Raw genomic sequence first — 104539 nt, 5'->3', positions numbered from 1 at the left:
AAAAATTTGTAGGAATAAGGTCAGTTAGAAGCAAAATAATTTTTTTGCAATAAATAATTTTGTAAAAGCAAAAATAAATAAAATTAATATTTGCAATAAATAATTTAGTAAAAATAAAAATAAATTAAATCTATAGGTGATTCATTTCAAACGGGAATATTTTCTCTAATGCTGATATAATATTACAACCAAGAGGTGGTCTGTTTTTAATCTTAAAAATTATTTTGCCACAGTGTTGTTTGATTGAACGATTAAGTTTTACAAATTTAAAATCTATGATTGTGTGATTTATAAATTATGTTTCTTATTGTTTTACTAAATCTATATATAGTTAATCTAAAAATTTGATTTCTTATATGATGTAAGTACTATTAGTTGAAATTTAAAATAGTCGTATAAATTTATTATAAGGCTGAAATTTTCTTTGTTATTCTCGAAATGTTTCTTGAAGCATTTGCTTTCTTTATAATTCCAGTTTTTGCAACTTTCATTAACTCAGAGTTCAACTTTGGCAAGAATTTTAGAGCTTCATCTTTTTTCTTTTCTACCAGAAGAAGGTTCATTTTTTTTATAGCATTTCTGTACTTGCTCTTACGAGCCTTATTAACCAATGTTTGTGTAGCAATTCTTCTAATTCTTTTAATTGCTGATTTTGTGTTTGCCATAAGCGCAGTGGTATAGCTTGAGAATTTATACTGGTCAATAGAATAATTCCCTATTTTTGGCATGTATTACAAAAGAATGTTGACCTATTAGATATAAATATTTTCTGAATTTTCCCATTACATTTGGTTCTTAAGCAGCTTAGATTTTCTCTTTGATACACCCTAAATTCTTTTTGGAAATTTCCACTTTTTCCAGTGATGTTTTTAAAATCTTGAATACTTGACCCTCCTTTTTTAATAGCCCTATTAAGTACACTTTTTGAATAAGTAATAATTTTTTTGCAATCTTGCTTGGTTAACTTTGATGCATAGGTAATTGGATTAATTTTACATAAAAATAAAATTTCACTAGCATAAATATTTCCAATTCCTGATACAAATTTTTGATCTAATAAGAAACTTTTTATATCTTTTTTTTTATTTGTGAAATAACCAATTAAATATTCTAAGTTAAAATTTTTAAAAAATGGTTCAGGTCCTAAATGACTAAATCTTTTTTCAAGTTCCTTCTTGTTTTCTATAAATTTAAAAAATCCAAATCTTCTAGGATCATTGTATATAACTCTTAAACCTTTAAAATGAATTTCAACATGATTATGTTTTTTTGGTAGGCTTGGTGAATTATAAAAACTAGTATTAGTAAACTTACTAATATTATTTTTTTTTATTAAATGAACAGTTCCAGACATCCCTAAATGAATTAAACAAAAAGATTGATCAGAAAAATTCAAGATCAAATACTTTGAAAATCTAGTTACTTTTTTAATAATTTTATTTTTTAATAATTCTTCAAATTTTAAAGGAATTTTAAACCTTAAATTTCTATTCGTAATTATTATTTTTTTGATTTTTTTATGCTCTAATTTTTTAGATAGCGATTGTTTGACTATTTCTACTTCTGGTAATTCTGGCATTTGAGACTATATTATCAATAAATAATAAATTTAATATGCAGCAATATCTCCAAAACAAAAAGGGCCTTGTCCAAAGTGTCTTTGATAATGTCTATGACAAATATGATTTAATGAATGACTTTATGTCATTGGGTGTTCATAGAATTTGGAAAAAAGATCTATTAAGTTGGATGAACCCTTCAAATAATAAAACTTTAATTGATGTCGCCTGCGGAACTGGAGATCTTGGTAAACTTTTTTTAGATGCAACTGATAAAAATGGTGAAATATTTTGCGTTGATCCAAATAAAGGGATGATTGGTAAAGGCAAAGAAAAGTTAAATACTTATAAAAATATCAATTGGATAATTGCTCCAGCTGAAAAGTTGCCTATTAAAGATAATTCTTGTGATTATTATACAATTAGTTTTGGACTACGAAATACTAAAGATCTAAATAAAGCTTTATCAGAAGCTTATAGAGTTTTAAAACCAGGAGGTCGTTACTTATGTTTAGAATTTTCTAAAATTCAAAACTCTAATTTAGACTTTATATATAAAAATTATTCAAAACTTATTCCTTTAGTTGGAAAAGCTATAGTTGGACAAAAAGAACCTTATGAATATCTAGTTAAAAGTATTGAAGAGTTTATTAATCAAGAAGAGTTAATTGATTTAATGAATAAGAATAAATTTGTTAACTGCAGTTATAGAAACTTATCAGGTGGAATTGTAGCTATTCATTCAGGCTGGAAAATCTAATGTTAAAAAAAATATTCATCTTATTTAAATTAGGAAGAAAATTAGCTCGTTCTGATATATTAACTATTCTTTCTAAGTTTAAAAAACCACCATTAGCAATTAAGATTCTCTTCCAAATACTTTCATTTTCTTTTTCTCCACCTAATAAAAATAATTTAAACGAAAATGAAGGAGCAAAACTTTCTAAGTCGCTACAATCAATGGGAACTACATTTATTAAGTTAGGACAATTTTTGGTTACTAGACCTGATATTATCGGAGATGATTTAGCAAAACAGTTAGAGGGCTTACAAGATAGATTGCCCGCTTTTACTTTAACTGAAGCAAAAGCAATAATTAAAAAAGACCTAGGAGATGATACTTTCAATTCAATCATTGATTTAAGTGAACCAGTTGCAGCAGCTTCAATAGCGCAGGTTCATAAAGCAAAAATAAATGACAATGGAACCATAAAAGATGTTGCTATTAAAATTTTAAGACCAAATATAAAAAAAGTATTTAATGAAGAGATAGATGCTTTGATGCTTTTTGCTTTTATGGTTGAGTCATTTATAAAAAAAACAAAAAGACTGAAATTGGTAGAAGTAGTTTTTCTTCTTAAAGAAATAACTAATTTAGAAATGGATTTAAGATTTGAAGCAGCAGCTGCAAATGAATATGCCGAAAATACAAAGAATGATGCAGGTTTTAGAGTTCCTGCTATTTATTGGAATTTTACAAGCGAAAATGTCATGACACTTGATTGGGTAGAAGGCGTTTCTATTCGTGAAACAGAAGATTTACAAAAAAGAAATATAGATACTAAGAGAATAGCCTCTGATGTAATTCAGCATTTTTTAAGACATGCTGTTAGAGACGGTTTTTTTCATGCTGATATGCATCAAGGAAATATATTTATTGACGATAATGGGCAAATTGTTCCTATAGATTTTGGAATAATGGGAAGATTAGACAATCTTAGCAAAAGATTTTTAGCTGAAATTTTATTTGGATTTATTCAAAGAGACTACAAAAAAGTTGCTGAGGTACATTTGGTTGCTGGTCTAGTTCCTAAAGATGTGCCTGTTAATGATTTAGCACAAGCATTAAGATCAATTGGTGAACCAATTTTTGGTCAATCTGTAAAAGATATTTCTGGGGGAAAATTATTAAAACAACTTTTTGAAGTTACTGAAAAATTTAATATGCAAACTCAACCTCAATTATTAATGTTACAAAAAACAATGGTAGTGGTTGAGGGTGTTGCGAGAAAACTTAACCCTAATACCAATATATGGGAAACTTCAAAACCAGTTTTAGAAAGTTGGTTAAGAGAAACAAAAGATCCAATTAATACCTTAAATGAAAGTTTAAAAAGTACTACTGAAGTAATTAAAAGATTGCCTGATTTTCCAGAGATTATGGATAAAGCCAATCAAGCTTTATCATTTTTAGCAAGTGGACAGATCCCCCAAAATTCAAATTCATTTACTGCCTTAAATGAAAAGAGATCTGAAATGACTGCCTTTAGAAATCAGTCTATTGTTGGTTTATTACTGCTTGTAATTTTTGGTCTAGTAGTATTTTAATTCTCACAATGAATAATATATCTGAAAGAAAAATACTTTTAATAATATGTGGTGGCATATCTGCTTACAAAAGTTTAGAATTAATCAGATCATTAAAAAAATTAGGTGCAAAGGTTAAAACTATTCTTACTAAAAGTGCTAAAGAATTTGTAACTCCTTTGTCCGTTGCCTCACTATCTCAAGAAAAAGTTTATGACGATTTATTTAGCCCTGAAAATGAGGCTGAAATGGATCATATTTCACTATCTAGATGGGCAGACTTAATTGTTGTAGCTCCAGCTACCGCTAATACAATCTCAAAATTAAGCACAGGGTCTTCAGATGATCTTGCTTCAACTGTAATTTTGGCTTCAGATAAAGATATTTTTTTAACACCAGCAATGAATGTTAGAATGTGGGACCATCCATCGACGAAAGAAAACCTTAAAAAATTAAAATCATTTGGTTATAAAATTATAGGTCCTGAAATTGGAGATATGGCCTGTGGAGAATTTGGTGAAGGGAAAATGACAGAACCAGATAATATTGTTCAAGAAATTAATTTATACTTTAGTGAATTAAATAAAAATTATAAATTAAAAGCCTTAGTAACGGCTGGACCAACTAATGAATATATTGACCCTGTAAGATTTATAACAAATAAATCTTCTGGAAAACAAGGTTATGCTTTAGCAAAAGCATTTGCTAAAAAAGGATTTCAAACCACTTTAATTTCTGGACCTACAAATTTAGAAGTAGGCAACAATATAAACTTAATTAAAGTAGAAACTGCAGACGAAATGTTTAAAGCTGCACAAAATAATTTACCAACAGATGTAGCAATTTTTTCAGCAGCTGTTGCTGACTTTAAAGTTAAAGAAATAAGTAATAGCAAAATTAAAAAGCAAGAAAAATTAAATCTAGAACTAGAAAAAAATATTGATATTTTAAATTATGTATCAAAACATAATTCTCTTAGACCAAAGTTGGTAATTGGATTTGCTGCAGAAACTAATAATATAGAAGAAAATGCAAAAAAAAAATTAGATGAAAAAAACTGTGATTGGATAATTGCAAATGATGTTTCCAATAAAGCAATTGGATTTGACTCTAGTTTTAATGAAGTTTCGATTTATTATAGAGATAAAAATATGGATGATGAAAGGCTTACAATAAAAAGTAAATCTGAAATTTCTGATGAAATAGTAGATAGAGTTATTAAAAGATTAAATTAAAATTCAGTGGCTAAAGTATTAATCAAAAAATTAAATCCTAAAGTAGAATTACCTGCTTACAAAACAGATGGTGCTTCAGGTATGGATTTGATGGCTTTTATAGAGGAGCCTATTAAAATAGCGCCTAATAGCTCATATTTGGTTCCTACAGGGCTTTCAATGGCATTTTCAGAGGATTATGAAGTTCAAATTCGTCCTCGATCTGGTTTGGCTGCTAAAAAAAGTATTACAGTTTTAAACACTCCGGGGACAATTGATAGTGATTATAGAGGAGAAATTAAAGTTATACTTTTTAATCATGGTAAAGAAGATTTCCTTATCAACAATAAAGATAGAATAGCACAAATGGTCTTAATGCCTGTAATTAAGATGGAGTTTGAAGAAACAGATAATTTACCTGATACATTGCGAGGTGATGGTGGATTTGGCTCAACAGGTAAATGAATAGCCAATTAAAAAAAGCATCAATAGAAAGATACTCAAGACAAATAGTACTAAAAGATATTGGCACTATTGGACAAAAAAAAATTATATCTTCAAAAGTTTTAATTGTTGGAATGGGTGGTTTAGGATCTCCTGTTGCAGAATTTCTTGCAAGAGCTGGAGTTGGTTCGATAGGTATAGTTGATGATGATAAAGTTAGTTTATCTAATCTACACAGACAAAGTCTTTATAACACCAGCGATATAGGAAAATTTAAAGTTCAAGTAGCAAGGGTTAAAATTAAAAAAATAAACCCAAGTATTAAAATTAAAATTTACAAAATAAGACTTGATAAAAATAACTTTAAGAAAATTATAAAAGATTATGATTATATAGTTGATGGTTCTGATAATTTTTCAACAAAATTTTTATTAAATGATTTTTGTTATAAATTTAAAAAAATACTTGTAACCGGAGCTATAAGTAAATTTGACGGTCATATATTTACTTTTAATTTTAAAAATAAAAAAATTCCATGTTTAAGATGTTTTTTTCAAGACTCTGATATTTCAGATGACTTATTAAATTGTGAGTCAGAAGGTATTCTTGGCACTGTTGCTGGTATAATTGGAACAATACAAGCAAATGAAGTTTTAAAGAAAATACTTGGTATTGGAAAAAGTCTTGATGGATATATTTTTATCTTAGATTTATTACAATTAAATTTTAGAAAAGTTAAACTTAAAAAAAGAAAAAACTGTTTTTGTAAATGATAAAAAAAATAGCTATCTGGTTTTTGTGTCTATCAGTTTTATTTGGTCAATTTTCAATGGCAGAAGAAAAGTTTCTTTCTTTAAAAAAAAGTAAAGTAAATGTTCGATATGGACCAAGTTTTGATTCAAAAATCAAATATATTTATAAAAAAATAAATTTACCGATAAAACAAATAGATCAAAAAGAAAATTTTAGGAGAATTGTAGATTTAAAAAATAATAGTGGATGGATCCACATTTCTCAGATTAAAAAATCAAATTCTATTATTATTTTAGAAGATAAAATTTTATATAAAAAACCATCTAACTTTTCAAAACCAATAGCCAAACTAGAAAAGGGAAGACTATTAATCTTAAAAAAATGTGAAAATATATGGTGTAACGTAAAAACTGAAGATTATTCAGGCTGGGTCAAAACTGAAAATATTTGGGGTTCTATTAGATAAAATCATCACATAGCGATTTAATGCTATTTTCTGATAGTTTTGTTGTGTGAGTATACTCTTTATGATCAATCCCAAGTTCAATAGTTGCACTATCTGATTTAAATTTAGAAATTTGATCATCATTTAATTTGAAATGGATAAACTGTACTGAAGAAGCTTTTCCTTCTGCTGATGTTCTGTCAACATCTGCTTCTGGAACTGCTTTAACAATTTCATTATTAATTTTCATAAATACCTTTTCTTCAATACCTCCAACTTTACCTAAAAATTTAGCTCTTGAAATTGGATTATCAATTTCAAACATTAATGTTGCTATAAGTTCTTTTCCACTTGGTACTAAGGGATTGTAGGCTATTAATTCATCTTTTAATTGCTCATCTCCACCTTTTTCGATGTGAAGCATTTCTTGAACTTGGGCAACCATAGTTTCAAAACTTTCAAAATAAAAAGTAGCATAAGGACCAAGTGCTATTCTTCTATCTTTTTTAAACTCAACTAAATCTTTTCTGATTTGTTTTCTACTTTTTGCGTAAACATCAGATGGTAGTAAGTCTTCTTTTTCTATTAGTCTTTTTTCTTTACTCATAATTACAATCTATAACTTTTTGCCATTAATTCGATAGGATGAAGTGCCTCATCATTTGAAATATTTGTGTCTGTTTCTAATTGTTTCAAATGCTTACCTGCCAAAGGACAATCTGAAGCCATGTATTTATTATTTTTATTTTTAATTTGTTTTGCTGTTGGTGTTCCAACTTTTATAGCTAGATCGTGAGTTTCCTTCATCACACCAAAAGTTCCTCCGTGACCAGCACATCTTTCAACAACATCCATTTTTATATTAGGAATGAATTTAAGCATATCTCTAGATTTAATACCCATATTTTGTGCTCTTGCATGACAAGCGTTGTGAACTGTAACCCCACCATCAATTTCTTGTAAGCCCTCTGCTAAGCCTTCGTTTTGTGCTATATCAACGATATACTCATCTATATCACTAACACTTTTTGAAAGTCTTTTAATATTTTCATTGTTTGGTAATAGCAATGGCCATTCAAATTTTAACATTAGACCACAGCTGGCTGTTAGAGTAATAATTTGATAACCCTTATCTACCCACTCTAATAAATCTTTGGAAACTTTTTTAGCTTGTTCCACAACTTTTGGTAAATCTGCTTGCTCGAGATAAGGCATTCCACAACAACCTGGGTAAGCCTCTTGAACCTCTACTCCATTTTTTTTTAAAACTTTTAATGCAGCTACACCAGTGTCTTTTTTATTAAAATTAACAAAGCATGTTGAATAAATTACAACTTTTCTATCTTTAGATGGAGCTTCACTGTTTACTGGAATATTATTTTTTTTAAAATATTTTGTAAATGTTTCTGAATTGTAGGTTGGAAGTTTAACCCTCATATCAATTCCAGCAACTAATTCTAATATTTTTCTAAAAAATGTATTTTTAATGTTTGATGCCCAGTTTATAAGGGATGATAACATTACACCAATTTTTGCATTTCTATCAATTCGAGCTAATTGTGCCGGTACTGCAGGTAATTTATTTAATTTTTTTTGAGCTGTTCTGTATCTCAACATTAAGTGAGGAAAGTCTAAATCAAAATCATGTGGCGGTACATAAGGACACTTGGTCATAAAACACATATCACACAATGTGCAAGCATCTACTACAGGTTCAAACTGTTCACTTTTTAAACTTTCTACATCCTCATTTTCTGACTCATCTATCATGTCAAATAATTTTGGAAACGAGTCACATAAATTAAAACATCTTCTACATCCATGGCAGATATCGAATGCTCTTCTCATTTCGTCATCTAATTTTTTAGGATCTAAAAAATCTGGATGCTCAAAATTGATTGGGTGTCTAATGGGTGCGTCTATACTGCCTTCTTTACTCATATTTAAAATTTTAGGATTTAATGGTGGGGGAAAACCCCACCATAAATTAAGTTTTATTTACGCAATAGATTCTAATGTTTTTTGGAATTTACCTGCGTGTGATTTTTCAGCTTTTGCTAAAGTTTCAAACCAATCAGCTATTTCTGGAAAACCTTCTTCTCTAGCGGTTTTTGCCATACCTGGATACATGTCTGTATATTCATGAGTTTCACCTTGTACTGCTGAAGCTAAATTTGCTTTAGTCTCACCAATTGGTAGTCCCGTTGCTGGATCTCCAACTTCTTCAAGATACTCAAGGTGTCCATGTGCATGACCTGTTTCACCTTCAGCTGTAGATCTAAATACAGATGCTACATCGTTATAGCCTTCGATATCTGCTTTTTGAGCAAAATATAAATAACGTCTGTTTGCTTGGCTCTCACCTGCAAATGCATCCTTTAAGTTTTCTTCTGTTTTACTTCCTTTTAATGACATATTTTTCTCCTTAATGATTATGGTGTACATATAATCATTCTAAACTGTAAGTCAACAGTTTAGAATTATTTTAATGTAATTATTAAATTATTGAAATTATTGAATTATTTTTGAGTTTGATTATCAGTTGCAACTTTAATCAATACTTCTACTGATTTTATTTTTTTTCCTGTGATATTTCTTTTTATATTCACTGAATCAATTTCTTCATTGCTACAATCAATCAACTCATTTGTATCTTCGTCAAAAAAGTGATGGTGTTCAGTTACGTTAGTGTCAAAATAACTTTTATCACTATTAATTGAAATTTCTTTTAAGTATCCTTTTTTCTTAAATGCATGAATTGTATTATAAACTGTTGCTAGGGAAATTTTTTCACTCAACTTTTCTTCAATAATTTTGGTCAAATCATTTATCGTAAAATGAAAAGTTTTTTCAGGTGAAAACAATACTTCACAGATTTTTAACCTTTGTCTAGTTGGTCTTAAGCCAGATTCTCTCAGTTTTTCTTTATATATATTAATATTATTCATTGTTGTTTATAATAATTCTAAACTATTTCTATATTATAATCATCATAAATCAAGTATTAAGGGACTGAAATTTATGAAAAAAAACTCATTCACATATGATGAGCTAATAAGCTGCGGAAATGGCGAACTTTTTGGCCCAGGTAATGCAAAATTACCGCTTCCACCAATGCTCATGTTTGATAGAATAACAGAAATCAACGAGGACAATGGTGCTTTTAGCAAAGGCTCTTTAAAAGCGGAGCTTGATATCAAAAAAGACCTTTGGTTTTTTGATTGTCACTTTAAAGGAGACCCTGTTATGCCAGGTTGTCTTGGTTTGGATGCTATGTGGCAGTTAGTTGGTTTTTATCTTGGTTGGCTTGGCAATCCAGGCAAAGGGAGAGCTTTAGGCGTGAGTACAGTAAAATTCACTGGTGAAGTTTTACAAAATGTTAAAAATGTAAGATATGAAATTGATATGAAAAAAATTATGGCACCAGGTGGAACAACAGTTGGTTTGGCAAATGGTTTAGTATTTGCCGATGACAAGAAAATATATTCAGCAGAAAGTTTAAAAGTGGGGTTATTTAAATAATGAGAAGAGTAGTAGTTACAGGTTTGGGAGTTGTTTCTTGTTTGGGGAATAATCAAGAAGAAGTTTATCAATCTCTTTTAAATTCAAAATCTGGAATATCTTTTTGCGAGGAATATAAAGAGCATAATTTAAGAAGCCACATTCATGGCAAACCAAATATTAAACTTGAAGATCATGTCGATAGAAAAACTATCAGATTTATGGGCTCTGGATCTGCATATAATTACATTGCAATGAAAGAAGCTATTAAGGATTCAGGATTAGAGGAAAAGGATATAAGTAATTTTAAAACTGGAATAGTTATGGGTTCTGGGGGTCCTTCAATAGAAAATGTTGTTTTATCAGTTGATAAGACTAGAGCCAAAACTCCAAAGTTAATGGGACCATTTATTGTTCCAAGAACTATGGCTAGTACATCTTCAGCAACTCTTGCTGTACCTTTTAAAATCAAAGGAGTTAATTATACGATGAGTTCTGCGTGTGCAACTAGCGGACACTGTATCGGTCATGCAAGTGAATTAATTCAAATGGGTAAACAAGACGTTGTGTTTGCAGGTGGTAGTGAAGAATTACACTGGGCAATGACTGCAATGTTTGATGCTATGACTGCATTATCTTCTAAATACAATGATGCTCCTGAAACTGCTTCTAGAGCTTATGATAAGACTAGAGATGGCTTTGTAATAGCAGGTGGTGGTGGAGTTTTGGTGCTTGAGGAATACGAGCATGCAAAAGCAAGAGGTGCAAACATATATGCTGAATTAACAGGCTATGGCGCGACTTCTGACGGGTATGATATGGTAGCCCCATCTGGTGAAGGTGCTGTTAGATGTATGAAAATGGCTTTAGCAACTGCTAAGAATAAAATGGACTACTTAAACACTCACGGAACTTCAACTCCTGTTGGAGATATAACAGAACTTAGAGGTGTTGGAGAAGCATTTGGTGCTGAGGTACCAAAAATAAGTTCTACTAAATCCCTTTCTGGTCACCCACTAGGTGCTGCTTCAGTTCATGAGGCAATTTATAGTTTAATCATGATGAAAAATAATTTTATCACAGCTTCAGCTAACATCACTGAAATGGATGATGAAGCAAAAAAATTCCCAATCGTTACTAAAACTGAAACAGATGTTAAATTAAACTCTGTTATGTCTAACAGCTTTGGTTTTGGCGGAACAAATGCAACTTTAATTTTTGAAAAGGTTTAAATGAGTTTAATGAAAGGCAAAAGAGGATTAATCATGGGCGTTGCCAATGAAAGGTCTATCGCTTGGGGTATTTCGCAGAAACTTGCAGAAGCTGGAGCAGAACTTGCATTCACTTATCTTGGTGATGCATTAAAGAAAAGAGTAATCCCTTTAGCAGAAAAATTAAATTCAAAAGCTACATTTAGTTGTGATGTTGAGAATAAAGAAGAAGTAATAAAACTTTTTGAAGATATTAAATCTGAATGGGGACAAATAGATTTTGTGGTTCACGCAGTTGCATTTTCAGATAAATCAGAATTATCAGGTGAGTATTTAAACACTACTAGAGAAAACTTTTTAAGAAGTATGTTAATCTCATGTTTTTCATTTACAGAAGTTGCAAAAGAAGCATCTAAAATAATGAAAGAAGGTGGAAGCATGTTAACCTTAACTTACGAATCTACTAAAGCTATTCCAAATTATAACGTAATGGGTGTTTGTAAATCAGCTCTTGAGGCAAGTGTTAAGTACCTTGCAAGAGATTTAGGTGCTAAAGGCATGAGAGTGAATGCTATAAGTGCTGGACCCATTAAGACTTTAGCAGCTTCTGCTATTGGAGATGCAAAATTCTTATACAAGTGGAATGAAGATCATTCTTTCCTCAAAAGAAACGTAGATATTCATGATGTTGGAAATTCAGCATTATATCTATTAAGCGACCTTGCAAATGGTGTTACTGGTGAAATTCATTACGTAGATGCTGGATATAACAAGGTTGGAATGCCAGATCCTAAAAATATTACCTAAATATAGTTAAATTTAATTAAAAAAATTTGGAAGAATTTTTTAGACTTAATAATTTATATTTAAAAAAAATAAGACATAAGCTAAGATTTTGAATGATTTTTGTAAAAAATCTTGCTTCTGTTTTGAGTCAAGAATGGTCATCAACTGAAAAGTATCCTGGAGTAAGGTGGAAATTTTTAGTTGATGCAGATTTTGATGGTAGTTCTGGTTTATCCCTTGGTTTTGCTGAAATAGTGCCTGGTGGAGATTTAACACTTCATTATCACTCACCAGCAGAAATATATGTGGTTACCAATGGTACAGGAATTTTAAATAAATCAGGTAAACTTGAAACAATTAAAAAGGGCGATGTAGTTTATATAGCTGGAAATGCTGAACATGCCTTAAAAAATAATGGAAAAGAAACCCTTGAATTTTATTGGATTTTTCCGACAGATCGTTTTTCAGAAGTAGAATACTTTCCAGCAAAACAAAAGAGTGTGTAAGGTTTTTAATAAAAGCCCCATAAAAAAAACCCCCAGAACTTTCATTCCAAGGGTTTAAAATTTTAATTTAAAAATTATTCAGCAGCTTGTTTCATAGAAAGTTTAACTTTACCTCTATCGAAACCAATCACTTTAACTTTTACTTCGTCACCTTCTTTAACAATATCAGTAACTTTTTCTACTCTTTTAGCAGCAAGTTCTGAAATGTGAACAAGACCATCTTGTTTGCCTAAGAAATTTACAAATGCACCAAACTCCATAATCTTCATTACTTTACCTGAGTAAATTTTATTTAGTTCAGCTTTTGCTGTGATGTCTTTGATCATTTGCATAGCAATGTTTCTAGACTCTTCGTCCGGAGCAGCAACAGTTACCACACCTTCATCGTTCACATCTAGTTTAGCACCTGATTTTTCAACAATTTCTCTAATCGTTGCTCCACCTTTTCCAATTACAGCTGCAATATCTTTTTTATCAACAGTAATTTGTTCCATTTTTGGAGTGTGTTCACCAACATCAGCTCTTGATTCACTTAAAGCTTTGTTCATTTCACCTAAGATATGAATTCTTCCTTCTTTTGCTTGTTTTAAGGCCTGCTCCATGATTTCAAATGTGATACCTGTAATTTTAATATCCATTTGAAGCGAAGTAATTCCATCTTTAGTTCCGGCAACCTTAAAATCCATATCTCCTAGGTGATCTTCATCACCTAAAATATCTGACAAGACACTAAAGTCATCGCCTTCTTTAATTAACCCCATTGCAATACCTGCAACTGGCTCTTTAATTGGCACTCCAGCATCCATAAGTGCAAGAGATGCACCACAAACACTTGCCATTGATGAAGAACCATTGGATTCTGTAATTTCTGACACTATTCTGAAAGTATATGGAAACTCTTCCTTTGGAGGTAATGAAGAGTTAATTGCTCTCCATGCTAATTTTCCATGACCAACTTCACGTCTTCCAGTTCCAATTCTTCCAGTTTCACCAACTGAGAAAGGAGGGAAGTTGTAATGAAGCATAAATCTTTCTCTATGCTGTCCATCTAAACTTTCCAATCTTTGTTCATCATCAGATGTACCTAAAGTAGTAACTACAATCGCTTGTGTTTCACCTCTAGTAAATAGAGCTGATCCGTGAGTTCTTGGTAAAACACCAACCTCACACTCAATAGCTCTTACATCAGCTAAACCTCTGCCATCAATTCTTTTTTTATTTTTAAGAATGTCAGTTCTAACAATTTTCTTTTCAAGATTTTTTAATTCATCATTAACGTTAAAATCAGAATAATTTTCATCCTCTGCAAAAAGTTGTTTTGCTTTATCAGAAATTTCTGAAATTTGATTTGATCGTTCTTGTTTGTCTATTGTTGCAAAAGCTTTAGTTAAATCTTCTGTAAAGTTTTCTTCAAGTTTTTTCTTAACTTCCGATAAATCTTTTTTCTCAACAGTCCATTCTGGTTTCCTGCATTCTTTTGCAAGTTCCTCGATCATTTCGATTACTGGAACAAAACCTTCGTGACCAAACTTAACTGCATCTAACATTACTTCTTCTGTTAAACCTGACGTTTCTGACTCAACCATCAGCACAGCATCTTTAGTACCAGCTACAACTAAATCTAAAGTAGAGTTTTCTAACTCAGCTTTTGATGGGTTTAATATGTATTTTCCATCAACTAAACCAACTCTTGAAGCACCTACAGGTCCCATAAATGGCATTCCTGAAATGGCTAATGCAGCTGATGAAGCTGTAATTGCTAAAATATCTGGTTGATTGTCTTTATCATATGAAATTACAGTTGGTAACAACTGAACTTCATTTTTGAATTCACTTGGAAACAAAGGTCTGATGGGTCTATCAATTAATCTTGAAATCAATTGTTCACTTTCAGTTGGTCTTGCCTCTCTTTTAAAATATCCACCAGGAATTTTACCACCTGCATAATATTTTTCTTGGTAATTTACAGACAGAGGAAAATAATCCATATCTGGATTTACTTTTTTGGCACCTACTACTGTTGCTAAAATAACTGTTTCACCACATGAAGCAATGATTGCTCCGTCTGCTTGTCTTGCTACTTTACCTGTTTCTAAACTTATCTTCTTACCTGCTACTTCAATTTCCTTCTTGTATACTTTGAACATCTATTTTCCGTTTCCTTCTGTCTATTTTCTTAAATTTAATTGAGTTAATACATTTTTGTAAGAATCAAATTTATTTTTCTTTAAATATTCTAACAATTTTTTTCTTCTATTTACTGCTCTTAATAATCCAACTGAAGAGTGTTTATCTTTTTTGAATTGTTTAATGTGTGCTGAAAGAGTTTCAATTTTTCCTGTTAATAATGCAATTTGTACTTCTGAAGAACCAGTGTCCTTCTCGTGCATTTTTAATTCTTCTGCTTTTTTCGTCATACTATTTATTTTCCTATTTATTTGTTTGTTTTATTAAGTTTTCTATTTTTTCTGCGTACTCAAATGAGTCGTCTTTAGCAAAAAGTATTTTTGGTAAATATTTCATAATTATTTTTTTAGATAAAGCTTTTCTAATTAAGAAAGAATATTCTTTTAATTTTTTAATAACTAACTCCGAATCTTTACCACCTAATGGTAATACGTAAGCTTTTGCAATTTTAAGGTCTTGACTCATTTTTACTTCAGTAACCGTTATAGTATTAGTTTCTAAATTCGGGACCTTAGCTTCATTTCTGGCAAAAATCATGCCTAAAGATTGCCTAATCATCTCTCCAACACGCAATTGTCTCTGTGATACTGGTTTTCCTATTCTATCAGCCATTATACTGTTCTATCCGTTGTAGTCGTACTAAAGGCCTCTATTGTATCGTTTTTCTGGAAATCGATAAAGTCCTTAAGCGTTATTCCACACTCTTGGCCATTACTAACCTGTTTTGCCTGATCTTTTTCTCTAAAAATAGTACTTATTTTACCCGTATAAATAATTGCTCCATCTCTTACTACCCTCGCACTTGCGCCACTAGTTATTTCACCTTCAGTTACTTTTGAGCCTGCAACTTTTCCTGTACCTGAAACTTTGAAAATTTCTAAAATTTGAGCTGTGCCAATAATTTTTTCCTGAACATCTGGAGCAAGAAGTCCTGACATTCTTAATTTAATATAATCCAGAACTTCATAAATAATATTATAAGAAGAGATTACAATTTTTTCATTTTCTGCTAATTTTTTTGCTTCCTTACTTGGTTTAACATTGAATGCAATTAGTGCAGCGTTAGATGCTTTTGCTAAAGTTACATCTGTTTCTGTTACCATTCCAATATCAGATAAAATTATTTTAGGTTTTACTTCATCATGGGTAATTTGATTAATCGCACTTTTGATTGCCTCTGCAGATCCATGAACATCTGATTTTACGATAATATTTAATTCTGCAGCTGACTTATCAGCAAAAGCTGAGTCTTGAGTCGCAAAAGTTAAGGGACTTCCACCAGTTTTGCTTTCTTCTGCTCTATTCTGACTTAATGTTTTTGCCTCTTTTTCTGAATCTAGTACAATAAAATCATCTCCAGATTTAGCCGCTCCATTAATTCCAAGAATTTCAACTGGCATTGATGGTGGTGCTTCATTAACATTTTCTCCTTTATCATTAATTAAAGCTCTTACTTTTCCCCATTTTAATCCACTAACAAAGAAATCACCTTTTTTAATTGTTCCAGATGTAACCACAACTGTTGCAACAGCTCCTCTGCCAATATCAATTTTAGATTCTAAAACAATTCCTGTAGCTTTAGATTCAAAGTCAGTTTTTAAGTCTAAAATTTCTGCTTGTAGAACAATCGACTCTACTAACTTATCTAAATTTTTTTTATTTTTTGCAGAAATTTCAACCATTAAAGTATCTCCCGATAGATCTTCTGCAATAAGTTCGTATTCTAAAAGTTGGTTCTTTATTTTTTGTGGATCTGCCTCAGGTAGATCACACTTGTTAATTGCTACAACTATTGGAACGTTCGCAGCTTTTGCATGTTTTATAGATTCAATTGTTTGAGGTTTAACACCATCATCCGCAGCAACTACTAATACTACAACGTCTGTTAATTTTGATCCTCTAGCTCTCATTTCTGTAAATGCAGCATGACCTGGTGTATCAATAAAAGTCAGTTTATTAGATTCATGTTGTATTTGGTAAGCTCCAATGTGTTGTGTTATTCCACCAAATTCACCAGAGACAACATTCGCACTTCTTAAAACATCCAATACCGAGGTCTTTCCATGATCGACGTGGCCCATCACAGTTACGATTGGTGGTCTATTCTTTAAATTTTCAGATCTAGACTCTTTTATTTTTTGAATAATTTCTTCTGCTTTTGTTTCTCTAATCGGATTGTGGCCAAATTCTTTTACTAAGTATTCAGCAGTATCTGCTGCTAATGTTTGATTGATAGTAACCGTAACACCCATTCCAAATAAATGTTTAATTACATTGCTTGATTGCTCAGCCATTCTGTTAGATAGTTCTCTCACTGTTATTGCTTCAGGAATATTTACATCTCTTTTTACAGGCTTTAAGCTTTCTTGAATTTCCTCTTTAGTAAGTTCTCTATTTTCTTTTAATTTTGCTCTTTTAAGCGAAGCCATACTTCTTGATCTTGCTTCAATCTCATCACTTAAAGCTCTTGATACTGTTAATTTTAATTCTCTTTTTTTAGTTTCAGGTTTACCTGTATCCCCTTTCAATCTTCTAGTTGCTCTTTGTTCAGCTAACTTACGTTTTTCATAATCATTGGTTATTGGAGAAGCCGGTTTAGGTGCTGATGTGGTTCTTGGAGGGAAACTACTTGTTGTTGATACTGCTGGTTTTGACCTAACACTAGCAGGTCTAGTAAAGTTACTTCTAGGTGCAAATTTGCTGGGCTTTTTTTCAATTACAACGGAATTTTTACTTTGAGTTTTTGCTAACTCTATATTCTCTATCGATTTCTTGGCTATGCCAGACAGTGTTAATTTTGTTTTTTTGTTTTCCATATTTCATTACTCAATCTTTGTAAATTATGCTTCTTGCAGACATAATTAATTCATCCGCTTCTGTTTTTGATAAAGCAAAATCTTCAAGGTATCCTTGAATCTTAATTCTTTCACCTTTCACAACATCATAACCACCTGTTAATTCATCAGAGGCAAGGTCTGCAAAATCTTCTAATTTTAGAATCTTTTGCTCTCCTAAAGTAACTAACATTCCAGGGGTCAGTCCTTTGTGATTTATAAGATCATCTTGAAGTCCCAAATCTTTAATTCTTTGAGTAATATCTTCTTGATCTTTTTGGTAAAACTCTTTTGCTCTTTCAATCAAAGCCTTAGCAGTGTCTTCCTCTATACCTTCAATTTTCATTAAATTTTCTGGTGAACTATCTTTAATATCTGAGATTGAAGAAAAACCTTCAGCAACAAGTAATTGTCCTAATGTTTCGTCCAGCTCTAAGTTTTTAACAAAGTTTTCGGTTTTTTCTTTAAATTCAGATTGTCTTCTTTCTGAATCTTCTGCATCAGTCATTATATTAATTTCGTAATTTAATAATTTAGTAGCAAGTCTTACGTTTTGACCTCTACGACCAATTGCTTTACTTAAATTTTCTTCTGTTAAAATTACATCTAATTTTTTTGCAACACTATCAACGTTTACTCTTTGAACTTCAGCTGGTGACAATGCATTTGAAACTACTATTGCTGGATCTTCAGACCAATTAACAATATCAATTTTTTCACCTTGTAATTCGTTAACCACTGCTTGAACTCTTGATCCTCTCATTCCAACACAAGCTCCTACTGGATCTAATGAGGTATCAACTGCTTTAACACAGATTTTTGCTCTACTTCCAGGATCTCTTGCTGATGATTTGATTTCAATTAAACCATCATAAATTTCAGGAACCTCTTGAACAAATAATTTTTCCATAAATTTTGGATGTGCTCTTGATAAAAATATTTGTTGTCCTCTAGCTTCTCTTTTAACATCATAACAGTAAGCTTTAACTCTATCTCCAGCTTTAATGTTTTCTCTAGGGATCATTTCATTTTTTTGAATAATTGCTTCAGTTCTACCTAAATCAACTATCACATTTCCAAACTCTAGACGTTTAACAATTCCACTTAGAATTGAGTCTTTTTTATCTATAAAATCATTGTATTGTCTTTCTCGTTCTGCCTCTCTTACATTAAAACTAATAACTTGTTTTGCTGTTTGCGCAGCTATTCTTCCGAAATCAAAAGAGGGAAGCGGTTGTAAAATTTCGTCACCAATTTTTTTATCTTTGTTGACTTCATTTAAAATGATTGCATCTTGAAGATTAATTTCTGTATTTGTATTTTCTGGCTTTTCTACAACAATTAATTTTCTGAAAATTCCAATATCGCCACTTTCTCTGTCTATTAAAACTTTAATTTCATTGTCCTGTCCAAATTTTGATTTGGCAGCTTTTGCAATTCCAGTTTCCATGGAATCTATAATTAATTCTTTATCTATAGACTTTTCTAAAGCAACTGCTTCAGCAATTCTTAATAATTCTAATTTATCTGATCTTCTATTTAACATAAGTTTATTAGCTCCAAAAAAAAATGGGCTAAAGCCCATTCTGTAATTTCAATAATGTAAGGGCAATATATAAAGATTTTTTTTTAATTCAATAGCAACTATTTAGAAAAAACGTCTTTTTTATCAGTTTTTTCCCATGAAAATGAGCCGTTAGCTTCAGGCACTCTTCCAAAATGACCATAAGCCGCTGTTTTTTCATAAATAGGTTTATTTAAGCCAAGCATTTCTCTTATACCTCTTGGGCTTAAATCAAAATTTTCTGAGATCTTTTCTGTTACAAATTTATTTTTTTCTAAATCATTATCAAATAAATCTACATAAATTGATAAAGGTTTAGAAACTCCAATTGCGTATGCTAGTTGAATTAAACATTTTTCAGCGATGTTAGATGCAACAATGTTTTTAGCAATATATCTTGCTGCATAAGCAGCTGATCTATCAACTTTAGTTGGATCTTTACCAGAGAAAGCTCCTCCACCATGAGGTGCTGCTCCACCATAAGTATCTACAATAATTTTTCTACCTGTTAAGCCACAATCCCCATCTGGGCCACCAATTACAAAATTTCCAGTTGGGTTTATATATAATTCTTCTTCATTAAAATCTTTCAAAAACTTTTCTGGAATTGATTTTAATAAATAAGGTTTTAATAATTCTCTAACTTTAGCTTGATCTACATCTGCTGAGTGCTGTGAAGATATAACAACTGATTTTACTTTGGTTGGTTTTCCATCTACATACTCAAACGTGACTTGACTTTTTGAATCTGGCTCAATATTTTTTAATTTTCCAGATTTTCGATCTTCCGCCATTAATCTCAAAATCTTATGAGAATAATGAATCGGTGCTGGCATTAATTCTTCAGTTTCATTACAAGCATAACCAAACATTATTCCTTGGTCACCCGCTCCCTCATCTTTATTACTTGATGAGTCCACACCCATGGCTATATCAGCAGATTGTGCATGAAGGTGGCTTTCTATTTTTGTAGCTTCTCTCCAAGTAAAACCATCTTGATCGTACCCAATATCCTTGATGCATTCTCTTACTTTTTGAATAAGATCTTCTTCTTTGATGCTCGGTCCTCTTACTTCTCCAGCTAAAACAACTTTATTTGTAGTTGTTAAAGTTTCACATGCTACTCTTGAAAAAGGATCACCTGAAAGAAAGCTATCCACAACCATATCAGAAATACGATCTGACACTTTGTCTGGATGTCCTTCAGAAACAGACTCGCTTGTAAATAAAAAATTTTTTAAATTACTCATGTATAATTTTCTTAAATGAAAAAATTAAAAAAATATATAATAAAATAAGTATAAAAAATATCTTATCCCCATAATTCATATAAGGTGTAGATTTAAGGATTTTACTCTCTTTAAAATCAACATAACCAGTAGTGCCAAACTCAACTTTTTTTTCTATAATACCTATTGGATTAACAATGGCAGATATTCCATTGTTTGCTGATCTAATTACATATTTTCCACTTTCAATGGATCTAAAGATACTGTGTGCAAAATGTTGTTTTGGGCCAATAGAATTTCCAAACCACCCATCTTCTGAAATATTAATTATATAATCAAAGTTTTTGTCTTTAAATAATCTATTTGAATAAATAATTTCATAACAAATTAAGGGAAGTAATTTTAATTCTATCTTGTCACTTTTTATTAAAAGTGCTTTTTGGTTCTCACCTTTTGAAAAAGATTGGTAATCATTGGTTACTGTTTTAAGTCCTATTAAACTAAGTACTGATTCAAATGGAGTAAACTCTCCAAATGGCACTAAATTATTTTTGTTATAACTATGAATTAAATCCAATTTATTGTTAAAAATCGCCATTGAATTAAAAAATAAATTTTCACTATTTTTAATTTTTTCACTATTTAGACCCATGATAATTAAATCATCACTCGAAAAACTATTTGAAAATAATTCCTTATATATATCCATATCTCTTAAATAACTGTCTGGAATAATTCCTTCAGGCCATAAAAAAATCATTGGTTCTTTTTTTTCTGGATTACTCAAGGTAATTAGTTCTTGTATTATCTTTAATTCATCCTGCTTTGAATAAAATCGGTCTAAACTAATATTGGGTGATACAGCTCTAATTGTAAAATTATTTTTAATATCAGCTGTAGTATTAAATTGATTATATTTTAAATTGCCAAAAACTAAAAAACCTACAGAAATTATTATAAAGAAAAAACAGACAATAATTTCTTTTCTGGTTTTTCTTAAGATAAATACAGCTGGAACAGTAAACAAAGATATACAAATTAAATTGAAAGAATAAGTCCCAATTACTGAAAGAATTTGAATAAAATAAATATTTTCTGAAAAACTAAAAGCAATTAAATTCCATGGAAAACCAGTAAGAATGGACCCTCTAATAAATTCAATAGATCCAAATAAAATTGAAAAAATAAAAAATGTACTAACAACATCTCTAGAATAAAAGACAGAAAACAAATAAGTTATAAATCCATAAAATATTGCAAGAAAAGTAGGAAATAAAACTATAGCTATTGGTATTAAAAATTTAAAGCTTTCATCAAAAGTTAAAGAAATTGCAATCCAATATAAACTACATAAAAAATAACCAAAACCAAAAAACCATCCATATTTAAAGAAAGATTTATTATTTGGATTAGTTTTTTTTTGTGTAAAAAGAAAAATAAAGAATAACGAAAAAGTAAAAAAATTAATTATAAAATAATTATAAGGTGGCAAGCTGTAAGAGCTGATAGCACCTAAAAAAAATACATATAATATATTTAAAAAATTTTTTTTAAGCAAGTTAAGCAACTTTTGTTTTAATGAATTTATAAATTAAATCTTCTTCTTTGATCATTTTTTGAAAGTCTTTTAGTTTTATATGATCGTGTCCTAATAAATGAAGAAATCCATGAATAAAAATTTTAATGACTTTTTGTTTAAACTCTAAAATGCTTATATTTTTTGGTTTATTCATAAACTCATAGCTAATTATTATATCACCAAGATAATTTGATTTTTTTGGGTTAAATTTTTTTTCAAATGGAAATGATAATACATCTGTAGGTTTATTTTTATTTCTAAAATCTTTATTTAGTTTTTTAATATTCTTATTATTTGAAAGTAAAATTGTTAGATTTATTTTTTTACCTATAAATTTATATTTTTTTGGAAAAAATTTTAGAATAGAATTAAAAAAAGTTTTATTTCTTTTGATTTTTTTGCTCCAGAGAGTGCACTCCGAAACTACATCAATTTTAATCATTTTCTTGGTCAGAGTATGCTTTTACAATCTTAGATACCAAAGGATGTCTCACCACATCTGAATGATCAAAATCTACAACTGAAATTTCTTTTAAATGTCCAAGTAATTTCTTAGATCTACTTAGGCCTGACATGTTTTTATTTGGTAGATCTATTTGAGAAGGATCACCATTTATAACAATTTTAGAATTCTCACCTATACGTGTTAAAAACATCTTAATTTGAGTATCTGTTGCATTTTGGGCTTCATCTAAAATTGCAAAAGAATTCTTTAACGTTCTTCCTCTCATGAAAGCAAGTGGTGCTATTTCAATATCACCAATTTCAATCATTCTCTGTATTTTTTCAAAATCAAATAAATCATAGAGAGAATCATATAGAGGCCTTAAATAAGGATCTACTTTCTCTTTCATATCTCCTGGTAAAAAACCAAGTCTCTCACCAGCTTCTACTGCTGGTCTTGATAGAATAATTCTTTCAATCTTTTTATCAAGCAACATAGTTAATCCAACTGCTACTGCTAAAAAAGTTTTACCTGTCCCTGCAGGTCCTGCGGATATGACAATATCACTTTGTCTTAAAGCTCTAACATATTCTTTTTGCCTCTCTGATCTAGGGATAACAGATTTTTTTGGTGTTTTAATTATGTCAGAAACATTTTGATTTTTTACTTTTTCTTCAATCATAAATTTATCTATAGATGAGATTATATCTTTTTTCTCAATACTACCATTATTAATAAATTGATTTGCAAGAAATTGAATAGCATTTTTTGTAATTTCGTTTTGTTCTGGCGTTGATTTTATTAAAATAGAATTTCCCCTTGAATAAAGATTTGTATTAGTAATTTTTTCAAGTTCTTTTAAATTTTCATTAAACTCACCAACAACTCCCATTAATAAATCATTATCATGAAAAATAACGCTTAAAGAGTTATTATCAGAGTATACAAATTTTAATATTGAATTAATTTTTTTTGAAACTGTATTATTCAATTTTAAGCTACCTTTTTTTTAGAGCTTTCAGTTAATTTTCCAAAAAGACTATTTTGATTACTACTTGTTATTTCGACTTGCACAAGTTTTCCAATATTTTCTATATTGCCATCAAAAATTACTGATGTCATATATTCTGTTCTTCCAAATAACTTAATCCCGTCTTTCATTTTATTTTCTACTAGAACATTTAAAATTTTATTTTCTAGAGATTTATTTTTTTGTGTTTGGTTATTAAATAATTTCTCCTGAATTATCTCTAATCTTTGTTTAGATTTTTTTTGATCCACGAGTGTTAAATTTGCAGCAACGGTTCCTGGTCTTGGACTAAAAATAAACGAATAAGAGTTGATAAATTTTATTTTTTCAATTAGTTCCATTGTCATTTTAAAATCTTGTTCATCTTCTTCTGGGTATCCGATAATAAAATCACTAGAAAACTCAATTTTTGGGTTAATCTTCATTAATTTTTCATAAACTAGCAGGTATTCTTCAATGGTGTGTTTTCTATTCATTAGATTTAAAATTTTATTTGATCCACTTTGTACTGGTAAATGTACAAGGGGCATCAGTTTAGATGATGTCTTATAAACGTTAATCAAATCATCTGTCATATCCTTAGGATGAGATGTTGTGTATCGAATTCTTTCAAGTTTATCAAAGCTATCAAGTTTGATTAGCAAATCTGATAGTCTATATTCTTTACCTTCCTCATCATAACTGTATGCGTTTACATTTTGACCTAACAAGATAATTTCTTTTGCACCACTTTGAACCAATTCTTTTGCTTCATTTATGATTTGGTCAAAAGGTCTGGAGTATTCTGGTCCACGAGTATAAGGCACTACACAAAAATGACAGAATTTATCACAACCTTCTTGGATTGTTAAAAATGAAGAGACTTTACTGTCTTTATTTTTAATCTGACTTAAATAATTAAATTTAGAAATTGTATCAAATTCTGTTTCTTCCTCTTTTTTTTTATTTTTTAAATGATTTAATATTGCTTCATTTATTTTATGGTAAGACTGTGGACCAATTACAATATCAATATAAGGTTCTCTTTTTAACATTTCTTGATTTTCAGCTTGAGCGACACAACCAGCAACAATTACAATTGGTTTTTTTTTCTCTCTAAAAATTTTTTTAACTCTTCCTATTTCATGGTAAACCTTTTCTTTTGCTTTATCACGAATATGACAGGTGTTTAAAAGATAACAATTTGCATCCTCATATTTTTCAGTTTTTTCAAAGCCAATTTTTTTAACAGTATCAAATATACGATTTGAATCGTATTCATTCATTTGACAACCAAAAGTTTTAATAAAAATTTTTTTTACCATTATGTTAGGGCTTTTTTTTAACCCCATATAATTCTAATTTGTGATCAACTAATCGATAACCGTATTTATCAGCAATTTTTTCTTGTAGCTTTTCTATCTCTTCATCTACAAATTCAATAATTTCTCCTGATTTAACATCAATTAAATGATCATGATGTCCCTCATTTAATTCTTCGTATCTAGCTTTACCTCCTTTAAAATCATGTTTAGCTAAAATTCCAGACTCCTCAAAAAGTTTTACTGTTCTATATACTGTGGCAATACTTATTTTTGGATCAATCTTTGAAACTCTATTATAAAGTTCATCTACATCTGGATGATCATTCGACTCTGACATTACTTTTGCAATAATTTTTCTTTGATCGGTAAGTTTAACTCCTTTAGCTAAGCATTTTTGTTCAATATTTTCTGACATTTTTAATTTTAACTTAAATAAATAGGATTAATCAAATTCTTTTTAATTTTAAATTTTTCACATAAACTAGGAACTTCTTCATATTTAACTTCTTTAAATCCTTTAAAATCTTCAAAACTAAAACAATAGTAATTGATTTTTTTTGTAAGAAATAAAGCTTTAATCGTCGCTAATGAATTTCTAATTCCTGCAAAACTACCGGGTCCTCTGTTAACATAGATAATATCAATTTGATCTAAAGTAGAGGAATTTACCTTTAAAAAATCATTAATTAAGATCATTAATTTTTCAAAATTAATTTTACTATTTTCATGAGTACAAGTATAAATATTTTCACTAACTATGAGTGTTAAAAAAATTTTATCTCTTGTGGCATCTACTATTAAATTTTTCATTATAATAATGTTATTTGCTATCAATTCTAAAGCAGAAGAAAATAATATCAAATATTATTCTGAAGATAGTGGCATTCTTTCTTTGATGTATCACCGATTTGATGAAAATAAGTATCCTTCAACAAATATACAAATGGACATTTTTAAAGAACAAATGTCTATAATCAATACCTCAAATTATAAATTTTTTGATCCACAATATTTACAAAAAGAATTTAATTTTCCAAAAAATAAAAAAGAAATACTTATCACTGTAGATGATGCGTTCTTATCTTTTTATAAAATTGCGTGGCCATATTTGAAGAAAGAGAAAATTCCTTTTATTTTATTTGTTTCAACTGAAACCGTAGGTAAAACTGGCTATATGAGTTGGCAACAAATACAAGAAGTAGAAAAAGAGCCATATGCTTACATTGGCAATCATTCACATTCTCATAATTACCTAGTTGATCTAGAAACAAAAAATTTTTTGGCTGATATTAATACTTCAATTGAAATTTTTAATCAGAACTTAGGCTATAACCCAATTTTTTTTTCATACCCATTTGGTGAGTATAGCAAAACTATTAAAGATTTTATTTCCAAAAATTTTGATTTTGCTTTTGGTCAACATTCTGGTGTCATTGATATTAATAAAGATCCTCATGAATTACCCAGATTCCCAATTAATGAAAAATATGGTGACTTAGAAAGATTCAAATTTTTGATTGATCTTGGTCCACTTCCATACAAATCTTTAAACCCTGAAGACAAGTATATTATCAATAATAATCCACCAAAACTATCTGTTGAATTTTTTGAAAATCAAAAAAATATAGAAAATATTAATTGTTTCTCTGATGAGGGTAGTGGATGGGATAGGTCAAATATTACTTTTAATAAAAATATACTAAACATAAATTTTAGAGAAAAATTTACATTCAGAAGAGGTAGAGTTAATTGTTCACTTAATGATGATGGAATATGGAGATGGTTCGGCGTTCAATTTTCAGTTAAACAAAATTAAATTAAACTTTCTAAATCTTTGCTAGATGGTAATAACTTTGCATCATCAAAATCAGTTAAATCATTTTGTCTAATAATTTGTTGTAAAATTTTAACATACTCTTTTCCTGTCTCCGCATATTTATCTAAATATTCGGTAAGAATCATACTGTCTAATTCTTTTCCTTCATCTCTCAATTCTGCTCTTGCACTTCTAAAATCTTTATAAGACGAGTGTGTATTCAAATTTCTTTGATAAGCTTTTACGGACGCCTGCAAAACCTTAAATCTCATAACTTTATGTGTACTATCATTTTCGGCATCAGCTGGTTTTATTCCTTCACCACTCCACGTCCACTGACCAAACAATGCATTTCCCTCCTGAGCAAACCTTGATGTTCCCCACCCTGTTTCCTTTGCAGCTTGTGCAATTGCCATTGAAACAGGCACTTCATCCATTCTAATTTTCAATGTTGATAAATCTTTATTTACAACTCCATATTGTTTAAATTTTATGTTTAACCACTCTTGCTCTGTCTTTGTATTTTTGCTTTTATTTAAAATACTAAAGAGCTTTATTCTATCTAGTTTAATACTATTATTTTCATCAATGATTAAAGGCAAAATTATCTGAATGAATAAGTCTTTTCTTTTTTTAGTATTTTCTATTTTTCCAATTTCTTTTGGTAATAGATCTAAATTTATAGGTTTTACTAATTTATTTTCTCTAACATCTTTCAAATTATAATTTGTTAATTTAAAAAGTTCTTCAATTGTTGCAGCACTTAATAGTATGGCATCTGACGGCTCCTCATCGAATGTTAACACATCTTCATATAAAAACTTTTTATTTAATTGTTCATCTAGTTTTGTTGTTTTATTTTCTAAGAATTTTTTTAAATTATTCTTTGAATTATTTTGATAGTCCTTAGAAAATATCATTTTTTCTTTTGTAAGATTAATGGCTAATGGAGCTATAAAAAAAATTGATATAATGATTAAACTTGATAAAAAAGTTCTTGAAAGATTGTCTAGTGCACTTTTTTGTGCATTTAGTTTATTTTTTTTTTTTAAATCTTTTGCAGTTTCAAAAAACGATGTAAGTTTTTTTCTAATAAATATTTTTTTTCTCATAACTATATTGCAACCACTTCTTTAACCTCAGGCAAATAGTGACACAAAAGATTTTGTACTCCTTGTTTTAAGGTCATTGTCGAGCTGGGACAACCAGAGCAGCTTCCCTGTAATTCTACCTTAACAATTCCATCTTTAAATTCTTTAAATTTAATATCACCACCATCTTTTGCAACAGCAGGTCTAATCTTTGATTCTAAGATACTTATAATTTGCTTTTCGATTTCAGTGTGTTTCTCTTTTTTTTCTCCAAGTAACTCATTGGCAATTACAAATTCTTTTCCTGTAGAATAAAAATCATTAATCAGTGAAATAGCTATATGTTTAATATCTTCCCAATTTACTTCTTCATTTTTATTTACAGATATAAAATCTTTTCCTAAAAATACGCCTGTTACCCCATTAATTGATAAAATATTTCTTACTAATTCATTATCAGTTTCTTCTTTTTTTATCACTTCAAATGAGCCATTATTGGAAACTGTTTTTCCAGGCAAAAACTTTAGTGAATTTGGATTTGGTGTTACTTCAGTTTGAATAAACATCTTTTATATATAATGATTACTGAGAAAATTTAAACTAATTAATATAATCTTATTAAAAACCTACTAAATCTTTAATTTCTTTTATTTTTTTTGAAGCAATTTTATTAGCTTTATTAGAACCTTCTAAAAGAATTTTATCTAAATAACCTTCATCATTTAATAATTTTTTTATTTCTTTTGAGATTGGGTCAATAGTTTTAATTAAAGTCTCTGATAACTTCTCCTTAAACTCTGAAAAATTTTTTCCTTTAAATTCAATAATAGATTTTTCTAAATTTTGATTTTTTAAACTTGAATAGATCCCTAATAAATTTTCAGCTTCTGGTCTTACGTTTAAATCTTTAATATCTGAAGGAAGTGGCAAAGGATCCGTTTTTGCTTTTTTAATTTTATTTAAAATCTCTTCGCTATTATCTGTAAGATTAATTCTACTCAAGTCTGAAGGATCTGATTTGCTCATTTTTTTTAAACCATCTTTAAGACTCATTATTCTAGAGAACTCTTTCTGTATTAAGGGCTCTGGAACTTTTAAAAAATCTGTTGCATTAAAATCGTTATTAAATTTTTGTGCTATATCTCTACAAAGTTCTAAGTGTTGTTTTTGATCATCACCAACAGGAACATGAGTTGCGTCATACAACAGGATATCGGCAGCCATTAATACCGGATAGGAGTAAAGGCCAATACTAGCTTTTTCCTTATCTTTTCCAGCTTTTTCCTTAAACTGAGTCATTCTATTAAGCCAGCCAATTCTTGAAACACAACTTAATATCCATGCGGCTTCAGAGTGAGCTGAAACCATTGATTGATTAAAAATTATACTTTTGTTAGGATTTATTCCACTTGCAATAAATGTTGCTGCAGTTTCTCTTATATTCTTTTTTAGTTCCTTAGGGTCTTGTTTTACTGTAATTGCATGAAGATCAACTACACAAAAAATACACTCATTTTCTTTTTCATTTTGGAGTTTTACAAAATTTTTAATTGCTCCAAGATAGTTTCCTAAATGTAGGTTACCAGTAGGTTGTACTCCAGAAAAAATTTTTTTAATCATATCAATAGTTTAAATTAATATCCGATCTTTTAAAAGCCTTGATTAAAACTGCAATGAAAAAATAAAATATAAGACCAGCAATAACAGCACCCATTAAATAGATCACTTTAAAATTTTCTTGATAGGACAATTCATTATTAAAAAAATAAATTATATAATTAAAAAATATTCCCATAATCACTGATGTTGTTAAAATTTTAATTAATCTATCTATAAAAATAAGATTAAAATTGAAAAAACTTTCTTTTTTTAAAAATATGAACAATAGCAATGCATTAAACCAAGATGAAATGGTAGTTGCGATTGGTATGATTATAAAACCAATTTGTTTAAAAAAGATAACACTTATAAATACATTTAATAAAACAGATAATAATGAAATATAAAACGGTATTTTTGTATTATGTCTTGCAAAAAAAAATGTCGAAAAAACTTTTATTAATGAAAAAGCAGGCAAACCAATTGCAAAATAGAATAGAGCTTTTGCTGAATTCTTAACACTTAACTCATCAAAAGAACCATAGCCGAATAATGAAGAAATAATTTCTTCTGAGGCAATTAATAATGCAACTGTTGCTGGGATACTCAAGAATAGACTAAGTTCTAAAGCTTTATTTTGAATTAAGTTTATTTTATCTTTATTTTGACTTTTAACATATTTGGATAGTTGAGGTAAAATAACTGTACCAATTGCAATTCCAGCAATGGCTAAATTTATTTGATAAACTCTGTCAGCATAATAAAGGTAAGAAACTGCACCAGCTTGAAAAGATGCAATAATTGTTCCTACTAAAATATTTATTTGAGTAACACCTGATGAAAAAATACTAGGTAATAATTTTTTAAAAAAGTTTTTAATTTTTTTATCAATGTTAATTTTAAATTTAATCTTTGGTGAAAAATTTTTTTTTACAAAAAAGTATAGAAAAATAAATTGTACAGCACCTGAAATAGTTACAGCATAAGATAAATAATAAACAAGATTATCGTCTAATATTTTTGCAAATAACAAAACTCCAATTAAAAGTATATTTAAAATAATTGGAGCAGCAGACGCTATTGCAAATTTATTATGTGAATTTAAAATTGCAGAAAAAAATGATGCTAAACTTATAAAAATTAAAAATGGGAAAGTTATTCTTGTTAAGGTTATAGCTAGTTCCATTTTATCATAATCGCCTTCAAAACCTGGTGCAATTAGATAAACAAATAAAGGCATCAATATCTCTACAATCAGAACTAAAACTATTAGACCTAGGGTGAGTAGATTAAAAATACTATTAGCAAAATTTTGTGCTTTTTTTTTTATTCAATAATGATGAGTAGCTTGGAACAAAAGCTGCATTAAAAGTTCCTTCAGAAAATAATCTTCTAAAAGTATTGGGAATTCTAAACGCCACAAAGAAAGCATCTGCCAAAATTCCAGTTCCAAGGAATACTGCTATTAAAATATCTCTTAAATAGCCCAGTAACCTACTAATTATTGTAAAAAAGCTAAACGTGCTTGTTGACTTAATAAGGTTCATAAATCATATTAGTCTTAAATTTGCTCCATTTGTATATCTAATTAACATAAATGAAAAAAACTAAAATAGATCATTATACTGATAAAGAAGCTCTAGAATTTCACAGCTTAAATAAGCCAGGAAAAATAGAAATAAATTCTTCAAAACCAATGACAACTAAGAGAGATTTGGCATTAGCTTATTCTCCTGGTGTTGCAGTTCCAGTTCAAGCAATCGCTGACGATCCAGAGACAGCATACGATTATACATCTAAAGGAAATTTAGTTGCAGTGATAAGTAATGGATCAGCTATTTTAGGAATGGGTAATTTAGGAGCACTTGCATCTAAACCTGTCATGGAAGGAAAGGCAGTTTTATTTAAAAGATTTGCCGATATAGATTCTATTGACTTAGAAATTGACTCTCAAGAGTCCGATGAAATTATTAATAGTATTAAAAACTTTGCATGCAGTTTTGGTGGTATTAACTTAGAAGATATCGCAGCTCCTGATTGTTTTATAATTGAAGAAAAATTAAAAGAAATTTTAGATATTCCAGTTTTTCATGACGATCAACATGGAACAGCAATTATAACTACAGCTGCATTAATTAACGCTCTAGATATTAGTGGTAAATCAATAAAAGACATTAAAGTTGTTGTAAATGGAGCAGGTGCATCAGCAATTGCTTGTACAAATTTGTTTAAAAATACTGGTGTACCTAGTGAAAATGTAATCATGCTTGATCGTAAAGGGGTGGTCTATAGAGGTAGAACTGAGGGGATGGACCAGTGGAAATCTGCCCATGCAGTAGAAACTAAAAAAAGAACTTTAGAAGAAGCTATAAATGGAGCTGACGTATTTTTAGGATTATCTGCCAAAGGAGCTTTGAAAAAAGAGTTAGTAAAAACTATGGCTAAGAACCCAATAATTTTTGCCTGCGCAAATCCTGATCCTGAAATAACACCTGAAGAAATAATGGAAGTTAGAGATGATGTCATTATTGCTACTGGAAGATCTGATTATCCCAACCAAGTAAACAATTTAATTGGTTTTCCTTATATTTTTAGAGGAGCATTAGACGTAAGAGCTACAACTATTAATGAGGAAATGAAGGTTGCAGCTGCAAACGCAATTGCAAAATTAGCAAGAGAAGATGTTCCAGATGAAGTTGTTGCCGCAATGGGAGGAGATCGTCCTAAATATGGAAAAGATTATATAATTCCATCCACGTTTGATCCAAGACTGATTAGTGTAATTCCTGCAGCTGTTGCAAAAGCTGCTATGGATAGTGGTGTTGCAAAAAAACCTATAAAAGATTTTGAGGCTTATAGAGACCAACTCAAACAAAGGCTAGATCCCTCAGTAACTATTATGCAAGGTATTAACTCTCACATCAAAAAAAATCAAAAGAGAATTGTTTTTGCAGATGGAGAAGACGAAAACACTCTTAAGGCGGCAATTGCATTTAAAAATTCTAAATTAGGTACACCAATTTTAATTGGTAAAAAAAATAAAATTAAAGAAAGAATAAAAGAAATTGGCTACAATGAAAATTTTGATATCGAAATAGTTAATTCTGAAGACACAACAAAAAGAGAGAAGTACGTAAACTTTTTATTTGAAAAATTGCAAAGAGAGAAAGGTCTTTTGGAAAGAGATTGTGATAGATTAGTTAGAAATGATAGGGTTATATGGGCATCTTGTATGGTTGCTTGTGGTGATGCAGATGGTGCTGTCACTGGAAATACTAGAAGATTTGGAGCTTCTTTTGATAAAGTTACACAAGTTGTAGATGCTAGACCAGGTGAAATCATGTTTGGATTAAATATGGTTGTTGCTAAAGGAAAAACTATTTTTGTTGGAGACACGAGTGTAAATGAATATCCAAGTTCAGAGGAGCTTGCAGAGATTGCAATTTCATCCGCTAGAGTAGTTAAAATGTTTGGCTTTGTTCCAAAAGTTGCTTTTGTTTCTCACTCTACTTTTGGTCAACCTCTAACAAGTAGAACTAAACATATAAAAAAAGCTGTTGAAATTTTAAAAGATAAAAATGTAGATTTTGATTTTGATGGAGACATGCAACCAGATGTTGCCTTAAATGAAGAATACAAAGAATTATATCCTTTCTCAAGTATTGTAGGAAATGCAAATATATTAATAATGCCGGGCCAACACAGTGCTGCTATTTCTTATAAAATGATGAAAAGCTTAGGTGAGACAAAAGTTATTGGTCCTCTATTAATTGGATTGGGTCAACCCATTGAAATAGCTCCTTTAAGGTCATCTACTTCAGAAATCATAAATTTAGCATCAGTTGCTGCCTACTCTGCTGATGTAATTAATTATAAAAAAAGTTAATTTTTTTGAATTCTTAAATCTTCAACCAAGACAATACTTGCAATAACATCTTCTACATCTAGTATTTCTTTTGCTTCATTTATTACTTCTTTTCTTTCTTCTGCGGTTAAAGAAATCCCATAAATAAATATTTTTTTCTTATAAGTGTCAATTTGATAATTGGTTGCTTTAATTTTTTTGTTAAATATTAAAGCAGTACGAAGTTGGGATGTAATTAACAAATCTTTAGCTGATTGTTTGAAATTAAAATCTTCTTTTATTTTAATATCGTTTTTAACTGACCTTGCACCTTTTGTTTCCCATGCAAGTTTAGTAATTTGAAGTTTTTCTTCAGGATCATCTACTTTTCCTGTTACAAATATTTTTCCATCTAAAACTTTTGTGTTAACAGCTAAGATATAGCTCTTGTCTCTTAGGGCTAATTTTGCAGCTAAACTTTTTTGCATCACAGAATCATCTATTTGAGTCCCTAAAGATCTTGGATCAAACGCAACACTAACACCTGTTCCAAAAACTCCTTTTGAGCTAATCCCAACACATCCTGTTAAGATTAAAAAAATCAAACTTATTAAAAATATTTTATTTTTCATTTTTCATTTTTAGACAATAATTATAAATTTCTTTTTTTGATACATTCGTATTTTGACTAATTAAATCTGTAATATCTTTTATACTTAATTTTTTAATTAATTTTTGAATATTCATTTTATCAGATTCTTTTAACATTATCGATGAATTTTTTTCTTTTACCTTTTCAGAAATAACAATTGTTAACTCTCCTTTGGGATCAGATTTAAATGGTTCAAGTGTCTTTACATCTGTTCTTATATATTCCTCATAAAATTTGGTCATTTCTCTGCAAACCAAAATTTTTCTATTTGAAAAGTAACGTTTTAAATCTTTTATTGATCTATTGAATTTTCGTGGAGAAATAAAAAAAACAATACAACCCTCTAAATTTGCAAGTCTTTCGAAATCTTCGTTTAATTTGGTATTTTTCTCTGGAAAAAAACCATAAAAAAAATATTTTTCATTAAATCCACTTATGGAAACTGCAGAAGAAACAGCTGACGCACCCGGAATTGGGAAGATATCTATTTCGTTGATAACACATTCATTGACCAATATAGCCCCTGGATCTGAGACCGATGGAGTTCCAGCGTCAGAAATCAAAGAAACAACCAATCCTGATTTTAAAATATCAATTACTTTCGATAAATTTTTTTTTTCATTAAATTTATGATTTGCAATAAGTTTTGATTTAATTTCATACCGTTCTAATAAATTTTTTGAAATACGTGTATCCTCACACAGTACATAATCCGATTTTCTTAATACTTCTAGGGCTCTTAAAGTGATGTCGCTTAAGTTTCCAATTGGAGTAGATACAATATAAAGACCACTTTTAACTTTATTATTTATATTTTCAGTATGTAGAATCATCAAATTATAATAGTTATAATAATAACATTAAAATGAACAAAATTATTAAAATTATACTTTTTTTAGCTTTTGGTTTCTTAATTACTCCAGTAGCACTCTTGGCAAATGAGAAAATTAGGATTGGTCTTCTTGTCCCTTTAACTGGAAAGAACTCTGAAATTGGTCAATCTATAATTAGATCTACACGTCTTGCAATTAATACAATAAACAATGCATCAATTGAGATTATACCAAAAGATACACAGTCAAGCCCTGAGGTCACTTTAGGGGCAGCCAGAGAGTTAGCTAATTCAGGAATAAAAATTGTTGTTGGTCCAGTTTTTAACGAAAGTTTAATTTACCTAGATGAGTTAAATGAATTAACATTCTTGGCTCTAACTAATAAAAATGATAATTTTTCTAAAAACATTATTAACACTGGAATTAATGCAACTTCACAACTAAATGCAATTAAGAAGTTTATAGAATTAAACGAAATAAAAAAAACTATCTTTCTTACTCCAGATGTAAGTTTTAAAAATGAAATTGAAAAAGCTATTTCTAATTCTAAAATAAAAATATTAGAAAATTATATTTATAATACTGACCCGACTAAACTTACCAAACAAATTGAAAAAATTACACGTTATGAAATTAGAAAACAAAACCTTGAAGATGAAATAAATAGACTAGAGAAATCGGAACAAAGCAATAAAGAGTTCTTAATTGAAAGGTTAAAAAAAAGAGATACTCTTGGTAGCGTAAAATTTGACTCAGTGGTAATTTCTGATTTTGATGAAAGTTTAAAAAGTGTAACAACTTCCCTGCTTTATACGGATATAACTCCTAAAGAAAAATATTTTATTACTCTTAATCAATGGTTTGATGAGTCTCTTTTAAAAGAGACAAGCTCACAACCCTTGTATTTTCCCTCTGCAAATAAAGATAATTATGATGAATTTTCTAATGAATATTTTGAAAAATATAATCAGTACCCTAGTCAATTGTCATTTTTAAGTTATGACTTGGTTGGGCTTGTGTATTATTTAATTCTTCAAAACGAATCTGTTATTGATAAAAAAATGTTTACTAAAAAAACCTTGTTTGAAGGAAAGGTTGGAGTTTTTGAAATTAAAAACAATAAGATTAATCATATTTTAAATTTTTATAAAGCTGAAGATGGAGAATTTAAAAAAGTTTTTTAATTTTTTTAAAAGCTCTAAATCTATGATCTATTTTATATTTCTGTGATGCTCTCATTTCACCAAATGTAATTTTTTTTCCAAGTGGTATGAAAATAGGATCATAACCAAAACCATTTTTACCTTTTATAACTGGTGAAATAAAACCCTCAATCTTTCCAATAGAATTTATTATTTCTTTATTTTTACTATAAATGGTTAAGGCACAAATAAACCTGGCCTTAATTTTTTTCTCTCGCCAATTTTTGTCTTTTTTATCTAACTCCTTAAAAATTCTATACATTGCTTTTTTAAAATCACCTTTTTTACCTCCCCATCTAGCTGAATAAATTCCAGGATCTCCATCTAAAATATCTATTTCTAAACCTGAGTCATCAGACAGACATGTCATTTTTGATTTTTTAGAAAAAAATTTAGCTTTGATTAAAGAGTTTTCCTTAAATGTCTTGCCATTTTCAGGAGGGCTTTTTATTTTAAAGTCCTGTGGAGAGTATATTTCAACATTTTTAGGCAATAAATCCTTAATTTCTCTTAATTTTCCTTTATTATTAGTGCCTACCAACAATTTTATAATTTTATTCTTTAACATCTAGCAATTATCAAATTTCATACCATATAAGTTGTCATGGAAAAAGATCAAAACATTAATTCTGAAAACCAAAATGAAGAAATTAAAGAGAATGAAGCTGAGGAGCAGAACCAAGTAGAACAAGAAATTTCAGCTGATAAAACAGAAGAAGCAAAAGAGATTACACTTGAAGAAAAAATTAAGGAGTTAGAAGATAAGCTTACCAGAACTTTTGCTGAAATGGAAAATCAAAGAAGAAGATTTGAAAAAGAAAAAGATGATGCTTTTGATTATGGTGGATTTTCTTTTGCAAAAGAAGCTTTAAATTTAATTGATAATCTTGAGAGATCAAAACAAATTTTAGAAAGTGATGAAGTATTAAAAGATACCGAAGCTTTAAAAAAAACTTTAGAGCATTTTGAAATTATTAGTAAAGATATGGTGTCAATTTTTTCAAAAAATGGAATTACACCTGTTGTTTCTATTGGTAAAAAATTGGATCCCAATCAACACCAAGCTATGATGGAAATTGATGATGATCAAAAAGAACCTGGAACAATAGTTCAAGAAATTCAAAAAGGTTTTATGATGAAAGATAGACTTTTAAGACCAGCATTAGTTGGAGTTTCAAAAAAAACTAAGACTCCAGATGATCAAAAAAGTGAGGAAAATAAAGAAAATTCAAACAATTAATTATAATTGTAAGAACTTGTAGATTGAAAATTAACACTTATATGAAGGAAAGGAATTAAATTATGAGCAAAATTATAGGAATAGATTTAGGAACAACAAATTCATGCGTGTCTATCATGGAAGGTAGTCAGCCTAAGGTTTTAGAAAATGCTGAGGGTGCAAGAACAACTCCTTCAGTTGTAGCTTTTACTGAGGATGGGGAAAAACTCGTAGGTCAACCTGCAAAAAGACAAGCTGTTACTAACCCTGAAAATACTATTTTTGCCGTAAAAAGATTAATTGGAAGAAGTTTTGAAGACCCTACTGTAAAAAAAGATGTTGCAGCTGCGCCTTTTAAAATTGTGAATTCAGAAAAAGGAGATGCTTGGATTGAGGCTAAAGGGGAAAAATATTCACCTTCTCAAATTTCAGCTTTTATTCTTCAAAAGATGAAAGAAACAGCTGAAAAATATTTAGGCCAAGAAGTAACGAAAGCTGTAATTACGGTTCCTGCATATTTTAATGATGCTCAAAGACAGGCAACAAAAGATGCTGGTAAAATTGCTGGCCTTGAAGTTTTAAGAATTATTAACGAACCAACAGCCGCTTCTCTTGCTTACGGTTTAGATAAAAAACAAAATAAAAAAATAGCTGTTTATGACTTAGGTGGTGGAACTTTTGATGTTTCTATCCTTGAGTTGGGTGATGGTGTATTTGAAGTTAAATCTACAAATGGAGATACATTTTTAGGTGGTGAAGACTTTGACAATACAATCGTTGATTATTTAATTGGTGAATTTAAAAAAGATTCTGGAATTGATTTAAGATCAGATAAATTGGCTCTTCAAAGATTAAAAGAGGCTGCTGAAAAAGCAAAAATTGAATTATCTTCTGCAGAACAAACAGATGTTAATTTACCCTTTATAACAGCTGATAAAACTGGTCCAAAACATATCAATCTAAAAATGACTAGAGCAAAATTAGAAGCTTTGGTTGAAGATTTAATCTCAAGAACATTACCACCATGTAAAACTGCTCTTAAAGATGCAGGGCTTACTGCAAGTGAAATTGATGAAATTGTAATGGTTGGTGGAATGACAAGAATGCCTAAAGTTCTATCTGAAGTTAAAAACTTTTTTGGTAAAGAACCTAATAAAAGTGTAAACCCTGATGAAGTTGTTGCAATGGGTGCTGCAATCCAAGCTGGTGTTCTTCAAGGAGACGTTAAAGATGTCCTTCTTTTGGATGTAACACCTTTATCACTTGGAATTGAAACATTAGGCGGGGTTTCAACAAAATTAATTGAAAAAAATACAACAATACCAACAAAAAAAAGCCAAGTATTTTCAACAGCTGATGACAACCAACCTGCTGTATCAATCAGAGTGCTTCAAGGTGAAAGAGAAATGGCATCTGACAATAAAATGTTAGGAAATTTCGAGCTAGTTGGAATTGCACCTGCTCCAAGAGGAGTACCTCAAATAGAAGTAACTTTTGATATTGATGCAAATGGAATTGTGAGTGTTTCTGCTAAAGATAAAGGGACTGGAAAAGAACAAAAAATTCAAATCCAGGCCTCTGGTGGCTTAAGTGATGAAGAAATTGAAAAAATGGTAAAAGATGCTGAAGCAAATAAAGAAGAGGACAAAAAGAAAAGAGAATCTGTTGATGTTAGAAACCAAGCAGACACTCTTTTACACTCTACTGAAAAAAATCTAAAAGAGCATGGTGCCAAAGTTTCTGATGCTGATAAAAAAGCAATTGAAGATGCCTCAACTAACTTAAAAGAAGCTATTAAAGGAACTGATACCGAAGAAATTAAAAAGAAAACTGAAACTTTAGTTCAAGCCTCTATGAAATTAGGTGAAGCAATTTATAAATCTCAAGAGAAAAAAGAAGGCTCACCAAAAGAAGGTGATAAAAATGATGAAGGAAAAAAAGACGATAATGTAGTTGATGCTGACTTTGAAGAAGTTAAAGAAGAAAGCAAAGAAGGCAAAGAAGAAGATAAAGAAAAAAGCGCCTAAGACTTACAACAACTATCATCTTAAAGTAACTTATGGCTAAAAGAGATTTTTATGACGTCTTAGGGGTTAGCAAAAGTGCAAGCCCTGAAGAATTAAAATCTGCTTACCGTAAATTAGCTGTAAAATATCACCCAGACAAAAACCCAGGTGATAAAGCCTCAGAAGATAAATTTAAAGAAGCTGGTGAAGCTTACGGCATCCTTTCAGATAAAGAAAAAAAACAAAACTACGATAACTTTGGCCACGCTGCTTTTGAGGGTGGTGGGGGCAGACAAGGAGGAGGCTTTGGTGGTGGTTTTGGTGGGGCCGATTTTTCAGATATATTTGAAGATTTTTTTGGAGATTTTGGTGGTGGACAATCAAGGGGAAGAAGAAAAACTAATAATAGAGGTTCTGATCTTCGATATGATTTATCTATTACCCTTGAAGAAGCATATGAGGGTAAAAAACAAGATATAAAATTCTCAACTACAGAAAAATGTAATACTTGTAGAGGTAATGGTTCTAAACCTGGTCATTCTCCAGACAGATGTACGGTTTGCGGTGGAAATGGAAAAGTAAGATCTAACCAAGGTTTTTTTACTGTTCAACAAACTTGTCCTCAGTGTGCTGGTTCTGGTGAAGAAATAACAAATCCATGTACAGATTGTAATGGTCAAGGTAACAAACAAGCCTCCAAAAAAATATCAGTTACAATACCTAAAGGTGTCGATGATGGAACTAGGATAAGATTAGCTGGCAAAGGTGAAGCAGGATCCAAAGGTGGAGCAAATGGTGATCTTTATCTTTTTGTAAATGTTCATTCACATGATTTATTTAAAAGGTCTGATGAAAACTTATTCTTTGAATTTCCTATATCCATTGCTGATGCAGCTTTAGGAACCACAATAGAGATACCAACAATTGATGGTGGAAAAGCTAAAATTAAAATACCTGATGGAACGCAAAATGGAAAACAATTTAGACTAAAAGGTAAAGGCATGCCTTATATGAGAGGTAGTGGAAATGGAGACCTTTATGTCCAAGTAAATACTGAAGTTCCTATTTCTTTAAATAAAGAACAAAAAGAGTTACTTGAAAAATTTAGAGAAATTGAAAACGAAAAGTCCAATCCAAGTATCAAACAATTCTTTCAAAAAGCAAAAAGTTTTTGGAAAAACTAAAGACTAATTAACTAAAAAAGGTTAATATTTTGCTAGATGAAAAAAATTAATTTAGCTATTTCTGGCTGTCTAGGGAGAATGGGTCAACAGCTTATTAAATCTTCAAAAAATAACAATAACTTTAAACTAACTGCTCTAACAGAAAATAAGGCTATCAGTAAAAAAATTGCTGGCATCAAGCTTGATATAAACACCGAACAAACTTTTAAAAAAACTGATGTAATAATAGATTTTACAGTCCCAAACTGTACTTTAGAGATTTTAAAAATTGCCTCAAAATTAAAAAAAAGGGTAGTAATTGGAACAACAGGATTTAATCGAAAAGAAGAGGCCTTGATTAAAAAATTTTCTAAAACCATTCCAATTTTAAAAGCTGGGAATATGAGCCTTGGTGTTAACTTATTAATGTATTTAACTGAAATTGCCTCAAAGTCATTAAATGAAGAATATTTAAGCAAAGTTTTTGAAGTTCATCACAAACACAAAAAAGATTACCCATCAGGAACAGCCTTAATGCTTGGAAAAGGAATTGCAGATGGGAAAAATAAAAACCTTTACAATATAATTGGAAAAAATTTTTTAAATAAAAAATCTTTTCCTTATGGAAAAAAAATTAATTTCAATTCGATTAGAAAAGGTGAAATTATTGGTGAACATGAAGTTACATTTTCTAGTGGAAAAGAAATAATAAAATTAAATCATGAGGCTTTTGATAGAGCACTTTACTCAGATGGAGCTCTAACTGCTGCAAAATGGTTAATTAATAAAAAACCAGGACTTTATTCAATGAGAGATTTATTGAACTTTAAATAATGGATGAAAAAGAAAAAGCTAAAAAAATACTAAAAATTTTAAATAAACTTTATCCAACAACCCCTATTCCCCTAGATCATACTAGTAACTTTACTCTCTTAATGTCGGTTCTTTTATCAGCACAATGTACTGATCTAAATGTTAACAATGTAACTAGAAATATATATCCAAAATATAATAAGCCTGAGCATTTTGTAAAATTAGGAAAAAAACGAATAGAAAAATTAATTAAAAGTATTGGTCTTTTTCGAGTTAAAGCAAAAAGTATTTATTTAATGTCTAAACAGCTTCTAGAAAAGCATGGAGGCAAAGTGCCCAAAAGCTTTGAAGAGCTCGAAAAACTGCCCGGTGTAGGCCATAAAACAGCAAGTGTGGTTATGTCTCAAGGTTTTGGGGTTCCAGCCTTTGCAGTTGATACTCACATACATCGATTAGCTCAAAGATGGGGCTTAACAAATGGTAAAAATGTTATTCAAACAGAAAACGATTTAAAAAGAATATTTCCAGAAAAAACATGGAATAAATTACACTTACAAATAATTTATTATGGAAGAGAGTTTTGTAAAGCCAGAGAGTGTCATGGTTTGACTTGTAAAATTTGTACGACTTGTTATCCTAATCGAAGAAATCCAGTTAAAATAAAAAAAGCTTAATATGAAAATACTAGGAATTGGTAATGCAATTGTTGATGTTATTTGCAAAGTTGACGATCAATATTTGATAAATAATCAATTAACAAAAAGCACAATGAAACTAGTTGATGAAAGTGAGTTTAAAAAACTTTTATCAACTCTTAAAATTGAAGAAACAGTTTCTGGTGGATCTGTTGCAAATTCTATTGTTGGCCTGTCTCAATTGGGAAATGATGTTGGGTTTGTGGGTAAGATTAATGCTGATGAATTGGGAAAAAAATATGAAGAAGGTCTGACTAAAGAAAAAGTTCAATATTTTTATAATAAAAAAGAGGAAGTTTCACCAACTGGAACTTGTTTAATCTTGATCACGCCTGATGCAGAAAGAACTATGGTTACGTTTTTAGGAATTGCAGGAAAAATTAACCAAAATGATATTAATGAAAAAGCTGTAAAAGAAAGCGAAATGATATTTTTAGAAGGATATTTATGGGATGAGGGAGAACCAAAGACTGCCTTCGATAAGGCGATGTCACTCTCTAATACTAAAGCAATGTCTTTATCAGATCAATTTTGTGTGGAGAGACATAAAAGTGACTTTTTAGATTTAGTTAAAAATAAACTTGATATTACCTTTGCCAATGAACAAGAAATCAGAGCATTAATTGATGCTAAAAGCTTTGAAGATGTTATTGAATTTGGAAAACAACTAGGAAAACTTTTAATCGTCACACGTGGTGAAAAAGGAAGCATTGCTATCAAAAATAAAGAAATTGCAGAGTGTCAAAGTAAACCTGATTTAAAGATTGTAGACTTAACAGGTGCAGGAGACCTCTTTGCAGCTGGTTTTCTTCATGGACTAATTAATGATTTTTCATCAAAAGAATGTCTCGAAAAAGGAACTGAGATGTCTTCAAAGATAATCCAAAAAGTTGGCGCTAGACTAGATTAAGCTATTTTAGTCAATAAAATAGCCATTTTTATGGCTTAATATAAATTTTTCATCGTCAAATAAATCGCTTATTTTTTTTCGCAATCTATATATATGTGTTTCTACAGTATGGGTTTCCATATCTGCTGAGTAACCCCATATATTTTTTTGTAAATCTGCAACATTGTGTTTAATTTTTTTATTATTTAAATATAAAATAATTTCAATTTCTTTTTCTGTTAACTTTAAATTTAAGTTACCTTTAGAAAAAAATTTAGAATTTAAATTTAATTCATAGCCTTTAATAATAACATTGGACTGTTGGTTGAATTTTAATTTGATTAATTTAATATTGATTAACTCTAATAATTTTTTTAAAGATAAGGGCAAATTATTTAAATCTAAAAAATTTTTATCAGTTATATTATCATTTAGTAATAATTTATGATCAGTTTTTGAAATTACCAAACAATCTATTTTATTTAGATCAAGTTTCTTTTTAAAATATTTCTTATTCTCAAATTTTATAATTTTGAAAGATAAATTTTCTTTTATCTCATCTAAAATTTCATATAATGAATTAAAATTTATAATAAAAACATTTTGCATAATTATATTTAATATTATCTATGATAATTCATGTACCAAATAAAAACACTCTTAAAATTGATGATTTTAAATTAAGGTGCTGTATTGGAAAAAATGGCATAAGTTCTAACAAAAAAGAAGGTGATCATTCAACTCCTAAAGGATTATTTAAATTAAGAAAATTATATTTTAGAAAAGATCGTGTTGGTATTCCAAAGTGCAAAATCTATAAAAAAAATATAAAAAAAAATATGGCTTGGTGTGATGATCTAAACCACAAAAAATATAATGAAGAAATTAAAACTCAGAATAAAAGACTTAAAGAAAATCTACACAGAAAAGATCATAAGTACGATTATATAATTTCAATTAGTCACAATGAAAGAAAAATACCAGGCAAAGGAAGTGCTGTGTTTATTCATTTAACAAACAATTACAAACCCACAGCAGGATGTGTTGCTTTAATAAAAAAAGATTTTGAAATATTGTTAAAATTAATTGATCAAAAAACTAAAATCAAAATAGGTTAAGTTCTGTTACCAAATATTTTTGAACCTACTCTGACATATGTTGCGCTGTTTTTAATTGCCTCCAAGTAATCTCCTGACATGCCCATACTTAATTCTGTAAAATTTAACTTTTGGTTTACTTTGCTCATCTCAAAGAAAAATTTTTCTGTATTTCCGTTGTTTGGTGGAATGCACATTGTGCCAATAATATCTAAATTCAAGTTCTTACAAAATTTATAAAAATCATCCAATCTTTCTTTATTTATTCCAGATTTTTGATCTTCATTACCAATATTAACTTGAATAAATATCTTGGGTTTTTTTCCTTGTTTGATTTGTTCATCAGAAATTTTATTAGCTAATTTTTCACTATCCAATGAATGAATATAATCAAATATTTTTAAAGCAAATTTAACTTTATTAGTTTGAAGTCTTCCAATTAAATGAAGTTTTATACTATTCTTTTTATTTTTTATATCACTCCATTTATCTATTGCTTCTTGTACTTTATTTTCACCAAAATCTAAATGTCCATGATTTATCAATGGTAATATACTTGCCATAGAATGTGTTTTACTTACAGCAATAATTTTTCGTGATTTAACAGGCGCTTCAAAATTTATAATATTTGATTGTATTTCTTTCTCAATCTGAATTAAATTGTAAACACTTTTATGCATAGCAAGTTACCTAAATTATATTTTTTTATTAATACATATGATGAAAATCATATCAGAAAATTACCAAAAAAAGTTGCAATAATTTTTAGAAATTACGAAACAGAATATAATGAGGGGTTAATTCTTAACATCAAAAGAGCTTGTCAAAAACAAGGTAGAAATTTTTTCTTATCCAACAATTTAAAATTAGCAATAAAACTTAATTTGGATGGTGTGTATTTGCCATCATTTAATAAAAGTATAAATTTTAATAAAAGTAATTTCAAAAAAGATTTTATTATTATTGGCTCTGCACATTCTGTACAAGAAATAAAAATAAAAGAACAACAAGGTGTAAAATTAATTTTTTTATCACCTATATTTAAAATTAATAAAAGTAAAAAATTTTTAGGCCCTATAAAATTTAATCTGCTTGCAGCAAAGACAAATATAAGAGTGGTTGCCCTAGGTGGGATTAATCAATTAAATGTTAACAAACTAAATTTGTTAAAAAACTATGGTTTTGCAGGAATTTCTTATTTCATTAATCATAATAATATATAAAAAATAACAATGAATAATATTGAAAATGAAATTAAAATTTTACTAAATTTATTTAATAGTGCTAAATATGATATCTTAATCAGTAAGACAAAAAAGCTTATTAAAAAAATTCCTGAATATTTAATTTTATACAATATTTTAGGATCTTCCTATCAAAGTATTGGTGATCTAAAACTAGCTCAAGAGACTTTTCTCAAAGGTTATAAAATGGATCCAAACAATATAGCAATCATGAATAATTTAGCCAATGTTTACAAAAATATTGGTGAAATTGAACAATCTGAAGATTTATTCAAAAAAATAATTGAAAAGAAACCTGATTACATTAATGCCTATGTTAATTATGGTAATCTTAAACGAGATAATAACGATTTTGAATTTGCTATAGATCTATACAACAAAGCTTTAAAGATAAATTCACAAATTCCAGCTGTTCTATATTCTTTAGCTCTTGCATATCAGGGTTTGGGTAAATTTGAACTTGCAATTGATTATGCAAAAAAAACTCTTGAAATAGAACCAAAATTTACTCAAGCTGACATGTTAATTTCTCAGTCAAAAAAATATCAAGTTAAAGATTCACATTACGAAGAAATGAATTCTAAAAAAGATAATCTAATATTAAATGATGACCAAAAAACAAATTTATTTTTTGCCCTTGCAAAAGCAGAGGAAGATATGGGTTTAATTGAAAAATCATTCAACAATTTGGATTTAGCTAATACAATACGTAGAAAATCATTAAACTTTAATATCAATAATGAAACTAATTTTTTTGATCAATTAAAAAATATTTTTTCAAAAGCTAAATTTGACACAAATATTACTGACACAATAAATAAAAAAAAAATAATATTTATTCTTGGGATGCCAAGATCTGGCACTTCTTTAACTGAGCAAATAATAACCTCTCATTCATGTGTTTTTGGGGCAGGAGAACTTCCTCAGCTCTCTAGAATAGTCAAGACTAAGCTTATGATGAATGACGATTTATCTGAAGAAAATATATCCAATTTATTTTCAAATGAAGAATTTGTTAATGAATTAAGAGCTGATTATCATGATTTTTTAAAAAGATTTAACGCATCTGAGCCTTTTATAACTGATAAAGCTCCATTAAATTTTAGATGGATTGGCTTTATTAAAATACTTTTTCCTAATTCTAAAATTATACATTGCTCAAGAGATCCAAAAGATAACTGTCTATCAATTTTTAAAAATTTCTTTGAGGGGGGATTAGATTTTGGATATAATCAAAAAGAGCTTGGTACATATTATAATCTTTATTTAGATCTTATGAGATTTTGGAAAGAAAAATTTCCCAATTCAATCTATGATGCTCGATATGAAAAAATTATTGAAGATCCGGAAAATGAAATTAAAAAAATGATAAAATTTTGTGATCTAGATTGGGAGGAGAGTTGTTTGAAATTTTATAACAACAAAACTCCAATTAAGACATTAAGTACTGCACAAGCTAGAAAGCCAATTTATAGAAGTTCAAAAAATTCTTTTGAAAAGTTTGCGCCTTATCTTACTGATTTAAACAAACTAATTTAAATTTTAAACAAAAAAAAGCCCCAATAAATTGGGGCTTTTTCTATAATTTTTAAACTGTATTAGAATGCGAAAGAAACAGCAATTTCTGTCATTTCGTCATTTGTTCCAGCAGAGTTGTCATTGTTAGAAACTTCATTTCTGTTTCCAGCAATTTTCATTGAACCCATAGTGTAAGCTATAGCGATACCTTCTCCAGACTCTTCAACATCAGCTGCTGAAGGATTTTTGAAAGTAACATCTCTTTCACCGTAAGATACTGAAAGATTTTCGTTTACGTTAAACGCTAATCCCCATGCTGCAACTTCTTGGTCAACTGCAGCAACTCCACCTTTATCAATGTTTGATACTTGGTAACCAAAAGTTACTGGTCCCATTGAGTAGTTAGCGAAAGCAGTCATATGCTCATCGTCACCACCTGGTGTAGAATCAGCTTCTGTTCCAGTTATTCTTTCACCATAACCAGCACCTAGTGCTAAGCCATCGATACCTAACATTGAACCGTCAGTAGTTAATGCAAAGTCCCAAGCACTTCCACCAGCAGCTGATGATGATCCATCAGAGTTAGCAGTTCCTGAACCTTTTCTTGCAGCACCATTAAATGTTACTCCACCAAAAGTGTTAATGTAGTTAAATACACCTGTATTACCAGCTGCACCAACTAAACCATTAGCTCCACTAGTTCCATCTGTATCTAAACCATCCCAGATTTCTTCAGCAGCAGTCGGTGTTTTATCATCGATTGTAGCTAATCCTGATCCAGAACCTTGGTCAAATGCTAAAGTTCCCATATCACCCATATCAATTGATAATCTAGCTGATGACATACCAGCAAATTGATCTTTTGATGCTTGGTAGTAAGAAACAGTCATTCCGTTAACTTCACCTGAAGCAGTAAATGCTAGGTTAGTTTTCATACCAAACGGGTTACCAGTTACTTCTGTAGTGTCTTCTGAAGTGTAAGTTAACAACGTAGCACCACTTACTGTCATTTCTGCAGCGTTAGCTGAGAATGCAACAAGAGAACCAGCTAATGCTGTTAATCCTATTTTTTTCATATCATTCATGTTTATTCCTTTTGTTATTGTTTTCATTAATGAATGCATAATAAATATACTTAAATTTAAAAATTTGCTGTTTTTTATTATTTTTTAACAATTTTTTAGCTATTTGTTGCATAAATATCACATTTTTTATGACTATTTTGCTTATTTTTTCAAGCAATTTTCTTGAAAAGTGTTAATTAACTAAAAACCTTATTTGTACCAATGAACAAAATTTTACAATTCAAAAACATAATTTCAATTTTAATTTTAATCACATTTTCGCTAACGCTTAATTCTTGTGGAATATACAGAAAAACTGATGCTAGAGAAATTCCAACAAATGCTAATGATAGAATAGTAAAAAATGTTAAAGAAGGCAGAGGTTTTAAAATTGGCAATGTTGGAAACCGTGGTTCTGGTAAATTTCAATTTGCGTCCTCAAATCCATTATGGCGGGCTTCTTTAGAAAAATTAAATTTTGCTCCTTTAAACAATGTTGATTATGCAGGTGGAATAATTGTGACTGATTGGTTCAGCAACGAGACTTCCAATGAACAAATTAAAATTACTATTAGATTTTTAACAAACGAAATAAGATCTGATGCTATTAATGTTATTATTCATAAAAAAGTTTGTAGCACTCAAAATAATTGTAAAATTACTAAAATTGAAAATAATTTAAATAGTGAAATAAAATTCGAAATTTTAAAAAAAGCAGCACAAATTAAAAATAATGACGTTGCAACAATAAAAGAAGAAACTGGAGATTACAAAATCCCTGGAAAAAAATTTTAAGTAATTTAAATTGATTTATTATTTAATAGATTAAACCATTTTATATATGGATCCTGAAAGATATAATTTTAAAGTTGTAGAAGAGAAATGGCAAAATTATTGGCTTGAAAACAAAACATTCAGAGCAGAAATAATTGAAGGTAAAAAAAAGTTTTATTGCTTGGAAATGTTTCCCTACCCATCTGGGAAAATTCATATGGGTCATGTAAGAAATTATACTATTGGTGATGTTCTGGCTCGATATAAATCTCTTCAGGGTTATAATGTTCTGCATCCAATGGGTTGGGACTCATTTGGTATGCCTGCTGAAAATGCAGCTCGACAAAATAATTTAGATCCTAAAGATTGGACTGAAAAAAATATTTTTACAATGAAGGCTCAGCTTAAAAAGTTAGGACTTTCAATCGATTGGGATAGAGAAATATCTACTTGTTCCCCTGATTATTATAAACATCAACAACAATTTTTTTTGGAACTTTATGATAAAGGCTTAGTTTATAGAAAAGAAAATTATGTTAATTGGGATCCAGTTGATCAAACAGTTCTTGCAAATGAACAAGTAATTGATGGAAAAGGTTGGAGATCAGGAGCTCCTGTTGAAAGGAAAAAACTTAGTCAATGGTTTTTTAATATATCTAAATTTTCAGATGATCTACTGCAAGGTCTCGATCAACTTAATGAGTGGCCTAATAAAGTAAAAGTTATGCAAAAGAATTGGATTGGTAAATCTTTTGGTTGTGAAATAGATTTTAAAGTTGAGGGTAATCCAAACGTTAAAAGCATTAGCTGCTTTACAACTAGACCAGATACTTTATTTGGTTTTTCATTTTTAGCTGTATCAGTTGATCATCCAATATCAAAACTATATGAAAATAATGAAGAATTTATTAATTTTAAAGCCGTTTGTTCAAAAACAGGTACGACTGAAGAATCTATCGCACAAGCTGAAAAAATTGGATTTAAAACTAATTTAACTGCAATAAACCCAATTGATGAAACTAAACAAGTGCCTGTTTATTTTGCAAACTTTGTTTTAATGGATTATGGCTTTGGAGCAGTATTTGGCTGTCCAGCACATGACCAGAGAGATTTAGATTTTGCTTTAAAATATAATTTAGATGTCATTTCTGTAGTTAAACCTAATGATAAAGGAAATGATTTTAAAGTTTCAAAAGAAGCTTATACAGGGCCAGGAGTTATCTTTAACTCTAAATTTTTAGATGGCTTAAAAGTTCCTGAACAATCAATTATAGAAACTATTAAAATATTAGAAGAGAGAAAAATAGGAAAAAAAAAAATAAATTTTAGATTAAAAGACTGGGGAGTTTCTAGACAACGATATTGGGGTTGCCCCATTCCAATTGCTTACAAAAAAAATAAGGAAATTATTAAAGTTCCTTTAGAAAAACTCCCAATTAAATTACCTGAAAACATAAACCTTAATACCAATGGCAATCCATTAGATCATCAAGAAAATTGGAAGAAAATTATTATTGATGATGAGGAATGCATGTTAGAAACGGATACGCTTGATACGTTTGTGGATTCCTCCTGGTATTTTTTAAGATTTTGTTCATCTAAAAATGAAGATTTAGGTTTTGATATAGATGAAGTTAATTATTGGATGCCTGTTGATCAGTATATAGGTGGGGTCGAACATGCTATATTACATCTTTTATATTCACGATTTTTTACAAGAGCACTAGATTATAAAATTGATAAAATTAAAGTTAAAGAACCATTTAAAGGTTTATTTACTCAAGGAATGGTTTGTCATGAAACGTATAAAGATCAAAATAATAAATGGTTAAGCCCTGATGAAGTTTTCACTGAAAATGGAAAAGAATTTTTTAGTAAAATTAATACATCAGAAAAAGTAAAAGTTGGTCCCTCAGAATCAATGTCTAAATCAAAAAAAAATACCATTGATCCAGAACAAATGATTAAAGATTATGGAGCGGATGCAGTTAGATTATTTATCCTATCTGACAGTCCACCAGAAAAGGATGTACAATGGTCAGACCAAGGAATGATTGCATCATACAAATTCATACAAAAATTTTGGATATTGCATAAAAAAATAGTTCTTAGTTCTCAGCAGCCACAAAAAGAAGGTCAAATTTTTAGTGAATCTATAGAAGAGTTTACCAATCAAACAATAAATAAAATTAACGTTAGCTTAAATAAGTTTAGCTATAATGTTATCATCGCAAATTTACATGAAATCTATACTTTTTTTAATAAATTATTAGAGGAGAAGTCGTTTAATAAGAACTTAATTGCTAACTATATAAAAATTCTAACTATAATGCTTCCTATTACACCACATCTTGCAAGCGAATGTCTGGAAGAAATTACCACTAATAAAAATTACTCATGGCCTGAAATTAAAGATAGATATCTTCAAAGTAATCTGTGCAAGATAGTTATACAAATTAATGGAAAAAAAAGAGGTTTAATTTTAATGCAAAAAAATATTAAAGAGTCAGATTTAATTGAAGAAGTTAAAAAAACAAAAGAACTACAAAGATTTATAGAAGAAAAAATTATTATTAAAACTATCTTTATAAAGGATAAATTAATAAACTTAATTTTAAAATAATGTTAAAAAAAATTACTTTATTATTATTACTTTGTTTTTTTTGGAGTTGTGGTTATGAGCCTCTTTATCTAAAAAAAAATGATTTAAAGCAGCAAATAAATATCATCACTCTTAATGGAGATCAAAAAATAAATAAAATGATTGTGTCTTCTTTAGGAATCAAAGAGTATAAAAACTCAACTTCTGAATACGCCTTAATATTAAAAAGCTCAAAAAAGATAGATGTTATTTCAAAGGACAAAACTGGAAATCCCTCAGTCTATAGATCCTCTATTATAGTAAATTTTTCTCTTACCGATGATGACACGATCATTAAACAAAAAGAATTTTATTCAAGTTTTACTTATAATAATACTGAAAGTAAATTTGATCTTTCTCAATACCAAAAAAATATTGAAATAAATTTAATTAATGAAATATCAGAAAAGATTTTTATTTATTTAAGGACATAGGAGATGATTTTAAAATCATTTGAACTAAATAAATTAAAATTAGAAAATTATAATTTTTATCTTTTTTATGGAGATAATGAGGGTTTAAAAGAAGATACTATCAAAAATTTTTTTTTAAAAAAATATCAAAATAAAATTCATAGGTATGAGGAGAAAGAAATATTAGACAATATAGATGATTTTTATAATAATGTTTTTACAAAGTCATTTTTTGATAACGAAAAGCTTATAATCATAAATAGAGTATCAGACAAAATTAGAGAGATCATTGAAGAGTTAATAGAAAAGAAAACTGAAGATATTCAATTTATTTTAAATTCAAAAAATCTAGAAAAAAAATCAACTTTACGAAAACTCTTCGAAAAACAAAAATCAATTGTATGCATCCCGTTTTATGAAGATAATAATCAAACTTTAAACTCAATTATTAGTCTTTTTTTTAGAAATAAAAAAATCCCAATATCTCAGCAATTAATTAACGTTTTAGTAGAAAGAAGCAGGGGTGATAGAAAAAATCTAAATAATGAATTAGAAAAGATTGAAAATTTTTCATTAAATAAAAAAAATTTGAACATTCAAGAAATAATTAAGTTAACTAACCTTGCAGACAATTATAGTGCTTCAGAACTCGTAGATCACTCATTAGCTAAAAATACTAGGAAAACAGTCACTATTTTAGGTGAAAACAACTATTCAGACGAAGATAATATCATAATTATTAGAACATTATTAGCTAAACTAAAAAGACTAGTTAAAATTTATGAATTAGTTGATGAAAAAAATAATATTGAACAAGCAATTTCTGCTTGTAAACCACCAATTTTTTGGAAAGACAAACCTCTTGTTATTCAACAAATAAGGTCTTGGAAAAAAGATGGATTAGAACAGTTAATTTATAAAACTAATGAAATTGAACTTTTAGTTAAAAAAAACTCAGCGCTTGCAAAAAATATATTGGCAGATTTTATAATTAATAATTCAAAAAAAACTAATAATTAGATTTTATAATTTCAATTATTTTATTCAACTGATCTAGATCTTTATATTCTAATAATAAAGATCCTGAATTATTTTTTTTATTTTTAATTAAAACATTAAGACCAATTTTTTCTCTAATTGAGTTCTCCAAGACTTGTAGGTTAATATCCTTAGATGTTTTAAGAGAGTGCTTTTTAGTTTTAAATATTTTAACAAAATTTTCTGACCGTCTAACTGAGAGATTTTTTTCAATTATTTTATTTGCAACAAACTCTGCATTATCCAGACCTACTAAAATTTTTGCATGTCCTGCTGATAATTTTTGCGTTTGAATTAACTTTAAAACTGCTTTTGGAAGGTTGAGTAACCTCAAATAATTAGCAATATGGCTTCTACTTTTTCCAATAAATTGCGCTACTTTTTCTTGATCATATGAAAACTCTTCAATAAGACGCTGGTAACCCTGTGCTTCTTCTATTACATTTAAATCATTTCTTTGAACATTTTCAATAATTGCAAATTCTAAAGATTTTAAATCGTCTACGTTCGTTATAACCACTGGAACTTCGTGTAGCCCTGCTTTTTGTGCTGACAACCACCTTCTCTCACCTGCAATTATCTCATACTTTGAGTTATCTTCACTAGACTTTCTGACAATAATTGGCTGAATAATACCCCTCTCTTTTATTGAGTTAGTTAAATCTTGTAAACTTTCCTCATCAAATGTTTTTCTTGGCTGAAATTTATTACTTACAAGATCAGATATCGAAACTTTTTTGATATTTATTTCTGCTTTTATTTCACCTATTAAAGATGACAAACCTCTACCTAGGCCTTTTTTTATTTTATTTGCATCCATTATGCGGTGCTCCCTATTTTTTGTTCTTGATTAATAAATTCATCTGTAAAGTTAAAATATGATTTACTACCTGGACAAGATTTATCATACATTAAAACTGGCATGCCATGGGACGGTGCCTCGGACAGTCTAACATTTCTTGGGATCACTGTTAGATAAACTTTTTCATTAAAATAGTCTCTTGCTTCTTTTTCAACTTGTGTGGATAGCTTATTTCTTTTATCAAACATTGTTAAAAGTATGCCTCTAATTTTTAATTCAGGATTTAAATTAACTTTTATCCGTTCTATGGTTTTCATCAGCTGGGTTAAACCCTCCAAAGCAAAAAATTCGGTCTGTAACGGCACTAATAGTGAGTGAGAAGACACTAGCGCCATGACTGTAAGCAAGCTTAGTGATGGCGGACAGTCTATAAGCACATAATCATAAGTTGTTCTAGAATCATTTAAATAAGCGGTTAATTCGCGTTTTAAAATAAATGCTCTCATGCTATCATCAGCTGTCTCAACCTCAAGCCCAGATAAATCTACATTCGAAGTGATAATATCTAAATTTTTAAACTCAGTTTTTCTAATCACATCAGAAATGACTCTTGTTCCATTTAGCACCCCATAAATAGTATCTGTCGAGCCTTCTAAATTGGAAAGACCAAGACCCGTAGTAGCGTTTCCTTGTGGATCAAGGTCGATTACTAAAACTTTTTTCTCTTGTTGCGCTAAACCTGCTGCAAGATTAATTACTGTTGTTGTTTTTCCAACCCCACCCTTTTGATTTATGACAGAAATAATTTGCATTTAGTTTTTTAATTTTTTTTTTTAATGTTTTTTATATTTAATAAAAATGAATCCTCGCTCGTAATACTTTTTTTTTTTCAAAATCAAAATCCCAATTCATTAAAGTTTCTTCTAAAACTTTTTTTCCATTTTTTCCCATGAATACAATTAAATTTTTATAGCTGCTAAAATTTTTATAAACTAAATCTAAAATTATTGGTAAAGGTTTAAAAGCTCTTGCCATTATTGTACCCGTGTCTAAATTTTCTGCTTCAAAAATATTTTCTTGCATAACTTCAGTATTTAATTTTAAATCTCTAGATACTTTTCTTAAAAAAGAGCTTTTATGGTGACTTTTTTCGTATAAATGAACTTTAGCTAAATTTTTTTGATTTTTAATCATAATTGATATAATTATACCTGGCAAACCTCCACCTGAACCTATATCTGTTATAATATTACTATTTAAATCAACAAATTCAATAATTTGTGCTGAATCTATTATATGACGCTCTCTAATAACCTTATTTTTAGCTGTTTCTTTACTTATTATATTAATTTTTTCATTTTCTTCCTGAAGCATAGATATAAATAGATCAAACTCAAATAATATTTCACGTGGAACATTTTGGTTTTTTAGTAGTTGATAATTTTTAAAAATTTCTTCCATTAAGCTATTAGCTTAATAGACTTTCTTTTTACATGTGACAACAAAATATATACGGCAGCTGGCGTTATTCCATCAATTCTCAGTGCTTGTCCCATAGTTTTTGGTTTTATTTGTTTAAATTTGGCTTTTACCTCATTTGATAGTCCAGAAAGATCATCATAATTAACATTTTCAGGTATAACTAAATTTTCGTCTCTTTTAAATGCTAATATATCTGCTTTTTGTTTTTTAAGATAGCCTCTGTAATGAGCATTTATTTCAATTTGCTCGTCTATTTTTTTATCAAAATAAGGAATTTCAGGCCAAATTTCTCTTATTTTTTTCATATTAACACCTTTTTGAGTTAATATTTCATTAGATTTCCTTATAATACCATCTTTTGCAATTTTAATATCAAAATTGTTTATTTTTGTTGGAGATATTGAAGATTCAGACATTATTTTGGATATTATCCCTAATTTATGTTCTTTATCTTTAAAAATATCTTCTCTTTGTTTTGATATTAATCCAATTTTAATTCCTTTATTTGTTAACCTTTGATCGGCATTATCTGCTCTGAGACTTAATCTGTATTCTGCTCTTGAAGTGAACATTCTGTAAGGCTCTGCAACACCCTTTGTTACCAAATCATCTATCATAACTCCGATGTATGCATCTGACCTATCTAAAATAAATGGCTCTTCTTTCTTAAATGATAACGCAGCATTAATTCCAGCAATTAATCCTTGAGCTGCAGCTTCTTCATAACCAGTCGTCCCATTTATTTGTCCAGCAAGATATAAATTTTGAATTTTTTTAGTTTCAAGAGTTAAAAATAGTTCTCTAGGGTCAATATAGTCATATTCTATGGCATAACCTGGTCTAATTATCTCAACATTTTCTAAACCATTGATATTGTTACAAATTTCTTGCTGAACATCTTCAGGTAGTGAAGTAGATATTCCATTTGGGTATATTGTGTGGTCATTCAGGCCCTCAGGCTCTAAATATATCTGATGACGGTCCTTATCTGCAAACTTTACTATCTTATCCTCTATTGAAGGACAGTATCTTGGGCCAACCCCCTGTATACTACCTGAATACATCGCGCTTCTTTTTAAATTTTTTTGGATTATCTTATGAACTTTTTCATTCGTATAAGTCATCCGACATGAAATTTGTTTGTTTAAATTTTTTTTTGTTAAGAAAGAAAAAAAGTAAGGATCTTCATCTGCAAACTGTTCTTCTAAATTATCATACTTAATTGTTCTAGCATCAAGCCTTGGTGGTGTTCCTGTCTTAAGTCTTCCTATTTTAAAATCATATTTTTCAAGTTGTTCACTTAATCCTGTTGAAGGCTTCTCATTAAATCTTCCAGCTGGTGTTCTTTCATCACCAATATGAATCAAACCATTCAAAAATGTGCCCGTTGTTAAGATTAACTTACCACATAAAATTTTTTTACCTGACTTTGTTTCAAAACCACTTATAATGTTTTTATTAAAAATAAATTTTATTACTGGATCAGCAAAAATGCTTAAATTACAATAGTTTAGTAATTTTTCTTGCATATATTTACGATATAGTGATCTGTCTGATTGAGTTCTAGGTCCTTGTACTGCTGGCCCTCTGCTTCTATTTAATAATCTAAATTGTATGCCTGATTTATCAGCAACCTCTCCCATCACACCGTCTAAAGCATCTATCTCTCTAACAAGGTGACCTTTGCCGAGACCACCTATCGCTGGGTTACAAGACATCTCTCCTATGGTCTCAATTTTGTGTGTAAATAGGGCAGTGTTAACACCAAGACGAGCAGACGCTGCAGCAGCTTCACAACCAGCATGTCCTCCTCCAATAACTACTACCTCAAATGATAAATCATTTTTCATAAGTTAAATTTATAACTGATATAAATATTTACAAGCAGACAGTATTTTTTTAATAAATATTTCTTAAGTTAATTAAGGCTACGTTTTTATGATTAAAATTGAAGATTTACTTATAGCTATCAACTAAAATAGAGAAAATAGGCTAAAAAACCCCTTAAATGTTGATTATTTGCCAATGCAAAAATCATTGAAAATACTACCTAATATCTCTTCAACATCTACTTTTCCAACTATCATTCCTAAATGTCGTGTTGCTAAACGAAGATCTTCTGCAGCTTTATCAAAATCTTCTGCTTCATTTTTTTCTTCAAAGTTTTTCAAATAATTTAAGCTTTGTTCAAGATGTTGTCTGTGCCTTTCACGAGTAATTAAAATATCCTCACTTGTGATAAATTTATTTTTTAACTTATTTTTAATCTTTAAAATTAAATCTTCTAAATTGAGATTATTTTTTACAGAAATTAAAACATGTTCATAATTTTTTATTTCAGAATTTAAATCTTTATTTAGAAGATCTGATTTATTAATCACTAGTATTGCATTTTCGTCCATCAATTCCTTCAAAACACCTTTAAAATCAATGCTTTTAGCGTCTATAACAATTAACTTTAAGTCTGCATTTTCTGCTTTATCAAGTGCTAATTTTATTCCTTTTTTTTCTATTTCATTTTTAGAATCTCTAATTCCTGCAGTATCAGAAACAACAACTGGATAACCATCAATATTTAAATGAGTCTCAATTACATCTCTTGTTGTTCCGGCTATTTCTGAAACGATTGCTACATCTCGATTAGAAAGGTGATTTAGTAAGCTAGACTTTCCAGCGTTGGTTGGTCCTATGATTGCAATCTTGAAACCTTCTCTAATTCTTTCTCCAACCTTTTGATCATCTAAAATTTTTTTAATATTTAAAATTACTTCATTAGAAATTTTTTTAATATTTTTCAAAATATCTTCAGGAAGGTCTTCATCTGGAAAATCTATTTTTGCTTCAACGTGTGATAAAATTTTTAAAAGTTTTTCTCTTAACTCATTAAACTTATCTGCAGAATTTCCATTCATAATTTTTATTGCTTGTTGTCTTTGGATTTCAGTTTCTGCAGAAATTAAGTCTGCAATACTTTCTGCTTTCAGCAAATTTATTTTTCCATTTTGAAATGCAAGTTTTGTGAATTCACCTGCTTCGGCTAAACGGCAATTTTCAATTTTTGAAATAGAGTGGTGTAGGGCATCAATTACTGCCTTGCTACCATGTATATGAAATTCAGCCATATCCTCACCTGTGTAGCTCTCAGGGCCAGGAAACCACAATATTATACCCTCATCAATAAGCTCAGAAGTGTTGATTTTATTGATTTTTCTTAATGTAGCAACTCTTGGCTTAGGAAGCTCTGCATTTGTTAATAGCTTTATTACTTTCTTGGTGTCTTCTCCAGAAACCCTAACAATTGCTATTCCAGAAATTCCTGGGCCAGTGGAGAGAGCATAAATTGTCATGCTAATATTATAGCTTCAATTTTGTAGTTCTGTAAAACTTTAAATCAATTGGTAGTAAATTTTTACTAAGCTGGTTTATTCATTGAGCTAAAGAAATCTGCATTGCTTTTTGTTTCTTTAAGTTTTGAATTAATAAATTCAATAGCATCCATTGTTCCCATCGGACTGATAATTCTTCTTAACACGTTCATTTTTGAAAGGTCGTCTTTATCAAACAATAATTCTTCTCTTCTTGTTCCAGATTTAGTTATATCAATTGCTGGATAAATTCTTCTTTCAGCAATTTTTCTATCCAAAACTGTTTCACTATTTCCGGTTCCTTTAAATTCTTCAAAAATTACTTCATCCATTCTTGAACCAGTATCAATCAATGCCGTTGAGATGATTGTTAAAGATCCACCTTCTTCAATATTTCTTGCAGCACCAAAAAATCTTTTTGGTCTTTGAAGTGCGTTCGCGTCAACTCCACCTGTTAATACTTTTCCAGAGCTAGGTATTACAGCATTATAAGCTCTACCCAATCTTGTGATTGAATCTAATAAAATTACTACATCTTTTTTATGCTCGGTTAATCTTTTTGCTTTTTCAATTACCATTTCAGCTACAGCAACGTGTCTTGATGCAGGCTCATCAAAAGTAGAACTGATAACCTCACCCTTAACCGTTCTTTTCATATCCGTTACTTCTTCTGGTCTTTCATCAATCAATAAAACCATCAAATAACTTGCTGGATAGTTTTTTGCAATTGAGTTTGCAATACTTTGTAAAATCATTGTCTTACCCGCTTTAGGAGGAGATATAATTATTGATCTTTGACCTTTTCCGATAGGGCTCACAAGGTCAATTAATCTTGGAGTTAAATCTGGTTTTTTTTCAATCTTGGTTGTCTCAACTTCCATCACCATTTGTTTATTTGGATAGAGTGGAGTTAAATTGTCAAATGCAATTTTGTGACGAGCTTTTTCTGGTTCTTCAAAATTTATTTTTTCTACTTGTAATAACGCAAAATATCTTTCCCCCTCTTTGGGCGCTCTAACAGGACCTTCGACAGTGTCTCCTGTTCTTAAACCAAATTTTCTAATCTGACTTGGGCTAACATAAATATCATCTGGTCCAGCTAAATAATTTGATTCCATTGCTCTTAAAAAACCAAACCCATCTTGTAATAATTGTAAAACTCCAGCTCCAGTTATCTCCTCTTTTTCTGCAACTTTTTTTAGTATAGCAAATAAAATTTCTTGCTTTCTAAGTGTGCTAGCATTTTCAATCCCAAGCTTTTCTGCTTGAGCTATTAATTGTTCAGATGATTTTAGTTTTAGTTCTTGAATATTCATGTTGAGGGATTGTGGTTAAGGTTATTGGGAGAATTGAATATATATACTCTAACAAGCATTTCAAGTCTAGATCGGCTTAAATATAACAATAAAAACAACCAAAATAAGCAATATTGTTGGTACTTCATTAATTATTCTAAAAAATTTAGAGGATTTAGCATTTTGATCTAGTTTAAAATCATTAAGTAATTTTCCTAAATAAAAATGATAAATTGTCAAAAAAGTTATTAGTATTAATTTTAGTTTTAACCAAAGTGTTAAGATAGCCTCAAGTCCAATAACAGAGATTAATATTAATCCAAAGATCCAAGATAAAATCATTGCTGGCATCATGATAAAATAAAATAATTTTCTTTCCATTGTTTTAAATATTGAGGATGAAATTTTATGATCAATATTTTCAACATGGTAAACAAAAATTCTTGGAAGATATAAAAGGCCAGCCATCCAAGAAACTACAGCTATCAGATGAAGACTTTTAAACAGTAAATAACTATTCATAATTTAAACAAGGACACTTTTTGAAATTTGAAGGACACTGAATTTTTGGAGGATAAAGATTTTTACTTAATTTATATTCATTTTTTTTTATTATTAATTCCGACATTGCTTGAATAAAATCCTCATTAATGCCAAGAGCTGGGACACGTGTATAATTTTTACATCCATTAGAGTCTGCTATCTCCTTATATTCTATATCTAGTTCAACTAATGTTTCTGAGTGTTCAGAAACAAATGCGATAGGGACCAAAACAATGTGCTTGCCAAGTTTAGAATTTTCAACAATTATTTCTTCAGTAGATGGTCCTATCCATTTCAGTGGTCCAACTCTACTTTGATAGCTCAACACCCAATCCAAATTTTCAATGTTTAAATTCCAAACTATTTTTTTAACAGATTGTTCTACCTGCCATTGATATGGATCTCCCTTTTTAATATTTTTTTCTGGCAGGCCATGAGCAGAAAATATTAGTTTAAAATTTTTAAGATCCTTAATTTTTTTCACTATTTCTTTTGTGTGTGCGTTGATAAAATTTTGATCTGTAGGATAACAACAAATTGTGCTTGTTTTAACTTTATAGTTATTATTTTTACAAACATCTTTCCATTCTTTAATTGAAGACCCTGAGGTTGCGGCAGAATATTGTGGGTAAAGGGGCATTAAAATAACTTCTTCGGGATTAAATAATTGAACATCTTTGATCACATCATTTGCTCTAGGGTTCCAACACCTCATTACAATAAAACATTTATATTCATTGTCAGTTTCAGTTTGGTTTAACTTTGTTTCAAGTGCCTCCGATTGTTCTTTGGTTAATTTTAATATTGGTGAGGAGCCGCCAAGCTCTTCATAGATTTTTTTAGCAACAGGCGCTCTTCTATTGGATATTAATTTTGCTAAAGGGTACCTCAGTATAGTTGGTAAATTTAAAATTGCTGGATCATTAAATAAGTTAAATAAAAACGGCTCTACATTTTCAATTTTATCAGGACCGCCAAGGTTAAATAGAATTACTGCTTTTTTCATTTAATAATCTTTCACTGTTTTGACTAAGTAGTCGACCATGTCAGGATTGGTTTCGGGTAACACCCCATGGCCCAAATTAAATATATAAGGATGATCTTTAAAGGTGTTTAAATATTTCAAAGTCTCTTTTTTCAAATTTTCTTTATCCGTTAACAAAACTTTAGGATCAAGGCCGCCTTGAACTGGTATTTTTATTTCTCTACATATTGAAACAGGATCGACATCATAGTCAATATTAACTGCATCAGGTTTAACGATATCACAATAGTTTTTATAATTTTTTATTCCTCTTGGAAAGCAAATTACAGGAATATTTAATGATTTAATATAATTCACTAAATTTAGTGTTGGCACATATACATAGTTTGGTAGGTCTTTTTTTTCTAAGAGACCGGCCCAACTGTCAAAAATTTGAATTACTGTTGCACCGTTTTTAATTTGCTGATCAATATGTAATTTCAAAAACTTTTCTAAAATTATCAAAATTCTATTTATTAAAAATTCATCTTTAAAAAAATCTTTTACTAATTCTTTTTTTGGGGAATGTTTATTAATCATATAGACTAACAATGTCCATGGTGCACCCACAAATCCTATTAAATTTTTATTTTTTATTAAATTGTCTTCGCTAACTTTTTTGATTGATTTATAAACTGGATATAATTTTTCTATAAAATCAATTTCATCAATCTTAGATATTTTTTCTAAATCTAATGAACCCAGTTTTGGACCAAAATTTTTTTCAAATTTTACCTCTTGGTTTAATCCATATGGAATCATTAAAATATCTGAAAAAATTATAGCAGCATCTAGATCAAATCTTTTAAGAGGTTGTAAGGTTATTTCTGAAGATAGGTTTTCGTTTAGACACAAGTTTATAAAATCTGGATTTAATTTTCTAATTTCTCTAAACTCTGGTAAATATCTACCTGCCTGTCTCATTAACCATATTGGAGAATTATTATTTTTTTTGTTTATTATGGTTTCTTGGATAGGTGTCATAATAATAAGTAAATATTTAATTATAGTATTAGTTATATAGTATGTGAATAATGGTAATTAATTGTTTTTCAGTTTTTATACATTATTTATCAACAATTAATAATTTATAGAATTAGTACATAGTCTTAAATTTAAGGGTTTATTTAATATTATTAGATAAAATGTATATTAATGCTTAACATGTTTATTAATGTTTATAAAAATAGGTTTTTACAAGGAAAAATAACAAACAAGATTATTTTAAAGAATGATAAAAATAATACTTAATTATCAACATTTTATTCATGAGTAATACATATCAAATATACCTTATTTCTGACTCCACGGGTGAAACACTAGATAGAGTTTTTCTAGCGATTAAAGCCCAATTTAAAAACATAGAGTATGATGTTAAATCTTATTTTTTTACTAGAACAGAAAATCAAGTTTCTAAAATAATGGATGAGGCAAAAAAAAATGATAATGCAATAATTTTATACACAATTGTTGATACTTCTCTTGCAAAGTTTTTAGCAAACAAAGGAGATGAAAAAAAAATTCCATGCTTTAGCGTCTTGGGAAATTTAATAATGAACTTCTCTAAACTTTTAAATCAAAAAGCATCCCACGTTCCAAGCGGGCAACATGCTTTAAACGAGGAGTATTATGAAAGAATAGAGGCCATCCAATTTACCATGGCTCATGATGATGGTAACCTTGTTGAAGATGTAGATAAAGCGGATTTGATATTATTGGGGGTAAGCAGAACAAGTAAAACACCAACATCAATTTATCTTGCTAACAGGGGTTATAAAACTTTAAATATTCCTTTGGTAAATGAGCAATCAATACCAGAAATCTTAAAAAAGAACCCCCAACTTTCTTGTGTAGTGGGTTTAACAACTGAACCTCAGCGATTAGTTGATATTAGAAAAAATAGAATGAATGCGCTTAAAGAAAAAGAAAACACAAATTATACAAATATCAATAAGATAGAAAAAGAAATTAATGAAGCCAAAAAAACATTTGCCAAATATAAATGGCCAACAATTGATGTTACTAGAAAATCAGTAGAAGAAACTGCAGCATCAATAATTAAAATATATGAAATAAAAAAAAATAATGGTTAAAGAAATAATACTTGCATCAAAAAGTGGTGTGAGAAAAAAGATTTTAGAGGCAAATAACATTAAGTGTAAAATAGAACCATCCAATGTGGATGAGGATAGTGTTAAAGAAAGTTTGCAAAAAGAAAAGGCAACTCCAACAATTATTTCAAAAAACTTAGCAGAATTAAAAGCTAATAAAATTAGCCAAAAATTTATAGAAGAAATAGTTCTTGGAGCAGATAGTGTAATAGATTTAGAAGGTGAAATAATATCAAAGCCAAACGATAGAGTAGAGGCCCTAGAAATACTTAAAAGGATGAATGGAAAAACTCATCAATTGATAAGTTCAGTTTGTATATCAAGGGGTGGATCGATGATATGGAATTACACTGATAAAGCCTCATTAACCATGAAAAATATGACTTTTTTAGAATTAGAGAACTACTTAAAAAAAATTTCTGATAAGGATCTCTATGCTTATAATGTTTATCAAATTGAAGGAGAAGGAAGAAATTTATTTTCAAAGATAGAAGGAGATGAAGATACAATTATGGGCCTTCCAGTCAAAAAAATTAAAGAATATCTTAAAATTATAAAATGAAAAAAACTTTTTTAGTTATAGGAAATCCAATTGATCATAGCTTATCACCAAAATTACATAATTATTGGATAAAAAAATATAAAATTAATGCAACCTATGAAAAAAAGCTTTTAAATAATAATGAGATAAAAGATTTAATTTTTAATATCAGAGAAGAAAAAATTCATGGAATAAATGTAACAGTACCATTTAAAAAAACGGTTGTACCTTTTTTAGATGAATTAAGCGAAGAAGCAAAAATTTCTCAATCAGTGAACACAATCTATAAAAAGGATAATAAAATTTTAGGCGATAACACTGATATTGAAGGTTTTAAACTTAGTTTAGAAAAAACAGAACAAGAAACTAAAAATAAAAAAGCTCTAATACTTGGGGCGGGTGGAGTTGTTCCTTCAATTATTGTTGCGCTTAAAAAAATGCAAATTGAAAAAATTTATTTAAGTAATCGAACAGAATTAAAGGCAATAGAGTTAAAGAAACACTTTCCAGAAATTGAAATAGTTAAATGGGGAGAAATTTTAGATTTTGATATAATTATAAATGCAACAAGCATTGGATTAAAAGAGGAAGATGAAATTAATATTAATTATAAAAAAATAAGCGAAGACAAATTTTTTTATGATGTAATTTATAACCCACCAGAAACAAATTTTTTAAAAAATGCAAAAAAGTACGGTGGAATAACAAAAAATGGTAAAATGATGTTTATTTATCAAGCTCAAAAAGCCTTTTTTATCTGGCATAAAGTTGTACCAGAAGTAGACAATGAAATAATTAATCTTTTAGATGTATGATTAAAATTGCAGTTGTAGGGGATATTGGTTCTGGAAAAAGCCATATTGCTAAACTTTTTGGTTATCCAGTTTTTAATGCTGATCAAGAAGTAGCAAGCATATATAAAAAAAACAAAAATTGTTTTAGAAAATTAAAAAAAAATTTACCTAAATATTTTTCAGTATTTCCAGCAAACAAAATACAAATTATAAAAGCAATAGAGGATAGTGAAAAAAATTTAAAAAAAATTACTAAAATTATTCATCCAGAAGTTAGAAAGAAATTAACTATTTTTTTAAAAAAAAATAAAAAAAGAAAAGCTATAATTTTAGACATTCCTCTTTTATTAGAAAATAAATTAAACCAAAAAAGTGATATAATAGTTTTTGTTCAGTCAAAAAAAAGTGAAATTATTAAAAGACTAAAAAAAAGAGATAATTTTAATTTAAATTTATATAATCAGTTTAAAAAAATACAGTTACCACTAAACCATAAAAAGAAAAAAGCCAATCATGTTATTAAAAATAATTTTACCAATAAGCTTGTTAAGAAAAGTGTAAAAAAAATACTAAAAAAAATTATATAAAATGAAAGAAGTGATACTAGACACTGAAACAACAGGACTATCTGTTAGAGACGGACATAGAATTGTAGAAATTGGATGCATCGAGTTAGAAAATTTGATACCAACCAAAAATAGATTTCATTGCTATCTTAATCCTGAAAGAAAAGTTTCTGAAAAAGCCCTAGAAGTTCATGGTTATACGGATGAATTTTTATCTACTCACAAAAAGTTTGGAGATATAGTTGATGAGTTTTTGGGTTTTATAGAAAATAAGAGACTTGTAATACACAACGCCGAATTTGATCTATCTCACTTAAATAATGAATTATCATTACTAGGCAAGGAAAAATTAAATAGTGAAAATGTTGTGGATACACTTGCTTTAGCCAGGGATAAATTTCCAGGCTCTCCAATAAGTCTTGATGCGTTGTGCAAAAGATACAGAGTAGATAACTCAAAAAGAACACAACATACTGCACTTATAGACTGTGATTTATTAGCCAAAGTTTATATTAATTTATTAGACCAAAAAGAGCCCACATTAAATTTTAAAAATGAAGATAATGAAAAAATGATAATAAATGCAAACAATATTAATCAGTATTATAAAAAAGTTATTAAGCCGACTGAGGATGAGCTTAAGTTACATAAGGAATATCTAAAAAGCAGTTTAAAGAAAAATTTTTTTAATTAGCTCTTTGTTTATATAGTTCTGTAAAATCTATTTTTTTATCTATGGTTACTTCTGGAAATCCAGAATTATGAATTAAATTTAGAAATGCTTTTTCCAGGTTGGGGTAAATTTTATTTTGAACATCGCATAATATAATTTTTTCCAAATCTTTTTTATCATTTATAGCATCATCAATTTTAACAATAGAAGTATAAATTATTTCAAAGTATGATCTTTTTTCACTTAATTCCTTATCATCAAACTTCAAGGTTGTATTAACCTCAATCATTTTATTTTTTAAAGCTTTTGAATTTATATCTATATTTAGATGATATTTTGAAATTTGCTCTTTAACAAAAATATAAGTTTGAATATCTGCTGTTTCGCCTGAAATATCTTTTACAAACTCAGCTAATATTTTAAAGTTTTCTGTCATTTTCATCCTCTATATCTTCAAATTCACCATTAATGAAATCTTGTTTTTTATTTATGGGTTTTTGTTTAATTGATACTTTTTTAAATATCAATTTTCTTGTCGGTGGAAATATTATCAATAATCCTAAGAAGTCTGTAGCAAAACCAGGTAAGATCAAAAGTAATGCTGCAAACGCTAAAGCAGCCCCTGAAATAATCTCATAAACTGGAAGTTCATTTTTTACCATTTGGGACATTCCAGACTTAAGAGTGTTAAAACCTTCATATCTTGCGTAGATAATGCCAAAAAAAGCTGTAATAAAGATAAGTAAAATCGTGTTAAAGGCCCCAATTTGTGAACCTAGCTTGATAAATAAATAAATTTCAATAATAGGAATGCCAATTAATAATAATAAAAATGTGTTCATTTGTCCTTAGTCTAAATTGCTAGTTGTAATTAATCAACATAGTAAATATTATTAAATTATGAGTTATAGTTTTGAATACATAGATATTATTCTTTTAGCAATGATTGCTGGTTTTATTTTTCTTCGTCTAAGAGGAATACTTGGTAAAAAAACTGGTTTTGAAGGTAAAATTCCATCACAATTTGAAAAGGAATTTCAAAAAACAAATATAGCTCCAAAACTAGTTAGTGAAAATTTTGATGACGTGTCACAAAAGGAATTTTTAAAAGGAGCAAAAATTGCTTATGAAACAATTATTACAGATTTTAGTGATAGTGACAACAAACTGATAGCAAGCAAACCACTTTTAGGTAAAAAAATTTATGATCAATTTAAAGAGGCGCTTGAAGATAGAGCTAGTAAAGGCCATTTTGCTGAAATAACCTTTATAGGGATTAAGTCAGCTGCAATTAAAACGCACAAAAAAATTGAAGACAGCTTAGAAGTTACAGTGGATTTTGTTAGTGAAATTATAACATGTATAAAAGACAAAGATAAAAAAATTGTGTCAGGAGATAGTGAGAAAATCAAAACCGTTTATGACACTTGGGTTTTCTCAAAAAATATTAAATCATCAAATCCAAACTGGCTATTAATAAATACTAATACCTAATTGATTAAGAAGATAACAGATAAAGATAAAGAAGATTGGGAAAATTTCCTAAATAATAAAAAAAAAAATCTTAATAAATATCCTATAAAAGAAAGAGATATAAAAAATCCAGACAAAGATAAACAGGACTGGGAAAATTTTTTAAATAATAAAGAGAAAACTCCCAATAAAGATTTTATTCTTAAAAAAAATATAAGATACGAGAAGATAAGGAAAATAGATTTGCATGGTTACACTATTGAAGAAGCAAATAAGGCCATAGAACAATTTATTCAAAAATGTTTTGATGAAAATGTTACTAAAATAATAGTGATTACGGGCAAAGGACTAAGATCTAAAAATATTGAAAATCCCTACCTCTCAAAAGATTTGAGTATATTAAAATATTCAGTTCCAGAATTTATTGAAAAAAATAAAAGTTTAACTCAATTTATAATTGAAACAACAGATGCTAAGATTGAAGATGGTGGTAGTGGAGCTTTTTATATTTATCTTAAAAATAAAAACAAATTTAAAGAATAAATTTAGATAAATCTGTATCCTTAACGAGCTCATCTAGATTTTGTTTCACATAATTAGAATCTATTATAATTTTTTCACCTGCCCTATCTGTTGCAGTAAAACTAATATCATCTAATATTCTTTCTATAATAGTATGAAGCCTTCTAGCACCAATATTTTCTACAGTGTTGTTAACTTCTGAAGCCATATTGGCAATTGCATCAATACCATCATCAGAAAATTCTAGCTCAACGTTTTCTGTTTTTAAAAGAGCAACATATTGTTTTATCAAACTATAGTCTGGTTCTTTAAGAATTCTTTTAAAGTCATCACTGGTTAAAGCTTCAAGTTCAACTCTTATTGGAAGTCTACCTTGTAACTCTGGAAGTAAGTCTGAAGGTTTAGCAAGCTGGAAGGCTCCAGATGCAATAAATAAGATATGATCAGTTTTAATTGTACCGTATTTTGTACTTACTGTTGTTCCCTCAATTAAAGGAAGTAAATCCCTTTGTACTCCTTCTCTAGAAACATCTCCACCAGATCTATCTGTTCTTCCTGAAATTTTATCTATTTCATCTAAAAAAACTATCCCATTATTTTCTGTTGAATTTTTTGCTGATTTTATAATTTTATCTTCTTCTATTAACTTATCAGCTTCATCATTAATTAAAATTTCATGAGATTCTTTGACAGTCATTTTCTTCTTTTTTTGCTTATTACCAACAGATTTTCCAATCATCTCTCCAATATTTATCATTCCTATGTTTGCTCCAGGCATTCCAGGAATTTCAAATGCAGCTTGAGAGCCACTATTATTTACTTCAATTTCAATTTCGTTATCATCTAAATCACCATCTCTTAATCTTTTTCTAAAACTTTCTCTAGTAGCAAGACTTGCCTTATTTCCAACCAAAGCATCTAAAACTTTTTCTTCTGCTAACTTTTGTGCCTTTGTATGTACTTCTTTTCTTTTTTTTACTTTCTCCATTGCAATTGCAATTTCAAGAAGATCTCTTATAATTTGTTCAACATCTCTTCCAACATAACCAACCTCAGTAAATCTTGTAGCCTCCACCTTTACAAAAGGAGCTTCAGCTAACTTAGATAGTCTTCTAGAAATTTCTGTTTTACCAACTCCAGTTGGCCCAATCATTAAAATATTTTTAGGTAAAACCTCATTCTTCATTTCACCTTTTAAAGCTTGTCTTCTCCACCTATTTCTTAAAGCAATAGCCACTGCCTTTTTAGCTTTATTTTGTCCAACAACATATCTGTCTAATTCAGAAACTATTTCTCTAGGTGACAAAGAACTGACTAAAGAGTTATCTTTCTTTTCAGTTTTTTCTTTTGGGAAAGGTGTAACGTTTGTGTCTTCCATTAAATTTTTTCAATTTTAATATTATTATTAGTGAATACACAAATTTCAGATGCAACTTGAATTGCTTTTTTAGCAACTTCTTCAGCACTTAAATCTGTATCTAATAAAACTTTAGCAGCAGCCAAAGCATAATTTCCACCTGATCCTATACCTATGGCATCACCCTCTGGTTCTAACACATCACCTGTTCCTGAAATTATAAAACTATTTTCTTTATCACCAATTGCCATTAAAGCTTCAAGTCTTCTCAAGTATTTGTCAGTTCTCCAGTCTTTTGCTAACTCAACAGCTGCTCTTGGAAGATTACCAGCATGTTTTTCAAGTTTTGCCTCTAGTCTTTCAAACAAAGTTAGAGCATCTGCAGTTGATCCAGCAAATCCAGCTATTACATTTCTTTTTTCAATTTTTCTAACTTTTGCAGCAGTACTTTTTATAACAGTATTGCCCATACTAACTTGCCCGTCTCCTGCAACCACTACTTCATTGTTTTTTCTGATAAGTACTATTGTAGTCATAGATTATAAATGGATATTAATTTTTATTCTTCAAGTAGTAGATTGCAAATATTGATATAGTTAATTAATCCCTATATACATATTATATATTATGAGCAGAATTGGAAAAGTTTCCAGAAAAACAAAAGAAACCAGTATTAGTGTTGAAGTTAATATTGATGGCAAAGGTCAATATAAAATTGATACTGGAATAGGTTTTTTAGATCATATGCTCGAACAATTATCAAAGCATTCACTGATTGATTTAAAAGTTAAAGCAAAAGGAGATATTCATATAGATCTTCACCACACAACAGAAGATACTGGAATTGCTATAGGTGAGGCTTTAAAAAAAGCATTGAAAGATTTTAAAGGAATTAAGAGATACGCTCATGCAATGATTCCAATGGATGAAACATTAACAAGAGTTGCAATTGATGTTTCAAATAGACCTTATTTAATATGGAAAGTTAAATTAAAAGTAGAAAGACTTGGAGAGATGGACACAGAACTTTTTAAAGAATGGTTTCAAGCTTTCTCTCAATCAGCAGGAATAACTTTGCACATGGAAAATATTTATGGAGATAATAGTCATCATATAATTGAGTCTTGTTATAAGGCTCTAGCAAGGTCATTAAGAACAGCTTTAGAGATAGACCCTAGAAATAAGAAGAGCATTCCATCAACTAAAGGCTCATTATAAGTTTAATGAATGTCACAATTGTTGATTATAACTCAGGAAATATCAGCTCTGTAATAAATTCCTTTAAAGAAGTCGCTAAAGATAAAGTTAATATCGAAGTAACATCAGACTTAAATAAGATTAGATCAAGTGACAAGGTAGTATTGCCGGGACAGGGATCGTTTAAGAGCTGTGTTGATGCATTAAATGCCATAAATGGTTTAGTAGAAATACTCAATGAATTTGCAATAACCAATAAAAAACCTCTTCTTGGAATTTGTGTTGGTTTACAAATGTTTGCAGATTTTGGATATGAAGAAATTGAAACAAAAGGACTTGGTTGGATTTCAGGAAAAGTTTCAAAGATTGATAATCAAAATAATAAATTCAAACTTCCGCACATTGGTTGGAATGAAATTAATATTGTTAAAGAAAGTAAAATTTTTAAGAACATAAAAAATAAATCACACATGTATTTTGTACACAGCTACGAATTTATACCTGATGATAAAAGTGTAATTTCAGCAACAACAGATTATTCATCAAATATTGTTTGCTCAGTTGAAAAAGAAAATATCTTTGGAACTCAGTTTCACCCTGAAAAAAGTGATAAATTAGGACTTAAAATCATAGAAAATTTTTTAAATTTATAAAAATGAAAATATTTCCAGCTATAGATATTAAAGACAAAAAATGTGTGAGACTAATTAGAGGGGACTTTAATAATAAAACTGAATATGAAACATCACCAGTTGATCAAGCTGGTAAATACAAAGATCATGGCTTTAAAAATTTACACATTGTTGATTTAGATGGTGCCTTAACCGGAGAGACAGTTAACCTGGATATTATTAAAGGAATAGTTCATAAATTTGATTTAAAAATTGAAGTAGGTGGAGGCGTTAGAAGCATTGAAAGTATTGAAAAATACTTAGATGCAGGAGTTGAAAAAGTTATTTTAGGAAGCGCAGCTATAAAAGATAAAAATTTTTTAAAAGAAGCATGTCAAAAATTTCCAAACAAAATTGCCTTAGGTCTAGATGCTAAAGATGGATACTTGTCAGTCTCAGGATGGAAGGAAAATTCTAATAAATTGACTTTAGATTTTTTAAAAGAAGTAAACGATTATGGTGCAAGCAGATTAATCTATACAGACATAAATAGAGATGGCACTAAACAAAGTCCTAATTTTGAAGAAACAACCAATGTTGCAAATGTATCTAATTGCCCAGTAATTATTTCAGGAGGGGTATCTTCAATTGACGACATTAAAAAAGCAAAAGGTTTAAAAAATATTGAAGGAATAATAGTTGGTAAGGCTATTTATGATGGTGATATTAAATTGGAAGAATTAGTAAAAGAATTAGATGCTTAAAAATAGAATTATACCCTGTTTAGATGTTAAAAATGGGAGAGTTGTTAAAGGAATTAACTTTGTAGATTTAAAGGATGCCGGTGATCCAGTTGAGCAAGCTAAAATTTATAGTGATGGTGGTGCTGATGAGATTTGTTTTTTAGACATTACTGCTTCCAATGAAAATAGAGACACAATATATGATGTGGTTGAAAGAACATCTAAAAAATGTTTTGTGCCGTTAACGGTTGGTGGTGGGGTTAGAGGAGTTGAAGATATTAATAAATTATTAAATTGTGGCGCAGATAAAGTTTCAATCAATACTGCGGCAGTTCAAAACCCTGAAATGATAATTGAAAGTTCAAAAAAATTTGGATCACAGTGCATTGTTGTTGCAATAGATGCTAAAAAAAATGGCGATAAATGGGAGGTTTTTACTCATGGTGGAAGAAACAACACAAATATAGATGCAATAGAATTTGCAAAAAAAATGGAAGATAATGGAGCAGGAGAATTATTAGTTACTTCTATGGATAGAGATGGCACCCAAATTGGTTATGATAATGATTTAATGTTTAAAATATCTTCAACAGTTAATATACCCATAATTGCATCGGGCGGAGTAGGTAACCTGGATCACCTTGTGGATGGTATTAGGCTTGGTAATGCTAGCGCTGTACTAGCAGCTTCAATCTTTCATTACGGAACACATTCAATTAATGAAGCTAAACAATATTTGAATTCAAAAGGAATTCCCGTTAGGATTTAGAGATGACAGAAAATCTATTAAATTTAGTAAATACAATTAGAGACAGAAAAAATAAGGATGAAGATAAATCTTATACTTCATCATTATTATCAGGTGGCCTGTCAAAATGTATAGATAAAATGGAAGAAGAATTTGATGAACTAAAAGAGGCCTTAAATGATAAATCTAATATAGTTCATGAAGCAGCAGATACGATTTATCATATATTGGTTACACTTGAGGCTGCTGATATTAAGTTTGAAGACGTTTTAAAAGAGTTGGAAAACAGAAAAAAACAATCAGGTATTGAAGAAAAGAATAATAGATAATGAGTTACGACAAAAATAATATTTTTGCAAAAATTTTGAGAAAAGAAATTCCTTGTAAAAAAATATTTGAAAATGAACATGTTCTTTCTTTTCATGATATAAATCCTCAAAAAAAAATACATGCACTAGTTATTCCAAAAGGTGAGTACATTGATTTAGATGATTTTAATAATAGAGCCTCAGATCAAGAGATAGTTGCGTTAAGCAAGGCTATTACAGAAGTTTCAAAAATATTAAGTATCTCAACAGACACAGGTAAAGGTTATAGAGCTTTAACAAATTTAAGTGAAGATGGCGGTCAAGAGGTTCCACATTTACACTTCCATTTATTTGGAGGAGAAAAAGTTGGAAAAATGGTTGAGTGACAGAAAAAATTTACCGAAGTTATTTAGAGATAAGATCTCTAGATGAATTAAAAGAAGTTAAGAGACCTGCAGAGAATTATTCTGTAGAGCTTGTAGAACCAAAAGATTTTCAATTAAATAAATTTTTTTACAAATCTATTGGTAAGAACTGTCAATGGATTGATAGACTTATTTGGACAGACTTAAAATGGACAGATTACGTTTCTAATGACCAGTTATTTACATACATTCTTAAAGATAAAGGTGAAATAGCTGGCTATTTTGAACTATTATTTAATAAACAAAGCAAAGAAGCTGAAATTGCTTATTTTGGAATTTTAGAAGAATATTTTGGAAAAAAATTAGGAGGATATTTATTAAGTGAGGCAATTAAATGCTCATTTAATATGGGTGGTGTAAGAGTTTGGCTTCACACCTGTTCTCTAGATCACAAAAATGCATTAAAAAATTACCTAGCTAGAGGTATGAAAAATTTTAAGTCTGAAACTTTAATTAGATGATTAATTATTTTCAGGTAATTTAAAAATCTTTTCATCTATCTCTTGGTTTTTTTTGACAGAAGAAATAAATGTTATTGATAAATTTTGATAAATATCTTCAGTTTGCCATCCAATTAAATTTAAATCTTTCTTATCAAAAAAAATATTAATTTCATTATTATTCTCAAAAATTTTAAAATTTAAATACTTATTGTCAATATCTCTTGGCTCAAGTTCTTCTATTTTAAAAATTAGATATTCTTTATCTAGTAAAAATTCTAAAGGAGTTTTGTTAAGTGGATAACGATAATAACTTCCTTTATTATTAGTCTCAATAACCAAAGAACGTCCATTTGAAACTAAAATTTTTTTATTAGCATTATTGTATACACAAAAAATTTTTTTAGGATATTCAATTATACATTTTCCATCTTCACTCTTATCATTAATGGTTTGTTTGAAATTAAAACTTAAATTATTAGTAAGTTTCATTTGAGAAATTATTTTATCTTTTGAGGATGAGTTGGCTGGAAGGTAAAAACTAAATAAAAATAAAATGATTATTACTTTAAGCATTAAAGAACATCTCTTTTACCGACATGATTAGCTTTACTCACAACCCCGTCAGCTTCCATCATATCAATAATTCTTGCTGCTCTATTATACCCTATTTGTAATTTTCTTTGTAAAAATGAGGTAGATGCTTTGCCCTCAGATCTAATAATATCAAGTGCAGCCTGGTACAACTCATCTTTATCTCCAGAGCTAGAAGTTTCTCCACTCAATTCTTTCTCATCAGCAAAATTTAAGATTTCATCTATATAATCTGGCTCTGCTTGACTTCTTAAATAATTATTAACTTTTTCAATTTCAGTTTCAGATACAAATGGAGCATGAATTCTAACGATCTTATTTGCTGAAGACATATAAAGCATATCTCCCTTACCAAGTAGTTGCTCTGCACCTTGTTCACCCAAAATTGTTCTACTATCTATTTTTGAGGTTACCTGAAAAGATATTCTTGTAGGAAAATTTGCTTTAATAGTTCCTGTAATAACATCAACACTTGGTCTTTGTGTGGCCATTATAATGTGAATTCCAGCAGCTCTTGCCATTTGTGATAATTTTTGAACATGATTTTCTATCTCTTTACCAGCAACAAGCATTAGGTCAGACATTTCATCTACCACAACAACAATATAGGGCATAGCCAAAGTATGCTTAGCATTATAGCCATCAATATTACGGACTCCTTCTTTGGTCATAAGTCGGTATCTATTTTCCATCTCTTTAACAACCCAACCTAAGACAGAAGCAGCTTTCTTTGCCTCAGTAATCACAGGACACAATAAGTGAGGTATGCCTTCATAGGTTGATAGTTCAAGCATTTTAGGATCGATTAGTATGAACTTACATTTGTCTGGTGTGTGCCTGTAGAGTAAAGACAAGATTATAGTATTTATACAAACAGATTTACCTGATCCAGTAGTTCCTGCAATTAATAAGTGAGGCATAGAAGCTAAGTCTCCAACAATAGGAACACCAGAAATGTTCTTGCCAAGTGCAATTGGTAATCGAATATCTTTTTTATTAAAATCAGAGTTAGAGAGTATTTCACTTAAATAAACATTTTCACGACTAGAATTTGGAAGCTCTATACCGATGGTGCTACGTCCTGGAATAGTAGCAATTCTTGCTGATTCAGAGCTAGTATTTCGAGCAATATCATCTGAGAGATTAATAATTTTTGATACTTTAACTCCTGCTGCAGGCTCAAATTCATTTAGTGTTACTACAGGGCCATGACTAACCTTCTTTATATTCCCACTAACCCCAAAATCTAATAAGATTTTTTCTAAAAATTCACTATCAATATAATCTTCATCTTTTAGTTTTTCCCTATCTTTTTGTGTTGGGATTTTAAGTAAGTCGATAGTAGGTAGTTTGAAGCGAATTTTTTTACTAGGAGATTTATTTTCACTTTTTATAAAAGGTAAATCTTCTTGAATTAAATTTGTAATTTCTTCTTGTGGTATAAATTCACTAATTATCTCATTTTCATTAGTATAACTCTTTTCTTTTTTTATAAAGATTAATTTAAAAAGTTTTTTTATTAATTTATAAAAATAAATAATTTTAAAATGGATACTAATTAAAAATAAAATTAAAATAATCAAAATTAAAAAGTAATAGGAAATTTGAGAATTAATATTAATTAATGAAGTTAAAAAAGTTGTTTCTAAATATTTTCCAATAAAACCACCATTTCCATTAATATAAAGGTTGAAGGCAGTGGGGTAAAAAAAAGAAAAAAATAGAGAACCAAATGAAGAATAAAGAATTGAATAAAAAATACTTTCAAATATCAAAAAGATTTTCTTATTCAGAACTATATTTATGCCAGAAAATATGAGCGTAAATGGAATTAATAAAGCAATGAGCCCAAAGGTTTGAAAAAAAAGATCAGCTGTGTAACTTCCATTAAAACCAAGCAAATTTTTAATTTCTGTATTGTCTGGGAAAATAAAATTAGGGTCATCAGGAGAAAAAGTTATAAGTGAAACTAGCAAAAGAAGACCAATTACAACAAAAGCAATTCCGGCAATTTCTATAATTCTATTTATACCAAAATTAATTGTATTGTTGGCTAATTTTTTAAATTCCATAAATAAATGAGTCTAATTAATCACTTTGTATCATCTAATTTTTATTGTTAAAATTAAAATTATTATGAATGTTTGTATTATTGGTGAAGGTCTAACTGCTCTATCTTTAGCTAAAAGCCTTATAAATAAAAAAATAAATGTTCATTATTATTATAAAAGTAGAAATAGTAATTTTTCCTCCAATAGAACAATAGGAATATCTAAAAGTAATTTTGAATTTTTCAAAGAAAAAATTTTTCTAATTTCAAAAAATAATTACTGGAAAATAAATAGAATAGAAATTTATACTGATAAAATTGATACAGAAAATTTATTAAAATTTGAAAATGATAAAAATGATCTATTTTATATTATAAAAAATGATGAGCTTCTAAAATCGTTAAATAGTAACCTTATTAAAAATAAATTTTTTAAAAAAATAATATTAAGCAAAAATATAAATGAGGAGTTTTTAAATAAAAAAGGATATGATTTAATAATAAATTGTGATGCAAATAATTTTTTAGCAAAAAAGTACTTCACTAAAAAAATTAGTAAAAATTATTATAATCTTGCTTATACCACTATTTTAAAACATAAAAAAATAGAGAATAATACAGCAACTCAAATTTTTACAAAGCAAGGTCCAATTGCATTTTTACCAATCTCTAACACCGAAACATCTGTAGTATATTCAATGGATATTAAGAATAAAAAATTTGATAATAGCGATGTAATAGATTTAATTAATAAAAATAACCCCAAATATTTAATTAATAAAATTGATAAATTAAATAGTTTCGATTTGAGTTCTTCAAATTTAAGAAACTATTATCATAAAAATATCTTAGCTTTTGGAGACATGCTTCACAGAGTGCACCCGTTAGCAGGACAAGGATTTAATATGACTATACGAGATCTTAGAATTCTAACTAAAATTATTGAAGACAAAATTGAATTAGGTATGCAATTAGATTCACAAATATTTGATGAATTTGAAAAAAAAACAAAAGATAAAAACTTTGTTTTTTCTAAAGCCATAGACTTAATTTATGAATCTTTTAATTTAGATAAAAAAGTTAAAAATAAAAGTTTTAACAAAATTATTAAAAATATTGGAAAAAATAAAAATCTAAATAATTATTTTATTAAACTAGCTGATGCAGGAATAAATTTTTAAGTCTACTGAATAGTTGTATTGTGAAAATCATCAAAACTGTAAGTACTCAGTATTTCAGAAATTTTATCTTTTCTTGCTTCTAAATTTTTACTTTCTAATAAAATTTGTTTTTCTTCTAATGTAAAAGGTGAGGCCATAGCTAGAGCATTAATAGTTTCATTTAAATCTTGATTTTTGAGAGATTTCCAATTGATAATATAACCTTTTTTTTCGAACAATGATTTTAGATCTTTAAAAATTTTGTCAAGTCCAGCAAGCTTTGCTGTTTCTTTATTTTTATCTAAATCATTTTTATAATTATCAAAAGTAATTTCGAATGTACGATACAATTTATTACTTTTAATTTCTTTAACTATATTGAATCTTATTAAACCATTAAGATCTATCAAATATCGTCCATCAGATGTGTCTTTGAATTTAGTAATTTTTCCCAAACATCCAACATTATGTAAATTTAAAATAGAATTATTATCATTTGTTTTTGGTTGCACGAGTCCAATCATTTGATTTGTATTCAAGCTATCTTTTACCATTTCAATATATCTTGACTCAAATATATTTAATGGCACAGTAGTGTTTGGAAATATAATAAAATTACTTAACGGAAAAACAGAAATTGTTTTTGGCAAAGTAAACATAATAAAAAGTATATAGGTATTAAATATTATTTAAATCAAATTAATGTTAATTCAAGAACAAATCATAAAAAGTGCGTCAATTTTAATTGAAAAAAAAAATTATAGAAAAGCTAAAGATATTTTACTAAATTTTGTTAATAACATAAAGAACGTAAAAATTGATATTAAGATTTTCTTTACACTATATTTAACTTCTGAAGCGCTAAAAGAAGAAAAAGATTCAAAAAAATACTTAGAAAAATGTATGAAAATTAATGATAAAAATCACATCATTCATAACAATTTAGCAAATATATATTTGAAAGAAGGAAATTTCCTGAAAGCAGAAAAATTTTATCTAAAATCTTTGGCGATTAAGAGTGATTATTTATTGGGTATTATAAATACAGCTATATTTTATGAAAAAATTGGTAAATTTGATGAATCAAAAAAATTTTATTTAAAAGCAACTGAATTATCTCCTGAAAGAATATCTGTATATTTTAATATAAGCAGAATAGATAAAAATTTTATAGATGATAACAAAATAGTCACTTTAAAAAAAATTATGAAAAACAAAAATATTGAGTTAACAGAAATGGGTTATGGATTTTTTATTTTAGCAGAACAGGAAAGAAAAAAAAAATCATATGTAAAAGAGATAGAGTACTTAAACAAAGCGCATAAATGTATGTTTGAGGATAAAATGAGCAAAAATAAGCATACCTTAAACTATTGGCAAAACATAATTCCATTAAAATATGATAAATTCGATTTTGTTAATGAAAATAATAAATCTGCATTAACAGATTATAACCCAATTTTTATAATAGGTTTACCAAGATCAGGCTCAACAATAATTGAAGCAATCCTTTCATCTGGAGCTGTAAAGATTAAAACTTTAGGAGAATCAAGTATCATAAATGGAACAGTAGTTACGACACATAATGAATTTAAAAATAATGAAAATACAAAAATTGACTTAGATATTTTAAATAACAAAATTTTTCAAATAATGAACGATAGAAATTTGCTTAATGAAAAAAATAAAATTTTCATTGATAAATCTCTCGAAAATTTTTTTTATATAGATATAATTTTAAAGATTTATCCTAACGCAAAATTTGTAAACAGTTTTAGAAATATTGAAGATAATATTTTTGCAATTTTTCAACAATCATTAGAAAAATTATCTTGGACCCAATCTTTAGAAGATATCTTAAAATATATAGACACTTATTTAAAAGTAATAGAATTTTTCAATAAAAAATATCCAAAAAAGATTTTCTCTCTTGATCTTAGTAAGCTAACAATTAAACCAGAGGAAATTTCAAAGCAGCTATATGATTTTTGTAATCTTAAATGGAACCATAGTGTTCTTAGTTTTTATAACAGGAAAGATTTATTAATATCTACTGCCAGCAATGTACAAGTTAGAAATAGGATAAAAAAATATGATTACGACAGATATAAACCTTATAAATATCTATTAAGAAATTTTGTTAATAAATATTCTTGGCTCAATAATAATTAATTGTTGCTTGAATTAAAAAAAACGACTAATTATAATGTTTGTATGCGGGTCTAGCTCATTGGTAGAGCGAATCGTTGCCAACGATTAGGTAGAGGGTTCGATTCCCTTGACCCGCTCCAAAATTTTAAAACATACCAATCAATGAGTGATTTACTTAATAAAAAATGTGTACCATGTGAGGGTGGAATTTTACCTTTTGATATTAGTGAAATTCATAAATATCAAAAAAAAGTTGATGGTTGGGATGTTAAAAAAAATACAAAAGAAACATATTTTTTAGAGAAAAATTTTATTTTTAAGAATTTTGTTAATAGTCAAAATTTTATAAATAAAGTTAGTGAAATATCGGAAAATGAAAATCATCATCCAGATATTTCTTTTGGTTGGGGATATGCTAAAATTGTAATTACTACTCACGCTATTGAAGGACTATCAGAAAATGATTTTATTTTAGCAGCAAAAATTGATCAAATTTTCAATGTCTAAAATGTCTTGTTTTAGAGAAAACTAAAATAGTACCAGTTTGGTTTGCAAATTTTATTATCTCCTTATCTCTAATTGATCCAGAAGGCTGTATTACAGCTGAAACTCCTGATTGTACTAATTTTTCAATACCATCAACAAATGGAAAAAATGCATCAGAGGCTGCCACAACATCTTCTTTTAAATTTTGAAATTTATTCATTTTATCTATAGCAATTTGACAGCTATCAAGTCTACTAGGTTGCCCTGAGCCAATACCAACGGTTGCCTTTTGGCTTGCAAGAACAATTGCATTTGATTTTACATATCTACAAATATTAAATGCAAAAATTAAATTTTTTAATTGAGATTTATTTGGTCTTAGTTTTGAAACAACTTTGAAATCTTTAGGTTCAAAAACATTTAAATCCTCAGATTGTGTTAATATAGATTCATTCACAGAGCTAAATCTTATTAAATCTTTCATCATAAATTCTGATGCATCAATAATTCTTATATTTTTTTTCTTTTTTAAAATTTTTAAAGCATCAGCTTGAAAACCATTAGCAATGATAACCTCTAAGAAAATTTTATTAAGCTCTAATGCTAGAATTTTATTCATTTTGAAATTACAAGAAACTATTCCACCAAAAGCGCTAACTGGATCAGAAGCAAGAGCCAATTTATAACTTTTTAAACTATTTTTTTCAATTGAAACACCACAAGGATTAGCGTGTTTAACTATAACGGTTCCAGAGTTTTTTGGTAAAGATTTTGATATTGTTAATGCAGAAAAAATATCATTATAATTATTATAACTTAACTGCTTACCATGAATTTGTTTAATATTAAGATTTTGAGTTTTAGAATAAATTGCAGCTTCTTGATGTGGATTTTCACCATACCTTAATTTTTCAATTAAATTTCCATAAATAATTTTTTTTTTTGGAAAATTGTTTTTTTTAATTTTATTAAAATAGTTAGAAATTATAGCATCATAATAAGCTGTTTCAGAAAAGGCCTCTAAAGACATCTTTTCTCTAAATTCAATAGATGTTGATCCTTTATTATTTTCCAATTCATTAATTAAGGTTTCATATTGATCTGAGGATGTAATAACAGTAACATCGTTATAGTTTTTGGCAGCTGCCCTAACCATAGTGGGACCTCCAACATCAATATTCTCTATTATTTTTGAATGATTGGTTGTTTGATCTAAAGTTTTTTCAAAAGGATAAAAGTTAACAATAACAAGGTCAATTTCATCATATTGATTAGCTTTTAGTTCTTTAGTGTGAGATTTGTCGTTTCTTTTACTTAATATACCAGCATGAATTTTTGGGTGTAATGTTTTAACTCTTCCACCAAGAATTTCTGGTGAACCAGTATACTCTGAAACTTCTTGGCATTTAAATTTAAGTTTCTTGATTTCTTTAAAGGTGCCACCAGAGCTAATTAATTCAATTTTGTATTTCGCTAAAACTTTTAAAAGACTGCCTAAATCTTTTTTATCAGATACTGAAATAAGAGCTTTTTTTATTTTTTTCATTATAATTTTATGATTTCCCATCTTATAGTTTGATTTTCTTCATTAGTCATTCCTGAAATAAATATATTTTGATTATTTGTAAAAGAATTTTTTTCTCCAAAATATAACCCTTCTTCAATATTTATTTTAGAATTTTCTGAGCTAAATTTCCAACCTTCTCCATCAAGATCAATAAGTATTGATTTTTCATCTTGAGTTTTCATTAATCGAATATTTGGCTCCAAGTGAAATCTAATATCAAATTTTAAGTTTTTAATACCCTTGTTAGAAATAATTTTATCATGGCCAATGAATTTTAATTGTTCTGGGTAAAATTCTATTTCTCGATCATGAACAATACCATGTGGTTTTAAATAGCCATCATGAGAAGCATTAATTTTCCAATAATTTTTTTTAAATACTACTTTTTTTTTTAATATTCTTAATTCTTGATTAATTTTAGATTTTTTACCTCTTACTTTGCTAAAATTACAAGAGGACTTGTCATCTAAAATTAGTGTGCTATGGACTGCGCTTGACTTAGATATTTCATTTAATTGATGATCAATTTTTTGAAAATAACCACAATTACTAATTAATTTCTTACTATTTGATATAATCTCAAAAGATAAAGCACCAGCTTGATAATCTGAAGATAATTTTTTATTTGGACTCGATCCAACATCCATTATTAAAGAATTTTTTTTACTATTAAGGACCACATAGCCACCCAGCTCATTATTTTGATTTTTAAAATTATATCCAAGTCTTTTTAAATAAAGGTCAAAATTATGATTATTTGTTTTATGGTTACCATTAAAGAGAAAATCTATTTTATTGTTTTGCCAAATAAAAGCGTAAGCCTGACCTAAATAATATATATTTTCATTTATAAAATCTGGTATTTCATTTTGAGATTCTTTGAACCATTCCCTAATTAATATAAAATATTTTAAGTAAAAACTTAACTGTCTAATATTCCTTGATTTTGGAAAGCCATCATTATCCAATGAATATTTGGCTAATTTTTTTAGTAAACTTAACCCAGTATTTAAATAATTATTATTTTGAGGGTACGATAGACCAGTTAAAATGATAGCTGCACACCCTATAATTTTATTATCGATTAATTCAGAGGTTTCAATTTCATTAATAAGGTGATTGATCTGCTTCTTAATAGTGCCGTTAAACCTGTCTTTATAATCTATATTGCCATCTTCATAGGTAAGCCTAGAATTTGAAATCCAAGCTATTATTCTTTTTCCAATTATATCAATTTTCCAATTTTTAGAGTTGTACCTGTCATTTATATTAATCCATTGATTAATGACATTTTGAGTATCTTTTTTCGAGGATCTAAGATCTAGGCTAAATAGCCAAAAAAAACTATTTAAATTTTGTTGGTCTTTTTCTTTTAAATTTGGATTATCCCAAATTTCATTTAATGAATAATTTTCTATGTTAATCTTTTTTTTATCATATTTTATAAGGCCATCTAACAAGCTAGGGCTTGGCTGATATTCTAGTAACTCAATAGAAGAGGGTGTAATTTTTTTATTATATAGATAGGAGTTTAAATAAAAGTGACGAATTTTTTTTTTAATAAGTCTAAATGAATTGTTTAAAATCATTATTCTAACTTGATTTTAAAAGGTCTATATTTTTTTTTATATCTCCATTGTTATTTTTAAATATAGTTGTCCCAGAAACTAAAATATTTGCACCAGCTTCTATTGCTAGTTTATTATTGTCAAAATTGATCCCACCATCAATCTCGATATCAAAATCTATATTCTTTTGATCTCTTATTTTTTTTAATTCTTTAATTTTTTCTAAAACTTCTGGCATAAACTTTTGTCCTCCAAATCCAGGGTTTACACTCATAATTAGAACTAAATCTATCTCATTTAATAAGTCAGTTATTAAATTAATTTTACTTTCTGGATTTAAAGAAACCCCTACTTTTTTTCCTAAACTTTTAATATGGTCAATAGAGACTGCTAAATTTTCAGTTGCTTCTGGGTGTATAGTAATAATATCTGCACCTGCGTCTGCATAATCTTTAATATACTTATGCACGGGTGAAATCATTAAATGAACATCAAATGGTAGTTTTGTAAATTTTCTTAATGATTTTATGATAGGTGGACCCATGGTTAAATTAGGAACAAAATGACCATCCATCACATCCACATGGATCATATCTGCACCGCCTTCTTCAAGTCTTTTTATTTCATTTCCTAATTGACTAAAGTCAGCAGATAAAATTGAAGGAGATATTTGTATTTTTTTCATTGATTGCTAGCTCTACTAGTATCAATTTTTAAAATTTAATTGAATTAAATAATTGATAAATTTGTTTAGAAATTTCACTTTCTAGAGGAAATGATAACATTCCCATTACAGAATAACCTAAGACCCATGGCATAAAGTAAAATCTAATCATATAAAAGAACCATGCTACATATAATGGAACCAGAGGTCCTATAATGAAAGAAGGGGTTATTGGTTTAAAAATTTTTATTAGTGGATCGGTATATTTGACAAAAATCTTCATAAAAAAGAATTCTGAGTCTTCTTTTTGAAAAATATTCATCGCAACTCTTCCTATTAAAGTCCACATAATCATACCAAATAAGTAATCTATAAAGTAAACTAATGGATGGAAGTTTGCTGACATTTAATGAGTTATATTAGAAATGAGATTAAATTAAAAGGGGCGAAATTAATCGCCCCTTAAAATTAAAGTTTATTAGTTCTACTTACCAGTAACAGTTTTACCACTTGGTATACGAACTTCATCAACCATTTTTTGAATTGTTTTATCTGGTTCTTGAGTCATTAAACTCACTACAACCATTGAAACAAAACTAACAGCTGCTCCGAAGATACCAAATGTTAGCTGAGTAAGTCCTAAGAACCCACTTCCACCATTTCTTACCCATACAAGGTACCAAATAGCAGAACCAAGACCTAAAACCATACCAGCAACTGCACCTTCTTTGTTAGCTCTCTTCCACCATACACCTAGTACAAGTGGGAAGAACAAACCAGACATCGCAAAGTCAAAAGCCCAGATAACTGAACCTAAAATACCTTGGATCTCCATTGCAGCAATAGTTGCTCCAGCAAAACCAATTACTACAAGTAATACCCTTGCAACAAGTAGTCTTTTTGCAGTTTCCGCTTTTGGATCAATCATTTTGTAATAAACATCATGAGAGATCGCATTAGCAATTGCTAGAATCAAACCATCAGCTGTTGACATGGCAGCAGCCATACCTCCAGCAGCAACCAGTCCTGAGATTACATATGGTAATCCAGCTATTTCTGGAGTTGCTAACACAACAGCTTTACCGCCCATGAAAAACTCATTAAGTTCAAGAGTTCCATTGCCGTTAAAGTCGCTGATAAACATCAAGTTTGCACTATTCCAGTTTTGGAACCAATCTAAAGATTGAACTTCAGCAAATGATTTACCAATAATACCAGTTGGTAATGTCGGATCAATCAATGATAGTTTTGATAGCGTTGCTAACATTGGCGCAGAAGAATACAGAAGGAAGATAAAGAATAATGACCAACCAACTGATTTTCTAGCTGCTTTAACGCTTGGAGTAGTAAAGTATCTCATCATCACGTGTGGTAATGATGCTGTTCCCATCATCATCGCCAATGCTAATGAAATAAACGCCCAAGGCGTTGCATTTACTGCAGAGTGTGCTTTAGTTATTCCAGCTAACCCTTTAGGTACCGTTGCTAGATCAGCAGCAGAGTTTTTAATAAACCCAAACTGTTGTTCTAACTCACCAATTCTAGCTACCTCGTCAGCTAACATAAAGTGAGGGAAGAAACCCGCACCCATTTTGTTACTGATCCAAAAAATTGGAAGCATGTAAGCTATAATTAGCACGATATATTGTGCAACCTGTGTCCAAGTTACCGCTCTCATACCCCCTAACATTGAACAAAGTAAAATACTTATTAGTCCAATATATACAGCATATTTAAAGTCGATATCTAGAGCAACAGATGCAATAGTACCTGTAGCGTTTATCTGTGCAGTCACATACGTAAATGAAGCAACAGTTAAAACTATTACCGCACATAGTCTCGCTAAATTACCACCGTATCTTGTACCTACAAAATCTGGAACTGTGTAACAGCCAAATTTTCTTAAGTATGGTGCTAATAAAGTTGCAACTAATATGTAACCACCAGTCCAACCGACAAGTAGAGCCATATATCCATAGCCTTTGAAGTAAATACCACCTGCCATTGCAACGAATGAAGCACCAGACATCCAGTCTGCTGCTGTCGCCATTCCATTGAATACAGTGGGCACTTGTCTTCCGGCCACGTAATATGCGTCTGCTTGAGCTGTTCTTGATAGATAACCGATCAGTGCATAGATGAATATTGTAAAGGCTACAAAAGCAACACCTATTGCTTTAGCAGTCATACCCATCTGCTCACCAATTGCCATTAAGATTATGAAACCTATAAAACCTCCTGTATAGATTCCGTAAACTTTTGGCAAATTGTCTATAAATTTACCTTTAATCATTATTGATCTCCTCTTTCGTTGAAGCCGAATTCTTCATCGATTTTCTCTTGCCTATTAGCAAACCAGAAACATAAAATTACAAAAATTCCAAGAGATCCTTGACATGTAAACCAGTATGTCCATGGATAACCGAAAGGTCCTGTAACCTCATTCATTTCAGCTGCAAATAGGAAGATGCCGATTGAGAAAACAAACCAAATAGCCAGTGTTACGAATAACAATGACCTAGTCTTTTCCCAGTGTTTTGTTGCGTTTGACATTTATACCTCTCTATTTTTAGTTATAACTTCGAAACCATAACCATTCTGAAAGTTTTTAAAAGACATAAAATTGTTCATATTAGGTGCTTATTACTTACTTTTTTTAAGGTATAATGATCATAAATAAGAATTTTTATGCAAAAATATAAACTCTCTTGGAGAGACATATCGTTTGGTGATTTTAAAGTTTACTTGTTTGCTATGTTTAGGGCTTTTATTCCAAAGAAAAAAATTAAGAATTTAGATGAGCTTGAACACTTTATTCAAACAAAATCTGCTTGGGTAACACAAGTAACTTTATATAGTTATTTAAAAACCAGGATGGGAACAAGGTACGTTCTTCATTTTGACAATGACGTGTTCATGGCATCTCTTGATATTGCCAGATGGAATATTTATTCTGTTGCTTTACAAGATTTAACATTATTTACGTTCTCATATTTAAAAGTTAACTTTAATTACCAAAACCTTGACCAGTCTAAAGAAATTTTTTCTAAAATTTTAGATGATGAAATTTCCAACAAGATGCCGCTTGATATTATTGAGGAAGCAAAAAAAACTTTTAATGAAAGACTTCAAAATATAAACTGGGAAATTTATTATAAAGATTTACCTTTTAATCCTAGTGCTTTGTCATTATACAAATGGGCCCCAATAGCTGAAGAGCTTAAAACTTTAGATCGAAAAATCGTATTGAATTCTATGATATTGAAATGGGATATTATTAAAAAAGAATTTGAGAAATTAATAGAATTTTAAATATTCTTTCTATTATCCACCAAACTTTGCACAACACTTGGGTCTGCTAAAGTTGTTGTATCCCCTAATTGGTCATGCTCATTAGCGGCAATTTTTCTTAAAATTCTTCTCATAATTTTCCCAGATCTAGTTTTTGGAAGACCAGGTGAGAAATGAATAATGTCAGGTGTCGCTAGTGCACCGATTTGTTTTCTTACCCAAAGTTTTAAATCTCTCTCAAGATCTAGGTCAGCTATCTCCCCAACATTTAAAGTGACATAGCAGTATAAGCCATTACCTTTAATGTCATGTGGGTATCCAACTACAGCAGCTTCGGCAACCTTTGGATGAGCAACAAATGCACTCTCAATTTCAGCAGTTCCAAGGTTATGACCAGAGACAATAATTACATCATCTACACGACCAGTTATCCAGTAGTAGCCATCCTTGTCTCTTCTAGCCCCATCCCCAGTAAAGTATTTGCCATCAAATTGAGAAAAATAAGTATCAATAAATCTTTGATGATCACCGTACACAGTTCTCATTTGTCCAGGCCAAGATTGAGAAATGCACAGTCTTCCCTCACCAGCTCCTTTAATTTCTTTTCCGTCCTTATCGACTATTGAAGGTTTAATTCCATAGAATGGTTTAGTAGCCGACCCTGGTTTTAAATTTATAGCACCTGTTTGTGGACTAATTAATATTCCACCTGTCTCAGTTTGCCACCATGTATCAACTATTGGGCATTTAGAATTTCCTATTGTTTTATAATACCAAATCCAAGCTTCAGGATTTATTGGCTCTCCAACAGTACCTAATAATTTTAAAGATTTTCTTGAGGTTTTTTTAACAGGTTTATCTCCCTCTCTCATTAAAGCTCTAATAGCAGTGGGTGCTGTATAAAAAATATTAACTTTATATTTATCAATGATTTCCCACCATCTTGAGCTGTCAGGGTAGGTTGGAATTCCTTCAAACATTATTGTTGTGGCACCATTAGCAAGAGGACCATAAATTATATAACTATGGCCAGTAACCCAACCAATATCAGCTGTACACCAATAAATATCTTTTGGTTTATAGTTAAAGACATATTGATGGGTCATAGATGCATAAACCATATAACCACCCGTTGTATGTAAAACCCCCTTTGGTTTTCCAGTAGAACCAGATGTGTAGAGAATAAACAAAGGATCTTCTGCATTCATTTCTTCTGGCTCACAATGTTTTGGAACATCTTTAATTAAATTGTCATACCAGATATCTCTATCTTTATTCCAGTTCACTTTGTTTCCAGTTCTTTTAACAACTATACATTTTTTAACATTTGGACAGCTTCTTAAAGCTTCATCTGTGATCTCTTTTAAAGGAATAGTTTTTCCACCTCTAACTCCTTCGTCAGCTGTAATAATATATTCTGATTCACAATCATTAACTCTGCCAGAAATAGAATCTGCTGAAAATCCACCAAAAATAATAGAATGAACGGCACCAATTCTAGCACAAGCAAGCATTGTTACTGCAAGCTCTGGAATCATAGTTAAATAAATTGTAACTCTATCACCTTTTTTAATTCCTAATTTTCTTAAACCATTTGCAGTTTTTGAAACTTCATTATGTAATTGTTTGTATGAAATTTTTTTTGTATCTTTTGGGTCATCCCCCACCCAAATAATAGCGGTTTTATCTTTTTTATCTTTAAGGTGACGGTCTATACAATTAGCAGAAGCATTTAAAGTCCCATCTTCATACCATTTAATTCTAACTTCTTTTTTACTGTACTTAACGTCTTTAATTTTTTTATATGGTTTAATCCAAGTAATTCTTTTCCCCTCATTCTTCCAAAAGTCATTGTTATTTTTAATCGAGTCTGAGTATTTTTTTTGATATTTTGTTTTATTTACTAAAGCACTTTTTACCCACTCAAGTTTAGTTTTTATAATTAATTCTTTTTCTTCAATTTTTTTTAAAACCTTTTTCTTAAAAGGCTTTACTTTTTTTTTAGCCTTGGTTTTTTTAGAAACTTTTTTAACTTTTGATATTGATTTTTTTTTTGGCATATATTTCTAAATATTACTCATCTTGTTTAAAATTTTCCAGCTTTTAGAGTCTATTGGCATAACAGATAATCTACTTTGTTTAATAAGTGATAAATGGCTAAGAGACTTGGTTTTTTTAACCTCTTCTAGAGTTACACTTTTCTTTAATTTTTCCTTAAACTTTACTTGAACAGCTACAAATCGACCATTTTTGTCAGTTTTGTCTAAAAATGCTTCTTTAATAACCTCAACTATACCAACAATTTCTTTACCTATATTTGAGTGATAAAAAAAACAAAGGTCTCCTTTTTTCATTCCTCTTAAATTTTTAGCTGCCTGGTAATTTCTTACTCCATCCCAGGTAGCACCTTTAGCACCAGTTTTTTTTTGCTGATCAATTGACCAAACATCAGGTTCTGATTTCATTAACCAGTAGTTCATCTAATTTTTCTCCAATCTTTATTATTTTTTCTTAATTAATAACCAGTATTGCATAAGTGGTTATAACTATTTATAATAATTTTATGCGAGAAGCCACATACTCATACGTAAAAAATTTATTTAATATCGAGCAGATTAAAGAAATTAACATTAATATTAAAAAAAATCTTAATGTTAACGCAGAAGATGCACCCGCGATAAGTGCTAAAAAAACTTCAGATGTAAAATTTCTTAAACTTGGTACGATACAAAGACACATATTTCCATTTATTGACTATTGTCAAACAGCAAATATATCTAGTTTTGGATTTGATTTACATCAATTGACTTCTCAAAAAATTTTAAATTATAATTCTTATGAACGAGGAAGTGAATATACCTGGCATATAGATGCGACCCCAAAATCACCTATAAAAGATATAAAATTAACTTGTTTATTAAATCTTTCAGAGGAAAAATACGAAGGAGGAGAATTAATTTTATTTAAGGGAGAGGAGGTTTTATGTAAAGAGTTTAGTGAACCAGGTAGTGCAGTGGTATTTCCTTCTTTTACAAATCATAAAGTAAATAAATTAATTTCAGGAACTAGAAGTACTTTAGCATTATGGATGTCAGGACCAAAGTTTAGATAACATTTATTGAAACTTAATTTAGTATTAGTTTTTTGCTGATCATTAGACCAAACATCAGATTCAGATTTCATTAACCAGTAATGCATCTAATTATTTTTCTTACAGGTCACCATAATTTTATTTAACATTTTTATTTTGCAAAAGTAAATTCTAAATATATATACATAATAAAAAGCAAAGAATATTATAAACATCTATTAAAATACATATATTTAATTTACAGGTTTTTAATGAGTTCAAATAAAAGTAATATATGAAAAAATCTTTTAAATGAAAATTGCAGTAATATTTGATGCAGAGACAGGAGCTGGTGGTGGATATTTTCAATCACTGAAATCAGCCCTGCTTCTTAAAAAATTAGAAAATAATTCAATTAATTTTAGTTATATTACACCACACAATCAAATATTTACTAAATTAAAAAATGAAAAATTAAATACAATTTTTTTTAAAGATATTTTATTAACAAGAATTTTTTATCAGTTATCTCAAAGTTACTTCTGTCAAATTTTTTTGTCTTTATTTAAATTCAAAAATCCATTTGTAAAGTTTTTAAAAAAAAATAATTTTGATTTTGTTATATTCCTAGGACCCAGTTGGTTTATTAAAGTATGTGATGGATATAATTTTATTTCTTCAACATATGATATTAATTTTAAATTAGATAATTATTTTCCCGAGTACGAATCTTCTAGACTATTTGAGAGTAAAAACTTAATAGTAAAAAAATCTGTAAATCGTGCCTTTAAAATATTAGTAGATACCGAAAGATCAAAAAAAGAACTAATGAAACTTTATAACTGTCCTGAGAAAAAAATTGTTGTTCAGGCATTTACACCCTCATTACCATCCGCAGAAAAAAACATAGACAAACAAAAAGTCATTAGTGATTTAGGTCTTGAAAATAAAAAGTTCTTATTTTATCCAGCTCGATTTTGGTCGCATAAAAATCATAAATATATTATTGATGCAATTAAAATTTTAGATAAAAAAAAATATGATATTAATATTGTTTTTTGTGGATCAGCGTCAGATAAAGATAATTTAGATTATATAAAAAAAAAAATTAGTGATAATGGATTGAATAATTATTTTTTTATTTATAATTTTATTACCGATGAAGAGGTGACGGTTTTGTATAAAAACTGTGCAGCCTTAGTCATGCCGACTTACGTTGCAAGGTCCACACTGCCTCTTTATGAGGCGTTTTATTTTAAGACTCCTGTTTTTTATTCAAAGGGAGTTTTAGATGAAAAGTTAGAAAAACTTGTTACCCCTATTGATTTAAATGACCCACAAGATTTATCAGATAAAATTTCTGACCTTCTAACTGATAAGCTGGAAACTGCAGATAAGGTTAATAGTGCCCTTAAGTATTATAATGAAAATTGTAGTGAAGCTGTCTTTTTAAATAATTATAAAAAAATTATAGATGACTATATTTATCTTTCTCAAAGGTGGAAAAAGTAATCATCAATTATACCATTTATATTTTTTTTTGGTTTCCAATTAATTTTTTTTATCTTTTTTATATTAGCAATTAAATAAGTGCAGCTTTTGTAATTTTTTTTAATAAAAAATTTTACTTTTAATTTTTGACATATTCTAGCTACCAAATCTTCAAGAAAAATACCTTTCCCAGAACCAATATTATATGTTCCCTTTGCTCTAATTTTCCACAATGTATTTATAGCAAAACATATATCCTCTGTACTAATAAAGTCTCTGTAATGATTTAAATTTTCGAATTTTAAAATTTTTTTTTTAGATTTTAAGATTTTATTTACTATTGAGGGAAAAAAAAAATCTTTTTTTTGTGACTTATCGGTAAAACTAAAGATCCTTCCTATGCAAGCTACATATTTTTTACTAAGATTTTTTTTAATGTAGTTTTCAGACATTAATTTTGTTTTTCCATATAATGTATGAGGGTTTTTTTTGGAATTTTCTCCTAAATATTCAATTTTTTTTTTTATTTTATAAACATGAGATGTTGAAGCATAAAAAAACCACTGAAGCTTAATATTGCACCTATTAATACTATCTACTAAATTTTTTGTACCTATAAAATTCACATTCTTAGCTTTGATATAATTCTCTTTAACAGTTTTTGTAGGAACGATTGCAGCCAGGTGAATTATTAAATCAAATTGATTTTTTTTGATCCATTTTTCAACTTCATTTTTATTTGTAATATTTTTTTTAAATTTAATAAATTTATAATCTAATTCTTTTATTATTTTTTTACCCAAAACTCCTGTAGCGCCTGTTATGCCACATTTAATCATCTATATTTCTTCTATTGATAATAGTTGTTTAATTAATTTTTGTAGCTCATTATTAGTAATTGGTTTTGTGTGTAGACCTATGAAAAATCCTCTATCCTCAATCTCCTGTGAATTTGGGTATATTATATTTTTTGGATTTAAATTATATAATTTAATACTTTCTTGATTCATAAAATTTCCACTTAATATAGGTCTTGTTTCAATATTATTTTTATTAAGTAAATCTAAATACCTTTTTTTTTTATTTATATATTTTTTATTAAGTAACATGGGCAGCCCAAACCAACTAGGCTCTAATTGTTTTGAGATATTGACAAAAGACAACTGTTTCCTCCAGCTTTTGGCTTGATGTAAGGCATCTATAATCTTTTTTCTATTGAAATTTCTTATCTCTTTAAACTTATTAAGCCTTTTAAATTGATTCATTCCAATAGCAGCTGTTATATCAAGTGGTCTTAAATTAAATCCAGAGTTGATAAAATTAAATGATCTTTGATTTTGTGGTGATTTATTTATTCCTCTATCCCACCCATGTGCTCTTAATGAATTTATAATTTCAAAATCTTTTCTATTATTACAAACTATCATTCCACCTTCGCCAGAAGTTATTTGATGTGAATAATAAAACGAATATGTTCCAAAATCACCAAAGGTACCTAGGTATTTTGAGTTATATTTAGTTCCTAATGACTCACATGTATCCTCTATAAGAAAAATACCTCTTTTTTTTAGGGCACCTGATATTTTTGTAATGTTAGAGGAATTACCAAGAATATGAACAATCATTGCAGCTTTTGTATTTCTAGAAATAGATTTTTCAAATATTCTATCATCAATGTTAAAAGTATTTTTATCAACATCTACAAATTTTGGTTTTAATCCTGCCTGAACCAATGGCCAAAGGGAAGTTGACCAGCATAGTGCCTGTATTAAAAATTCGTCTCCTTTTTTTAAAAAATTATTTTTTTTGGGATTTACCAAGGCAAAAGATGCTAATAGGTTTGCAGAACTCCCAGAATTAACCATTAACGCATACTTAACATTTAAAAATTTTGCAAATTCATATTCAAATCTTTCTGTAATTTCTCCCATTGTAATTTTTTTTCTCAACAAAACTTCAATTCCTTTAATTATATCTTCATTTGACAAGGCATCATCTAACAAAGGGTATTTAAAGTTTTTTTGTTTTTTTTTACTGTATAAATTAATAATTTGATTTAATTGTTTTTTAAAATTTTTCATAACATTAAAATTTAATTTTTATAATATCTTCTGTTGTTAGATTAGCTAGATTATTTAAATTATGTTGTATAAAATGCCAAGTGCTATTTTTTTTGATCTAAATATTAAAATTTTAACACAATTAGTTGTACCTTACTATATACAAAAGATTCATGTTTATTAATTAGAATTAGTAAAGATTTTGCCCAAAAGGATTTCTTTGAATCTTTTTAAAGAAATATAAATGTGGGTTTTTCCAGTTCGTAAGTGATTATAGTTTTACTCCTGCACCTTTTAAAAGGGGCGCATCTTTATCTAAGGGCCATCTAGGTTTTGCAGGAATATCTAATTTACTAAATTGATTTAACTTATATTTTTCCAATCCAACCATTGCAATCATTGCAGCATTGTCCCCACATAAATTAGTTGGTGGAAATATTGCTTCAAATTCCTCTTCTTTGCAAAGATTAGTTAGAACTTCTCTAATTCTCTTGTTTGCAGCAACACCACCTGCCACTACAAATTTATTTTTAATTGTTGTGTTTATCTTTTTAAATTCTTCAAAAGCAATTTTACTTTTCTTATATAGTATTTCTTCAATTGTTTTTTGAAAAGATGCTGCAAGATCATATTTTTCTTGTTCAGTTTTTATTTGTTTTGATATTTTTAAAACAGCAGTCTTTAAACCCGCAAATGATAAATTACACCCTCCTTTATGAAAAATTGGCTTTGGTAGCTCATATTTATTGGGATCACCTTTTTTTGCATACACTTCAATTTGTGGCCCACCTGGAAATTCTATTCCTAATAATTTTGCTGTTTTATCAAAGGCTTCACCTACAGCATCATCAATAGTTGTTCCTAATCTTTTATAATTTCCTAAGCCTTGCACACTTAAAAATTGAGTGTGACCTCCAGAGATTAAAAGTAATAAATAAGGATAATTTAATTCAGAATTTAGTTTTGGGCTTAATGCATGTCCTTCTAAATGATTAACAGCTATAAAAGGTTTATTTAGCGAGGAGGCCATTGCTTTTCCAAAACTTAAACCAACAGACAGACAGACCATAAGACCAGGTCCTGCTGTGGCTGCTATTGCATCCAGTTCTTCCATTTTTACTCCACTTTTATCAAATGCTTTTTTTGTGATTAAATCTATTTTTTCCATATGGGATCTTGCGGCAAGTTCTGGCACAACACCACCAAACTCTTTATGAACATCTACCTGACTTGAAACAATACTTGATAAAATTGTTGGCATACCTTGCTCATTTTCAGTTATGATAGAGGCTGCTGTTTCATCACAGCTTGATTCAATTCCTAAAATTATGGGTTTTTTATTCATTAAATATGTTTTTATTAATAATACATTCTCAATATAAATATGAAGTATAAAGCAATTAAATGAAAAATAGAAAAATTATTATAGGCACCAGAGGAAGCAAATTAGCACTAATCTATGCAGAAAAGGCTAGAGAAAAAATTCTTAAACATTCAAAAGATTTTGGAATTGAAGAAGTAATCATTAAAGAAATTGTAACTAAAGGTGATCAAGTTCAAGACAAAAGGTTATCTGAAGTAGGGGGTAAGGGACTTTTCTCAAAAACTATAGAGGTTGAATTATTAGAAAAAAAAATAGATATAGCTGTACATGCGTTAAAAGATATGCCTTCTGAAGAAACTAGAGGATTGTTGACAGATTGCTTTTTAGAAAGAAATGATCCTAGAGAAATTTTAATTAGTAAAGACAATAAACATCTAAAAGATTTAGCATCAAATTCAATTATTGGAACATCCTCATATAGAAGAGAATTTCAGATTAAAAAAATAAGAGAAGATATTGATTGTAAATTAATTAGAGGAAACGTTGATACAAGAATAAGAAAACTTAAGGAAAACTTATATGATGCAATTATCTTATCTTATGCTGGAATCGATTCTTTAGGATTAAATCAAAATATCTCTCAAACTTTTTCTACTTCAGAAATTATACCTTGTGCTGGACAAGGAGTTATTGCCTTGCAGTGTAGAGATAACGATGAAAGTTTAATTAAATTATTAAAGCAAGTTGATCATCAATCAACACATAGTTCAATAAAAGCTGAAAGAAATGTTTTAAAGGTTTTAGAAGGGGATTGTGAAACAGCAGTAGGAGCATTTGCAAACATTGAGGGGAACAAAATTAATCTTGAAGTAGAGCTTTTTTCACTAGACGGCAGTAAAAGATTTTATTTAAAATCATCTGAAAGTGTAGATAAAGCAGAAGAATTGGGAATAGAGATGGGAAAAACTCTTAAAAAGATGTCTAATAATTCTTACAAAAAATAATATGCATATTTTATTTACAAGACCTTTAGAAGATTGTCATGAAATGATATTAAAATTTCAATCATTGGGTCATGAAATATCTCATTTACCTTTAATTAATATTGAAGGTTTAAAATACGAAGCACCAAACTATTCGGAGTTTAAAGCAATTATTTTTACCAGCACTAATGCTGTTAAATTTTTGGATATTAAGAATATTGATAAAAAATTAAAATGCTTTTGTGTTGGAAGTGCTACTGAAAAAAAAGCTAGAAGCGTTGGTTTTCAAAATGTTTTTGCAGCTGAAGGAAATGTTGGTAATCTTAAGGAATTAATCTTACAAAATTTTAAACCTTCTGATGGAAAGCTAATTTATATAAGTGGAGAAATAATCTCTAGTGATTTGGACAAAGAGCTTATTTCGAGTGGGTATACGATAGAACGATTAATTAATTACAGAGCTAACCCAATTGAAAAATACGATGAAAGCTTTATCGAAAAATTAAAATTAAAAATGCCTGAAATTACTTACATTTATTCGCAAAATAGTGCGATTAATTTTTTAAAAGTAATTAAAAGTTATCAGCTAGAAACCCTATGGATGAATACTAATTTAATGTGCATTGGAGAAAAAACCTCTTCAATTCTTAATGAAATAAAGTGGAAAAAAATTTTTCTTTTTAACCCTGGAGAAGAGGAATTTTTGCTATATAAAATTTAGCTATGGAAATTTTTAACAATTTTAGTGACTTATTTTTTTCAGTTTGGTCAAAGGGAATTCACGGTATTGATATTTTTCAAATATTAATTGGAATTGGGATTTTTTTTATTTTTTTAATTTTTAGAGGAATTATCAGTAAAGTAATTATTAAAAGATTAGAAAGTATCTCTAAAAGAACAACCAATAAACTAGATGACACTTTCGTCCATGCAATGGTTGGGCCAGCAAGATTTCTTCCCATTGTTCTAGGTTTTTTTATTGCAAGTTATTACATGTCTTTTGGAGAAGATGGCAAAGTAGCTATTGATACAATTAATAGAACTTTAATAACTATTTTTATTTTTTGGGTGATACATCAAATTGTTGAACCCATCTCTTATATTTTAAGTGGTTTAGATAAAATGTTAACTAGAGAGTTAATTGGCTGGATTATTAAATCATTAAAAATTTTGATTTTCATTCTAGGTTTAGCGGCTGTTCTTGAACTTTGGGGAATAAAAATTGGACCAATTATTGCTGGACTGGGTTTATTTGGTGTTGCAGTTGCTTTAGGCGCACAAGACTTATTTAAAAATTTAATATCAGGAATTTTAGTTTTAGTTGAAAAAAGATTTAAAATTGGAGATTGGATTTTAGTTGAAGGAACAATTGAAGGTATTGTTGAAAAAATTGGATTTAGATCAACAGTGATTAGAAAATTTGATAAATCTTTAGCAATAATTCCAAATTTTCAATTTGCTGAAAACTCAGTAGTTAATATTAGTGAAACAACCAATTGGAGAATAAGATGGTCCATTACTCTTCAATACGATACCACTGTTGCACAGTTAAAAAAAGTAAGAGAAGAAATAGAAAACTATATTAATAAAAGCGAGGACTTCAACCAAAGTGTTGGTGTTGCGGTAAGAATTGAAAAGTTTTCTGATAGCTCAATAGATTTATTAGTTAGATGTTTTACGGCCAGCAACAGTTGGAGCGACTCTCTTTTAGTTAAAGAAAGATTAGCGATTGCAATTAAAGAAATAGTAGAAGGAAACAAAGCTTCATTTGCATTCCCAAGTCAGTCAATTTATATCGAGAAAAAATGATAGCAATTTTTTATTTGGTTCTTCAAATATTAAAGCTTTATTCTTATGTGGTAATTGCAAATGTAGTTATCAGCTGGCTTGTTGCATTTAATGTTTTAAATACTCAAAATAGATTTGTTTATTCTATTTTAGAGGTAACTTATCGATTAACAAACCCTGCACTTAATAAAATAAGAAGTTTTTTACCTAATTTAGGATCAATAGATATTTCACCAGTTATATTACTTTTATTGATTTGGTTTATAGAAATGTGTATGAAGTTGTACATTGCGCCAATGATTTTTTAGGGGAACACATGATTTTAATAGACGGAAAAAAAATAGCAGCTGAACTTAGAGAAGAATTAAGACAAGAGGTCGTAGAGCTAAAAGCTAAACACAATAAAATTCCCGGACTTACAGTTATTTTAATTGGAGAAATGGCCCCTAGTCAAATTTATGTTCGTATGAAAGAGAAAGCTGCGAATGAAGTAGGGTTAAAATCTGAAGTAATTAGATACCCTGAAGCTGTGGAAGAAAAAACAGTATTAGATAAAATTGAAGAATTAAATAAAGATGAAAGTATTTCAGGAATTTTAGTTCAACTACCTTTACCAAAACATATCGATAAGCAAAAAGTTATTGAAACTATTTTACCAGGAAAAGATGTTGATGGGTTTCACCCAATGAATGTTGGAAATCTTTCTTCAGGCTATGAAAGTTCAGTTCCTTGTACTCCTTTAGGATGTTATTTAATGATTAAAAAAATTGAACCAAATTTGAGTGGAAAAAAAGCGGTTATGATTGGTAGATCAAATTTAAACGGTAAACCAATGGCGCAGTTACTTTTAAAAGAAAATTGCACGGTAACAATTACTCATTCAAAGACCAAAGATTTAAAAGCAGAATGCTTGGAGGCAGATATTATCGTTGCTGCTGTTGGCATTCCAGAGCTTGTGAAAGCGGACTGGGTTAAAAAAGATGCAATTGTAATAGATGTTGGGATCAATAAAACTGAAAACGGTATTGTTGGTGATGTTGCTTTTGAAGAAGTTTCAAAAGTTGCAAGAGCTTTAACACCCGTTCCAGGTGGAGTAGGACCAATGACTATTGCTTGTTTATTAAAAAATACTATTGAGTGCTTTAAAAGATCACAAAAATAAGTGTTAAAAAAAATATTCAAAAAACTTCATATACTTCACAGTATTTACATTAAGCATAAATTTTTTATTAAAAAAAAATCTTATGCAATGAATAATGAAGACACCGCTATTTTAAATTACTTTAAAGACAAAAAAAATGGTTTTTATGTAGATGTTGGTTGCTACCACCCTATACATAGAAATAATACTCACCTATTACATATGCAGAATTGGAGTGGAGTTAACATAGATACAAGTCAATTTTCTATTGACCTTTTTAACTTTATGAGACCAAAAGATCTTAACTATAATTGTGCAATTTCAGATAAAAATAAAAATATAAAACTATTTTATCAAAAAGAACTTAGTCAGTTAAGTACAATAGAAAAGGGGCAGGCAGAAAGTGTGTTCCAAGGCGAGATTAAAGAAAAAGAAATAGAAGCTTTTACTTTGGATGAAATACTGAGCAGAGATAAATATAAAGATTCTAAAATTGATCTTTTAGATATTGATGTAGAGGGGGCTGACCTAAAAGTTCTAAGGGGACTATCTTTTGATAAGTTTAAACCAGAATTAGTGTGTGTTGAAATTCACGCAAAAGAAATAGAAAAAAGTGATATCTATAATTTTTTAATTGATAAAAACTATAAATTATTATGGTCAGGAGTTTTTAGTCATATTTTTAAAAGATTGTAAAATTAAGAAAAGATAGATGAAAAAATTTTTAACTTTTCTAATTATAATTACAATTTATAACTCACCAATAATTACTATGGAAAAAAAACCTTATCATCATTTACCAGATGGAACTTTTAGAAATCCAGAAGGATCACCTGTTAGAACTAGTCAAGCGAAGTTTTCATATACACAATTCATTAAATTGAAAAAAAAAATAGATATGACTGTTCCAAAAGAACACGTTGTTGATAAAGAAAAAGTTTTATCTGATTTAGAAAAGTATAAAAATGAAGATTATATTGCTTGGATTGGTCATGCTACTTACTTAATTAAACTTGGAGATATAACAATTATAACTGACCCAGTGTTTTCAAAAAATGCGGGACCTTTAATTTTTGGCCCAGACAGATTTACTGAGCCTGCTTTAAATTTAAATGAAATTCCAAAGACTGATTTATTATTATTAACACATAATCATTATGATCATCAAGATATGGGCACCATTAGAAAATATCCGTTTAAGAATACAAAAGTTTTGGCACCACTAAATCTTGGAAAATACTTTACAAAAAATAAATTTAAAGATGTAAATGAAATGGATTGGTATGAGGAAATTCAGCTTAATGATGATCTAAAAGTAACATTACTCCCAGCTGTCCATTGGTCGAAGAGAAGCCTTACAGATATGAACAAAACACTCTGGGGCAATTTCTTAATTGAATATAAGGGTAAAAAAATCTTATTTGCTTGCGATACTGGCTATGGAAATATTTACAAAGAATTAGGTGAAAAATATGGTCCAATTGATTTAACAATGATTAATATTGGAGCTTATGACTTTAAGCCGATGTTTGATAAATCAATTTATCACACAACACCAGAAGAAGCTTTAAATGTAGCACAAGATTTAAGAAGTAAAAAGGTTATGGGAACACACTGGGGAACTTTTGTTTTATCCCTGGAACCTATTATGGAACCACCAGTAAGATTTAAAGCTAGTGCAGAAAAGTATGGTTTTAAAAAAGAGGATGCTATTATCTTTAAAATTGGAGAGATAAATTCATTAAAAAATATATTATCTAATTAAGATTATTTTTTTTCCATTATCCATAAAGCATTTTCACTTAAGAAAAATATTTTACCATTAGACGGATGAACTTGAATATCTCTTATTCTTCCAACATTATCTTTAAATATAACATCTTCTTTCACATTAGTTGGATCATTAAATATTAGTTTTCTTAAAGATCTATCCTTTAAAGAAGTAACTAGTGCATGCCCATTCCACTCTTTAAACTCATTTCCTCTGTAAATTGTAATAGCACTTGTAGCTATTGAAGGTACCCAATATTGAATTGCTTTAGTAAAACCTGGCTTCCATTTTGGACCAATAGAAATTCCAGAATAATTTTTTCCACCCCAGCCTAAAATTTTCCATCCATAATTTTCTCCTTTTTTTGCCTCTCCAAACCAATCACCACCTCTTGCACCATGATTACTTAAATATATTTTTCCATCATAATTAGAGAGTGTTAAACCTTGTGGATTACGAACACCTATTTGATAAATTTCAGGCAACCAATCTGGTTTACCAGTAAACTTTGGGTTATCTTTGGGAATACGACCATCAGTATGAATTCTAATAATACTACCAGGATGTTTTGTGGGATCTTGGGCAATCATACCTTGGCCTCTTTCACCAGCTGATGCATAAATATAATTATCTTTAATCGCTAATCTTGAACCAAAATGATAACCAGAATCTATAGGAGGGTTTGCTTGAAAAATATTTTTAAAATTTAATTCTTGTTTGTTTAATTGTGCTTTTGCAATTGATGTGCTTGTTTTTAAATTTCCCCTATTTTCTGAATAAGAAATCCACAGAGTATTATCTTGGTAAATAATATCTAATAACCCACCTTGGCCGACTTCTAAAAAATTAAGATTATGTTTAATCTCTGTAACTTCTTTTGAAATAAGATTAATAATTTTAATTTTTCCACTTTTTTCAGTAATAATGATTTCATCATTGTTAATAAAGGATGATCCCCAAGGTTCATCTAACTCTATAATTTTAGTGAATGTATAATTATTGGAATAGCTTTTTGAAGCAAATAAAAGAAAAAAAATTACTAATAAAAAATACTTTTTCACTTTAAGAAAGTTTTGATCTACCACCATCAACAGCTATTATCTGTCCAGTAATCCAAGAACTCTCTTCAGTAATTAAAAATTTTGCAAGCGCTGCAGAATCTTTTCCTTCACCCAATCTTTTAAGAGGATGAGCTTTAGCAATTCCTTCTGCAATTGCAGGATTTTTTAACATTGGTTCTGCAATTTTAGATTTTGATAAACTGGGTGCAATACAATTTACTCTAATATGTGGAGCAAACTCAGCAGCTAGTGTAACAGTTAGTCCCTCAACTGCAGCCTTAGCAGAAGCAATAATTGTATGATTAGTAAAACCTCTTTGAGCAGCAACAGTTGAAAATAAAACAACTGAGCCTTTGTTCTTTTTTAAACTTTCTTGAAATCCTTTTATCGCTTCAATAGCTGAATAAAGGTTTAGTTTCATACATTTATTCATATCTGCTTCTGTAACCATCCTTAATGGTTTTAAATCAATAGATCCTACACAGTAAGCGATACCCTTAATTTCACTGATGTCTGATTTTACTTTTTCTATAAATCCTTCTTCTAACACGTCAGCAACCGTATAAGTGCAGCCTAATCTTTCTGCAATAGTTTTAACTTCATTTTCATTTCTTGCTATTAGATGAATATCATTTCCTGAATTTTTCAATTGTTCAGCTAAGCTGGAACCCACAGAACCTGTCGCACCAAAGATAAGATATTTTTCTGACATATAATTTTTATTTAGTTATATTTAACTATGAAATTGTTTTTTATACTTGGCAATCAATTATTTCCATTAAAATACGTAGACCGCTTCAAAAAGGACCACTCTTTTTACATGGCAGAAGACTATGAACTATGTACTTATGAAAAGCATCATAAGCAAAAGATACTGCTATTTCTCTCTTCTATGAGGTCTTATGGAGATATGCTTAAAGCAAATAAATACAAACTTGAATATTCTAAAATTGAGGACAAAAGTTTTAAAGATACTTATTTTAAAAAATTAAAAATTATCATTAATCAAAAAAAAATTACTGAAATTTCAAGTTTTGAGGTTGAGGATAAATTTTTTGAAAAGAAAATTTCACAATTCTTAAAAAAAGAAAAAATAAACTGGAATATTATTAAAACTCCAATGTTTTTAAACTCAAGAGATGAGTTTAAAAATTATTTATTAAAATCAAAAAAGCCTTTTATGGCAACATTTTACAAAGAAGTTCGTAAAAAATCTGGAATATTAATGGGAGCAGATGGAAACCCTATTGGGGGCAAATGGAGCTTTGATGAAGATAACAGAAATAAATTACCAAAAGACATATCAATACCAAAATTTCCAAAAATTAACGAAACTAATCATACTAAAAAATTAAAACCAATTATTGAAAAATTATTTAAAGATCATCCTGGTAGCACAAATGATTTTTGGTTAGCAACAGAATACAATGATGTGGTCAAACTTTTAGATTTTTTTATTAAAGAAAAATCAAATTTATTTGGCGATTATGAAGATGCTGTTAATCAAAAAGACAATATTTTATTTCATAGCGCATTAAGCCCTTATATTAATTTAGGATTGATAACCCCTGAAATTATCATTCAAAAAATTTTAGAATTTCATAAAAAACACAAAATTAGAATGAACTCACTTGAAGGTTATATTCGTCAAATAATAGGCTGGAGAGAGTTCATGCGTGGAATTTATCAAGGTTACTCTGATGAAATGGAAACAAAAAATTTTTTCAACCATGAAAGAAAAATGAAAAAGTCTTGGTATGAAGGCACAACAGGTTTGCCTCCATTGGATCATGCAATTAAAAATGCGTTTAATCATGGCTGGTCTCACCATATTGAAAGATTGATGATTTTATCAAATATAATGAACCTTTGTGAGGTGAAACCAACAATTGTTTATAAGTGGTTTATGGAAATGTTTGTAGATTCTTCTGATTGGGTGATGGTTCCTAATGTTTATGGAATGGGCTTATTTAGTGATGGAGGTATTTTTGCAACTAAACCATACATTTGTGGATCAAGTTATTTTATGAAAATGATGGATTTTAAAAAAGGGGAATGGTGCAATACGATGGATGGTCTTTATTGGAGGTTTATAGATAAAAATAGAAAATTTTTTTTAAAGAACCCTAGATTGTCTATGATGGTTTATGTTTTTGATAAAATGAAAGATGAAAGAAAGAAAATGATTTTATCTGAAGCTGATAAATTTATTAAACAAAATACTATTTAATGAAAAAAGAAAATTTACCTTCAAAAGTTTGTCCCGTTTGTAAAAGACCTTTTGTTTGGCGTAAGAAATGGAAGCTTAATTGGGATAAGGTAAAGTATTGCTCCAAAAAGTGCTCTAAGTGATTTACTTATCTTTATTTGCTATATCTTTTTTAGCTGCAACAATTTTACCATTTTTATCTGAACTCACATTGGCAGGATTAATTGCAACATCAAATTTTGATAATTTATTATTGTTAATTGTTGCTAGCTTTGGGAATATTTTGGGATCAGTTGTTAACTGGGTCTTGGGATTTTATTCAAGAAATCTTACTACAAAAAAGTGGTTTCCGTTTAAAGACAAACAAATAGAAAACTCTTCAAAATGGTTTAGTAAATTTGGTAAATGGTCATTATTATTTGCTTGGGTTCCAATAATAGGTGATCCACTGACTTTAGTTGCAGGTTTATTAAGAGTTAGATTTTTAGATTTTATTATTTTAGTGGCAATTGGAAAAGTAAGTAGGTACGTCTTAATTTACTATTTGTTTTAATATTTGCTGAATTTATCCAGGTAACTAT

At 28.9% G+C, this 104539-nt stretch carries 113 protein-coding genes, 1 tRNA gene and 1 pseudogene; 57 read left to right on the top strand and 58 right to left on the bottom strand.

What is annotated here, in order from left to right:
* Positions 1–404 precede the first annotated feature (404 nt).
* Together rpsT and mutM are read right to left on the bottom strand one after the other, a co-directional pair.
* Complete coding sequence (rpsT, locus tag AC5SLN_RS06960) at positions 405–665, bottom strand: 30S ribosomal protein S20 (RefSeq protein WP_011281687.1); 261 nt, start codon at positions 663–665, stop codon at positions 405–407.
* Between the two features lie 50 nt (positions 666–715).
* A complete protein-coding gene (gene mutM / locus AC5SLN_RS06955; RefSeq protein WP_494593439.1) occupies positions 716–1579 on the bottom strand; it encodes a bifunctional DNA-formamidopyrimidine glycosylase/DNA-(apurinic or apyrimidinic site) lyase in 864 nt (287 codons plus the stop codon).
* Positions 1580–1614: 35 nt separating this feature from the next.
* Here mutM and ubiE point away from each other — a divergent pair, with 35 nt between their 5' ends.
* The 6 genes from ubiE to AC5SLN_RS06925 are packed head-to-tail and all read left to right on the top strand — an operon-like array spanning position 1615 to position 6743.
* Positions 1615–2319 carry a bifunctional demethylmenaquinone methyltransferase/2-methoxy-6-polyprenyl-1,4-benzoquinol methylase UbiE gene (gene ubiE / locus AC5SLN_RS06950; protein WP_011281685.1) on the top strand — a complete coding sequence of 235 codons (705 nt, stop codon included), beginning with the start codon at positions 1615–1617 and terminating at the stop codon, positions 2317–2319.
* Positions 2319–3887 carry a 2-polyprenylphenol 6-hydroxylase gene (gene ubiB, locus AC5SLN_RS06945; RefSeq protein ID WP_006997502.1) on the top strand — a complete coding sequence of 523 codons (1569 nt, stop codon included), beginning with the start codon at positions 2319–2321 and terminating at the stop codon, positions 3885–3887. The genes ubiE and ubiB overlap by 1 nt, the downstream gene beginning before the upstream one ends.
* A gap of 8 nt (positions 3888–3895) precedes the next feature.
* Positions 3896–5101: a bifunctional phosphopantothenoylcysteine decarboxylase/phosphopantothenate--cysteine ligase CoaBC gene (gene coaBC, locus AC5SLN_RS06940; protein ID WP_271615915.1), complete on the top strand. Its 1206-nt coding sequence runs from the start codon at positions 3896–3898 to the stop codon at positions 5099–5101.
* A 6-nt stretch (positions 5102–5107) separates the two neighbouring features.
* Positions 5108–5545, top strand: a complete 438-nt coding sequence (dut, locus tag AC5SLN_RS06935) for a dUTP diphosphatase (RefSeq protein ID WP_494593437.1) — start codon at positions 5108–5110, stop codon at positions 5543–5545.
* Complete coding sequence (locus tag AC5SLN_RS06930) at positions 5542–6297, top strand: HesA/MoeB/ThiF family protein (RefSeq protein ID WP_271486380.1); 756 nt, start codon at positions 5542–5544, stop codon at positions 6295–6297. Before dut ends, AC5SLN_RS06930 begins: the two co-directional genes overlap by 4 nt.
* Positions 6294–6743, top strand: coding sequence for an SH3 domain-containing protein (locus AC5SLN_RS06925; RefSeq protein ID WP_006997506.1), 450 nt, complete (start codon positions 6294–6296; stop codon positions 6741–6743). The genes AC5SLN_RS06930 and AC5SLN_RS06925 overlap by 4 nt, the downstream gene beginning before the upstream one ends.
* On the opposite strand, the gene AC5SLN_RS06920 is transcribed toward AC5SLN_RS06925, so the two are convergent.
* The 4 genes from AC5SLN_RS06920 to AC5SLN_RS06905 form a co-directional block, all read right to left on the bottom strand.
* A complete protein-coding gene (locus AC5SLN_RS06920; RefSeq protein WP_006997507.1) occupies positions 6736–7329 on the bottom strand; it encodes a DUF3501 family protein in 594 nt (197 codons plus the stop codon). The genes AC5SLN_RS06925 and AC5SLN_RS06920 overlap by 8 nt on opposite strands.
* A 2-nt stretch (positions 7330–7331) precedes the next feature.
* Positions 7332–8663, bottom strand: a complete 1332-nt coding sequence (locus AC5SLN_RS06915) for a (Fe-S)-binding protein (protein ID WP_494593435.1) — start codon at positions 8661–8663, stop codon at positions 7332–7334.
* A gap of 57 nt (positions 8664–8720) precedes the next feature.
* Complete coding sequence (locus AC5SLN_RS06910) at positions 8721–9137, bottom strand: rubrerythrin family protein (RefSeq protein WP_006997509.1); 417 nt, start codon at positions 9135–9137, stop codon at positions 8721–8723.
* A 104-nt stretch (positions 9138–9241) separates the two neighbouring features.
* A complete protein-coding gene (locus AC5SLN_RS06905) occupies positions 9242–9670 on the bottom strand; it encodes a Fur family transcriptional regulator (protein ID WP_006997510.1) in 429 nt (142 codons plus the stop codon).
* A 73-nt stretch (positions 9671–9743) separates the two neighbouring features.
* On the opposite strand from AC5SLN_RS06905, the gene fabA reads away from it, so the two are divergent.
* The 4 genes from fabA to AC5SLN_RS06885 all read left to right on the top strand — a co-directional run bounded on the left by fabA (position 9744) and on the right by AC5SLN_RS06885 (position 12726).
* Positions 9744–10244, top strand: coding sequence for a bifunctional 3-hydroxydecanoyl-ACP dehydratase/trans-2-decenoyl-ACP isomerase (gene fabA / locus AC5SLN_RS06900; RefSeq protein WP_011281681.1), 501 nt, complete (start codon positions 9744–9746; stop codon positions 10242–10244).
* Positions 10244–11455 carry a beta-ketoacyl-ACP synthase I gene (gene fabB / locus AC5SLN_RS06895; RefSeq protein ID WP_494593433.1) on the top strand — a complete coding sequence of 404 codons (1212 nt, stop codon included), beginning with the start codon at positions 10244–10246 and terminating at the stop codon, positions 11453–11455. The genes fabA and fabB overlap by 1 nt, the downstream gene beginning before the upstream one ends.
* Positions 11456–12241, top strand: a complete 786-nt coding sequence (locus AC5SLN_RS06890; RefSeq protein WP_006997513.1) for an enoyl-ACP reductase FabI — start codon at positions 11456–11458, stop codon at positions 12239–12241.
* A 92-nt stretch (positions 12242–12333) separates the two neighbouring features.
* On the top strand, positions 12334–12726 hold the full coding sequence (locus AC5SLN_RS06885) for a cupin domain-containing protein (RefSeq protein WP_018413735.1): 393 nt from the start codon (positions 12334–12336) through the stop codon (positions 12724–12726).
* A gap of 74 nt (positions 12727–12800) precedes the next feature.
* Here the strand turns inward: AC5SLN_RS06885 and pnp are convergent, their stop codons facing one another.
* The 12 genes from pnp to AC5SLN_RS06825 all read right to left on the bottom strand — a co-directional run bounded on the left by pnp (position 12801) and on the right by AC5SLN_RS06825 (position 25708).
* Positions 12801–14873 carry a polyribonucleotide nucleotidyltransferase gene (gene pnp / locus AC5SLN_RS06880; protein ID WP_494593431.1) on the bottom strand — a complete coding sequence of 691 codons (2073 nt, stop codon included), beginning with the start codon at positions 14871–14873 and terminating at the stop codon, positions 12801–12803.
* A 21-nt stretch (positions 14874–14894) separates the two neighbouring features.
* Positions 14895–15143, bottom strand: a complete 249-nt coding sequence (gene rpsO / locus AC5SLN_RS06875; protein WP_006997516.1) for a 30S ribosomal protein S15 — start codon at positions 15141–15143, stop codon at positions 14895–14897.
* Positions 15144–15156: 13 nt separating this feature from the next.
* Positions 15157–15525, bottom strand: a complete 369-nt coding sequence (gene rbfA, locus AC5SLN_RS06870) for a 30S ribosome-binding factor RbfA (RefSeq protein ID WP_006997517.1) — start codon at positions 15523–15525, stop codon at positions 15157–15159.
* Entirely contained in the window at positions 15525–17729 is a 2205-nt protein-coding gene (gene infB / locus AC5SLN_RS06865; RefSeq protein ID WP_027306833.1) for a translation initiation factor IF-2, read from the bottom strand. Before infB ends, rbfA begins: the two co-directional genes overlap by 1 nt.
* A 10-nt stretch (positions 17730–17739) precedes the next feature.
* Entirely contained in the window at positions 17740–19293 is a 1554-nt protein-coding gene (gene nusA, locus AC5SLN_RS06860) for a transcription termination factor NusA (RefSeq protein WP_026225039.1), read from the bottom strand.
* A 98-nt stretch (positions 19294–19391) separates the two neighbouring features.
* Positions 19392–20561, bottom strand: coding sequence for a methionine adenosyltransferase (metK, locus tag AC5SLN_RS06855; protein ID WP_006997520.1), 1170 nt, complete (start codon positions 20559–20561; stop codon positions 19392–19394).
* Positions 20554–22098 carry an apolipoprotein N-acyltransferase gene (gene lnt / locus AC5SLN_RS06850; protein ID WP_494593428.1) on the bottom strand — a complete coding sequence of 515 codons (1545 nt, stop codon included), beginning with the start codon at positions 22096–22098 and terminating at the stop codon, positions 20554–20556. Before lnt ends, metK begins: the two co-directional genes overlap by 8 nt.
* 1 nt (position 22099) lies before the next feature.
* On the bottom strand, positions 22100–22561 hold the full coding sequence (ybeY, locus tag AC5SLN_RS06845) for an rRNA maturation RNase YbeY (RefSeq protein WP_494593426.1): 462 nt from the start codon (positions 22559–22561) through the stop codon (positions 22100–22102).
* Positions 22554–23555 (bottom strand): PhoH family protein, encoded by a 1002-nt coding sequence (locus AC5SLN_RS06840; RefSeq protein ID WP_494593424.1) that lies wholly within the window; start codon positions 23553–23555, stop codon positions 22554–22556. Before AC5SLN_RS06840 ends, ybeY begins: the two co-directional genes overlap by 8 nt.
* Positions 23556–23557: 2 nt before the next feature.
* Positions 23558–24925, bottom strand: a complete 1368-nt coding sequence (miaB, locus tag AC5SLN_RS06835; protein ID WP_494593422.1) for a tRNA (N6-isopentenyl adenosine(37)-C2)-methylthiotransferase MiaB — start codon at positions 24923–24925, stop codon at positions 23558–23560.
* Positions 24903–25313, bottom strand: a complete 411-nt coding sequence (locus tag AC5SLN_RS06830; protein WP_415278291.1) for a Fur family transcriptional regulator — start codon at positions 25311–25313, stop codon at positions 24903–24905. Before AC5SLN_RS06830 ends, miaB begins: the two co-directional genes overlap by 23 nt.
* 8 nt (positions 25314–25321) lie before the next feature.
* Positions 25322–25708 (bottom strand): peptidase M22, encoded by a 387-nt coding sequence (locus tag AC5SLN_RS06825; protein ID WP_006997526.1) that lies wholly within the window; start codon positions 25706–25708, stop codon positions 25322–25324.
* 7 nt (positions 25709–25715) lie between these two features.
* Between AC5SLN_RS06825 and AC5SLN_RS06820 the strand changes: the two genes are divergently transcribed.
* Positions 25716–26714 (top strand): polysaccharide deacetylase family protein, encoded by a 999-nt coding sequence (locus AC5SLN_RS06820; RefSeq protein ID WP_494593420.1) that lies wholly within the window; start codon positions 25716–25718, stop codon positions 26712–26714.
* Here AC5SLN_RS06820 and AC5SLN_RS06815 read toward each other — a convergent pair.
* The 5 genes from AC5SLN_RS06815 to AC5SLN_RS06795 are packed head-to-tail and all read right to left on the bottom strand — an operon-like array spanning position 26711 to position 30951.
* Entirely contained in the window at positions 26711–27826 is a 1116-nt protein-coding gene (locus AC5SLN_RS06815; protein WP_494593419.1) for a glucosaminidase domain-containing protein, read from the bottom strand. The genes AC5SLN_RS06820 and AC5SLN_RS06815 overlap by 4 nt on opposite strands.
* A gap of 2 nt (positions 27827–27828) precedes the next feature.
* Positions 27829–28371 carry a NifU family protein gene (locus AC5SLN_RS06810; protein ID WP_494593417.1) on the bottom strand — a complete coding sequence of 181 codons (543 nt, stop codon included), beginning with the start codon at positions 28369–28371 and terminating at the stop codon, positions 27829–27831.
* A 52-nt stretch (positions 28372–28423) separates the two neighbouring features.
* Positions 28424–29425 (bottom strand): tryptophan--tRNA ligase, encoded by a 1002-nt coding sequence (trpS, locus tag AC5SLN_RS06805; protein WP_494593416.1) that lies wholly within the window; start codon positions 29423–29425, stop codon positions 28424–28426.
* 1 nt (position 29426) lies between these two features.
* Positions 29427–30674, bottom strand: a complete 1248-nt coding sequence (gene murJ, locus AC5SLN_RS06800; protein ID WP_494594203.1) for a murein biosynthesis integral membrane protein MurJ — start codon at positions 30672–30674, stop codon at positions 29427–29429.
* A gap of 31 nt (positions 30675–30705) precedes the next feature.
* A complete protein-coding gene (locus AC5SLN_RS06795) occupies positions 30706–30951 on the bottom strand; it encodes a lipid II flippase MurJ (RefSeq protein WP_494593414.1) in 246 nt (81 codons plus the stop codon).
* A gap of 50 nt (positions 30952–31001) precedes the next feature.
* On the opposite strand from AC5SLN_RS06795, the gene AC5SLN_RS06790 reads away from it, so the two are divergent.
* The gene (locus AC5SLN_RS06790; RefSeq protein WP_494593412.1) at positions 31002–33290 is read left to right on the top strand and encodes an NADP-dependent malic enzyme; all 2289 of its coding nucleotides are present in this window, start codon (positions 31002–31004) and stop codon (positions 33288–33290) included.
* On the opposite strand, the gene AC5SLN_RS06785 is transcribed toward AC5SLN_RS06790, so the two are convergent.
* Together AC5SLN_RS06785 and rsmI are read right to left on the bottom strand one after the other, a co-directional pair.
* The gene (locus AC5SLN_RS06785; RefSeq protein WP_494593410.1) at positions 33287–33880 is read right to left on the bottom strand and encodes a BON domain-containing protein; all 594 of its coding nucleotides are present in this window, start codon (positions 33878–33880) and stop codon (positions 33287–33289) included. The genes AC5SLN_RS06790 and AC5SLN_RS06785 overlap by 4 nt on opposite strands.
* Positions 33870–34733: a 16S rRNA (cytidine(1402)-2'-O)-methyltransferase gene (gene rsmI / locus AC5SLN_RS06780; RefSeq protein ID WP_494593408.1), complete on the bottom strand. Its 864-nt coding sequence runs from the start codon at positions 34731–34733 to the stop codon at positions 33870–33872. Before rsmI ends, AC5SLN_RS06785 begins: the two co-directional genes overlap by 11 nt.
* A 32-nt stretch (positions 34734–34765) precedes the next feature.
* Between rsmI and AC5SLN_RS06775 the strand changes: the two genes are divergently transcribed.
* Entirely contained in the window at positions 34766–35917 is a 1152-nt protein-coding gene (locus AC5SLN_RS06775; RefSeq protein ID WP_494593406.1) for an ABC transporter substrate-binding protein, read from the top strand.
* On the opposite strand, the gene rdgB is transcribed toward AC5SLN_RS06775, so the two are convergent.
* Positions 35901–36503, bottom strand: coding sequence for an RdgB/HAM1 family non-canonical purine NTP pyrophosphatase (gene rdgB, locus AC5SLN_RS06770; RefSeq protein ID WP_494593404.1), 603 nt, complete (start codon positions 36501–36503; stop codon positions 35901–35903). The genes AC5SLN_RS06775 and rdgB overlap by 17 nt on opposite strands.
* A gap of 36 nt (positions 36504–36539) precedes the next feature.
* Between rdgB and AC5SLN_RS06765 the strand changes: the two genes are divergently transcribed.
* From AC5SLN_RS06765 to AC5SLN_RS06740, 6 genes are all read left to right on the top strand, one after another.
* Positions 36540–37175, top strand: a complete 636-nt coding sequence (locus AC5SLN_RS06765) for a nucleotide exchange factor GrpE (protein WP_494593403.1) — start codon at positions 36540–36542, stop codon at positions 37173–37175.
* A gap of 62 nt (positions 37176–37237) precedes the next feature.
* Positions 37238–39181, top strand: coding sequence for a molecular chaperone DnaK (gene dnaK / locus AC5SLN_RS06760; protein WP_494593401.1), 1944 nt, complete (start codon positions 37238–37240; stop codon positions 39179–39181).
* 32 nt (positions 39182–39213) lie between these two features.
* Positions 39214–40344, top strand: coding sequence for a molecular chaperone DnaJ (dnaJ, locus tag AC5SLN_RS06755; RefSeq protein ID WP_494593399.1), 1131 nt, complete (start codon positions 39214–39216; stop codon positions 40342–40344).
* A gap of 36 nt (positions 40345–40380) precedes the next feature.
* The gene (gene dapB, locus AC5SLN_RS06750; RefSeq protein ID WP_494593397.1) at positions 40381–41157 is read left to right on the top strand and encodes a 4-hydroxy-tetrahydrodipicolinate reductase; all 777 of its coding nucleotides are present in this window, start codon (positions 40381–40383) and stop codon (positions 41155–41157) included.
* Entirely contained in the window at positions 41157–41810 is a 654-nt protein-coding gene (gene nth / locus AC5SLN_RS06745) for an endonuclease III (RefSeq protein ID WP_494593395.1), read from the top strand. Before dapB ends, nth begins: the two co-directional genes overlap by 1 nt.
* A 1-nt stretch (position 41811) precedes the next feature.
* Entirely contained in the window at positions 41812–42741 is a 930-nt protein-coding gene (locus AC5SLN_RS06740; RefSeq protein WP_494593393.1) for an adenosine kinase, read from the top strand.
* A 6-nt stretch (positions 42742–42747) separates the two neighbouring features.
* Here the strand turns inward: AC5SLN_RS06740 and AC5SLN_RS06735 are convergent, their stop codons facing one another.
* The gene (locus AC5SLN_RS06735; RefSeq protein ID WP_494593391.1) at positions 42748–43329 is read right to left on the bottom strand and encodes a helix-turn-helix domain-containing protein; all 582 of its coding nucleotides are present in this window, start codon (positions 43327–43329) and stop codon (positions 42748–42750) included.
* A gap of 20 nt (positions 43330–43349) precedes the next feature.
* Here AC5SLN_RS06735 and AC5SLN_RS06730 point away from each other — a divergent pair, with 20 nt between their 5' ends.
* Positions 43350–43838, top strand: a complete 489-nt coding sequence (locus tag AC5SLN_RS06730) for a L,D-transpeptidase family protein (protein WP_494593389.1) — start codon at positions 43350–43352, stop codon at positions 43836–43838.
* On the opposite strand, the gene AC5SLN_RS06725 is transcribed toward AC5SLN_RS06730, so the two are convergent.
* Positions 43835–44497, bottom strand: coding sequence for a YggS family pyridoxal phosphate-dependent enzyme (locus AC5SLN_RS06725; protein WP_494593387.1), 663 nt, complete (start codon positions 44495–44497; stop codon positions 43835–43837). The genes AC5SLN_RS06730 and AC5SLN_RS06725 overlap by 4 nt on opposite strands.
* Between AC5SLN_RS06725 and AC5SLN_RS06720 the strand changes: the two genes are divergently transcribed.
* Together AC5SLN_RS06720 and AC5SLN_RS06715 are read left to right on the top strand one after the other, a co-directional pair.
* Complete coding sequence (locus AC5SLN_RS06720; RefSeq protein ID WP_494593385.1) at positions 44492–45040, top strand: thiamine phosphate synthase; 549 nt, start codon at positions 44492–44494, stop codon at positions 45038–45040. The two genes, AC5SLN_RS06725 and AC5SLN_RS06720, sit on opposite strands and share 6 nt — an antisense overlap.
* A 9-nt stretch (positions 45041–45049) precedes the next feature.
* Entirely contained in the window at positions 45050–46600 is a 1551-nt protein-coding gene (locus tag AC5SLN_RS06715; RefSeq protein ID WP_494593383.1) for a tetratricopeptide repeat-containing sulfotransferase family protein, read from the top strand.
* A gap of 59 nt (positions 46601–46659) precedes the next feature.
* Here the strand turns inward: AC5SLN_RS06715 and AC5SLN_RS06710 are convergent, their stop codons facing one another.
* On the bottom strand, positions 46660–47691 hold the full coding sequence (locus AC5SLN_RS06710; protein WP_494593381.1) for a porin: 1032 nt from the start codon (positions 47689–47691) through the stop codon (positions 46660–46662).
* Between the two features lie 174 nt (positions 47692–47865).
* Between AC5SLN_RS06710 and AC5SLN_RS06705 the strand changes: the two genes are divergently transcribed.
* Genes AC5SLN_RS06705 through holA form a run of 4 tightly spaced genes read left to right on the top strand, consistent with a single transcriptional unit; the run spans position 47866 to position 52491 of the window.
* Positions 47866–48438: a DUF3576 domain-containing protein gene (locus tag AC5SLN_RS06705; protein WP_494593379.1), complete on the top strand. Its 573-nt coding sequence runs from the start codon at positions 47866–47868 to the stop codon at positions 48436–48438.
* Positions 48439–48484: 46 nt separating this feature from the next.
* Positions 48485–51040, top strand: coding sequence for a leucine--tRNA ligase (leuS, locus tag AC5SLN_RS06700; RefSeq protein ID WP_494593377.1), 2556 nt, complete (start codon positions 48485–48487; stop codon positions 51038–51040).
* On the top strand, positions 51040–51492 hold the full coding sequence (locus AC5SLN_RS06695; protein ID WP_494593376.1) for a hypothetical protein: 453 nt from the start codon (positions 51040–51042) through the stop codon (positions 51490–51492). Before leuS ends, AC5SLN_RS06695 begins: the two co-directional genes overlap by 1 nt.
* 3 nt (positions 51493–51495) lie before the next feature.
* A complete protein-coding gene (gene holA, locus AC5SLN_RS06690; RefSeq protein ID WP_494593374.1) occupies positions 51496–52491 on the top strand; it encodes a DNA polymerase III subunit delta in 996 nt (331 codons plus the stop codon).
* Here holA and AC5SLN_RS06685 read toward each other — a convergent pair.
* The 9 genes and pseudogenes from AC5SLN_RS06685 to hemE all read right to left on the bottom strand — a co-directional run bounded on the left by AC5SLN_RS06685 (position 52481) and on the right by hemE (position 62004).
* Positions 52481–53329: a ParB/RepB/Spo0J family partition protein gene (locus tag AC5SLN_RS06685; protein ID WP_494593372.1), complete on the bottom strand. Its 849-nt coding sequence runs from the start codon at positions 53327–53329 to the stop codon at positions 52481–52483. The genes holA and AC5SLN_RS06685 overlap by 11 nt on opposite strands.
* A complete protein-coding gene (locus AC5SLN_RS06680) occupies positions 53329–54123 on the bottom strand; it encodes a ParA family protein (protein ID WP_494593371.1) in 795 nt (264 codons plus the stop codon). The genes AC5SLN_RS06685 and AC5SLN_RS06680 overlap by 1 nt, the downstream gene beginning before the upstream one ends.
* A gap of 8 nt (positions 54124–54131) precedes the next feature.
* A pseudogene (locus AC5SLN_RS06675) lies at positions 54132–54772 on the bottom strand (16S rRNA (guanine(527)-N(7))-methyltransferase RsmG).
* Positions 54772–56643, bottom strand: a complete 1872-nt coding sequence (gene mnmG, locus AC5SLN_RS06670; RefSeq protein WP_494593369.1) for a tRNA uridine-5-carboxymethylaminomethyl(34) synthesis enzyme MnmG — start codon at positions 56641–56643, stop codon at positions 54772–54774. Before mnmG ends, AC5SLN_RS06675 begins: the two are co-directional and overlap by 1 nt.
* Before the next feature lie 165 nt (positions 56644–56808).
* Entirely contained in the window at positions 56809–58140 is a 1332-nt protein-coding gene (gene mnmE / locus AC5SLN_RS06665) for a tRNA uridine-5-carboxymethylaminomethyl(34) synthesis GTPase MnmE (protein WP_494593367.1), read from the bottom strand.
* Between the two features lie 65 nt (positions 58141–58205).
* Positions 58206–59474, bottom strand: a complete 1269-nt coding sequence (rho, locus tag AC5SLN_RS06660; RefSeq protein WP_494593365.1) for a transcription termination factor Rho — start codon at positions 59472–59474, stop codon at positions 58206–58208.
* Positions 59475–59540: 66 nt separating this feature from the next.
* The gene (gene hemJ, locus AC5SLN_RS06655) at positions 59541–59975 is read right to left on the bottom strand and encodes a protoporphyrinogen oxidase HemJ (protein ID WP_494593364.1); all 435 of its coding nucleotides are present in this window, start codon (positions 59973–59975) and stop codon (positions 59541–59543) included.
* Positions 59968–61002 carry a ferrochelatase gene (gene hemH / locus AC5SLN_RS06650; RefSeq protein WP_494593362.1) on the bottom strand — a complete coding sequence of 345 codons (1035 nt, stop codon included), beginning with the start codon at positions 61000–61002 and terminating at the stop codon, positions 59968–59970. The genes hemJ and hemH overlap by 8 nt, the downstream gene beginning before the upstream one ends.
* Positions 61003–62004, bottom strand: a complete 1002-nt coding sequence (gene hemE / locus AC5SLN_RS06645) for a uroporphyrinogen decarboxylase (RefSeq protein WP_494593360.1) — start codon at positions 62002–62004, stop codon at positions 61003–61005.
* Between the two features lie 284 nt (positions 62005–62288).
* Here hemE and AC5SLN_RS06640 point away from each other — a divergent pair, with 284 nt between their 5' ends.
* The 5 genes from AC5SLN_RS06640 to dnaQ are packed head-to-tail and all read left to right on the top strand — an operon-like array spanning position 62289 to position 65726.
* Positions 62289–63113 carry a pyruvate, water dikinase regulatory protein gene (locus AC5SLN_RS06640; RefSeq protein WP_494593358.1) on the top strand — a complete coding sequence of 275 codons (825 nt, stop codon included), beginning with the start codon at positions 62289–62291 and terminating at the stop codon, positions 63111–63113.
* Positions 63106–63693: a Maf family protein gene (locus AC5SLN_RS06635; protein ID WP_494593356.1), complete on the top strand. Its 588-nt coding sequence runs from the start codon at positions 63106–63108 to the stop codon at positions 63691–63693. Before AC5SLN_RS06640 ends, AC5SLN_RS06635 begins: the two co-directional genes overlap by 8 nt.
* Positions 63690–64487, top strand: a complete 798-nt coding sequence (gene aroE, locus AC5SLN_RS06630) for a shikimate dehydrogenase (protein ID WP_494576865.1) — start codon at positions 63690–63692, stop codon at positions 64485–64487. The genes AC5SLN_RS06635 and aroE overlap by 4 nt, the downstream gene beginning before the upstream one ends.
* On the top strand, positions 64484–65053 hold the full coding sequence (coaE, locus tag AC5SLN_RS06625) for a dephospho-CoA kinase (RefSeq protein WP_494576863.1): 570 nt from the start codon (positions 64484–64486) through the stop codon (positions 65051–65053). The genes aroE and coaE overlap by 4 nt, the downstream gene beginning before the upstream one ends.
* Before the next feature lies 1 nt (position 65054).
* Complete coding sequence (gene dnaQ / locus AC5SLN_RS06620) at positions 65055–65726, top strand: DNA polymerase III subunit epsilon (protein ID WP_494593354.1); 672 nt, start codon at positions 65055–65057, stop codon at positions 65724–65726.
* On the opposite strand, the gene AC5SLN_RS06615 is transcribed toward dnaQ, so the two are convergent.
* Positions 65719–66141 carry a protein-export chaperone SecB gene (locus AC5SLN_RS06615; RefSeq protein WP_494591815.1) on the bottom strand — a complete coding sequence of 141 codons (423 nt, stop codon included), beginning with the start codon at positions 66139–66141 and terminating at the stop codon, positions 65719–65721. The genes dnaQ and AC5SLN_RS06615 overlap by 8 nt on opposite strands.
* Positions 66125–66547 carry an FxsA family protein gene (locus tag AC5SLN_RS06610; protein WP_494593352.1) on the bottom strand — a complete coding sequence of 141 codons (423 nt, stop codon included), beginning with the start codon at positions 66545–66547 and terminating at the stop codon, positions 66125–66127. Before AC5SLN_RS06610 ends, AC5SLN_RS06615 begins: the two co-directional genes overlap by 17 nt.
* 58 nt (positions 66548–66605) lie before the next feature.
* Between AC5SLN_RS06610 and AC5SLN_RS06605 the strand changes: the two genes are divergently transcribed.
* Together AC5SLN_RS06605 and AC5SLN_RS06600 are read left to right on the top strand one after the other, a co-directional pair.
* On the top strand, positions 66606–67199 hold the full coding sequence (locus AC5SLN_RS06605) for a Tim44/TimA family putative adaptor protein (RefSeq protein WP_494593350.1): 594 nt from the start codon (positions 66606–66608) through the stop codon (positions 67197–67199).
* Positions 67200–67721, top strand: a complete 522-nt coding sequence (locus tag AC5SLN_RS06600; RefSeq protein ID WP_494593348.1) for a Smr/MutS family protein — start codon at positions 67200–67202, stop codon at positions 67719–67721.
* On the opposite strand, the gene hslU is transcribed toward AC5SLN_RS06600, so the two are convergent.
* Positions 67711–69078, bottom strand: a complete 1368-nt coding sequence (hslU, locus tag AC5SLN_RS06595) for an ATP-dependent protease ATPase subunit HslU (protein ID WP_494593346.1) — start codon at positions 69076–69078, stop codon at positions 67711–67713. The genes AC5SLN_RS06600 and hslU overlap by 11 nt on opposite strands.
* Complete coding sequence (gene hslV, locus AC5SLN_RS06590; RefSeq protein WP_006997574.1) at positions 69078–69593, bottom strand: ATP-dependent protease subunit HslV; 516 nt, start codon at positions 69591–69593, stop codon at positions 69078–69080. Before hslV ends, hslU begins: the two co-directional genes overlap by 1 nt.
* 91 nt (positions 69594–69684) lie before the next feature.
* Here hslV and hisB point away from each other — a divergent pair, with 91 nt between their 5' ends.
* The 7 genes from hisB to AC5SLN_RS06555 are packed head-to-tail and all read left to right on the top strand — an operon-like array spanning position 69685 to position 73550.
* Complete coding sequence (gene hisB / locus AC5SLN_RS06585) at positions 69685–70275, top strand: imidazoleglycerol-phosphate dehydratase HisB (protein ID WP_494593345.1); 591 nt, start codon at positions 69685–69687, stop codon at positions 70273–70275.
* Positions 70276–70280: 5 nt separating this feature from the next.
* A complete protein-coding gene (gene hisH / locus AC5SLN_RS06580; protein WP_494593343.1) occupies positions 70281–70907 on the top strand; it encodes an imidazole glycerol phosphate synthase subunit HisH in 627 nt (208 codons plus the stop codon).
* Between the two features lie 2 nt (positions 70908–70909).
* Positions 70910–71629: a 1-(5-phosphoribosyl)-5-[(5-phosphoribosylamino)methylideneamino]imidazole-4-carboxamide isomerase gene (gene hisA, locus AC5SLN_RS06575; RefSeq protein ID WP_494593341.1), complete on the top strand. Its 720-nt coding sequence runs from the start codon at positions 70910–70912 to the stop codon at positions 71627–71629.
* On the top strand, positions 71622–72377 hold the full coding sequence (gene hisF / locus AC5SLN_RS06570) for an imidazole glycerol phosphate synthase subunit HisF (RefSeq protein WP_271626445.1): 756 nt from the start codon (positions 71622–71624) through the stop codon (positions 72375–72377). The genes hisA and hisF overlap by 8 nt, the downstream gene beginning before the upstream one ends.
* Positions 72378–72379: 2 nt before the next feature.
* Positions 72380–72685, top strand: coding sequence for a phosphoribosyl-ATP diphosphatase (gene hisE, locus AC5SLN_RS06565; protein ID WP_271742114.1), 306 nt, complete (start codon positions 72380–72382; stop codon positions 72683–72685).
* Positions 72685–73050, top strand: coding sequence for an HIT domain-containing protein (locus AC5SLN_RS06560; protein ID WP_271626443.1), 366 nt, complete (start codon positions 72685–72687; stop codon positions 73048–73050). The genes hisE and AC5SLN_RS06560 overlap by 1 nt, the downstream gene beginning before the upstream one ends.
* A complete protein-coding gene (locus tag AC5SLN_RS06555; protein WP_006997581.1) occupies positions 73047–73550 on the top strand; it encodes a GNAT family N-acetyltransferase in 504 nt (167 codons plus the stop codon). The genes AC5SLN_RS06560 and AC5SLN_RS06555 overlap by 4 nt, the downstream gene beginning before the upstream one ends.
* Here AC5SLN_RS06555 and AC5SLN_RS06550 read toward each other — a convergent pair whose 3' ends face one another.
* Positions 73551–74105 (bottom strand): LolA family protein, encoded by a 555-nt coding sequence (locus tag AC5SLN_RS06550; RefSeq protein ID WP_494593338.1) that lies wholly within the window; start codon positions 74103–74105, stop codon positions 73551–73553.
* Positions 74105–76195 (bottom strand): FtsK/SpoIIIE family DNA translocase, encoded by a 2091-nt coding sequence (locus AC5SLN_RS06545; RefSeq protein WP_494593336.1) that lies wholly within the window; start codon positions 76193–76195, stop codon positions 74105–74107. Before AC5SLN_RS06545 ends, AC5SLN_RS06550 begins: the two co-directional genes overlap by 1 nt.
* Before the next feature lie 64 nt (positions 76196–76259).
* On the opposite strand from AC5SLN_RS06545, the gene AC5SLN_RS06540 reads away from it, so the two are divergent.
* Positions 76260–77354, top strand: coding sequence for an FAD-dependent monooxygenase (locus AC5SLN_RS06540; RefSeq protein WP_494593335.1), 1095 nt, complete (start codon positions 76260–76262; stop codon positions 77352–77354).
* 2 nt (positions 77355–77356) lie between these two features.
* Here AC5SLN_RS06540 and AC5SLN_RS06535 read toward each other — a convergent pair whose 3' ends face one another.
* Positions 77357–77992: an LON peptidase substrate-binding domain-containing protein gene (locus tag AC5SLN_RS06535; RefSeq protein WP_494593333.1), complete on the bottom strand. Its 636-nt coding sequence runs from the start codon at positions 77990–77992 to the stop codon at positions 77357–77359.
* A 43-nt stretch (positions 77993–78035) separates the two neighbouring features.
* Between AC5SLN_RS06535 and AC5SLN_RS06530 the strand changes: the two genes are divergently transcribed.
* From AC5SLN_RS06530 to AC5SLN_RS06520, 3 genes are all read left to right on the top strand, one after another.
* A complete protein-coding gene (locus AC5SLN_RS06530; RefSeq protein WP_494593331.1) occupies positions 78036–79505 on the top strand; it encodes a tetratricopeptide repeat-containing sulfotransferase family protein in 1470 nt (489 codons plus the stop codon).
* Positions 79506–79549: 44 nt separating this feature from the next.
* Positions 79550–79624, top strand: a tRNA-Gly gene (locus AC5SLN_RS06525).
* A 22-nt stretch (positions 79625–79646) separates the two neighbouring features.
* Positions 79647–79991 (top strand): 4a-hydroxytetrahydrobiopterin dehydratase, encoded by a 345-nt coding sequence (locus AC5SLN_RS06520; protein WP_494593329.1) that lies wholly within the window; start codon positions 79647–79649, stop codon positions 79989–79991.
* Here the strand turns inward: AC5SLN_RS06520 and purH are convergent.
* The 6 genes from purH to AC5SLN_RS06490 form a co-directional block, all read right to left on the bottom strand.
* Complete coding sequence (purH, locus tag AC5SLN_RS06515; protein WP_494593327.1) at positions 79981–81537, bottom strand: bifunctional phosphoribosylaminoimidazolecarboxamide formyltransferase/IMP cyclohydrolase; 1557 nt, start codon at positions 81535–81537, stop codon at positions 79981–79983. The two genes, AC5SLN_RS06520 and purH, sit on opposite strands and share 11 nt — an antisense overlap.
* Positions 81516–83126, bottom strand: a complete 1611-nt coding sequence (locus AC5SLN_RS06510) for a heparinase II/III family protein (RefSeq protein WP_494593326.1) — start codon at positions 83124–83126, stop codon at positions 81516–81518. Before AC5SLN_RS06510 ends, purH begins: the two co-directional genes overlap by 22 nt.
* A 4-nt stretch (positions 83127–83130) precedes the next feature.
* Complete coding sequence (gene rpe, locus AC5SLN_RS06505) at positions 83131–83790, bottom strand: ribulose-phosphate 3-epimerase (RefSeq protein ID WP_018413669.1); 660 nt, start codon at positions 83788–83790, stop codon at positions 83131–83133.
* Between the two features lie 28 nt (positions 83791–83818).
* Positions 83819–84175: a hypothetical protein gene (locus tag AC5SLN_RS06500; protein WP_020168932.1), complete on the bottom strand. Its 357-nt coding sequence runs from the start codon at positions 84173–84175 to the stop codon at positions 83819–83821.
* A 78-nt stretch (positions 84176–84253) separates the two neighbouring features.
* Positions 84254–86062 (bottom strand): sodium:solute symporter family protein, encoded by a 1809-nt coding sequence (locus AC5SLN_RS06495; RefSeq protein WP_494593325.1) that lies wholly within the window; start codon positions 86060–86062, stop codon positions 84254–84256.
* Positions 86062–86322: a DUF4212 domain-containing protein gene (locus tag AC5SLN_RS06490; RefSeq protein WP_006997592.1), complete on the bottom strand. Its 261-nt coding sequence runs from the start codon at positions 86320–86322 to the stop codon at positions 86062–86064. Before AC5SLN_RS06490 ends, AC5SLN_RS06495 begins: the two co-directional genes overlap by 1 nt.
* A 135-nt stretch (positions 86323–86457) precedes the next feature.
* Between AC5SLN_RS06490 and AC5SLN_RS06485 the strand changes: the two genes are divergently transcribed.
* Positions 86458–87081 carry an esterase gene (locus AC5SLN_RS06485; RefSeq protein ID WP_494593324.1) on the top strand — a complete coding sequence of 208 codons (624 nt, stop codon included), beginning with the start codon at positions 86458–86460 and terminating at the stop codon, positions 87079–87081.
* On the opposite strand, the gene acs is transcribed toward AC5SLN_RS06485, so the two are convergent.
* Entirely contained in the window at positions 87078–89120 is a 2043-nt protein-coding gene (acs, locus tag AC5SLN_RS06480; RefSeq protein WP_494593323.1) for an acetate--CoA ligase, read from the bottom strand. The two genes, AC5SLN_RS06485 and acs, sit on opposite strands and share 4 nt — an antisense overlap.
* A gap of 6 nt (positions 89121–89126) precedes the next feature.
* A complete protein-coding gene (locus AC5SLN_RS06475) occupies positions 89127–89540 on the bottom strand; it encodes an EVE domain-containing protein (protein ID WP_494593322.1) in 414 nt (137 codons plus the stop codon).
* Between the two features lie 83 nt (positions 89541–89623).
* On the opposite strand from AC5SLN_RS06475, the gene AC5SLN_RS06470 reads away from it, so the two are divergent.
* Together AC5SLN_RS06470 and AC5SLN_RS06465 are read left to right on the top strand one after the other, a co-directional pair.
* Positions 89624–90172 (top strand): 2OG-Fe(II) oxygenase, encoded by a 549-nt coding sequence (locus AC5SLN_RS06470; RefSeq protein ID WP_494593320.1) that lies wholly within the window; start codon positions 89624–89626, stop codon positions 90170–90172.
* A gap of 270 nt (positions 90173–90442) precedes the next feature.
* On the top strand, positions 90443–91642 hold the full coding sequence (locus AC5SLN_RS06465; RefSeq protein WP_494593318.1) for a glycosyltransferase: 1200 nt from the start codon (positions 90443–90445) through the stop codon (positions 91640–91642).
* Here AC5SLN_RS06465 and AC5SLN_RS06460 read toward each other — a convergent pair.
* The 3 genes from AC5SLN_RS06460 to tsaD form a co-directional block, all read right to left on the bottom strand.
* Positions 91624–92460 carry an NAD-dependent epimerase/dehydratase family protein gene (locus AC5SLN_RS06460; RefSeq protein WP_494593316.1) on the bottom strand — a complete coding sequence of 279 codons (837 nt, stop codon included), beginning with the start codon at positions 92458–92460 and terminating at the stop codon, positions 91624–91626. The genes AC5SLN_RS06465 and AC5SLN_RS06460 overlap by 19 nt on opposite strands.
* Entirely contained in the window at positions 92461–93702 is a 1242-nt protein-coding gene (locus AC5SLN_RS06455; RefSeq protein ID WP_494593314.1) for a DegT/DnrJ/EryC1/StrS family aminotransferase, read from the bottom strand.
* A 250-nt stretch (positions 93703–93952) separates the two neighbouring features.
* Positions 93953–95026: a tRNA (adenosine(37)-N6)-threonylcarbamoyltransferase complex transferase subunit TsaD gene (tsaD, locus tag AC5SLN_RS06450; RefSeq protein WP_494593313.1), complete on the bottom strand. Its 1074-nt coding sequence runs from the start codon at positions 95024–95026 to the stop codon at positions 93953–93955.
* Between the two features lie 59 nt (positions 95027–95085).
* On the opposite strand from tsaD, the gene hemC reads away from it, so the two are divergent.
* From hemC to AC5SLN_RS06415, 7 genes are read left to right on the top strand one after another with little or no spacing between them, the layout of a single operon-like run.
* Entirely contained in the window at positions 95086–96009 is a 924-nt protein-coding gene (gene hemC / locus AC5SLN_RS06445) for a hydroxymethylbilane synthase (RefSeq protein WP_494593311.1), read from the top strand.
* Between the two features lies 1 nt (position 96010).
* Positions 96011–96709 carry a uroporphyrinogen-III synthase gene (locus AC5SLN_RS06440; protein WP_494593310.1) on the top strand — a complete coding sequence of 233 codons (699 nt, stop codon included), beginning with the start codon at positions 96011–96013 and terminating at the stop codon, positions 96707–96709.
* A 2-nt stretch (positions 96710–96711) separates the two neighbouring features.
* Positions 96712–97797 (top strand): mechanosensitive ion channel family protein, encoded by a 1086-nt coding sequence (locus AC5SLN_RS06435; RefSeq protein WP_271486123.1) that lies wholly within the window; start codon positions 96712–96714, stop codon positions 97795–97797.
* Positions 97794–98084 carry a YggT family protein gene (locus AC5SLN_RS06430; protein WP_006997601.1) on the top strand — a complete coding sequence of 97 codons (291 nt, stop codon included), beginning with the start codon at positions 97794–97796 and terminating at the stop codon, positions 98082–98084. The genes AC5SLN_RS06435 and AC5SLN_RS06430 overlap by 4 nt, the downstream gene beginning before the upstream one ends.
* 8 nt (positions 98085–98092) lie before the next feature.
* Entirely contained in the window at positions 98093–98938 is an 846-nt protein-coding gene (locus tag AC5SLN_RS06425) for a bifunctional 5,10-methylenetetrahydrofolate dehydrogenase/5,10-methenyltetrahydrofolate cyclohydrolase (protein ID WP_271486119.1), read from the top strand.
* The gene (locus AC5SLN_RS06420) at positions 98939–99613 is read left to right on the top strand and encodes an FkbM family methyltransferase (RefSeq protein ID WP_494577986.1); all 675 of its coding nucleotides are present in this window, start codon (positions 98939–98941) and stop codon (positions 99611–99613) included.
* A 16-nt stretch (positions 99614–99629) separates the two neighbouring features.
* Entirely contained in the window at positions 99630–100682 is a 1053-nt protein-coding gene (locus AC5SLN_RS06415; protein WP_494593309.1) for an MBL fold metallo-hydrolase, read from the top strand.
* 2 nt (positions 100683–100684) lie between these two features.
* Here AC5SLN_RS06415 and AC5SLN_RS06410 read toward each other — a convergent pair whose 3' ends face one another.
* On the bottom strand, positions 100685–101776 hold the full coding sequence (locus AC5SLN_RS06410) for a PQQ-dependent sugar dehydrogenase (protein ID WP_494593308.1): 1092 nt from the start codon (positions 101774–101776) through the stop codon (positions 100685–100687).
* Positions 101751–102461, bottom strand: a complete 711-nt coding sequence (locus AC5SLN_RS06405; protein WP_494577981.1) for an SDR family NAD(P)-dependent oxidoreductase — start codon at positions 102459–102461, stop codon at positions 101751–101753. The genes AC5SLN_RS06410 and AC5SLN_RS06405 overlap by 26 nt, the downstream gene beginning before the upstream one ends.
* Before the next feature lie 27 nt (positions 102462–102488).
* Here AC5SLN_RS06405 and AC5SLN_RS06400 point away from each other — a divergent pair, with 27 nt between their 5' ends.
* The 3 genes from AC5SLN_RS06400 to AC5SLN_RS06390 are packed head-to-tail and all read left to right on the top strand — an operon-like array spanning position 102489 to position 104511.
* Positions 102489–103979: a cryptochrome/photolyase family protein gene (locus AC5SLN_RS06400; RefSeq protein WP_494593306.1), complete on the top strand. Its 1491-nt coding sequence runs from the start codon at positions 102489–102491 to the stop codon at positions 103977–103979.
* The gene (locus AC5SLN_RS06395) at positions 103979–104101 is read left to right on the top strand and encodes a DUF2256 domain-containing protein (protein ID WP_018413654.1); all 123 of its coding nucleotides are present in this window, start codon (positions 103979–103981) and stop codon (positions 104099–104101) included. Before AC5SLN_RS06400 ends, AC5SLN_RS06395 begins: the two co-directional genes overlap by 1 nt.
* The gene (locus AC5SLN_RS06390; RefSeq protein ID WP_018413653.1) at positions 104098–104511 is read left to right on the top strand and encodes a YqaA family protein; all 414 of its coding nucleotides are present in this window, start codon (positions 104098–104100) and stop codon (positions 104509–104511) included. The genes AC5SLN_RS06395 and AC5SLN_RS06390 overlap by 4 nt, the downstream gene beginning before the upstream one ends.
* Positions 104512–104539 lie beyond the last annotated feature (28 nt).

Source organism: Candidatus Pelagibacter sp. PS_31, from assembly GCF_059417865.1.
The sequence above is the reverse complement of the archived record's forward strand: the minus strand, read 5'-3'. Positions and strand labels throughout refer to the sequence as shown.

What these genes read in the sequence shown, in the direction of transcription:
- AC5SLN_RS06530 (WP_494593331.1), top strand. Translation starts at nt 78,036, where the DNA reads ATGTTAATTCAAGAACAAATCATAAAAAGTGCGTCAATTTTAATTGAA.
- AC5SLN_RS06830 (WP_415278291.1), bottom strand. Translation starts at nt 25,313, where the DNA reads ATGTCAGAAAATATTGAACAAAAATGCTTAGCTAAAGGAGTTAAACTT.
- AC5SLN_RS06790 (WP_494593412.1), top strand. Translation starts at nt 31,002, where the DNA reads ATGAAAAAAACTAAAATAGATCATTATACTGATAAAGAAGCTCTAGAA.
- infB (WP_027306833.1), bottom strand. Translation starts at nt 17,729, where the DNA reads ATGGAAAACAAAAAAACAAAATTAACACTGTCTGGCATAGCCAAGAAA.
- AC5SLN_RS06540 (WP_494593335.1), top strand. Translation starts at nt 76,260, where the DNA reads ATGAATGTTTGTATTATTGGTGAAGGTCTAACTGCTCTATCTTTAGCT.
- AC5SLN_RS06695 (WP_494593376.1), top strand. Translation starts at nt 51,040, where the DNA reads ATGTTAAAAAAAATTACTTTATTATTATTACTTTGTTTTTTTTGGAGT.
- AC5SLN_RS06925 (WP_006997506.1), top strand. Translation starts at nt 6,294, where the DNA reads ATGATAAAAAAAATAGCTATCTGGTTTTTGTGTCTATCAGTTTTATTT.
- hisF (WP_271626445.1), top strand. Translation starts at nt 71,622, where the DNA reads ATGCTTAAAAATAGAATTATACCCTGTTTAGATGTTAAAAATGGGAGA.
- AC5SLN_RS06890 (WP_006997513.1), top strand. Translation starts at nt 11,456, where the DNA reads ATGAGTTTAATGAAAGGCAAAAGAGGATTAATCATGGGCGTTGCCAAT.
- AC5SLN_RS06435 (WP_271486123.1), top strand. Translation starts at nt 96,712, where the DNA reads ATGGAAATTTTTAACAATTTTAGTGACTTATTTTTTTCAGTTTGGTCA.
- AC5SLN_RS06730 (WP_494593389.1), top strand. Translation starts at nt 43,350, where the DNA reads ATGATAATTCATGTACCAAATAAAAACACTCTTAAAATTGATGATTTT.
- AC5SLN_RS06500 (WP_020168932.1), bottom strand. Translation starts at nt 84,175, where the DNA reads ATGTCAGCAAACTTCCATCCATTAGTTTACTTTATAGATTACTTATTT.
- acs (WP_494593323.1), bottom strand. Translation starts at nt 89,120, where the DNA reads ATGCCAAAAAAAAAATCAATATCAAAAGTTAAAAAAGTTTCTAAAAAA.
- AC5SLN_RS06775 (WP_494593406.1), top strand. Translation starts at nt 34,766, where the DNA reads ATGAACAAAATTATTAAAATTATACTTTTTTTAGCTTTTGGTTTCTTA.
- ubiB (WP_006997502.1), top strand. Translation starts at nt 2,319, where the DNA reads ATGTTAAAAAAAATATTCATCTTATTTAAATTAGGAAGAAAATTAGCT.
- hslV (WP_006997574.1), bottom strand. Translation starts at nt 69,593, where the DNA reads ATGACTACAATAGTACTTATCAGAAAAAACAATGAAGTAGTGGTTGCA.
- fabA (WP_011281681.1), top strand. Translation starts at nt 9,744, where the DNA reads ATGAAAAAAAACTCATTCACATATGATGAGCTAATAAGCTGCGGAAAT.
- hisE (WP_271742114.1), top strand. Translation starts at nt 72,380, where the DNA reads ATGACAGAAAATCTATTAAATTTAGTAAATACAATTAGAGACAGAAAA.
- dnaK (WP_494593401.1), top strand. Translation starts at nt 37,238, where the DNA reads ATGAGCAAAATTATAGGAATAGATTTAGGAACAACAAATTCATGCGTG.
- AC5SLN_RS06610 (WP_494593352.1), bottom strand. Translation starts at nt 66,547, where the DNA reads ATGAACACATTTTTATTATTATTAATTGGCATTCCTATTATTGAAATT.
- AC5SLN_RS06560 (WP_271626443.1), top strand. Translation starts at nt 72,685, where the DNA reads ATGAGTTACGACAAAAATAATATTTTTGCAAAAATTTTGAGAAAAGAA.
- metK (WP_006997520.1), bottom strand. Translation starts at nt 20,561, where the DNA reads ATGAGTAATTTAAAAAATTTTTTATTTACAAGCGAGTCTGTTTCTGAA.
- ubiE (WP_011281685.1), top strand. Translation starts at nt 1,615, where the DNA reads ATGCAGCAATATCTCCAAAACAAAAAGGGCCTTGTCCAAAGTGTCTTT.
- AC5SLN_RS06710 (WP_494593381.1), bottom strand. Translation starts at nt 47,691, where the DNA reads ATGAAAACAATAACAAAAGGAATAAACATGAATGATATGAAAAAAATA.
- AC5SLN_RS06495 (WP_494593325.1), bottom strand. Translation starts at nt 86,062, where the DNA reads ATGATTAAAGGTAAATTTATAGACAATTTGCCAAAAGTTTACGGAATC.
- AC5SLN_RS06400 (WP_494593306.1), top strand. Translation starts at nt 102,489, where the DNA reads ATGAAATTGTTTTTTATACTTGGCAATCAATTATTTCCATTAAAATAC.
- tsaD (WP_494593313.1), bottom strand. Translation starts at nt 95,026, where the DNA reads ATGAATAAAAAACCCATAATTTTAGGAATTGAATCAAGCTGTGATGAA.
- AC5SLN_RS06930 (WP_271486380.1), top strand. Translation starts at nt 5,542, where the DNA reads ATGAATAGCCAATTAAAAAAAGCATCAATAGAAAGATACTCAAGACAA.
- AC5SLN_RS06725 (WP_494593387.1), bottom strand. Translation starts at nt 44,497, where the DNA reads ATGCATAAAAGTGTTTACAATTTAATTCAGATTGAGAAAGAAATACAA.
- dapB (WP_494593397.1), top strand. Translation starts at nt 40,381, where the DNA reads ATGAAAAAAATTAATTTAGCTATTTCTGGCTGTCTAGGGAGAATGGGT.
- purH (WP_494593327.1), bottom strand. Translation starts at nt 81,537, where the DNA reads ATGGGAAATCATAAAATTATAATGAAAAAAATAAAAAAAGCTCTTATT.
- AC5SLN_RS06415 (WP_494593309.1), top strand. Translation starts at nt 99,630, where the DNA reads ATGAAAAAATTTTTAACTTTTCTAATTATAATTACAATTTATAACTCA.
- AC5SLN_RS06920 (WP_006997507.1), bottom strand. Translation starts at nt 7,329, where the DNA reads ATGAGTAAAGAAAAAAGACTAATAGAAAAAGAAGACTTACTACCATCT.
- AC5SLN_RS06810 (WP_494593417.1), bottom strand. Translation starts at nt 28,371, where the DNA reads ATGTTTATTCAAACTGAAGTAACACCAAATCCAAATTCACTAAAGTTT.
- rbfA (WP_006997517.1), bottom strand. Translation starts at nt 15,525, where the DNA reads ATGGCTGATAGAATAGGAAAACCAGTATCACAGAGACAATTGCGTGTT.
- dnaQ (WP_494593354.1), top strand. Translation starts at nt 65,055, where the DNA reads ATGAAAGAAGTGATACTAGACACTGAAACAACAGGACTATCTGTTAGA.
- coaBC (WP_271615915.1), top strand. Translation starts at nt 3,896, where the DNA reads ATGAATAATATATCTGAAAGAAAAATACTTTTAATAATATGTGGTGGC.
- trpS (WP_494593416.1), bottom strand. Translation starts at nt 29,425, where the DNA reads ATGATTAAAAAAATTTTTTCTGGAGTACAACCTACTGGTAACCTACAT.
- AC5SLN_RS06705 (WP_494593379.1), top strand. Translation starts at nt 47,866, where the DNA reads ATGAACAAAATTTTACAATTCAAAAACATAATTTCAATTTTAATTTTA.
- AC5SLN_RS06795 (WP_494593414.1), bottom strand. Translation starts at nt 30,951, where the DNA reads ATGAACCTTATTAAGTCAACAAGCACGTTTAGCTTTTTTACAATAATT.
- AC5SLN_RS06640 (WP_494593358.1), top strand. Translation starts at nt 62,289, where the DNA reads ATGAGTAATACATATCAAATATACCTTATTTCTGACTCCACGGGTGAA.
- AC5SLN_RS06635 (WP_494593356.1), top strand. Translation starts at nt 63,106, where the DNA reads ATGGTTAAAGAAATAATACTTGCATCAAAAAGTGGTGTGAGAAAAAAG.
- AC5SLN_RS06720 (WP_494593385.1), top strand. Translation starts at nt 44,492, where the DNA reads ATGCATAGCAAGTTACCTAAATTATATTTTTTTATTAATACATATGAT.
- rdgB (WP_494593404.1), bottom strand. Translation starts at nt 36,503, where the DNA reads ATGTTAAAGAATAAAATTATAAAATTGTTGGTAGGCACTAATAATAAA.
- AC5SLN_RS06910 (WP_006997509.1), bottom strand. Translation starts at nt 9,137, where the DNA reads ATGTCATTAAAAGGAAGTAAAACAGAAGAAAACTTAAAGGATGCATTT.
- AC5SLN_RS06510 (WP_494593326.1), bottom strand. Translation starts at nt 83,126, where the DNA reads ATGATTTTAAACAATTCATTTAGACTTATTAAAAAAAAAATTCGTCAC.
- AC5SLN_RS06545 (WP_494593336.1), bottom strand. Translation starts at nt 76,195, where the DNA reads ATGGAATTTAAAAAATTAGCCAACAATACAATTAATTTTGGTATAAAT.
- AC5SLN_RS06785 (WP_494593410.1), bottom strand. Translation starts at nt 33,880, where the DNA reads ATGAAAAATAAAATATTTTTAATAAGTTTGATTTTTTTAATCTTAACA.
- rpe (WP_018413669.1), bottom strand. Translation starts at nt 83,790, where the DNA reads ATGAAAAAAATACAAATATCTCCTTCAATTTTATCTGCTGACTTTAGT.
- nth (WP_494593395.1), top strand. Translation starts at nt 41,157, where the DNA reads ATGGATGAAAAAGAAAAAGCTAAAAAAATACTAAAAATTTTAAATAAA.
- rpsO (WP_006997516.1), bottom strand. Translation starts at nt 15,143, where the DNA reads ATGACGAAAAAAGCAGAAGAATTAAAAATGCACGAGAAGGACACTGGT.
- hisA (WP_494593341.1), top strand. Translation starts at nt 70,910, where the DNA reads ATGAAAATATTTCCAGCTATAGATATTAAAGACAAAAAATGTGTGAGA.
- mutM (WP_494593439.1), bottom strand. Translation starts at nt 1,579, where the DNA reads ATGCCAGAATTACCAGAAGTAGAAATAGTCAAACAATCGCTATCTAAA.
- dnaJ (WP_494593399.1), top strand. Translation starts at nt 39,214, where the DNA reads ATGGCTAAAAGAGATTTTTATGACGTCTTAGGGGTTAGCAAAAGTGCA.
- hemH (WP_494593362.1), bottom strand. Translation starts at nt 61,002, where the DNA reads ATGAAAAAAGCAGTAATTCTATTTAACCTTGGCGGTCCTGATAAAATT.
- hemJ (WP_494593364.1), bottom strand. Translation starts at nt 59,975, where the DNA reads ATGAATAGTTATTTACTGTTTAAAAGTCTTCATCTGATAGCTGTAGTT.
- AC5SLN_RS06885 (WP_018413735.1), top strand. Translation starts at nt 12,334, where the DNA reads ATGATTTTTGTAAAAAATCTTGCTTCTGTTTTGAGTCAAGAATGGTCA.
- coaE (WP_494576863.1), top strand. Translation starts at nt 64,484, where the DNA reads ATGATTAAAATTGCAGTTGTAGGGGATATTGGTTCTGGAAAAAGCCAT.
- AC5SLN_RS06430 (WP_006997601.1), top strand. Translation starts at nt 97,794, where the DNA reads ATGATAGCAATTTTTTATTTGGTTCTTCAAATATTAAAGCTTTATTCT.
- leuS (WP_494593377.1), top strand. Translation starts at nt 48,485, where the DNA reads ATGGATCCTGAAAGATATAATTTTAAAGTTGTAGAAGAGAAATGGCAA.
- AC5SLN_RS06615 (WP_494591815.1), bottom strand. Translation starts at nt 66,141, where the DNA reads ATGACAGAAAACTTTAAAATATTAGCTGAGTTTGTAAAAGATATTTCA.
- AC5SLN_RS06715 (WP_494593383.1), top strand. Translation starts at nt 45,050, where the DNA reads ATGAATAATATTGAAAATGAAATTAAAATTTTACTAAATTTATTTAAT.
- AC5SLN_RS06465 (WP_494593318.1), top strand. Translation starts at nt 90,443, where the DNA reads ATGAAAATTGCAGTAATATTTGATGCAGAGACAGGAGCTGGTGGTGGA.
- hisB (WP_494593345.1), top strand. Translation starts at nt 69,685, where the DNA reads ATGAGCAGAATTGGAAAAGTTTCCAGAAAAACAAAAGAAACCAGTATT.
- AC5SLN_RS06550 (WP_494593338.1), bottom strand. Translation starts at nt 74,105, where the DNA reads ATGCTTAAAGTAATAATCATTTTATTTTTATTTAGTTTTTACCTTCCA.
- AC5SLN_RS06475 (WP_494593322.1), bottom strand. Translation starts at nt 89,540, where the DNA reads ATGAACTACTGGTTAATGAAATCAGAACCTGATGTTTGGTCAATTGAT.
- AC5SLN_RS06470 (WP_494593320.1), top strand. Translation starts at nt 89,624, where the DNA reads ATGCGAGAAGCCACATACTCATACGTAAAAAATTTATTTAATATCGAG.
- AC5SLN_RS06440 (WP_494593310.1), top strand. Translation starts at nt 96,011, where the DNA reads ATGCATATTTTATTTACAAGACCTTTAGAAGATTGTCATGAAATGATA.
- AC5SLN_RS06915 (WP_494593435.1), bottom strand. Translation starts at nt 8,663, where the DNA reads ATGAGTAAAGAAGGCAGTATAGACGCACCCATTAGACACCCAATCAAT.
- AC5SLN_RS06905 (WP_006997510.1), bottom strand. Translation starts at nt 9,670, where the DNA reads ATGAATAATATTAATATATATAAAGAAAAACTGAGAGAATCTGGCTTA.
- rsmI (WP_494593408.1), bottom strand. Translation starts at nt 34,733, where the DNA reads ATGATTCTACATACTGAAAATATAAATAATAAAGTTAAAAGTGGTCTT.
- mnmE (WP_494593367.1), bottom strand. Translation starts at nt 58,140, where the DNA reads ATGACAATTTATGCTCTCTCCACTGGCCCAGGAATTTCTGGAATAGCA.
- hemE (WP_494593360.1), bottom strand. Translation starts at nt 62,004, where the DNA reads ATGACACCTATCCAAGAAACCATAATAAACAAAAAAAATAATAATTCT.
- AC5SLN_RS06680 (WP_494593371.1), bottom strand. Translation starts at nt 54,123, where the DNA reads ATGCAAATTATTTCTGTCATAAATCAAAAGGGTGGGGTTGGAAAAACA.
- AC5SLN_RS06485 (WP_494593324.1), top strand. Translation starts at nt 86,458, where the DNA reads ATGCAAAAATATAAACTCTCTTGGAGAGACATATCGTTTGGTGATTTT.
- AC5SLN_RS06455 (WP_494593314.1), bottom strand. Translation starts at nt 93,702, where the DNA reads ATGAAAAATTTTAAAAAACAATTAAATCAAATTATTAATTTATACAGT.
- AC5SLN_RS06820 (WP_494593420.1), top strand. Translation starts at nt 25,716, where the DNA reads ATGTTATTTGCTATCAATTCTAAAGCAGAAGAAAATAATATCAAATAT.
- pnp (WP_494593431.1), bottom strand. Translation starts at nt 14,873, where the DNA reads ATGTTCAAAGTATACAAGAAGGAAATTGAAGTAGCAGGTAAGAAGATA.
- AC5SLN_RS06825 (WP_006997526.1), bottom strand. Translation starts at nt 25,708, where the DNA reads ATGAAAAATTTAATAGTAGATGCCACAAGAGATAAAATTTTTTTAACA.
- AC5SLN_RS06535 (WP_494593333.1), bottom strand. Translation starts at nt 77,992, where the DNA reads ATGTTTACTTTGCCAAAAACAATTTCTGTTTTTCCGTTAAGTAATTTT.
- rho (WP_494593365.1), bottom strand. Translation starts at nt 59,474, where the DNA reads ATGAATATTCAAGAACTAAAACTAAAATCATCTGAACAATTAATAGCT.
- AC5SLN_RS06520 (WP_494593329.1), top strand. Translation starts at nt 79,647, where the DNA reads ATGAGTGATTTACTTAATAAAAAATGTGTACCATGTGAGGGTGGAATT.
- hisH (WP_494593343.1), top strand. Translation starts at nt 70,281, where the DNA reads ATGAATGTCACAATTGTTGATTATAACTCAGGAAATATCAGCTCTGTA.
- rpsT (WP_011281687.1), bottom strand. Translation starts at nt 665, where the DNA reads ATGGCAAACACAAAATCAGCAATTAAAAGAATTAGAAGAATTGCTACA.
- AC5SLN_RS06395 (WP_018413654.1), top strand. Translation starts at nt 103,979, where the DNA reads ATGAAAAAAGAAAATTTACCTTCAAAAGTTTGTCCCGTTTGTAAAAGA.
- hslU (WP_494593346.1), bottom strand. Translation starts at nt 69,078, where the DNA reads ATGGAAGACACAAACGTTACACCTTTCCCAAAAGAAAAAACTGAAAAG.
- miaB (WP_494593422.1), bottom strand. Translation starts at nt 24,925, where the DNA reads ATGGGGTTAAAAAAAAGCCCTAACATAATGGTAAAAAAAATTTTTATT.
- AC5SLN_RS06605 (WP_494593350.1), top strand. Translation starts at nt 66,606, where the DNA reads ATGAGTTATAGTTTTGAATACATAGATATTATTCTTTTAGCAATGATT.
- AC5SLN_RS06405 (WP_494577981.1), bottom strand. Translation starts at nt 102,461, where the DNA reads ATGTCAGAAAAATATCTTATCTTTGGTGCGACAGGTTCTGTGGGTTCC.
- aroE (WP_494576865.1), top strand. Translation starts at nt 63,690, where the DNA reads ATGAAAAAAACTTTTTTAGTTATAGGAAATCCAATTGATCATAGCTTA.
- holA (WP_494593374.1), top strand. Translation starts at nt 51,496, where the DNA reads ATGATTTTAAAATCATTTGAACTAAATAAATTAAAATTAGAAAATTAT.
- fabB (WP_494593433.1), top strand. Translation starts at nt 10,244, where the DNA reads ATGAGAAGAGTAGTAGTTACAGGTTTGGGAGTTGTTTCTTGTTTGGGG.
- AC5SLN_RS06735 (WP_494593391.1), bottom strand. Translation starts at nt 43,329, where the DNA reads ATGCAAAATGTTTTTATTATAAATTTTAATTCATTATATGAAATTTTA.
- hemC (WP_494593311.1), top strand. Translation starts at nt 95,086, where the DNA reads ATGAAAAATAGAAAAATTATTATAGGCACCAGAGGAAGCAAATTAGCA.
- AC5SLN_RS06740 (WP_494593393.1), top strand. Translation starts at nt 41,812, where the DNA reads ATGAAAATACTAGGAATTGGTAATGCAATTGTTGATGTTATTTGCAAA.
- AC5SLN_RS06460 (WP_494593316.1), bottom strand. Translation starts at nt 92,460, where the DNA reads ATGATTAAATGTGGCATAACAGGCGCTACAGGAGTTTTGGGTAAAAAA.
- mnmG (WP_494593369.1), bottom strand. Translation starts at nt 56,643, where the DNA reads ATGAAAAATGATTTATCATTTGAGGTAGTAGTTATTGGAGGAGGACAT.
- AC5SLN_RS06425 (WP_271486119.1), top strand. Translation starts at nt 98,093, where the DNA reads ATGATTTTAATAGACGGAAAAAAAATAGCAGCTGAACTTAGAGAAGAA.
- AC5SLN_RS06765 (WP_494593403.1), top strand. Translation starts at nt 36,540, where the DNA reads ATGGAAAAAGATCAAAACATTAATTCTGAAAACCAAAATGAAGAAATT.
- ybeY (WP_494593426.1), bottom strand. Translation starts at nt 22,561, where the DNA reads ATGATTAAAATTGATGTAGTTTCGGAGTGCACTCTCTGGAGCAAAAAA.
- nusA (WP_026225039.1), bottom strand. Translation starts at nt 19,293, where the DNA reads ATGTTAAATAGAAGATCAGATAAATTAGAATTATTAAGAATTGCTGAA.
- AC5SLN_RS06490 (WP_006997592.1), bottom strand. Translation starts at nt 86,322, where the DNA reads ATGTCAAACGCAACAAAACACTGGGAAAAGACTAGGTCATTGTTATTC.
- AC5SLN_RS06815 (WP_494593419.1), bottom strand. Translation starts at nt 27,826, where the DNA reads ATGAGAAAAAAAATATTTATTAGAAAAAAACTTACATCGTTTTTTGAA.
- AC5SLN_RS06685 (WP_494593372.1), bottom strand. Translation starts at nt 53,329, where the DNA reads ATGGATGCAAATAAAATAAAAAAAGGCCTAGGTAGAGGTTTGTCATCT.
- AC5SLN_RS06410 (WP_494593308.1), bottom strand. Translation starts at nt 101,776, where the DNA reads ATGGTGGTAGATCAAAACTTTCTTAAAGTGAAAAAGTATTTTTTATTA.